The organism is Alteromonas sp. ABM1_013 (genome assembly GCF_056160505.1).
The window spans coordinates 57,672-173,014 of the sequence record NZ_JBSWXH010000007.1 but is presented as its reverse complement, the minus strand read 5'-3'; the positions used below and the strand labels follow the sequence as shown (position 1 = coordinate 173,014).

Annotated in this window: 100 protein-coding genes and 2 pseudogenes (1 of these 102 only partly in view); 40 read left to right on the top strand and 62 right to left on the bottom strand. The window is 44.0% G+C overall.

Annotated features, from left to right (window positions below; all coding sequences use genetic code 11):
* The 9 genes from cysI to dusA all read right to left on the bottom strand — a co-directional run.
* Nucleotides 1-1,352 carry the 5' portion of an assimilatory sulfite reductase (NADPH) hemoprotein subunit gene (gene cysI, locus ACXAGK_RS19385; protein ID WP_474857474.1) on the bottom strand. Its footprint begins 370 nt before the window's first position, so only the first 1,352 of its 1,722 coding nucleotides appear in the window; its start codon is at nucleotides 1,350-1,352; the stop codon falls past the left edge of the window.
* Entirely contained in the window at nucleotides 1,352-3,175 is a 1,824-nt protein-coding gene (locus ACXAGK_RS19380; RefSeq protein WP_474857473.1) for an assimilatory sulfite reductase (NADPH) flavoprotein subunit, read from the bottom strand. Before ACXAGK_RS19380 ends, cysI begins: the two co-directional genes overlap by 1 nt.
* Before the next feature lie 199 nt (nucleotides 3,176-3,374).
* Nucleotides 3,375-4,130, bottom strand: a complete 756-nt coding sequence (locus tag ACXAGK_RS19375) for a TIGR04219 family outer membrane beta-barrel protein (protein ID WP_474804847.1) — start codon at nucleotides 4,128-4,130, stop codon at nucleotides 3,375-3,377.
* A 3-nt stretch (nucleotides 4,131-4,133) separates the two neighbouring features.
* On the bottom strand, nucleotides 4,134-5,126 hold the full coding sequence (locus tag ACXAGK_RS19370) for a DUF2333 family protein (protein ID WP_269918385.1): 993 nt from the start codon (nucleotides 5,124-5,126) through the stop codon (nucleotides 4,134-4,136).
* Between the two features lie 156 nt (nucleotides 5,127-5,282).
* Entirely contained in the window at nucleotides 5,283-5,645 is a 363-nt protein-coding gene (locus ACXAGK_RS19365; RefSeq protein WP_474857472.1) for a hypothetical protein, read from the bottom strand.
* A complete protein-coding gene (locus ACXAGK_RS19360) occupies nucleotides 5,645-5,845 on the bottom strand; it encodes a PspC domain-containing protein (RefSeq protein ID WP_025254029.1) in 201 nt (66 codons plus the stop codon). The genes ACXAGK_RS19365 and ACXAGK_RS19360 overlap by 1 nt, the downstream gene beginning before the upstream one ends.
* A gap of 62 nt (nucleotides 5,846-5,907) precedes the next feature.
* On the bottom strand, nucleotides 5,908-6,576 hold the full coding sequence (pspA, locus tag ACXAGK_RS19355) for a phage shock protein PspA (protein WP_474829973.1): 669 nt from the start codon (nucleotides 6,574-6,576) through the stop codon (nucleotides 5,908-5,910).
* 344 nt (nucleotides 6,577-6,920) lie between these two features.
* Entirely contained in the window at nucleotides 6,921-7,205 is a 285-nt protein-coding gene (locus ACXAGK_RS19350) for a hypothetical protein (RefSeq protein ID WP_474829971.1), read from the bottom strand.
* A gap of 192 nt (nucleotides 7,206-7,397) precedes the next feature.
* On the bottom strand, nucleotides 7,398-8,420 hold the full coding sequence (gene dusA / locus ACXAGK_RS19345; protein ID WP_474857471.1) for a tRNA dihydrouridine(20/20a) synthase DusA: 1,023 nt from the start codon (nucleotides 8,418-8,420) through the stop codon (nucleotides 7,398-7,400).
* Nucleotides 8,421-8,694: 274 nt separating this feature from the next.
* On the opposite strand from dusA, the gene ACXAGK_RS19340 reads away from it, so the two are divergent.
* The 6 genes and pseudogenes from ACXAGK_RS19340 to ACXAGK_RS19315 all read left to right on the top strand — a co-directional run bounded on the left by ACXAGK_RS19340 (nucleotide 8,695) and on the right by ACXAGK_RS19315 (nucleotide 11,866).
* Entirely contained in the window at nucleotides 8,695-9,033 is a 339-nt protein-coding gene (locus ACXAGK_RS19340; RefSeq protein WP_474857470.1) for a hypothetical protein, read from the top strand.
* Nucleotides 9,021-9,239 (top strand): hypothetical protein, encoded by a 219-nt coding sequence (locus ACXAGK_RS19335; protein WP_474857469.1) that lies wholly within the window; start codon nucleotides 9,021-9,023, stop codon nucleotides 9,237-9,239. Before ACXAGK_RS19340 ends, ACXAGK_RS19335 begins: the two co-directional genes overlap by 13 nt.
* The gene (locus tag ACXAGK_RS19330) at nucleotides 9,179-9,319 is read left to right on the top strand and encodes a tyrosine-type recombinase/integrase (protein WP_474857489.1); all 141 of its coding nucleotides are present in this window, start codon (nucleotides 9,179-9,181) and stop codon (nucleotides 9,317-9,319) included. Before ACXAGK_RS19335 ends, ACXAGK_RS19330 begins: the two co-directional genes overlap by 61 nt.
* The gene (locus ACXAGK_RS19325) at nucleotides 9,303-9,641 is read left to right on the top strand and encodes a tyrosine-type recombinase/integrase (protein WP_474857488.1); all 339 of its coding nucleotides are present in this window, start codon (nucleotides 9,303-9,305) and stop codon (nucleotides 9,639-9,641) included. The genes ACXAGK_RS19330 and ACXAGK_RS19325 overlap by 17 nt, the downstream gene beginning before the upstream one ends.
* A 365-nt stretch (nucleotides 9,642-10,006) precedes the next feature.
* A complete protein-coding gene (locus tag ACXAGK_RS19320) occupies nucleotides 10,007-10,720 on the top strand; it encodes a hypothetical protein (protein WP_474857468.1) in 714 nt (237 codons plus the stop codon).
* Between the two features lie 37 nt (nucleotides 10,721-10,757).
* Nucleotides 10,758-11,866: pseudogene (locus ACXAGK_RS19315) on the top strand (IS3 family transposase).
* A 108-nt stretch (nucleotides 11,867-11,974) separates the two neighbouring features.
* On the opposite strand, the gene ACXAGK_RS19310 reads toward ACXAGK_RS19315, so the two are convergent.
* The 3 genes and pseudogenes from ACXAGK_RS19310 to ACXAGK_RS19300 form a co-directional block, all read right to left on the bottom strand.
* Nucleotides 11,975-12,574, bottom strand: coding sequence for a hypothetical protein (locus tag ACXAGK_RS19310; protein WP_474857467.1), 600 nt, complete (start codon nucleotides 12,572-12,574; stop codon nucleotides 11,975-11,977).
* 51 nt (nucleotides 12,575-12,625) lie between these two features.
* Nucleotides 12,626-12,922, bottom strand: a complete 297-nt coding sequence (locus tag ACXAGK_RS19305) for a hypothetical protein (RefSeq protein WP_474857466.1) — start codon at nucleotides 12,920-12,922, stop codon at nucleotides 12,626-12,628.
* A 51-nt stretch (nucleotides 12,923-12,973) separates the two neighbouring features.
* A pseudogene (locus ACXAGK_RS19300) lies at nucleotides 12,974-13,929 on the bottom strand (IS30 family transposase).
* A 1,286-nt stretch (nucleotides 13,930-15,215) separates the two neighbouring features.
* Between ACXAGK_RS19300 and ACXAGK_RS19295 the strand changes: the two are divergent.
* The 4 genes from ACXAGK_RS19295 to ACXAGK_RS19280 are packed head-to-tail and all read left to right on the top strand — an operon-like array spanning nucleotide 15,216 to nucleotide 20,165.
* Nucleotides 15,216-15,767 (top strand): hypothetical protein, encoded by a 552-nt coding sequence (locus ACXAGK_RS19295; RefSeq protein WP_474804833.1) that lies wholly within the window; start codon nucleotides 15,216-15,218, stop codon nucleotides 15,765-15,767.
* 3 nt (nucleotides 15,768-15,770) lie between these two features.
* The gene (locus ACXAGK_RS19290) at nucleotides 15,771-17,531 is read left to right on the top strand and encodes an OmpA family protein (RefSeq protein ID WP_474857465.1); all 1,761 of its coding nucleotides are present in this window, start codon (nucleotides 15,771-15,773) and stop codon (nucleotides 17,529-17,531) included.
* Between the two features lie 18 nt (nucleotides 17,532-17,549).
* A complete protein-coding gene (locus ACXAGK_RS19285) occupies nucleotides 17,550-18,035 on the top strand; it encodes a Rab family GTPase (protein WP_474804829.1) in 486 nt (161 codons plus the stop codon).
* A gap of 9 nt (nucleotides 18,036-18,044) precedes the next feature.
* Complete coding sequence (locus ACXAGK_RS19280) at nucleotides 18,045-20,165, top strand: putative bifunctional diguanylate cyclase/phosphodiesterase (protein ID WP_474857464.1); 2,121 nt, start codon at nucleotides 18,045-18,047, stop codon at nucleotides 20,163-20,165.
* An 84-nt stretch (nucleotides 20,166-20,249) separates the two neighbouring features.
* Here the strand turns inward: ACXAGK_RS19280 and fghA are convergent, their stop codons facing one another.
* Nucleotides 20,250-21,092 (bottom strand): S-formylglutathione hydrolase, encoded by an 843-nt coding sequence (fghA, locus tag ACXAGK_RS19275; protein ID WP_474857463.1) that lies wholly within the window; start codon nucleotides 21,090-21,092, stop codon nucleotides 20,250-20,252.
* Nucleotides 21,093-21,205: 113 nt separating this feature from the next.
* Here fghA and ACXAGK_RS19270 point away from each other — a divergent pair, with 113 nt between their 5' ends.
* From ACXAGK_RS19270 to ACXAGK_RS19260, 3 genes are read left to right on the top strand one after another with little or no spacing between them, the layout of a single operon-like run.
* Nucleotides 21,206-22,120 carry an acyltransferase gene (locus ACXAGK_RS19270; RefSeq protein ID WP_474804820.1) on the top strand — a complete coding sequence of 305 codons (915 nt, stop codon included), beginning with the start codon at nucleotides 21,206-21,208 and terminating at the stop codon, nucleotides 22,118-22,120.
* On the top strand, nucleotides 22,117-23,010 hold the full coding sequence (locus ACXAGK_RS19265; RefSeq protein ID WP_179984595.1) for an acyltransferase: 894 nt from the start codon (nucleotides 22,117-22,119) through the stop codon (nucleotides 23,008-23,010). The genes ACXAGK_RS19270 and ACXAGK_RS19265 overlap by 4 nt, the downstream gene beginning before the upstream one ends.
* 3 nt (nucleotides 23,011-23,013) lie before the next feature.
* Nucleotides 23,014-24,411, top strand: coding sequence for a mechanosensitive ion channel family protein (locus ACXAGK_RS19260; RefSeq protein ID WP_474857462.1), 1,398 nt, complete (start codon nucleotides 23,014-23,016; stop codon nucleotides 24,409-24,411).
* Between the two features lie 76 nt (nucleotides 24,412-24,487).
* On the opposite strand, the gene ACXAGK_RS19255 is transcribed toward ACXAGK_RS19260, so the two are convergent.
* Nucleotides 24,488-24,679, bottom strand: a complete 192-nt coding sequence (locus ACXAGK_RS19255; RefSeq protein WP_014950735.1) for a hypothetical protein — start codon at nucleotides 24,677-24,679, stop codon at nucleotides 24,488-24,490.
* 341 nt (nucleotides 24,680-25,020) lie between these two features.
* Between ACXAGK_RS19255 and ACXAGK_RS19250 the strand changes: the two genes are divergently transcribed.
* Together ACXAGK_RS19250 and ACXAGK_RS19245 are read left to right on the top strand one after the other, a co-directional pair.
* Nucleotides 25,021-25,860: a DUF2884 family protein gene (locus ACXAGK_RS19250; RefSeq protein ID WP_474804810.1), complete on the top strand. Its 840-nt coding sequence runs from the start codon at nucleotides 25,021-25,023 to the stop codon at nucleotides 25,858-25,860.
* A 237-nt stretch (nucleotides 25,861-26,097) separates the two neighbouring features.
* Nucleotides 26,098-26,910, top strand: a complete 813-nt coding sequence (locus tag ACXAGK_RS19245; RefSeq protein ID WP_474857461.1) for an NAD-dependent epimerase/dehydratase family protein — start codon at nucleotides 26,098-26,100, stop codon at nucleotides 26,908-26,910.
* A 203-nt stretch (nucleotides 26,911-27,113) separates the two neighbouring features.
* Here ACXAGK_RS19245 and ACXAGK_RS19240 read toward each other — a convergent pair whose 3' ends face one another.
* The 3 genes from ACXAGK_RS19240 to ACXAGK_RS19230 form a co-directional block, all read right to left on the bottom strand.
* Nucleotides 27,114-28,535, bottom strand: coding sequence for a sodium-dependent transporter (locus ACXAGK_RS19240; RefSeq protein WP_474857460.1), 1,422 nt, complete (start codon nucleotides 28,533-28,535; stop codon nucleotides 27,114-27,116).
* A 329-nt stretch (nucleotides 28,536-28,864) separates the two neighbouring features.
* Nucleotides 28,865-29,590 carry an SDR family NAD(P)-dependent oxidoreductase gene (locus tag ACXAGK_RS19235; RefSeq protein WP_474857459.1) on the bottom strand — a complete coding sequence of 242 codons (726 nt, stop codon included), beginning with the start codon at nucleotides 29,588-29,590 and terminating at the stop codon, nucleotides 28,865-28,867.
* On the bottom strand, nucleotides 29,580-29,975 hold the full coding sequence (locus ACXAGK_RS19230; protein ID WP_474857458.1) for a thiol-disulfide oxidoreductase DCC family protein: 396 nt from the start codon (nucleotides 29,973-29,975) through the stop codon (nucleotides 29,580-29,582). The genes ACXAGK_RS19235 and ACXAGK_RS19230 overlap by 11 nt, the downstream gene beginning before the upstream one ends.
* A 258-nt stretch (nucleotides 29,976-30,233) precedes the next feature.
* On the opposite strand from ACXAGK_RS19230, the gene msrA reads away from it, so the two are divergent.
* Entirely contained in the window at nucleotides 30,234-30,779 is a 546-nt protein-coding gene (gene msrA / locus ACXAGK_RS19225; protein WP_474857457.1) for a peptide-methionine (S)-S-oxide reductase MsrA, read from the top strand.
* Between the two features lie 104 nt (nucleotides 30,780-30,883).
* On the opposite strand, the gene ACXAGK_RS19220 is transcribed toward msrA, so the two are convergent.
* Nucleotides 30,884-32,005 carry a hypothetical protein gene (locus ACXAGK_RS19220; RefSeq protein ID WP_474857456.1) on the bottom strand — a complete coding sequence of 374 codons (1,122 nt, stop codon included), beginning with the start codon at nucleotides 32,003-32,005 and terminating at the stop codon, nucleotides 30,884-30,886.
* 248 nt (nucleotides 32,006-32,253) lie between these two features.
* Between ACXAGK_RS19220 and ACXAGK_RS19215 the strand changes: the two genes are divergently transcribed.
* From ACXAGK_RS19215 to ACXAGK_RS19195, 5 genes are all read left to right on the top strand, one after another.
* Nucleotides 32,254-34,134: a metallophosphoesterase family protein gene (locus tag ACXAGK_RS19215; RefSeq protein ID WP_474857487.1), complete on the top strand. Its 1,881-nt coding sequence runs from the start codon at nucleotides 32,254-32,256 to the stop codon at nucleotides 34,132-34,134.
* 17 nt (nucleotides 34,135-34,151) lie between these two features.
* On the top strand, nucleotides 34,152-34,688 hold the full coding sequence (fldB, locus tag ACXAGK_RS19210; RefSeq protein WP_474804791.1) for a flavodoxin FldB: 537 nt from the start codon (nucleotides 34,152-34,154) through the stop codon (nucleotides 34,686-34,688).
* A gap of 26 nt (nucleotides 34,689-34,714) precedes the next feature.
* Nucleotides 34,715-35,503, top strand: coding sequence for a CLCA_X family protein (locus ACXAGK_RS19205; protein WP_474857455.1), 789 nt, complete (start codon nucleotides 34,715-34,717; stop codon nucleotides 35,501-35,503).
* Between the two features lie 142 nt (nucleotides 35,504-35,645).
* Entirely contained in the window at nucleotides 35,646-36,056 is a 411-nt protein-coding gene (locus tag ACXAGK_RS19200) for an ExbD/TolR family protein (RefSeq protein WP_014950746.1), read from the top strand.
* A 183-nt stretch (nucleotides 36,057-36,239) separates the two neighbouring features.
* Nucleotides 36,240-37,550, top strand: a complete 1,311-nt coding sequence (locus ACXAGK_RS19195) for a choice-of-anchor A family protein (RefSeq protein ID WP_474857454.1) — start codon at nucleotides 36,240-36,242, stop codon at nucleotides 37,548-37,550.
* A 39-nt stretch (nucleotides 37,551-37,589) separates the two neighbouring features.
* Here ACXAGK_RS19195 and ACXAGK_RS19190 read toward each other — a convergent pair whose 3' ends face one another.
* From ACXAGK_RS19190 to ACXAGK_RS19155, 8 genes are all read right to left on the bottom strand, one after another.
* Complete coding sequence (locus tag ACXAGK_RS19190) at nucleotides 37,590-40,055, bottom strand: cellulose synthase subunit BcsC-related outer membrane protein (RefSeq protein WP_474857453.1); 2,466 nt, start codon at nucleotides 40,053-40,055, stop codon at nucleotides 37,590-37,592.
* Complete coding sequence (locus tag ACXAGK_RS19185; RefSeq protein ID WP_474857452.1) at nucleotides 40,052-41,158, bottom strand: family 8 glycosyl hydrolase; 1,107 nt, start codon at nucleotides 41,156-41,158, stop codon at nucleotides 40,052-40,054. The genes ACXAGK_RS19190 and ACXAGK_RS19185 overlap by 4 nt, the downstream gene beginning before the upstream one ends.
* Nucleotides 41,152-43,428, bottom strand: a complete 2,277-nt coding sequence (locus ACXAGK_RS19180; protein ID WP_474857451.1) for a cellulose biosynthesis cyclic di-GMP-binding regulatory protein BcsB — start codon at nucleotides 43,426-43,428, stop codon at nucleotides 41,152-41,154. The genes ACXAGK_RS19185 and ACXAGK_RS19180 overlap by 7 nt, the downstream gene beginning before the upstream one ends.
* The gene (bcsA, locus tag ACXAGK_RS19175; RefSeq protein ID WP_474857450.1) at nucleotides 43,425-45,650 is read right to left on the bottom strand and encodes a UDP-forming cellulose synthase catalytic subunit; all 2,226 of its coding nucleotides are present in this window, start codon (nucleotides 45,648-45,650) and stop codon (nucleotides 43,425-43,427) included. Before bcsA ends, ACXAGK_RS19180 begins: the two co-directional genes overlap by 4 nt.
* Entirely contained in the window at nucleotides 45,628-46,200 is a 573-nt protein-coding gene (locus ACXAGK_RS19170; protein WP_474857449.1) for a hypothetical protein, read from the bottom strand. The genes bcsA and ACXAGK_RS19170 overlap by 23 nt, the downstream gene beginning before the upstream one ends.
* Before the next feature lie 303 nt (nucleotides 46,201-46,503).
* Nucleotides 46,504-46,992 (bottom strand): YgjV family protein, encoded by a 489-nt coding sequence (locus ACXAGK_RS19165; protein ID WP_474857448.1) that lies wholly within the window; start codon nucleotides 46,990-46,992, stop codon nucleotides 46,504-46,506.
* A 13-nt stretch (nucleotides 46,993-47,005) separates the two neighbouring features.
* Entirely contained in the window at nucleotides 47,006-47,794 is a 789-nt protein-coding gene (locus ACXAGK_RS19160) for a tRNA1(Val) (adenine(37)-N6)-methyltransferase (RefSeq protein ID WP_474857486.1), read from the bottom strand.
* Nucleotides 47,795-47,947: 153 nt separating this feature from the next.
* On the bottom strand, nucleotides 47,948-48,571 hold the full coding sequence (locus ACXAGK_RS19155) for an NAD(P)H-binding protein (protein WP_474857447.1): 624 nt from the start codon (nucleotides 48,569-48,571) through the stop codon (nucleotides 47,948-47,950).
* A gap of 70 nt (nucleotides 48,572-48,641) precedes the next feature.
* Here ACXAGK_RS19155 and ACXAGK_RS19150 point away from each other — a divergent pair, with 70 nt between their 5' ends.
* Nucleotides 48,642-50,855 (top strand): S9 family peptidase, encoded by a 2,214-nt coding sequence (locus tag ACXAGK_RS19150; RefSeq protein WP_474857446.1) that lies wholly within the window; start codon nucleotides 48,642-48,644, stop codon nucleotides 50,853-50,855.
* Nucleotides 50,856-50,941: 86 nt separating this feature from the next.
* Here the strand turns inward: ACXAGK_RS19150 and ACXAGK_RS19145 are convergent, their stop codons facing one another.
* Both ACXAGK_RS19145 and ACXAGK_RS19140 read right to left on the bottom strand, forming a co-directional pair.
* Nucleotides 50,942-51,316 (bottom strand): PH domain-containing protein, encoded by a 375-nt coding sequence (locus ACXAGK_RS19145; RefSeq protein ID WP_118492099.1) that lies wholly within the window; start codon nucleotides 51,314-51,316, stop codon nucleotides 50,942-50,944.
* Between the two features lie 11 nt (nucleotides 51,317-51,327).
* Entirely contained in the window at nucleotides 51,328-54,306 is a 2,979-nt protein-coding gene (locus tag ACXAGK_RS19140; protein ID WP_474857445.1) for a putative bifunctional diguanylate cyclase/phosphodiesterase, read from the bottom strand.
* A 205-nt stretch (nucleotides 54,307-54,511) separates the two neighbouring features.
* On the opposite strand from ACXAGK_RS19140, the gene ACXAGK_RS19135 reads away from it, so the two are divergent.
* The 4 genes from ACXAGK_RS19135 to ACXAGK_RS19120 all read left to right on the top strand — a co-directional run bounded on the left by ACXAGK_RS19135 (nucleotide 54,512) and on the right by ACXAGK_RS19120 (nucleotide 59,427).
* Nucleotides 54,512-55,552: a serine/threonine dehydratase gene (locus ACXAGK_RS19135; protein ID WP_474857444.1), complete on the top strand. Its 1,041-nt coding sequence runs from the start codon at nucleotides 54,512-54,514 to the stop codon at nucleotides 55,550-55,552.
* Nucleotides 55,553-55,672: 120 nt separating this feature from the next.
* Nucleotides 55,673-57,373 (top strand): amidohydrolase, encoded by a 1,701-nt coding sequence (locus ACXAGK_RS19130; RefSeq protein WP_474857443.1) that lies wholly within the window; start codon nucleotides 55,673-55,675, stop codon nucleotides 57,371-57,373.
* Nucleotides 57,370-58,782 (top strand): APC family permease, encoded by a 1,413-nt coding sequence (locus ACXAGK_RS19125; protein WP_474857442.1) that lies wholly within the window; start codon nucleotides 57,370-57,372, stop codon nucleotides 58,780-58,782. The genes ACXAGK_RS19130 and ACXAGK_RS19125 overlap by 4 nt, the downstream gene beginning before the upstream one ends.
* 3 nt (nucleotides 58,783-58,785) lie before the next feature.
* Entirely contained in the window at nucleotides 58,786-59,427 is a 642-nt protein-coding gene (locus ACXAGK_RS19120; RefSeq protein ID WP_474857441.1) for an MBL fold metallo-hydrolase, read from the top strand.
* A gap of 146 nt (nucleotides 59,428-59,573) precedes the next feature.
* Here ACXAGK_RS19120 and ACXAGK_RS19115 read toward each other — a convergent pair whose 3' ends face one another.
* Entirely contained in the window at nucleotides 59,574-60,089 is a 516-nt protein-coding gene (locus ACXAGK_RS19115) for a lactoylglutathione lyase family protein (RefSeq protein ID WP_474804738.1), read from the bottom strand.
* A gap of 227 nt (nucleotides 60,090-60,316) precedes the next feature.
* Between ACXAGK_RS19115 and ACXAGK_RS19110 the strand changes: the two genes are divergently transcribed.
* On the top strand, nucleotides 60,317-61,321 hold the full coding sequence (locus ACXAGK_RS19110) for a LysR family transcriptional regulator (protein WP_474857440.1): 1,005 nt from the start codon (nucleotides 60,317-60,319) through the stop codon (nucleotides 61,319-61,321).
* A 116-nt stretch (nucleotides 61,322-61,437) separates the two neighbouring features.
* Here ACXAGK_RS19110 and ACXAGK_RS19105 read toward each other — a convergent pair whose 3' ends face one another.
* Nucleotides 61,438-62,271: a class II glutamine amidotransferase gene (locus ACXAGK_RS19105; RefSeq protein WP_474804733.1), complete on the bottom strand. Its 834-nt coding sequence runs from the start codon at nucleotides 62,269-62,271 to the stop codon at nucleotides 61,438-61,440.
* 242 nt (nucleotides 62,272-62,513) lie between these two features.
* On the opposite strand from ACXAGK_RS19105, the gene ACXAGK_RS19100 reads away from it, so the two are divergent.
* The 3 genes from ACXAGK_RS19100 (at nucleotide 62,514) to ACXAGK_RS19090 (ending at nucleotide 66,828) form a co-directional block, all read left to right on the top strand.
* The gene (locus ACXAGK_RS19100) at nucleotides 62,514-63,095 is read left to right on the top strand and encodes a hypothetical protein (RefSeq protein WP_474857439.1); all 582 of its coding nucleotides are present in this window, start codon (nucleotides 62,514-62,516) and stop codon (nucleotides 63,093-63,095) included.
* A gap of 3 nt (nucleotides 63,096-63,098) precedes the next feature.
* A complete protein-coding gene (locus tag ACXAGK_RS19095) occupies nucleotides 63,099-64,658 on the top strand; it encodes a PepSY-associated TM helix domain-containing protein (protein WP_474857438.1) in 1,560 nt (519 codons plus the stop codon).
* Between the two features lie 124 nt (nucleotides 64,659-64,782).
* The gene (locus tag ACXAGK_RS19090) at nucleotides 64,783-66,828 is read left to right on the top strand and encodes a TonB-dependent receptor (RefSeq protein ID WP_474857437.1); all 2,046 of its coding nucleotides are present in this window, start codon (nucleotides 64,783-64,785) and stop codon (nucleotides 66,826-66,828) included.
* 94 nt (nucleotides 66,829-66,922) lie between these two features.
* Here ACXAGK_RS19090 and ACXAGK_RS19085 read toward each other — a convergent pair whose 3' ends face one another.
* The 4 genes from ACXAGK_RS19085 to ACXAGK_RS19070 all read right to left on the bottom strand — a co-directional run bounded on the left by ACXAGK_RS19085 (nucleotide 66,923) and on the right by ACXAGK_RS19070 (nucleotide 69,896).
* The gene (locus ACXAGK_RS19085; protein ID WP_474857436.1) at nucleotides 66,923-67,975 is read right to left on the bottom strand and encodes a hypothetical protein; all 1,053 of its coding nucleotides are present in this window, start codon (nucleotides 67,973-67,975) and stop codon (nucleotides 66,923-66,925) included.
* A gap of 218 nt (nucleotides 67,976-68,193) precedes the next feature.
* Nucleotides 68,194-68,664, bottom strand: a complete 471-nt coding sequence (gene yiaA, locus ACXAGK_RS19080) for an inner membrane protein YiaA (RefSeq protein WP_474857435.1) — start codon at nucleotides 68,662-68,664, stop codon at nucleotides 68,194-68,196.
* Between the two features lie 10 nt (nucleotides 68,665-68,674).
* The gene (locus tag ACXAGK_RS19075) at nucleotides 68,675-69,484 is read right to left on the bottom strand and encodes a DUF2145 domain-containing protein (RefSeq protein ID WP_474857434.1); all 810 of its coding nucleotides are present in this window, start codon (nucleotides 69,482-69,484) and stop codon (nucleotides 68,675-68,677) included.
* A gap of 7 nt (nucleotides 69,485-69,491) precedes the next feature.
* The gene (locus ACXAGK_RS19070; protein WP_474857433.1) at nucleotides 69,492-69,896 is read right to left on the bottom strand and encodes a hypothetical protein; all 405 of its coding nucleotides are present in this window, start codon (nucleotides 69,894-69,896) and stop codon (nucleotides 69,492-69,494) included.
* 131 nt (nucleotides 69,897-70,027) lie between these two features.
* Here ACXAGK_RS19070 and ACXAGK_RS19065 point away from each other — a divergent pair, with 131 nt between their 5' ends.
* Nucleotides 70,028-70,762, top strand: a complete 735-nt coding sequence (locus ACXAGK_RS19065; protein WP_474857432.1) for a helix-turn-helix domain-containing protein — start codon at nucleotides 70,028-70,030, stop codon at nucleotides 70,760-70,762.
* 93 nt (nucleotides 70,763-70,855) lie between these two features.
* On the opposite strand, the gene ACXAGK_RS19060 is transcribed toward ACXAGK_RS19065, so the two are convergent.
* From ACXAGK_RS19060 to rutA, 9 genes are all read right to left on the bottom strand, one after another.
* The gene (locus tag ACXAGK_RS19060; RefSeq protein ID WP_474857431.1) at nucleotides 70,856-72,358 is read right to left on the bottom strand and encodes an NCS1 family nucleobase:cation symporter-1; all 1,503 of its coding nucleotides are present in this window, start codon (nucleotides 72,356-72,358) and stop codon (nucleotides 70,856-70,858) included.
* A gap of 374 nt (nucleotides 72,359-72,732) precedes the next feature.
* Entirely contained in the window at nucleotides 72,733-75,051 is a 2,319-nt protein-coding gene (locus tag ACXAGK_RS19055) for a TonB-dependent receptor (RefSeq protein WP_474804710.1), read from the bottom strand.
* 271 nt (nucleotides 75,052-75,322) lie between these two features.
* Nucleotides 75,323-76,813 carry a CoA-acylating methylmalonate-semialdehyde dehydrogenase gene (locus ACXAGK_RS19050; protein WP_474804707.1) on the bottom strand — a complete coding sequence of 497 codons (1,491 nt, stop codon included), beginning with the start codon at nucleotides 76,811-76,813 and terminating at the stop codon, nucleotides 75,323-75,325.
* A gap of 19 nt (nucleotides 76,814-76,832) precedes the next feature.
* Nucleotides 76,833-77,363: a flavin reductase gene (locus tag ACXAGK_RS19045; protein WP_474804704.1), complete on the bottom strand. Its 531-nt coding sequence runs from the start codon at nucleotides 77,361-77,363 to the stop codon at nucleotides 76,833-76,835.
* Nucleotides 77,364-77,385: 22 nt separating this feature from the next.
* Nucleotides 77,386-78,006: a malonic semialdehyde reductase gene (locus ACXAGK_RS19040; RefSeq protein WP_474804701.1), complete on the bottom strand. Its 621-nt coding sequence runs from the start codon at nucleotides 78,004-78,006 to the stop codon at nucleotides 77,386-77,388.
* Nucleotides 78,007-78,075: 69 nt separating this feature from the next.
* Nucleotides 78,076-78,936: a pyrimidine utilization protein D gene (rutD, locus tag ACXAGK_RS19035; protein WP_474804699.1), complete on the bottom strand. Its 861-nt coding sequence runs from the start codon at nucleotides 78,934-78,936 to the stop codon at nucleotides 78,076-78,078.
* 58 nt (nucleotides 78,937-78,994) lie between these two features.
* Nucleotides 78,995-79,378, bottom strand: a complete 384-nt coding sequence (gene rutC / locus ACXAGK_RS19030) for a pyrimidine utilization protein C (protein WP_159120466.1) — start codon at nucleotides 79,376-79,378, stop codon at nucleotides 78,995-78,997.
* Nucleotides 79,379-79,509: 131 nt separating this feature from the next.
* The gene (gene rutB / locus ACXAGK_RS19025) at nucleotides 79,510-80,244 is read right to left on the bottom strand and encodes a pyrimidine utilization protein B (protein ID WP_474857430.1); all 735 of its coding nucleotides are present in this window, start codon (nucleotides 80,242-80,244) and stop codon (nucleotides 79,510-79,512) included.
* A complete protein-coding gene (rutA, locus tag ACXAGK_RS19020) occupies nucleotides 80,244-81,332 on the bottom strand; it encodes a pyrimidine utilization protein A (protein WP_474804692.1) in 1,089 nt (362 codons plus the stop codon). The genes rutB and rutA overlap by 1 nt, the downstream gene beginning before the upstream one ends.
* Nucleotides 81,333-81,641: 309 nt before the next feature.
* Between rutA and rutR the strand changes: the two genes are divergently transcribed.
* Entirely contained in the window at nucleotides 81,642-82,313 is a 672-nt protein-coding gene (gene rutR / locus ACXAGK_RS19015) for an HTH-type transcriptional regulator RutR (protein WP_474804690.1), read from the top strand.
* A 96-nt stretch (nucleotides 82,314-82,409) separates the two neighbouring features.
* On the opposite strand, the gene ACXAGK_RS19010 is transcribed toward rutR, so the two are convergent.
* Nucleotides 82,410-83,081, bottom strand: coding sequence for a Crp/Fnr family transcriptional regulator (locus ACXAGK_RS19010; protein WP_474804688.1), 672 nt, complete (start codon nucleotides 83,079-83,081; stop codon nucleotides 82,410-82,412).
* 86 nt (nucleotides 83,082-83,167) lie between these two features.
* On the opposite strand from ACXAGK_RS19010, the gene ACXAGK_RS19005 reads away from it, so the two are divergent.
* Nucleotides 83,168-84,061, top strand: a complete 894-nt coding sequence (locus ACXAGK_RS19005; protein ID WP_474804686.1) for a sterol desaturase family protein — start codon at nucleotides 83,168-83,170, stop codon at nucleotides 84,059-84,061.
* Nucleotides 84,062-84,166: 105 nt separating this feature from the next.
* Entirely contained in the window at nucleotides 84,167-84,385 is a 219-nt protein-coding gene (locus tag ACXAGK_RS19000; RefSeq protein WP_071815992.1) for a VF530 family protein, read from the top strand.
* Nucleotides 84,386-84,466: 81 nt separating this feature from the next.
* On the opposite strand, the gene ACXAGK_RS18995 is transcribed toward ACXAGK_RS19000, so the two are convergent.
* From ACXAGK_RS18995 to ACXAGK_RS18930, 14 genes are all read right to left on the bottom strand, one after another.
* A complete protein-coding gene (locus ACXAGK_RS18995; RefSeq protein ID WP_474857429.1) occupies nucleotides 84,467-85,357 on the bottom strand; it encodes an MBL fold metallo-hydrolase in 891 nt (296 codons plus the stop codon).
* A gap of 63 nt (nucleotides 85,358-85,420) precedes the next feature.
* On the bottom strand, nucleotides 85,421-85,669 hold the full coding sequence (locus ACXAGK_RS18990; RefSeq protein WP_474857428.1) for a DUF1653 domain-containing protein: 249 nt from the start codon (nucleotides 85,667-85,669) through the stop codon (nucleotides 85,421-85,423).
* A gap of 50 nt (nucleotides 85,670-85,719) precedes the next feature.
* Nucleotides 85,720-86,793 carry a DNA polymerase IV gene (dinB, locus tag ACXAGK_RS18985; protein ID WP_474857427.1) on the bottom strand — a complete coding sequence of 358 codons (1,074 nt, stop codon included), beginning with the start codon at nucleotides 86,791-86,793 and terminating at the stop codon, nucleotides 85,720-85,722.
* Nucleotides 86,794-87,070: 277 nt separating this feature from the next.
* The gene (locus ACXAGK_RS18980; protein WP_474857426.1) at nucleotides 87,071-90,652 is read right to left on the bottom strand and encodes an FG-GAP repeat domain-containing protein; all 3,582 of its coding nucleotides are present in this window, start codon (nucleotides 90,650-90,652) and stop codon (nucleotides 87,071-87,073) included.
* 308 nt (nucleotides 90,653-90,960) lie between these two features.
* Nucleotides 90,961-91,194 (bottom strand): (Na+)-NQR maturation NqrM, encoded by a 234-nt coding sequence (gene nqrM, locus ACXAGK_RS18975; RefSeq protein WP_014950791.1) that lies wholly within the window; start codon nucleotides 91,192-91,194, stop codon nucleotides 90,961-90,963.
* Between the two features lie 9 nt (nucleotides 91,195-91,203).
* On the bottom strand, nucleotides 91,204-92,229 hold the full coding sequence (locus ACXAGK_RS18970; RefSeq protein ID WP_474857425.1) for an FAD:protein FMN transferase: 1,026 nt from the start codon (nucleotides 92,227-92,229) through the stop codon (nucleotides 91,204-91,206).
* Nucleotides 92,230-92,347: 118 nt separating this feature from the next.
* The gene (gene nqrF, locus ACXAGK_RS18965; RefSeq protein ID WP_071815998.1) at nucleotides 92,348-93,580 is read right to left on the bottom strand and encodes an NADH:ubiquinone reductase (Na(+)-transporting) subunit F; all 1,233 of its coding nucleotides are present in this window, start codon (nucleotides 93,578-93,580) and stop codon (nucleotides 92,348-92,350) included.
* A gap of 20 nt (nucleotides 93,581-93,600) precedes the next feature.
* Entirely contained in the window at nucleotides 93,601-94,209 is a 609-nt protein-coding gene (gene nqrE, locus ACXAGK_RS18960) for an NADH:ubiquinone reductase (Na(+)-transporting) subunit E (protein ID WP_015068138.1), read from the bottom strand.
* Between the two features lie 3 nt (nucleotides 94,210-94,212).
* Entirely contained in the window at nucleotides 94,213-94,845 is a 633-nt protein-coding gene (locus ACXAGK_RS18955; RefSeq protein WP_118492037.1) for an NADH:ubiquinone reductase (Na(+)-transporting) subunit D, read from the bottom strand.
* A 10-nt stretch (nucleotides 94,846-94,855) separates the two neighbouring features.
* Nucleotides 94,856-95,620 carry a Na(+)-translocating NADH-quinone reductase subunit C gene (locus ACXAGK_RS18950; RefSeq protein ID WP_014950796.1) on the bottom strand — a complete coding sequence of 255 codons (765 nt, stop codon included), beginning with the start codon at nucleotides 95,618-95,620 and terminating at the stop codon, nucleotides 94,856-94,858.
* Nucleotides 95,610-96,812: an NADH:ubiquinone reductase (Na(+)-transporting) subunit B gene (locus tag ACXAGK_RS18945; protein ID WP_474804667.1), complete on the bottom strand. Its 1,203-nt coding sequence runs from the start codon at nucleotides 96,810-96,812 to the stop codon at nucleotides 95,610-95,612. The genes ACXAGK_RS18950 and ACXAGK_RS18945 overlap by 11 nt, the downstream gene beginning before the upstream one ends.
* A 3-nt stretch (nucleotides 96,813-96,815) precedes the next feature.
* Nucleotides 96,816-98,156, bottom strand: a complete 1,341-nt coding sequence (locus tag ACXAGK_RS18940) for a Na(+)-translocating NADH-quinone reductase subunit A (protein ID WP_474804665.1) — start codon at nucleotides 98,154-98,156, stop codon at nucleotides 96,816-96,818.
* Nucleotides 98,157-98,665: 509 nt separating this feature from the next.
* Nucleotides 98,666-99,844 carry an enoyl-ACP reductase FabV gene (fabV, locus tag ACXAGK_RS18935; RefSeq protein WP_474857424.1) on the bottom strand — a complete coding sequence of 393 codons (1,179 nt, stop codon included), beginning with the start codon at nucleotides 99,842-99,844 and terminating at the stop codon, nucleotides 98,666-98,668.
* A 330-nt stretch (nucleotides 99,845-100,174) separates the two neighbouring features.
* On the bottom strand, nucleotides 100,175-100,795 hold the full coding sequence (locus ACXAGK_RS18930; RefSeq protein ID WP_015068144.1) for an FKBP-type peptidyl-prolyl cis-trans isomerase: 621 nt from the start codon (nucleotides 100,793-100,795) through the stop codon (nucleotides 100,175-100,177).
* Between the two features lie 233 nt (nucleotides 100,796-101,028).
* Between ACXAGK_RS18930 and ppc the strand changes: the two genes are divergently transcribed.
* Nucleotides 101,029-103,650, top strand: coding sequence for a phosphoenolpyruvate carboxylase (gene ppc / locus ACXAGK_RS18925; RefSeq protein WP_474857423.1), 2,622 nt, complete (start codon nucleotides 101,029-101,031; stop codon nucleotides 103,648-103,650).
* A gap of 155 nt (nucleotides 103,651-103,805) precedes the next feature.
* Here the strand turns inward: ppc and katG are convergent, their stop codons facing one another.
* Nucleotides 103,806-105,995 (bottom strand): catalase/peroxidase HPI, encoded by a 2,190-nt coding sequence (gene katG, locus ACXAGK_RS18920; RefSeq protein ID WP_474857422.1) that lies wholly within the window; start codon nucleotides 105,993-105,995, stop codon nucleotides 103,806-103,808.
* Between the two features lie 511 nt (nucleotides 105,996-106,506).
* On the opposite strand from katG, the gene ACXAGK_RS18915 reads away from it, so the two are divergent.
* Together ACXAGK_RS18915 and ACXAGK_RS18910 are read left to right on the top strand one after the other, a co-directional pair.
* Nucleotides 106,507-106,677: a hypothetical protein gene (locus tag ACXAGK_RS18915; RefSeq protein ID WP_474857421.1), complete on the top strand. Its 171-nt coding sequence runs from the start codon at nucleotides 106,507-106,509 to the stop codon at nucleotides 106,675-106,677.
* A 62-nt stretch (nucleotides 106,678-106,739) separates the two neighbouring features.
* The gene (locus ACXAGK_RS18910) at nucleotides 106,740-106,910 is read left to right on the top strand and encodes a hypothetical protein (RefSeq protein WP_474857420.1); all 171 of its coding nucleotides are present in this window, start codon (nucleotides 106,740-106,742) and stop codon (nucleotides 106,908-106,910) included.
* Nucleotides 106,911-107,332: 422 nt separating this feature from the next.
* Here the strand turns inward: ACXAGK_RS18910 and mdh are convergent, their stop codons facing one another.
* On the bottom strand, nucleotides 107,333-108,271 hold the full coding sequence (gene mdh, locus ACXAGK_RS18905; protein WP_474804648.1) for a malate dehydrogenase: 939 nt from the start codon (nucleotides 108,269-108,271) through the stop codon (nucleotides 107,333-107,335).
* A gap of 236 nt (nucleotides 108,272-108,507) precedes the next feature.
* Here mdh and argR point away from each other — a divergent pair, with 236 nt between their 5' ends.
* Complete coding sequence (gene argR / locus ACXAGK_RS18900) at nucleotides 108,508-108,972, top strand: transcriptional regulator ArgR (RefSeq protein ID WP_179984645.1); 465 nt, start codon at nucleotides 108,508-108,510, stop codon at nucleotides 108,970-108,972.
* A gap of 85 nt (nucleotides 108,973-109,057) precedes the next feature.
* Here argR and ACXAGK_RS18895 read toward each other — a convergent pair whose 3' ends face one another.
* Together ACXAGK_RS18895 and ACXAGK_RS18890 are read right to left on the bottom strand one after the other, a co-directional pair.
* Complete coding sequence (locus ACXAGK_RS18895) at nucleotides 109,058-109,741, bottom strand: type 1 glutamine amidotransferase domain-containing protein (protein WP_474857419.1); 684 nt, start codon at nucleotides 109,739-109,741, stop codon at nucleotides 109,058-109,060.
* A gap of 193 nt (nucleotides 109,742-109,934) precedes the next feature.
* On the bottom strand, nucleotides 109,935-112,964 hold the full coding sequence (locus ACXAGK_RS18890; protein WP_474804642.1) for a TonB-dependent receptor: 3,030 nt from the start codon (nucleotides 112,962-112,964) through the stop codon (nucleotides 109,935-109,937).
* 376 nt (nucleotides 112,965-113,340) lie between these two features.
* Here ACXAGK_RS18890 and ACXAGK_RS18885 point away from each other — a divergent pair, with 376 nt between their 5' ends.
* Both ACXAGK_RS18885 and ACXAGK_RS18880 read left to right on the top strand, forming a co-directional pair.
* Nucleotides 113,341-114,237 (top strand): PhnD/SsuA/transferrin family substrate-binding protein, encoded by an 897-nt coding sequence (locus ACXAGK_RS18885; protein WP_474857418.1) that lies wholly within the window; start codon nucleotides 113,341-113,343, stop codon nucleotides 114,235-114,237.
* Nucleotides 114,234-115,187, top strand: coding sequence for a hypothetical protein (locus ACXAGK_RS18880; RefSeq protein ID WP_474857417.1), 954 nt, complete (start codon nucleotides 114,234-114,236; stop codon nucleotides 115,185-115,187). Before ACXAGK_RS18885 ends, ACXAGK_RS18880 begins: the two co-directional genes overlap by 4 nt.
* Nucleotides 115,188-115,343 lie beyond the last annotated feature (156 nt).

Sequence of the window (115,343 nt, the reverse complement as noted above, 5' to 3'; positions counted from 1 at the left end):
CGCTCAGCTTCTGCCATCGCTAGCGGACAAGTTGGCAATGCAACACAGGCCATTGAATCAAGGCGCTGATTAGAAATACTCGGCGCAATGAGGCCATGCTCACGAGCTAAGGCTTCTACTTTGTCTTTGTCTTGGGGTGGAACACCAGCAATAATCAAGTTCTGGTTTGCGGTTAAACGGAAATCGCCTTTATGTATTTTGGCAATTTCTGCACAGCCCGTTTTTAGCGTTTTACCTGGGTAATCCAAAATACGACCATTTTCGATAAACACAGTCAGGTGGTATTTGCCGTCAATGCCTTCAACCCAGCCAAAACGGTCACCACGGTCGGTAAATTCGTAAGGTCGGCTATCTTGGAAAGTCACGCCTGCGCGCTTCTCAACTTCAGCTTTGAAGTTGTCTACGCCAACACGCTCTAAGGTGTATTTGGTTTTCGCGTTCTTACGATTAACACGATTACCCCAATCACGCTGCGTGGTAACAACCGCAGCGGCAACGTCTAGCGTGTTTTCCAGCGGTATAAAACCAAAGTCAGAGGCTTTACGCGGGTACGTACTCTTATCACCGTGAGTCATTGCAAGACCACCACCAACAAGTACGTTAAAGCCAATTAGCTGACCATTTTCTGCAATCGCAACAAAGTTAAGGTCGTTTGCGTGAACATCAACATCGTTTTGCGGAGGAATAACCACGGTAGTTTTAAACTTACGCGGCAGATAGTTATCACCCAAAATAGGCTCAACAGGCTTTTCAGTGGTCTCAACTTTTTCACCATCTAACCAAATTTCAGCATACGCGCGAGTTTTGGGAAGTAAGTGTTCACTTATCTTTTTAGCCCATTCAAATGCCTGAAGGTGAAGCTCAGATTCAACTGGATTAGACGTACATAGTACGTTTCGGTTTACATCACCCGCCGTTGCAATAGAGTCGATGCCAGCTTTATTTAGCATTTGATGCATAGACTTAATCTTAGGCTTTAACACACCGTGAAACTGGAATGTTTGACGAGTGGTTAAGCGAATACTGCCATACATAGTGTGGTCAGCTGCAAACTTATCAATCGCTAACCATTGGTCAGGCGTGATCACGCCACCCGGTAAACGCGCGCGAAGCATCACATTATGAAGCGGCTCAAGTTTTTGCTTTGCACGTTCTGCTCGAATGTCACGGTCGTCTTGCTGGTACATACCGTGGAAGCGAATAAGCTGGAAGTTATCAGCTGTGAAACCACCGGTAAGATCATCTTTAAGATCGGTAGTGATGGTACCGCGCAAATTATTACTCTCGCGCTTTAGACGCTCGTTGTCAGCCAGTTTGCCCTCAACGATAAATGGTGATTTTTCGTTACTCATTAATAGACATCCTTCTGATAACGTTTCGCTTTTCGTAACTCTACAATATAGGCTTTAGCATCGGCTTCAGATTTTCCGCCGTGCTCCTGCACAATATTGATTAAGGCGTTTTCTACATCTTTCGCCATGTGCATTGCATCACCACACACATAAAAGTGTGCGCCCTGCTCTAGCCATTCGTACACTTCTTTACCGTTTTCTAATAAGCGGTGCTGAACATATACTTTTTCTTCTTGGTCACGAGAGAATGCAAGCGTAATTTTATCTAGCAGACCTTCTTTAACGTAACCTTGCCACTCTACCTGGTATAGGAAATCTTGCGTAAAATTAGGGTTGCCGAAGAACAACCAATTTTTGCCCTCAGCGCCTTGCACATCACGCTCTTGCATGAAAGATCTAAATGGCGCAATACCTGTACCCGGTCCTACCATGATCACTGGCGTATTAGGATCTTCCGGCAAACGGAAGTTATCGTTGTTTTCAACGAAAACTTCTACCTCACCATTTTCTTCTAAATATTCGCACAAGAAGCCAGACGCACCACCTTGATGACGGTGGCCAAACGCTTCGTAGTCAACGTGAGCTACCGTTAAGTGCACTTCGTCTTCCACGTCAGCTTGGGCTGATGCAATAGAGTACAAACGTGGTGTTAATGGGCGCAATGCATCAACAAGCTGCTGTTCAGACAGATTACCTGGGTGGTCACGCACGATATCAATGATTTGACGCTCAGCCATATAAGTACGCAGCTGCGCTTTATCTTCCATCAAGGTCGCTAACGATTCAGAGCCGGTCGCTTCTTGATAAGACTTAATGAAATTAGGGTAGCTTAAGGTTAATTCAAGCTTAGACGTTAAGGCATCAGTTAACGACATTGTCGCGTCACCTACAGACACTTCAGTATTACCATCTAACGACAAAATACTAATAAGTTCTGATACCAAAGAAGCGGCGTTCTTAAACCAAACACCTAGCGCATCACCTGGCTTGTAGGTAATTCCACTATCTTCAAGACTTATTTCAATGTGACGGATATCTTTAACTGAATCGCGACCCGTAATCTTCTGGGCATCAATCAACGTTGCCTTAAACGGTGCCTTTTTGGTGTAAGTCTGTGCTGCTACACCCTGCACTGCTGCGCCAGTTTGCGCCGCTACCGCTGCTTGTGGTGCCGCACTAAAATCATCTTTTAATGATTCAATAAGCTTGTTTAACCATGCTTCGGCTTCCGCTTCATAGTCAACATCACAATCAAGGCGCTCAACAATAGGCTTACCACCTAACTTACCTAAGCGCTCATCGAAGTCTTTACCTGTTTGGCAGAAAAACTCGTAACTGCTATCACCTAACCCCACAACGGCGTATTTAGTGTTCGCAAGCTTCGGGGCTTTTTTACCCGCTAAGAATTCGTGCAGTTCGATGGCATCATCAGGTGCATCGCCTTCACCGTGCGTACTTACAAATACCGCTACGTGGGTTTCTGCTTTTAAGTTGCGAGGCTTGTAATCAGCCATGCTAACAAGCTTGCTGTTAAAGCCTGCTTCCTCTGCTTTGGCTTGACACTGCGCAGCCACACCTTTCGCATTACCTGTTTGTGAGCCATACAGTATAGTTAGCGTTGGCGCATCACCCGCTACGGCAGGCGCGCTTTGTATAGCAGGGGCAACCGAGCCGCCTTGCGCAGCCGCCATGCCTGCTGCATAGCCACTTACCCAAGTAAGTTGATCACGATTTAAGCCTGCAATGGCTTGCGTAATGGCATTCCACTGCTGTTCGTTTAATACCGCGCCTGGCGCTGAGTTCGAATTAGAATCTTGTGACATAGTCTTTTAGCCTTTTATCAATGGCGCTAAGGCTAACGGCTTTCTTCAAGAAGAGAAAAGAATAAATGAAACTTTTTTATTACTGAAAGTGCTAATGACTAAGTGAATAAGTAATAACGCCCCTAAACGTTATCCTCGAAAAATAAAAAAGGCGTGAACTGCACAAGCAGGCACGCCTTTAAAAACAGATAGTTAGTGCTTAAAAATGAAGTTCTAAGCCTGCGAATACACCGTCAAATTCCATGTCAGCGTAAACATCATCAAGGTCTTCAATATCAACTGTTACGTTTCTGTAACCAACTTGAAGCGTCATATCGACTGCTAAACTTTCAATAAATGAATATTGAACTGCCGCTTGATAATCACTTAGCTCATGGTCATCGAATGACAAATAGCTACCTTCAAAATATGCAGATAGCCCAGTGAACGGAAGCCCTAGCTGAACTTTCGAATATGCCATAGGCACTATGCCCGAAAATTCAGCCGAGCCACTGGTATCACTTGCTGTATCGACAACAAACAATGCACCATCGATGTACTTAGCATTTACACCAAGATCAAAGCTTACCAAGTCGTTATCGAATAACTCGTAGTACAAGATGAAATCCGTTGCATCAAGCTCGATATCAGTATTGACCACAGTACTTTCTGTAAACAACTGATCATCAAAAGTAAAGTTGGCATCAAGCGCAGTAGTGCCTGAATTATCTAGCGTAGTGTGATTTACCTTCACATTCGGTAAAAAAGGCACTGGGTGTTCAAAGGCAATATATAACGCCGTATTGGTTTCATCGTCAAAGTTGAAATCAGCAGTGTTGTTGCTATCTGCAAAACCGCCTTGCGTGTCGGTTTGCCAAACTTGAGCTCCAACATAAACGCCTGCGATAGTGTCTGCTTGAGATGAAACTGAAAATAATGCGCATCCCAATGCGGCAGCTATAAGACCTTTTTTCATTAATTATCCTTGATTAAGAAGTTCTGATATTTCAATTAAAGCAGCGTTTGCGCGAGAAATATAGTTAGCCATAACTAAAGAGTGATTAGCTAACATACCAAAGCCACTGCCATTTAAAATCATCGGACTGTAAACAGACTGTTGTGTTGCTTCCAGTTCGCGAATGATTTGCTGAAGACTAACTAATGCATTCTTATCTTCAAGCACATCGTTAAACTCAATTTCTACAGCTTTAAGAAAGTGTAGAAGAGCCCATGTTGCGCCACGCGCTTCATAAAAATTATCGTCTAACTTCCACCAGCTTGTCTGTACAACGCGTTGACTGGTGCTAGGTGTAGATTGCTTTGCGTTAGCGTCACCAGCTAAATCTGTATTAACTCTAGCAGATCCTACGCTGGCGCTTAATCTTTGTGAATAGCTACCCAACCGTTTTTCAACCTGCTTCAACCATTCTCGCAGGTTATCTGCTCGGGTATAGAACTGACTGTCTGAATTACGTGTGTTTGCCAACTCGTCTCGGTATTTTTTAAGAAGTTCGATACCCTCAGCATAGCTAGATTCAGACGAAGGTAATGCCCAGCTTTTATGGTCCATATTGAATTTAGGGTGAGCTTTTGTCAGGTATGGGTTTTCAATTGATTGAGATTGAGAACGGCTAAAATCCTTACGCATTGATAGCGCGAGGTCTCGTACCATTTCTAATGCTCCAAATTCCCAAGCCGGCATATTATCTAAAAAAACACCGGGTGGAATGACATCATTTGAAAGATACCCACCAGGCTTATCTAGCAAGGTTTCCGACACATCAATCATGGTGGTAGTTAGTGTGTAACCCGCTATATTTGTGGGATTTTCAACGGGTGAGTTCTGCTCCAAACGCTTTCTGACATCAAATGTATCTGGAGATAAACTCCAATACCAACCAATTAACCAGAAAAGTAAAAAAATCACCACAGCGACAATCGCTATTCGTTTTGAGTTAATAGATTGTCTCATATAAACACCAACCTTCCTTTTAAATAACAAATAGCCGACGATGGTCAGCTATTTGAAACAACTAATATTATGTGAAAAATGCGAAACCTTTATGACGGTTATCGACATAACACCATCTTTTACTACGTTAACACAATATAAATTTATTTATGCTAATTATAAAGTATGATGCATGTTTGTATCATTTTGCTGCTTATAAGCAGCAGAGTTGCGATTTTTCAGCGCATATAGTGCAATACCGATAAGAATAATTGGCCAGAAAGCGCTAACGCCCATAACAAGTAGCGCTAGGAAGCCGGCGCCAAGCGCTAACAGAATCGTTCCAACAACACTTATTGCGACAACAAAGCCAACAACAGCAAGGGCAACCCCAATTAGCGAGAGCACGGCCACGTTTTCCCAAGGGTTAAGCAGTTCGTCAGACATAACAAGATGCATACCTAGCCAGCTATCTACAAGGCTACCCAAACAGTTAACCAGTACAATGGCAATAACCAGTGCAATTAAAAAGTTTTTCATTACACTAATCTCGGTAGTAGGATAACGGCAGCCACGTAAGCCACTAGCGTGATGGGGGTTGCGATAAATAAACCCGCTACCGCCGCCGCTCTTACCCATACTGCATCGATATCAAAATAACGTGCAACACCTGCACACACACCTGAAATAATGCCAGAATCAAGGTCTCTATAAATTCGCTTCTGTGATGGTACTTTCATCATCTTCTCCAAAAATGTTTCTTTCGATATCTACAATATAAGTTGGCGGCGCCTAAGGTCGATTAGGCGACCTTTTTCTTCTTAAGCTCTGCCAGCTCCTTTTCAATCGCTTCGTCTGCTTCCATTGCATCGAACTCAGCTTGTAATGATGTTGCTTCGCTCGACTTCGTTAAGTCATATGCATCCACTTGCGCTTCAAGATGGTCAATGCGCTGTTCGTAGCTTTCAAAACGCATCATAGCATCGTCAATTTTTCCTTCGTGGTCAGCTTGCTTCACCTTCAAGCGTGTTTGCGCTGAATTTTTGCGTTGAATTAAGGTTTTTTGCTTAGCTTTGGCTTCTGCCAATTTACTGTTCAGTCTTGCAGTATCGCCTTGAATCTTTTCGATGCTTTCTGCTAGTTGCGCTTCTTGCTCTTTAAGAGAGTCAAGTTTCGAAACATACTTCTGCTTTTCTATAAGCGCCGCTTTTGCCAAAGACTCTTTGTCATTGTTCATCGCGATCTGCGCTTTATGCTGCCAACTATCAACTTGTCTGTTCGCTGCTTCCATATGACGCGCTAGCGTTTTTTGCTGAGCAATAAAGCGCGCCGCATCGGTGCGAACTTCAACCAGGGTTTCTTCCATTTCTTGAATAATCAAACGAATGATTTTTTCAGGATCTTCAGCTTTATCTAACATCGCGTTGATGTTTGCTTGAACAATATCGTTAATGCGTGAAAACATACCCATGATTCTTTCTCCGTTAAAAGTAGTGTTGTGGCTTCCAGCATTTATTCTCTTGTACACACTGCTAGTTGCCGCTGACTGAGTTCTCCTCAACACTTTTAGTATTACAATGACTATGCCATTTATTTAACTCATTGATATGCATGTGTTTTATTAAATTTTGAGCTTGAAACTGCTTTTTAACTTTACGTTTAGATACGATAAATTAGTGTATTTAACCAACCCTATTGTTAAATTGACCACTTCCGGTTTGACGGCATTTACACTGTGTCCTTATAAACTTATTTCATTACTAAACATGCATAAAAAAAGCGCCCGTAGGCGCTTTTATCGATGCTGATTGACGGTTAATCAGCGTCTTTATCTGTATCTTGGTTACCAGCTTCCGTTACAGCTAAGTCGGTAACACTTACTTTCCCGTTTCCACGTACCTCTTGAGGGCTCAACTCAAAATGATAGGTAGCGTTAGCCACTGCTTGGTACACATCAGACTTTATTTCTTGTGTAGTTGTAGTTACTGCATTTGAAACTACATGCGTCAAAAATGTTTGAAGCACTGACTCTTCTGCATTTGCTACACCGCTTGCCATGCTTGCTGTCAGTAAAGTTGCTGCGATTAGTGAAGTTTTCATGTTATCCCTCTAAATTTAGTCAGTGCAACAACACGTTGTCGTCGCGATACTTAGAGGATTGCGAGAGGTGTGCCAACTCCTTAAAAAGAACTTAAGCAGCTGATTTATATGAACTTAAAGAAAAGCCCGCAAAAATGCGAGCTTCGGATACAATTGAACAAATATTAAACTTTGGTCAAAAATACTAAGTTGTTAGCCTTTTTGACTATTGTACTCAGCAACTTCTTTTTGCGCGCTCTCTACGGCATCTAAGGCATTTAGAAGTAAATTGGGATCTGGATTTTTGCCTGTACCATTTTGGCTTAAGTATCTTCGCCAAATTCGTCCACCCGCTTGCCCTTGATAAAGGCCCAGAATGTGGCGAGCTGCATGCCATGGCTTAAAATAGGGATCCTCTTGGCGCTCAATGTACTCCTGCATTTGAAGTACTATTTCACGACGTGACAGACTTTGTGCTTTAGCGTCACCAAATATGTCTTTATCAACGGTAGACATGATATAGGGGTTTGCGTAAACCTCGCGGCCAACCATAACACCGTCAACGGTCTCTAGCTGTTGCTGGGTTTCGGCGAGTGTTTTAATACCACCGTTAATGCTAATTGATAATTCAGGGCGCGCCTGTTTTAGTCTGTGAACCCTAGGGTAATTTAAAGGCGGAATTTCTCGATTTTCTTTTGGGCTTAAACCTTGTAGCCATGCTTTTCTTGCATGAACAATAAAGGTGTCACAGCCTGCGTCTGCCACTATATCGATAAAACGAGCAAAGTCTTCATCTTCGTCCATGTCGTCAATACCAATACGGCATTTCACAGTTACGGGAATATCTACTGCAGCCTGCATAGCCTTAACGCAGCTAGCTACCACTTCAGGTTGCGCCATCAAACAGGCACCGAAGCTACCGTTTTTTACTCTATCGCTTGGGCAGCCTACGTTTATGTTGACTTCATCGTAGCCGCGCTCTTGTGATAATTCAGCACACTTAGACATGTCAGCGGGATCGCTGCCACCTAGCTGAACAGCGATTGGATGTTCTTCTTGGTTGTAGCCAAGGTAATCGCCTTTACCGTAAATAATCGCGCCTGTAGTGACCATTTCAGTGTAAAGCAGCGTGTGCTTAGACATTAATCGTAAAAAGTAGCGACAATGCCTGTCTGTCCAATCCAGCATTGGAGCGACAGAGAATCTTCGGTCAAGAGTTTGAACAGTAGTATTCAATTTAAGCCCATGTTTTGTATAGATAATATTTAACTTTTTTGAGTAAATGCCAAATGCGGTATTTATTCCTTTAATTCCTTATTTTCACTGCATCGGGGTCCAAAAAGAGCCTTTTGGGGGCCCAAGTTTTTAGGCGGAAAATAAGATGGCGTATTATAGCATTACTAAGACGACGAGAAAAAATATCAATGTCTATCGCGTGAGAGTAAGAAACAAAGAGTCGGGGGGTATTACTTTTTCAAAATCGAAAACATTCCAAAATAAGGCAGCCGCAGTGAAGTGGGCCAAGGGCATGGTTCACAAAATTGAACGACACTTAGTTGATGTCGACATGGAGCTAGTTAATTGCACCGTAGCAGAGTTAATAGCTAAGTATCTTGATGCGAAGCAAAGTAGTAATAGACCTATTGGCAGAACTGCTCTTTATACACTGAAAAATATAGCTAAAAGCGACTTTGCGAAAATGCTCGTGTATAAAATTAACGCTAGTGATGTGGTGAGCTATTGCCTTAAACGCAAAACGTCTGACTCTTTCTCTTCACCTGCTACACTCTCTGTTGACGTTAGCTGCATCAGAAAAGTATTTCGTGTCGGTAAAAGTTGTTTGGTATAAACGTAGACGACCGCCCTATCGTTGATGCTTACCCTGCGCTCTACGACTTAAGGCTAATTTCACGTAGTAACGAAAGAGAGCGCAGATTAGAAGGAAACGAGTTTGAAATACTATTAGCTGCGTTAAAAGAAAAGCAGCAACATCACTGCTGCCTAATTCCATATTACGACCTATTCTCATATCGATACTCACTTGTTGCCGAGTAAGCGAAATCTGCAAACTCAGATGGCAAGATTTAAATATAAAGCAAAAAACGATTGTTGTAAGGGATAGAAAAAAACCCTAACGGAAGTATTGGAAATCATGCCGTTTTACCACTTTTAGGCGATGCGCTAGATATCATTTTCAGACAGCCTCAGACTGACGAGCGTATATTCCCATTTAATTCTCGTTCGATTACAGCGGGCTTTCGGCGAACCCTAAGTAAGCTAAATATTTCCGATCTTCGCTATCACGATCTACGACGCGAAGGCGCTAGTCGACTGATTGAGATGGGTTACTCAGTAGAAGAAACAGCGCGAGTGACGGGGCACCGCGACTTGAATGTTTTGTGGCGAGTTTATGTAAATATCAGACCTCAGCATTTTTTAGAGCGTAAAATGATGTAAGGAATCTAACTAATTGAATAATATTAAAAGTAGCTTTCTTAACCCTAACATATAACTAAAAGAAATTTACTAATAAAAAATAATTCTACATCGGCAAATAGCCGCATTAGCACGCAAAATGACAGTTATTGCAACAATAACTGCCATCACGCTTTGTTTTAGGCGCTTCATAAAATAATGTAAAACATCGGTTTTTTAATTTCGCTGCCAGGAATAGCTCAGAAAAATGCATGAATTACAATCGCTCCCGTGGAATACAACCAGCGTTTCACGACACAACAAAAAACCAACCTATTGATTCAAATAAATAAAAGTAGGAACATCGTGTAATTAAAAAACAACGGCAGCCCCCTGTTATACCAACAATGCTTTTAGAACAGTTAGTTAAAAACAATATTCGACCTGTAATTCAATTTAAGAATAACAGGTATGTTTGTCGTTATAGAAACAACGAACATAAAATAGATAGAGAAGCAAAATTCGATAATGAAAAAGATGCAGTCGCATGGCGCTCGGAGATGATAAAGACATACGGTGCCATAAAGAACAAAGGGCCTGCCGGAAAAAACACTCTTGTAAAACGAACTGAGAAAGCAATTTCGACTTCATCACAGCTCAAGACGTACATTATGTTTTGGCTTGACGCCATTCGCGATGTACCCGACAAACCAGCTGCAAGTACCATTGCGAGTCTAAAACATATGCTCAAGTACGATATCGTTAGGACTCCAGTGAACAAATTAGATTATACAACTCTATCTTGTTATATGGCGCAACGCGCTCAAGCACTTACCAAACCTAGTGCCAGTACGCTTAATGTCGACATGTCTGCTATCAATCGCGTCATTAATGATGTTAATGCGCATCTAGATATCGCGTTCGATAATAGTGCTTTAATAAATGCTGGCCGACTACTCCGAAAAAGCGGGCAGATTAAAGGGTCTGGTGAAAAAGAGCGGCGCTTGAGGCATGGTGAATGGAAGCTATTACTTAAGGGAATTTACGCAACCAAAAAAAATAGAGCTCTAAGACAAAATTATACGCTAATGTCCACTTCCCCTAAACTGAGACAGACTTAATTGGAGTTTTCTGTAATTATTAATACAGGAGACGACTGTGAAAAAATCACGCTACACAGAATCTCAGATCATCGGGGTGTTAAAAGAAGTTGATGCTGGTATGAAGGTTGAGGAGGTCTGCCGTCAACATGGTATCAGCAGTGCAACTTACTACAATTGGAAGTCTAAATACGGCGGCATGGAAGCGTCTGACGTCAAACGATTGAAAGAGCTTGAAGAAAAAAATGCCAAGCTCAAAAAGATGTTTGCCGATGTAAGCTTAGAAAATAATGCCATTAAGGAGCTTGTCGCAAAAAAGGGTTGGTGACAGCAGAGAAGCGAGAATGCGTCAGTATCCTAGTTGATGCGGGACTAAGTATCGTAAAGGCCTGTCTGTTTGTTGGCATTGGCCGTGCGACCTTTTATCGTCCAGAGAGAGACTAGCGCAAGGTAGATGCTGCTGTCATTGATGCTTTTAATGCGGTCTTAGAGAAGTCGCCACGAGCAGGCTTCTGGAAGTGTTTTGGCCGAATGCGATTCAAAGGCTTCCCCTTTAATCACAAGCGCGTGTATCGCGTTTACTGCCAAATGGGATTGAACCTGAGGCGCAGAACTAAACGGGTACTGCCCAAACGAATAGCCCAGCCATTGGAAGTGCTGGATCAGGCAAACTATCAATGGGCGTTGGACTTTATGCATGACACGTTATATTGCGGTAAACGGTTCAGAACACTGAACGTAGTGGATGAAGGGACGCGAGAGTGCCTCGCTATTGAAGTCGATACTTCCTTGCCCGCTGGGCATGTCGTACGCGTGTTAGAACAGCTTAAGTCTGAGCCAGGATTGCCAACTCAGCTGCGTATGGATAATGGTCCAGAGCTAATTTCGGCGACCCTGACTGATTGGTGTGAAACCAATAATATTGAACTGGTATATATCCAGCCAGGTAAACCGCAGCAAAATGGCTTCGTAGAGCGCTTTAACGGTTCATTCCGCAGAGAGTTCCTTGATACTTACTTGTTTGAAAATCTCAATCAGGTAAGAGAAATGGCTTGGTTCTGGCGACTGGATTATAACGAAGAACGAACACATGAAAGTCTGGGTAACCTGCCTCCGGCAGCTTACCGAGAAAAACTAGAATACTCTAATTCAGGACTGTCTCATTAATGGGGAAAAGGACAATCACGACTAAATTAGATCGTCAAACCGAGCGTTTAGCTTTCTCTCAACTGGTCAAAAAACGTTCACGACCTCACCCTGCGTTATTACCCACATTTAAAGGCCAAAAAAAGATTTCACCCTGTTAATTGGATTGCTATGATATTTCTTATGTTCTTTAATATATCTATTATATTTTTTGTTACATTTTACTAATTCATAATTAAAGTTTTTTTTGTTTAAAGGTATATGAATTGCCGGAATAAGTCGCGTTTCATAATATGAATCGGCTTTAGTATAGTCAGGCGAGAACAATGCATCATTAAAAACTACTCTTGCATGATTGGATTCGTATAGCTTTTTCATATCTTCTTCGTTTAAAAGAATCTCAATAGTTTTTTTATTTGCTATTAGTTCAGGGCTATTTTCAATATTTCCGGAATAACTATTTAGACTGTAAGATATATCGTCAGGCTCTGTTGGAGAGTGAAGTTCTATGGTATGTAGGTCTGTTTCTATACTCACCATATTATTATACTGATTAAGTAAAATATAGTTTTCGAATGCACTATATTTACTGTTAAATGTAAATTTATAATACCTGTAAAACGCCTCTGATCCTTCTATTTTTGCATTAAAACAAATATTTTCCATTTGATAGGTATTATTTTCAAGAGGGATTGCTATCTGGTTTGCCATTGCTGTATGAGATGTCATGAGCACGCACGTAGTGTATAAAAATATTTTTTTCATTTATTCCTCTACTTATTAAGATACTATTCCTAGTGCTACTAATAAAATCAATAGGATAAAACCTATCACTCCAAACTTCACTAGAGCAGAAAATACACTTTTGGCGGAGCTTCCTGCCTTTTTAACATACTCTGAACTTCTAACTTGATTTATAGCGTTATCAATGACGTTACTAGAATCATCTTTATAGTTTAAAGTGGTCTTTTCCGTAACTAAACCCTCATCTGTTTCATATACAACTTTTTTTTCTAAAGAAGCGCTATCTAAACGGTGGCCATCATTCTTTAACTTTGGTTTTACAATATGATTCATATTTATTCCTTAAAGCCGCGAATTCAAGTCCGAAGTGCGCCACTCACTAAATTAGGCCGCTCCACGTAATTCGTTAAAGACGACTTCAGGCTGTTTGTAACCAAGGCATTTCCTTGGTCTTAAGTTCAGCGCACGTTGCGCTTGCGCGATCTGCTCATCTGTTATTGTGCCCAGGTCTGTGCCTTTGCTGATGTACTGCCGCAGTAACACGTTAAAGTTCTCATTTAAACCTCGCTCCCAAGACGAGTAGGGATTGGCGAAGTAGACGTCTGTTTTCAGCTTTTCAGCAACCAGTACGTGCCCGCAAAACTCTGTGCCGTTGTCTGCGGTAATCGTGTGCACATGGCTGCGATACCTCCATAACATACCAACCAATGATCGACTGACGCCTTCTGCGCTCTTAGCAGGCACCTTACGTATTAGGTAGAACTTACTTTTCCGCTCGACCAAACTCACAATCGCACCTGTACCGTTTTTGCCTAATCTAATACGGTGTCCGCTTCCCAATCACCAAAGCGTTTCTTTTTATCAACGATAGCAGGACTAAGCTCAATACCAATGAGGCTCAGGATAATCACGCGTTTCGCGCGACTGCCTTTTCGGTACTTACGTCGGCCATGATGCAGCTGTTTATAGAGCATACCTCCCGCTAATTTATCGCGTTGCACATAGCCGTAAATCCACTCGTGGTTTACTGGGCGACCGATAAGTTTAACCACACCTGATATTTGCTCGGGACTCCACTTATCATTCAGCCCAAACTCGACAAAGACAATATTGAGTGCTGATACACGATATTTTGCTACACTTCGTCGTCGCTTTACCGTTTTTGATTGCGCAACCTCAGGAAGGTAATGCGTACCGCGAATTCTTTTACGCCGAACCTCTCGACTTATCGTGCTGTGGCTCACTTTCAAACGATTTCCGATTTCTCGGTAATTGAACCCCTCGCGTAAGTAGGCTTCTATCTGGTATTTTTGCCCCTCGAACAACTGCTTGTAACTCATGGAAACTACTCTTGTTTTTTGGCGGTTACAGAGTACCACCAACAGGCAATTGATCTCTTCTCACCATTTAACCAAGAGTGGTGCACTTATTATCTGAATTCGGGGGCTGTTCTAAAATATATTCAATATTACAAGACCCACGCACACGAAAACTAGTTAAATTGTATTTTTCCTTCGGTGTCTCAGCTATTGTGACTTCGACTGCTTTTGCTGGCGACGGGCAGCTTAACATCAAAAAAAGTGATAACAAACTCAGTAGCTTTCTCATTTATAAATCCTTTTTATTTTTGAGAGCGAACTATGCTATCTTTTTTTAATACAAATAAAAATTTGCAAATTCAGTGTTTAACGTCAATTTATTCAAACTTCTATGACTTGAAAAATCCATAGGAAATTTCGATTTCTTTGAGTAACGCCTGTCGAGACCTAGAGCTTGACGAAAAATTGTAAAGACGAAGGTACGAACCATATCATTCAAAAAAACTTCGGGCTTTTAATATGCTGAACGGTCATTTTTATAATTTCCCGCCTTTAGTAATTATTTAAGCCCTGGGGCAGCTATACGCACCAAGCAGTTGTTCGAGTAGTGACACATCAACTTCCGCAATTAACTGACTAGAGATCTTTACCCCAACATTGCTAAGATATTGAAATATGCTCCGATGCAAACTAGCAATTGCGGTATTTATCCCTTTTATTCCTTATTTTCACTCTTTCGGGGGAACTGAAAAGCTTCTTCGGGGGAACTGCTTTTTTATTAAGGAATAATTTGATGGCGCATTATAGCATTTCAAAGAGAGTTAGGAAAAATCAAACTGTTTACTGTGCGAGGGTTAGAAACAAAGAGTCGGGGGTTAATACTTTTTCAATTACATTGAAGCTGCCTTCATGTTCATTAAAAGCCGATGCTCACAAAAAGTGAACACATAAAAAAATGAACGAATATTGCAGTCTTGCGGTTGCCGCACCCCTTAGATATCGAGTTAGCGCTGTCTACAAAATCCTACTAGTTAACGCCTTAACTTTTTCTTAGATTCGAAGCGCTGCCTCAGCCTCACTGAATAGTGCTTTTAGTATCCTTGCACTATTAAATTATTAACAACCCTCTGAAAAATTTGCTTTTTTTAGATAGATATTTACCACTATTATGCTTTTAGCGTATTTCAAAATGAGCAATTAGTGGCTATTGTATAAGGTAATAACCGTAATTATCAGCACAATTAAAAATGTGATCGCAGAATACTCGCTATTAAAAGCAAAAGTACTGCACCTTCCGGAGACATTTTATGGCGGACAAGAAGCCGAAGGATCAGCAAGCGCAAAGCGTTAATGAAGCACAAAACGCTCCTCAACCAGCTGACGAACTTGCTCAACTTAGAGAAATATTATTTGGTCAAACAAATCGTGCTTTCCGTGCAGATCTCTCTGCCCTTGAGTCGCGAGTAAATGATAGCTTCGCTAAATTAAACACACACCTTGATAACCAGTTCAATGATATACGTAAACTTATCGATAATCAGATCACTGAACTCTCTAATCAGCTAGCCAGCGCTAATGACAACAACAGTAACGTGCAAGAACAGCTTCAGCACACTACCGATAAGCTGCAAAGTGAACTGGAAATTGCTGAAACATCAGCAAAGAACGACAACGACGCTTTAGAAGCTCATGTAGTGAAAGAATTGGAGTCACTGGACAACTTGTTTAGCAAGCGTCATCAAGAATTGTTAGAAAAGCTTCAGCAAGTTACTAGCGAGCTTTCAGAGAGTAAGACAGACAGAAAAACACTGGCAAACTTACTTTCAACCATGGCTACCAACCTCGCTACCGATCATTAATTAATGAGTGACAAAGTGCCGCCGTCTGAATTGCCGGACAACTCTCTTGAAAAAGTCAGAGAGCTACTTATTGGACGAGATGACAAGTTCGTTCAACAGAAGCTTGATCGCGACGCAAAGGGCTTTGTGAGCAATGTTGTTTCTGAAGCGTTACTTGAACGAGAGACTAAAGATGGCTCGGTTAACAAAGTTCTTGTTCCCCTTGTCGAAAAATCCCTGCACCGCTCTATCGAAGCTAATAGTGAAAAGATTGTAGGCACACTTTACCCATTAGTAGGTACATTAGTAAGAAAAGCCGTTTCATCATTTCTTGTAGAGTTTGTTGAGCGAACCAATGCATTAATCGAAAATAGCTTTAGCCCCAAAAGTATCTCGTGGCGCTTTAAAGCCTGGCAGTCTGGCGTTAAGTACTCTGAATATGTAGCGTCGCAAATATATCAGTATCAAGTGCAACAGCTGCTGGTCATTCACCGTGAAACCGGCACATTACTACACAGTATCTCGTCAGATCCGGATAAAGAAAAAGATGCGGATCTCATTTCCTCAATGCTTGTCGCTATCAATGATTTTGTTGCAGATGCGTTTGGCGTCACCGCTACCGAGTCTGAAAACGAACTAGGCGAAATTAAAACAGAAGATTTTACGCTACTGATTAAAATTGGCCCTCAAGCATTACTTGTCGCAGCGGTAACGGGAAGTATACCTCCTGAGGTTCGCGGTAAGCTTCAGCAGGCTTTGGAAGATTTTCATCAATTTTACCAACAACCTTTAGTCAATTATGAGGGTGACAATGCCCCTTTTGACGGATGCGAAACTATCCTTGCGGATTGCTTGGTAAGTGAAAGAAAAGAAGGTGAGGGCAAAAAGTCAAAACGCTTGATAGGCGCAGCCGTGCTCTTGTTAGTCTTCACTGCTTTAGCGGTACTGTCCTTTATGCGACTTTCCCTAAGTATTTTAAAAAGCGAGCTACACGAACTTACGCCTCCCCCTGGTATCATTGTCACCGATACCTATATATCGAATGGCATTGTGCATACAAAAGTACTGCGCGACCCTGTTTCCACCAGCATTGAACAATGGTTCAGCGACAATGGAATCGATGCAGAAAAGGTCACAGTAATTGAAGAGCCCTTTGTCTCTTTAAAGCCCAGCGTGGTAGAGCGAAAACTTGAAACGCTCGTTAACGAATATCCACTGAACGAGCTTGAAAACATAACCATAGAAAAAGAAGAAAACCACAAATTTGCGATATCGGGAGCCGTGTTTAATACGACTGCGATAGACCTTACTCAGCAAATAAGTGCAATCCCAGGTATATCGGGAGTCTCTGTAGACACCACTGCCCTTAACGTAAAACCGGTTTATAACGTTAATGATGCTGTGCTTCAAAAAGCGGCGTTAAACCGACTCGTTAATAAGGTTTCTTCACAAAGTGTACTTTTTGCTACTAACCAAGAGGCGCTTTCTGAAGTACAGTTAGCAAAATTAGAAGCCCTAGCAAATGACATAAAACAATTATTAATGCTCGCAGATAGAACAAATACTATTGTGAGTATCGTTGTGATGGGGGCCAGTGACAATTCGGGCTCAAGCGCACGCAATCGCGCCTTAAGCCAAAAACGAGCAGAGAATGTTGTGAATTCATTAATTTCACTTGGTGTAGAAAGTGATATTCTTATACCCGTAAGCTTAGGAGAGCTACCATTGCAGAAAGCATCGATGGGGCGTTCAGTTATGTTAAATGTTTTAATATCCAGTGAGTAATAGTAAGGAAGCTTTGCGGTGATACAGAAAAAAGTTTGTATTCTAGGGCCCACTGGTGTTGGTAAAACAAGCCTAGTAAAGCAGTTTGTCGAAGGTATTTTTTCTGAAAAGTACAAGACTACTATTGGCGTAAAAATAGACAAAAAACAAGTCAATAAAGAAGGGCGCGGTGTCCAGCTTCTCCTCTGGGATTTAGAGGGTATCGATAGATACTGTGGCTTTAATCCTCGCTACCTTCGCGGCGCCAGTGCTTATATTATCGTGGTTGACCAAACTCGCTCTCAGTCTTTACTTGAGGGTATAGAAATTCTCGAGCTCGCCCAAGAGCACTACCCTGACATTCCCGCATTTTTCGTAGTGAATAAAACTGACCTCCCAACTAGCTGGCATTGGAGTGAGGAAGAATTGAATAATTACGCACGAAGATTTTCTTCACTTACGAAAACAAGTGCGAAGACCGGTGAAAATGTAGAAAACTTATTCAGTACAATTGCGTTTTGGTAGGAGATTGCCATGGATATCCATTTATTAAATGCGCTAGGCATAACTAACTGCGCGCTGTTTAAGTGCAATTCTGAGAACGATATCACGTGTTTAACACCGGAACTTCCATGGTTAAATAATGTTGTTGCGCTTGACGATAACAACAAACTGCAAAAAAAACACATCTCATCTATTTTTTTAGACGATTTCTTTTTCGACGCCGATGAGGTATGGAAAGGAGAAACGTCATTCACCCTATCTTCCGGTTTTTGGACCGAACAAAACGAAAATCAGCTTTTGCGTCTTGAAGCCTTGGCGATCAATGGCGGAGCCGGCTCCCGCTATCTAGTGGTTAAAAACGTTGAAGAGCAGTTTGATGAAAAACAGCAGACGCTCCAAGCAGCTCGTGAATTACTGTTACGCCACCATGAAATTGTAGGGCAGCATGAATACATTAGGCATAAATTAAATAATGTACTGCGCAAAAACACCCGTCTTCAAAAGCTAGTACCGCCTATACAACAAGCTATTCATAATTTAGAAACAGGCGTAGTTATTTTAGATAATGAAGGTGCCTTGATACTTGATAACAAAGCTTCACATAGGCTTTTACTTTGCAATAGCACAACGCCAAGCTCTATTCGCATCGGTGAGTTGATTAAAGACATTGACGCGCCGTCTACTTTTTTACCGACTTTGGTACAGAGGAAAGCCCCCTGGCAAGGCGAAATATACTGGCAGCCAATAGACGATTACAAAGTTTGGCTTCAGGTAACTATCCATCCTGTAATGCATGCAGATGAACTTACTCACTGGGTTTACTTATTTACTGACATTACGCATATACACAATAAAGAAGAAGGTGTGCTTACCGCCAGTGGTATGGATTCACTAACGAAAGTTGCCAACCGCAATTCGTTTACCAGCACGGTAAGGCGGCTGATACAGGAAGATACCCCTTTTAAGTTGTTTATCATTGATATTTGCGGTTTCAAAAAAATTAATGAGATGCTGAGCTACCAATCTGGGGATGAGATTTTAAAGTCATTTGCTTTACGGCTACAAACCTTCGTTGGTAACAGCGGATTCATTGCAAGAATCGGCAGTAACGAGTTTGCCCTCGTAAAACGAATAGATACTTTTAAAGATGTAAGCACTACCGAGTATGCTAGACAGCTTGTAACTAAGCTAACTCAGCCCTACACCGTACTTAACGGCAACGAGCCCAACTTAGGTGTTAATATTGGTGAGGCGAGTTTTCCACAGGACAGCTTTTCATCAGAAACGCTGTTGCAATGTTCAGATATTGCACTTCAAGCCGCTAAATATCAGGGAAGGAACATCGCCCTCGCTTACAGCGAGGAACTTCACGAGCAGCATCGTGCCATTAATGAGCTTGAAACGAAGCTTCGCGGTGCCATAAAAAATAGCGAGCTAAAACTCTTCTTACAGCCCATCGTCGCTCTCTCTTCTGGTAAAGTCGTAAAGTGTGAAGCGCTCGCTAGGTGGATAACGCCTGAAGGTAAGTTTATCTCGCCAGAAGTATTTATTCCGTTGGCAGAAAAAAGTGAACTCATTTTCCCCTTTGGCGAATGGCTAATTAATGAAGCCTGTAATGCTATTGAAGCGTTACAGGCAGCTAATCTAAACATTAGATTGGCAATTAATATATCAGGTCGCCAAGTATCAGATTTAACTCTGCTAAATCAAATTAAAAGCGCACTGGAAGAACACCAACTACAAGGTTCGAACTTGTCTATCGAATTAACTGAGAGCGTATTCGTTGATAGCCTAGACACAGTATCTGTTTTGCTTAATGAGCTTAGAGCTATGGGAATTACTGTATCGATTGACGATTTCGGCACGGGTTTTAGCTCACTCGTATATCTGAAAAAACTGCCCATTGATGAGCTTAAGATTGACCGTTCTTTTGTGAGTGAACTAGAGAAAAACACCGACGATCAAGCTATCGTTCAGGCTATCCTTGGGCTTGCAAATAATCTGAATATCAAAATCATTGCAGAAGGCATTGAAACGCCACAGCAACAGCTGTTTCTAAAAAATCATCAATGCGCTTACGGTCAAGGGTATTTATATCAACGACCCGTTGCGATTGATGAATTCATCTCGCTTGCGCAAAAGTTAAAGTAATTACAGTCTTTTAGGCAATAATGATACAGAAAGCCGGAACATGTTCCGGCTTTTTAATGTACTTTTGAGTTTAAATGAGCACGCTTAGATTAAGCCCATATGTCCCGCATGGAACTCTAAATGCTCTTCAATAAACGATGCGATGAAGAAATAACTGTGATCGTAACCTTCGTGCATATTAAGCGTAAGTTGCGTATCGGATTGTTGTGCAGCATGAACCAAAGACTGAGGCTTTAGCTGTTCGTGCAAGAACTCATCTTTTGTACCCTGCTCAACCAACAAAGGCACACTATGGGTTTTGCTTGCTAACAGCAAAGATGCATCGTAGTCCTTCCACGCTGCCTTGTCATCACCTAGGTATCCGCCTAGTGCTTTTTCACCCCATGGACAATCTGACGGATTCGAAATAGGACTAAACGCTGATACCGAAACGAATTTGTTTGGGTTACGCATGCCGATGACTAACGCACCGTGTCCGCCCATAGAATGTCCGCTAATTGCCCGCTCTTTAGTTACAGGAAATTCGCTTTCGATAAGCGCTGGCAGTTCATCAACAATATAGCTATACATGTTGTAGTGTTTGTCCCACGGAGCTTGCGTTGCATCTACATAGAAGCCCGCTCCTAAACCGAAATCGTAAGACCCTTCTTCATCATCCGGCACTCCTTCTCCACGAGGCGAAGTATCAGGTGCAACAATGGCCATACCCAATTCTGCTGCAAGCTTCATTGCCCCCGCTTTTTGCATAAAGTTTTGATCGGTGCAGGTTAATCCAGATAGCCAATATAATACCGGCACCGGCTTTTCTTTAGAGGCAAATGGGGGTAAAAAAATTGCGAAAGTCATATCGCACTGTGTGGTTTCAGCTTTGTGGGTGTAGCGCAAATGCTGGCCCCCAAATGCTTTATTTTCGCCAATAAGCTCCATTTCAGCTCCTTAAATTCGTAAAATTGCACCTTTATTGTGGAATCAGTAAAGGCTCTATCGGATTTTAGATCAAGTTCGTTTACACTAAGCGCCTAATTTTTGAGGTAAGTACAATGGTAAAAGCCCTGTTGCATCATATTGTTGGCACTATTTCGGTTATCTGCTATTTCCTGAATACAGTTTTGTGGTCAACGCCTATATTCATCTTAGCGATATTTAAGTTAATTCCTATAGCCCCGTGGCGACGCTTCATCTCTTATTTGCTCGATGCCTGCGCTACCGCATGGATTGGTGTAAACAACCTTAATCAGCGCATCAGCGGCCGAACCAAATGGCAGGTAAACGGACTAGAAAAACTCACCCGAGATGATTGGTATCTCGTCGTTGCTAACCATCAATCTTGGGTCGATATCCTTGTTCTTCAACGTGTATTCAACCGAAAAATCCCTTTTTTGAAGTTTTTCCTTAAAAAAGAACTAATTTATGTGCCAATTCTTGGGTTGGCATGGTGGGCGCTCGACTTCCCATTTATGCAGCGGTATTCAAAGTCTTTCTTGGCTAAAAACCCGCATCTCAAGGGAAAGGACATGGAAACTACACGTAAAGCGTGCGAGAAGTTTCGCAACAAGCCCGTTAGTATTATGAACTTTGTAGAAGGCACCCGCTTTACGCAGGGAAAACACGATAGGCAGAACTCGCCTTTTCAGCACCTTCTTAAGCCCAAAGCAGGCGGAATTGCCTTTGTATTATCGGCCATGGGTGACCAGCTACATAAATTGATAGATGTCACAATAGACTACCCTAACGGTGTTCCTTCTTTTTGGGACTTCGTGAGTGGAAAAGTGCGCGACATCCGCGTAAATATAAAGGTTATGCCTATTAAAGACATTATGGAAAATGGCGTATTTAACGATAGTTACTTTGATGATCCGCAAGTTCGCGCCCGTTTTCAAACATGGCTGAATGAACAATGGCACGCCAAAGATCAGCTTTTAGATTCACTTAACGCAACTCAGAAACCATTATGATCCGTGTAGTACTCGCGCCTTTTATTTTTGTTTTGCACACCACGCTGCAAATTCTCAATCTCGCTCTATGGGGCGGACTAATTATTCTACTTGGCTTGGTAAAGCTGCTTTTGCCAAATGGAAGAATTAGAACTGCCTGGAACAAGGTTATGCATGCCCTAATGTTTAGCTTTGGGCGTATTAGTGTGCTGTTAATCAGGCTATTTAATAAGGTTGATATTGAGTGTTCGGTTCATGGTGAGCTTTCAAAAAACAGTTGGTATCTAATTATCGCTAATCATCTGAGTTATTTAGATATTATTCTGCTTATTGAATTTGCCACACACCGCATTCCCGCGCCTAAGTTCTTTCTTAAGAAAGAGCTCATCTGGTTACCCTTTGTTGGATTAGGCGCTTGGGCGCTTGATATGCCCTTTATGCATAGATACACCCGCGCATATTTGGAAAAAAATCCGGACAAGAAAGGCAAGGACTTAGAAACCACTAAAGCGTATTGTGAAAAGTTTAGAACGGTTCCTACTACCGTCATCAACTTTGTGGAAGGAACGCGTTTTACAACCCAAAAGCACTTGTCTAAGCAAAGCCCTTACGAAAACCTACTGCCACCAAAAGCGGGCGGGGTTTCTTTCACGCTTTCAGCTATGGGTGAGCTATTCACTAACGTGCTAGATATCTCGTTACTTTACCCAGAAAATAAACGTCATCCCATGATGGCAATGCTAAGCGGTCAGATGACAAAAATCGTTATTGACGTAAACGTTACCCCAGTGCCAGAGCTACAACAAGAATCAGAACGCACTGAGTCTGAGTTTCGTCTTTATTTCCAAAACTGGTTAAATGGTCTGTGGGAAAATAAAGACAACCGTATAAAGAAACTGTTGGAGTCGTAAATAATGGAAGTCAGTGCTTCAGTACGCGATCATTTCATTCATTTGGTTAAAGACGTTTTTCCTAATTTAACCACTGAAGATCCGCTTTATAATTTGCTTGCTCTAGGCTCTATACTATTCGTAGCAATCCTAATCTACGTGATTGCGCGCCTGCTAGTGCGCCCTCAAATTGCTAACTGGGTATATAAGTCGAATAATAAGTGGGATAACGCGCTACAAGAACACGGCTTCTTTAGGCGTTTGATGCACCTTTTTCCGGCGCTCTTTATTTACGTTACCACCCCCGTTCTCATTGACGCTGAAGCTGTCATACACGGAATGATGATTAAGAGTGCCCAGCTGTACATGCTGTATAGTGGGCTATTGGCTTTGTATGCCATGCTAAGCACGGTAGAAGATGTCTACAATGCTTCAGCCCTATCTCGGCGCGCTCCTATTACAGGCTTCATTCAAGTAACGAAACTTGCCTTCGCTATTATTACCATACTGCTTAGTATTTCTTTAATTGTAGACAGAAGCCCGCTGCTTATTGTGTCTGGCTTAACAGCCATTGCTGCTGTGCTGCTATTAATATTCAGAGACACCATTTTAGGCTTTGTTGCCGGTATTCAAATTGCCGCCAACCGCATGTTTAATACGGGCGATTGGATTGCCATGCCTAAGTATGAAGTAGATGGTGAAATACTCGAAATAGGCCTTACTAACGTTAAGGTACAAAACTGGGACAAGACCATCTCTACACTGCCGACCTATAGCCTAACCACAGAAGCAGTAAAGAACTGGCGCGGTATGCAGGAGTCTGGTGGACGCAGAATTAAGCGTGCCATTTATATTGATGTGCACTCGATCAAACTCTGTGACAACGATATGCTAGAGCGATTTTCCAAAATTCGTTATATCAACGAATATATCGACAAGAAGAAAAATGAGCTCCGGGCTTATCACAGAGATTATTCGATTGATGAATCGGACCTGTTAAACAATCGTCGCCTTACTAACATTGGCACTTTTAGGGCCTATTTAGAAGCTTACCTACGTAAGCACCCAGACATTAACCAAGAACTAACCCTCATGGTTAGGCAGTTACCGCCTAATGAGCTTGGTTTGCCTTTAGAAATTTACTGCTTTAGTGTTCAAAAAGAGTGGGTCAAATACGAAAAAGTTCAGGCAGATATTTTTGACCATGTCATGGCTATGCTAGACCTGTTCGACTTACGCGCTTATCAACGTGATGGGCATTTATCCTTGCTTGCCCATCGTGAACATAGCGTGTTTAACAGCACTGGTGGAAACGAAGCCCTACAGGAGTCTGCTGCTCATCACCGTATTGATGACAAAAGTGCTAAGGCGCCAAGAGAAGCTCAGGACAAAAACGAACACGACCGCAAAGACAACGACTAGTAGAACTGATATCACTATTGTTTAAAGGCGAAAAAAAACCGGCTGTAATAGCCGGTTTTTTCATAATGCTTATCGCTTAAGCCAATGCGTAGGCCATCAGTAAGCAAAGTACTAAACCAGTAACGCCAAAAAAACCGTACTCGATTTTTTCCTGCATACCTTCAGCACCTGCTTTAGCAGTCATAAAGCCCATAACGATGCTGCTTAGCCCTAGCGTAAAGGCAATTAGCGCAACACCAAACATAATTGCATTAATCCAATCAGCCATTGTGATAACCCCTTAAAAATATTGGCGGTATTATGCACCAATAAATAAGATTTAACCATGCTTGGATTGGCTTAAATCTATCGCTATTGGTATTAATTGATCTTAGTCAAATCTACTAATTAGTTAGCAATTTCACTAAATAGTGAATTGGAAATTGCTCTAAAAAAACGCACACATAACCTAACCAACTGAAAAATATAAATTTTAAATCTTGGCAAGGCCATTGCTCTACTAAAGATATACCAGCAAATAACGCTAGTGTTTATTTGATAGTGACTCTACAACCCGTCGTAGCTCTTAGAACAAGGTTGATGTGTTACACCTAAATTAAGGAATGAACAATGTCTAACAAACTATTACTTTCAGTTGCTGTTACCAGTGCTTTGATAAGCGGCCACGCATTCGCGCATGACACAAGTTTTCAGAACAACAGCTGCGACATGGAGCTTGATGGCCATATTCAGTATTACCAAGGCGACCTCACGGTTCAGATGGACAATGGTTCGGTAATGACAATTGATGCTCAACACAATATGACCATCAACGGTGAGTCAATTTCGCTAAATAGCGAACAACAGCATTGGGTAAGTGAATACTACAACAACATTGATATTGCTATTCCTATGACCCTTACTATTGCCAGTGAAGGCCTACAAATTGCCAATGTAGCAGTAACTGAAGTGTTTACTGAACTGTTGGGCGGCGATCAAATGGGTGATGATTTCAATGAATTGTTCAACTCACTAGAGACCAAACTAAACACCTCATTTTATGATGACGCGGGTAATATCCGCGTAGATTCTACGAAATTTGACGAGCCAGGTTGGTTTGACGAAAGCTGGGAGCAAGAGTTTGAAACACAAATTGAATCTTTGATCAGTGAATCTATGGGCAGAATTCTTATCGCGGTTGGCACACAGATGCTGTGGGAAGGGGGTGATATGTCTGAGTTTGAACAAAAGATGGAGCGCTGGGGTGAAGATTTAGAATATCGCTTAGAAAGCCAAGCCGCTTCGCTGGAAGAAAAAGGCGATGCTTTGTGTAAAGTGCTGAAGAAAGCCGACTATGCCGAAGGTCAAATGCAGGCATCTATATCAGGGCTTGATGACTTGAACCTGCTGGATATTGACCCCAACGACCATCATGGTCACAACGAGCACAATGACGAAATGAAAATGTAGTCGAATAATTTAGCGAACTATCCCCGCTACAACAAACTACTTACCTTTCTGTTTCACTTATTTTGAAAACCGACTGAAAAACCAGTCGGTTTTTAGTTTTTATAGCGGTCGCTATCTAACTTTTGAATATTTCACCTCTTTCAGATTTCTGCTTTTTCAGTTAATGATAGGCGTATTAACGACATCCGCCCCCCGATTGATGTACTCTTAAACCCTAAACAAAGGGGAATTTAATCGATGACTCAGAATGTAGTAATTAGTGGCTATGGCTGGTTAGCCGGCTATGTAGGCAACGCACTGTCAGGTAAGGTCAATATTATTGGTACCACGCGAAGCCAACAGAAACGCCAGGCGTTAAAAGAACAAGGTATCACCGCAATTAAATATGCACTAGGCGATGATACATCTGTATTATGTAGCTACTTGCAAGACGCGACTTTATTGTTGAATATTCCCCCTGGTAGAAGAAACACCAACCTCGAATCATTTACTGAAAATATGCTGCGACTTATTGATGCTGCACTAAGCGCAGGCGTCGCGCACATTGTTTTTATCAGTACCACGTCAGTTTATGGCGATGCCACGAACGAAGTAGTTACCGAAGTTAGCACTACACAGCCGCAAACAGCTTCGGCCAAGGCACACGTTACTATTGAAGACTATTTGTTGTCTAAACGAGGTCAGGTTGATATCAGTATTATTCGTCTAGCCGGTTTAGTAGGTCCAGACCGTCATCCCGCTCGTTCGTTAAGTGGAAGACACTTGGATGCAGGAAATAAACGAATTAACCTTGTCCATGTGCACGACATTGTGTCTGTGTTAACCTCAATTATTTGCGACAAGCCACTAAACGACGTTATACACCTTTGCAGCTTATCTCACCCTAAACGCGGTATTTATTATGTAGATGCAGCTAACACTCTGGGTATAGACGCACCACACTTTTCTGATACAGAAGCTCAGCCTGGCGGCAAGGTCATCGACGCTACGCAAAGCTGGGAAAGGCTTAACATTACGCCAGAGTATGGCGACCCTTATCGCATGTTTTAAGGCTTATGCTTGTATGTTTACTTAGCTCGCTAAGACGGTTGTAGATTCATTGAGGTGTATTCGCCAATAAGTTATCAAAAAGCCATGAATTAAGAGCTAATCGCTAAAAGAAACAAAAACGGCAAGCCTCTGGCTTGCCGCTTTTTTATCCGAATTTACTGCTAGCACACAGCAAATACACTAGTTTTGTATGGGGAACATACTTAACCGAACAGGCTTACACCAAAGTATTTTACCGCCACCGTGTTTACAAAAATCACAAGTAGAATTAGCGGAATAAACGTCTTCAATGAAACATCCACATACTTTTCAAACCAGCTGCCTTTATAGCCACTACTGCCTTCTTCCAAAGAAGCATTAAAATTAGCACTCTTCCAGCGATAAATAACGAACAAGCAGATTAGCAGGCCGTTTAACGGCAAAATAGTGTCGTAAAATACATCGTAAATTACGTCAAACAGCGATTTATCGGCACCGGCGTAGTGCATAAATGACGTCAGCATATCAACTTTACCAAACGACAATGCACTTAGAATTGCCAGCACAATCATAATGCTACCTAAAGAGCCTAGCGCCCATTTACGGCTTACGCCTTTTTCATCCATAAGCGCCGCAACAGGTACTTCAAAGATAGACACTAGAGACGTTATTGCTGCAAAGAACACGAGTAGGAAAAACAGGCTCGCGACAATCGAAGCCCCCATATAGCCAATGGAGTCTTGTAGTGCCAGGAAGATACTAGGCAGATAAGTAAAAATCATACCTACAGACGATTCACTTAACTCATCAGGATTAATGTCTGGGTTGAAAGAGAATATGGCAGGAAGAATCATTAAACCTGCGGTAAAAGCCACAGCAGTATCGGTTAATGCAACAAGCTTTGCAGCGCTTGGTACATCCGCACGTTTATCGATGTAACTACCGTAGGTAATAAGAATACCCATACCCAGCGACAGTGAGAAAAAGGCTTGTGATAGTGCGCCGTTCACTACTTCTGCTGTAATTTTTGAAAATTCAGGAACAATATAAAACTCTACGCCTGCCATTGCGTTTTCGCGAGTTAGTACAAAGATAACAAGGCCGATAAGCATCACGAAAAGTGCTGGCATAAGCAGCTTCGCCGCTTTTTCTATCCCCTCTTTTACACCACCTTGAAGGATAAGGTAAACCACACCAACAACAGCAGCCATGTAGACGAAAATAGACTCTGAATTAATAAACACCCCAAAGGTATCGGGGTTTGCTAGTTTGTCTAAGTTCCCGCTAACTGCTTCAAATAAATAGCCAAAAAGCCATACAGTAATAACCATGTAGAAAACGGCAATCATAAACGGCGTGGCAATCGCGAGCCAGCCTGCAAGTTTCCACTTCTTTTCGTTACCACTGATAGCGCTGTATGCGCCTAACGGGTCTTTTTTAGCATGGCGACCTACCGACATCTCTGCCAACATAACCGGTAAACAAATGGCAAAAACGAAAATAGCGTACATTAAAAGGAATGCACCACCGCCGTTTTTAGCTGCACCGACTGGGAACCCCACCAAATTACCAATGCCCACTGCAGAGCCTGCAGCAGCCAATATAAAACCTATGCGCGATCCGAACTGTTCTCTGGCCCCGCTCATATCCCTTCCTCTTGTTGAGTTATTGTTATAGCAGTTCGCTTATTACGCCTTGCGACATTCAAATTAGCCTTGTATACAACAATCACTTTTTGAAATCACAATTTGTACTTGTTGTTCGTTCTTGATTCTCGTCGGAATCAAGCCGAGCGAACTGGTATTATTTATTATTAGGATGGCGTTTGTTGTAATGACTCACATGTGGCGTCAACGCGTTGTATTGCTACCTCTATGGGCGTATCAATACGCTGCACCATTCCCAAAATAACATGGTAACAGCAGTGAAATAAAAAGTCTTGATGTTGGACTTGCAGAAATGAGGTTAGACCGTATCACCAAGTTACCACTTCACCATTCCAGTCGATAAAATGGCAAGTCTGGTCCCGATTGAGCGCTGAAAGGTGGTGAATAAGTTGCTTTGCAGTGAACTCTGGCGTAAAGAGTTTTTTAGCCGCTACATTTTTTTGAAATGGCTTCGACAGCCCGGTATCAATGGTACCTGGGTGGTAACATACCAGCATGACATCCTTTAATCTGCGCTTGTATTCTACCGATGCTGTTTTGACAAACATATTGAGCGCGGCTTTCGAGGCACGGTAGCCATACCATCCGCCAAGCCCGTTGTCTGATATGCTCCCTACTCTCGCGCTTAGGCAAACAAGGGTTGAGCCTTCTTTACTCATAACCTTGACTAAATGCTTAAGCCATATAGCGGGAATAATGCTGTTTGTCGCAAAATACGCAGTCAAGGCTTCCTCGCTGACATCTTCTAAGCGCTTTTCGGGTTGAATACCTTCGCTTTCGTTATGCAAAAAACCGGTGGTTATAACTACTGTACCCAACACAACGCCTTGCTCAGCGAGTTGCTTTACAAAGCCGCTGATGTGCTTATCATCCTGTTCAGCAATTTGATGATAGGAGACGTTCTCAGAATTGTTACTTTCAGCTGCAGCTGCACGACTTACAGCAAACACTTTTGCGCCCGCACTGCGATATTGCTCTATAAGTGCAGACGCTATGCCACCAGATGCGCCCACTATAAGTACGTTATTTTCCATTCGGCTCTCCTGGTACGCAGCGGTCGCACTGACGTTTTTTTCCCGTTAAAAGGTAAGAAATGGTATATCTATGTTTTGCGAATACATTGTAGAAAGCATCAGCGGCATAACGGATAACAGGCCAGCGAAGCGGAGCATAAATCCAGCCCATACCTACTGCTTTCCATGCTTCATGGGTAACATCAAGCCCAGTAATTAGGGTGCCATCATCGCGAAGCCCGTGAATCCTTGCATTAAGCGAATGCCAATCCATGTCCGGATAACGACTTGCAAAATCAGTGGCCTGAATATCGACCAAGGTGAGTTTGTTATGCTTGTCTCTTTTGCGTAAATGACGCATTTCGGCTATACACAATGGGCAATAACCATCATAAAAAATAATCACTTCTACCTACCTCTGCCACATAAGACGCTTATCGCTTAAAAGGCGATTTTGCCCATGCAAACATGAAAAAATAAACATTAGGTCGCGTTTGCCACGCGCTGACCGCGCTCTTGTTGTAACCAGTTTAAAACCGTTTTGAGCCGTCGCACGTTATTCTTATTTAATATTCGTTTATACGATAAAAAAACACGCTTGGATGACTTGTGTTGTGCCCTACCCGCACCCACACTACAAGCAAAGATTATGAGAGGTTTTATTATGGCAAATTTACAAGTAGCCACTTTAGCAGGCGGATGCTTTTGGTGTATCGAGTCTGCGTTTAACACTGTCGAAGGTGTAGAAAAAGCAATTTCTGGCTATGCTGGAGGTGAAAAAGCCGATCCAACCTATGAAGAGGTATGTACGGGAAACACTGGTCATGCAGAAGTGGTCCAGGTAACGTTTGATGCCGACAACATCAGCTACCGTGAAATTCTAGAGATATTCTTCGCGCTACATGATCCTACTCAGCTAAACAGACAGGGTAATGATGTGGGTACACAGTATCGCAGCGCAATCTTCTATCATGACGACGCACAAAAAGCGGAAGCTGAAAAAATTATTGCACAAATCACAGAAGAAGAAATCTGGCCTGACCCGGTAGTCACTGAAGTAGTAGCCTTGAATAACTACTATGACGCCGAAGACTATCATCAGGATTATTTCAAAAATAATCCGCAGAACCAGTATTGCTCTATGGTGGTTGCACCTAAGCTTGCAAAATTCAAAAAGACTTTTGCTTCTCGCCTTCGCAGCGATGCATAGGTAAAGTCAGCTTTTTTAGCGACGTTTACAGGTTGGCTAGAAACGAAAGGGTTGCTTGGTAGTAACCCTTTTTCGGTTTTAATAACATCGTAAGTAGATAGACGCTAATCAAACCAAGCGTCATTGATTTCTATAGGAAATAGCAAGGGCGCTAAATCTTCATAACGCGTCTTATGCGCCTCACATTTCGCGTTTTTCATGTAATTCTTTTCCCACGGATCGTTAATGATCCATAGCGTACTATCAATTGTGACTAACCCTTCCATCGACGAGTTATCCATTGTGTACTGTTCGCAACTCTGATCACTGGCAACATCAAAAATAATGGGAATGCGCTTTGTCGGTTTGCTACCAGTGGTATCAATTACCCATAATTCATTGTCGTTTCTTGCCGCGCCAAATAAATATGATGCGCCCGTTGAGTGCGTATATAGAGCCAAGCCATTTATAGGGTGATTACCCGAGGTAAACGAAGGAAGCTGAAGGTCTGGTTCACTTACAGTTGCAAAATCGCTCGATGAGAAAAAATTTTCATCAACAGATAATGTAAAGATCCTTGGCTGCCCCGCTTTGTCTTTTTCTAATGCCAAATACAAAGTCCCGTCTTCCGCCATAGTCAGGCCTTCAATACCATCGTTAGGAAAGTTACCTACTTCGAACTCTTTCGGAAACTGGAGCGGACGCACATCTGACATTTCAACGTCACCATTTTCCTTGCGGGTTAATTTAACCAATAGGCTTGGGTAGTCTGTAGAGCCTGTATCTTCGTACTTGGTTTCACAACGAGGGCTCAAGGCTCCAGTACGGGTTGCATCCTCTGTGACGGTGTAAATGACATTAGCATCTCTAGGGTCTACCGCTAACGCTTCTAAATCTGGTTGTTCGCTCAAGTAGCTATAGAAGCAGCTTCGACGCACGTTCCTCGAGAATGAAAAGCGCTTACTGGAAGCGTTTAGTGTTGCCGTTTCTGGTGAAATGCTATGTAACTTCAACTGCTGCGTAACATCCGCACTTGCATCAGCAATGGTAACTAGCTGTCCGTCTAGCACGACTAGCCCGGATGTTTGGGGGTCAAACATAACTTTTCCAGATTCATCAAGGATCCACTTCCCTACTGTTGTTTCTGTCAAATCGGTAGGTTCTGGACTGATAATGACATCTTTGGGCTCGCTGCATGCGGTGACCAGCATGGCGGTTAAAACGGTGGCGGATAAATACTTAAGCATAATATGAAGTCCTCTCTCGACTCGGCGTATCGAGAGCAAAAGCTAAAACTGAAAAAATTGTAAGGGAGTATATCGAGCATACCGTTTACGCACAAAAAAGAGTAAGGTTATAACGGTTATTTACATTGCGACTGCGTTTGTGGCTTGTAAAAGACACGATAAATATTATAAAGCTTCTTAGTATTGAGGCAGAAAAGTTTTAGATAGTAAATCGAGTATTGAAGGAGAAAGTCATTCCTACGCAGCACTTGCCCCAAGTCATAGCAGGGCCAATAGTTAGAAAAGTGACGCCTACTGAATGCCATATATGGGTAGTCACCAGTAACGTCGAGGCACCATCACTGAAACTGTCGGTCTGTGACCAGACCATAGCGGGTGAGTGTCAGAGTGAAACGGTACGCGTAGGCACTTATGCTTTCATCCATCTTATCTCTTTTTTCGCGGCTGATACTTTTAAAGACAGAGCGCGAATTAGCTATAAACTGTTATTCGACGATTCGTCTGCCCAAACCACATGGGAAAATGAACAGCGCGCAATACTCTACGATGGCCAAACTTCGCCAAGCTTTCACTACACAGAAACGCCTGAAACTATTTTGCACGGCTCATGCCGCAAACCCCACTTTCATGACGATGATGCGCTGGCGCAGGTTGACGTTCTTCACAAGAATGCGTTTGAAAAGGATGACGGCTTTCCCGATCTTTTGTTGATGACGGGGGATCAAATTTACGCAGATGATGTCGCTGGCCCTATGCTTAAAGCCATTCACAGAGTGATAGAGCGCTTAGGCCTTTACCACGAAGCGCTTGAGGGCGCAGTGGTGAGCAATACGAGTGAACTTGCAACCCATGAATTTGGGTTTTATGAACGTGAACAGCTTCTGCCGCAAATAGCGACCAATACGGTATTGTCTTCCATTTTCTTTGGCGCCAAGAAAAAGCCTGTGTTTACGTCGGTAAATGCACAAAACCATTTAATTGGCAGTGCAGAGATCATCGCTATGTATCTGCTGGTGTGGTCCGACACGCTTTGGGCTGATACGTTGCGCTCTGATGGCTCTATAGATAAAGAGGGTATACCAGAAAAGTACTCAAACATTTTCAATAAAGAAAATGACGCGCTTACCGGGTTCGTTAAGCAATTACCCCAGGTACGTCGAGCCCTGGCACACATTCCCACCTATATGATCTTTGACGATCACGATGTTACCGACGACTGGAATTTAACTCGGGGCTGGGAACAAGAAGTCTATGGAAACCCTTTATCAAAACGCATGATCGGCAATGCGCTTATCGGCTATTTGCTTTGCCAAGGCTGGGGGAATGCACCAAAAAAAGTAGCGCCACTAATCGCTAAAGTACAAGAGTCAATGGGAGAAAGCGGTTTAAACTCGCACGATGAAATCATTGACGATCTGTTGGATTTTGATCAGTGGCATTACCGTTTAGATACCACACCTCCTATTGAGGTTTTAGACACCCGCACGCAGCGTTGGCGCAGTGAATCAGATATGAACAAGCCCTCGGGGCTAATGGACTGGGAAGCGCTGTGTGATTTCCAGCATTCTATTATTGGCAAGGAATCTGTCATCGTCGTCTCTGCCGCTCCCATCTATGGGGTTAAAGTTATAGAGGCCATTCAAAAAATATTTACGTTTTTTGGCAAGGCGCTCACGGTAGATGCAGAAAACTGGATGGCACATAAAGGTACTGCCAACGTTATGTTAAACATTTTTAGGCACTATAAAACTCCACCTGAATTCATTATTTTGTCGGGGGATGTGCACTATTCCTTTGTGTACGATGTGCGTTTACGCTTTAGGCGAAACAGCCCTCATATCACTCAGTTCACCTGTAGCGGATTGAAAAACGCGTTCCCGGATGGGCTAATTAAATGGCTAGATAGATTAAACCGCGTGCTGTATCGCTCCAAGTCTCCCTTGAACCTTTTCACAAGACGTCGAAACATGTCGGTAAAAGCACGAGAGCCTAGCAAGGGTTATGGCGAATTATTCAACGGTTGCGCAATCGGTGTATTAAAAATTTCACAAAAAAACGCCGATGTTCAGTGCAAAGCTTTGTTGAGCAACGGTAAAGAGGTAGAATTCCCAGCTTCAAAAGACGATTAGTTCAAAAGAGGTATCTAATGAGTGATAGCGCACTGTCCATCGGATTATTTTACGGCTCAACAACCTGCTATACCGAAATGGCAGCAGAAAAAATCCAAGCGCAGCTCAATAGCCTTTTTGACGAAGACATTGTTGACCTTCACAATATTAAAGATGTAAACCTGACGCGCACAGCCGAATACGACATCATTATATTTGGTATCTCCACTTGGGATTTCGGCGAGCTGCAAGAAGATTGGGAATCTCACTGGGAAGAGGTTCACGGCTTAGATTTAGCAGGTAAAACCATTGCACTATTCGGCCTTGGCGATCAACTTGGTTACGGTGAATGGTTTCAAGATGCGTTAGGCATGCTTCACGATGCAATTATGCCCTCGGGTTGTAATATTGTGGGGTACTGGCCTAATGAAGGCTACGAGTTTACCGCCTCTAAAGCCTTGACCGAAGATAAAACCAAGTTCGTAGGTTTATCTCTTGATGATGAAAACCAATACGACAAAACCGATGCTCGCATTGAAGCCTGGTGTGAACAGCTACTGGTCTCAATGGCATAAAACTTTAATCCACTTGGATATCAGCGTTGGAAAATAAAGGTCGTCTTCATCAGCAGTTCTATCGCAACGGCCCAAGCCATCGGGACGGTGCCGACGTGTCGTTTCAAGATATTCGTAAACTGTTTAACTTCGCAACGATCACGGTTGGCAGGTGGGTGACCGCGGAAGAGCAGCAGATCGCTGCCAATTTATTTTTTGATGCGCTGTACGATCTGGTTGCGATCCTTAATATCAATGAGCAAGTGCTGTCTTTAAACGGCTCTCTATCCCTTGCTTTTGGCAGTGGGGGGCAAAAACACAGTAGCGCCCACTACAACAGCGCAAAAAGGCAGCTAGCGCTAGCAAAAAACGCGGGAGCTGGGGCCCTTGCCCATGAGTGGTTTCACGCATTTGATCACTACATTGCGCCTCGTATGTTCGAAGGCATTGCTGCCGGCAGCTTCGCCACGCAGGCATGGCTAGATAACGCACCTATGAACGCCCATCCGTTGAATCAAAAATTAAGCGATTGCTTCTCGCTATTGTTCTTAAATGATCAAAAAAGGCCTAATGAGTACTTTGTGCGATCGGTAGAAGCTGATCGCGCGCTAAAAATGTATTATTATGCTATGCCTCAGGAGATGGCTGCCCGAGCGTTTGAAGCCTGTATACAAGATCACGAGATCAAAAATGCGTTTTTGGTACAAGGCACAAAAAAATCAACGGAAGCTAGACTTGGCATTTACCCTCATGGTAACTTGCGTATATCACTCAATCAGGCATTGATGTTGTATTTTTACCAATTAGGTGTCGCTATTTCACGCAAACAACCCTGAATTGTTGTTTTACCACCGTGAAACTGAGTATTTTTTCAACAACAAGTGTTAATGAGCACACTGTTTTTATACAAAAGTCTGTATATTTTTGTAACAAGCAGTATACTAAATGGCTCGAACGTAACAGAAGAAAGAAGACGAGATGAAAAGAAAGAAGCATACCTCGGCTGAAGACGAGGCTCAGATTGATATGACCCCCATGTTGGACATCGTGTTCATCATGTTGATTTTCTTCATCGTAACGACCTCGTTCGTGAAAGAGAAAGGTTTAGACGTAAACCGTCCAGAAGATAATCAAGCGAAAAACGACAAGCCTTCTAAAGCGCTTTCTATCCGTATTGATGCTGATGGCACTATCATGATGGGTGGCCGTGAGGTTGATATTCGTCGTGTGGTTGCGAACACGCAAACATACCTAGCAGAAAACAACACTGATTCTGCTGCTATCCAGGCTCACGAAGACAGCGAGCACGGCACAGTGGTTGAAGTGATGAACCAAGTTAAAATTGCTGGTATCGACAAAGTATCTGTTTTGGTTAAAAAGAGCAGTTAAAACGCTTTATTAATCAAATACAAATTAAGTAAAAGCCACCTTCGGGTGGCTTTTTCGTATCCTCTCTTATACCAAAGTATCTCTTGTGCTATCGCACGAATTTTGTTCAGATCGTACCATTCGGTGTGTCTGGATAAACCATGTTGAAACTCGGTTCCAGACTCGGATGTCACTGGAGCCATTATGCACAAAAAACTTATTTACACTGCTGTACTTGCAGCAGTAATGTCAGCACCCCAGGTGTCTGCAGCAAAAATCGAATTAAGCGAAGCCTTTAACTACAACGCTTTCATCTTTGAAGATTACGAAGGTGAGCGTTCTGACGTTGAAGGTACGTTAGCCGTAGGTGGAAACCTAACGGTTGAAGACTTTGATGTAGGTCTTCTACTCCCTACCGATCTTTCTTCTAGTGCACTTTATGTAGGTGGCGATCTTTCTTATACCCGAGGCCATGTTCACGCAGGACAAACCACAGTTTCAGGTATGGTTACTGCTAATAGCGTAATGTTCGATGGAGCACTAAACAGTACCAGTGCTACCACAGTAACCTACGGTAGTGTGGAAAACGGCGGTATATTCAGTAAAGGTGACGTGACATTAGAGAAGGCTGGCGTTAATAACGGGGACATCCAGTCTGAGCAAGCCGTCACCATCCGTGAAGCGGGTGTGAATGGCTCCATAACCTACGGTACAACGCTTACCGTGGATAATGCTGGCTATACTGGGAGCGCCGTGCAGTCTTCCAGTAATACAGTAAACGTCGACAATCTCGATTTTAATTCCATCGCTACTGAAGTAACGGCGCAGTCTCAAGACTTTGCCTCGATGAGCGTGAATGGAACAACGACACTGACCTGCACCGACGCTTCAGATCCAAATGCGTTAGTCAGTTGTAATGACAGTAATATTGATACTCTCGACACCATCGTATTTTCCGGCTCCGATGATGTGAATATCTATTCGATTAGCTCTGACTGGTTCAGCGCAGCTGACAAAGACATTGTTTACGATTTCTCTACCACTAGCTATAACATTATCAATGTGTATGGGGATACAGTAGAGCTGTTTAATACAGGCTTCTTCAATACTGCATTTACGCAGGAAAACGAATACTTTACAGAAAATGGCCAGTATAGAGACAATGATAACAATGAAGGTCAACGTCACGACGGGCTTTACACTAACAATATTTTGTTTAACTTTGTTGATGCTGAAGATTTAACCCTGCACAGTGTTGGCGTAAAAGGTAGCGTATTAGCGCCATATGCAGAGCTAAGTTTTTATAATGGTCACGTAGATGGCAATGTGATTGCCAATAGTTTGGTCACGCCGCTTGTGGAATTAGTTAACGACCAAGGTGAAACTTACAACGCGCCAACAGGCCAAATTAATAACTATCAGTTTGGCGCTATTAACGTTAGCGAGCCCGCTTCAATCGCCCTTTTATTTGGTGCGGGTTGTTTTATGCTGGCTAGACGTAGAAAAGCGAATTAACGCTTAAAAAGAGAAATTACTCTTCAAATTAAAGCGGCTTTACAAAGCAAAGCCGCTTAATCTTGGCGAAGACAGCAAAAGCTCATCGCTTGTTACACCATTACCCTGCCCTTGTCGCCACCTTATCTGAATACCCGCTTCAAACGCTTGATATTCAACCGCAAACGCTTTTCCAATATAGCCAGCCACAATCCAGTTGTGGTTAATACGATATTGCCCTTCAGCCATAAAATTGCCGCTTAAACCTGTGTCTGAGTTTTCTCCAAGGGTCTCATCTAAGTCTTCAAGACGAAACGCTTCTCCTGTTGGAAAACGTAAATCATCGTCTTGTTTAACACGAGAGAGTGCAAGTGAACTACGCAGTTTAACCTGCCAATTATGTGCCTCTAGGGTTAGCAGCTCAGAATAGCCGCCAATACTGACAAACTGACTCGGGCTAAAGTAGCCCCCGTTGCCTACAGTAAAACCGCTTAAATTTTTATCGTAGCTCGTATAGCTTAAGAATGGCCCTACACGCCAATAATCAAGGCGAGAAGATACCATATCAGCTATGTCGTAACTCACGTCACCACGAAGCGATAACGCGCTGTTATCAGCAACGAGTTCGCCTTCTAATCGGCTTATTTGTGCAGTTCCTGCAACCGACATATTGTCAGCTATGGAATGGGCAACTAATCCACGAATACCGCTTTCTATCACATAGCCCCAAGACCTACCCCGGTTGGCATAAAACGTTCCGGTCTGACTCAATAGACTGTCTTCTTTCGCTTTTCTAAATAGCGTGGCCGCAACGGTAGTACTTGCTAAGAACTTTGTCGCCGAGATTTGCCCGGTGATTTTGGCGCCAACAGGTTGCTCGAACATGCCATATTCCAAATTCGCGTAAAAGTTGAAGTCTGGCGCTTGATAATAGGCTTCAGCTCGAACACCTGTATCTTCGAAACCACTTATGCCCACAGATGATCTTTCTAATTGCCTGTCACCGAACCAGTCACCAGCTTGAGGAGAACCACTGTAGAACTGCTTATAGTCTAATGAAACTTGCCAAAGCCAGTTTTTATAACCGCTGCCAATACCGATGTATTGTGACAATACATCAAAGTTACCAAGCCCCTCGCCACCACTTCGACTGCGAGTATTTATACCGTAAACTGCACTTAGGCCTTCTTTAGTTTGTGCGGTAACCGCTTGTGGGTCGTCGTTTTGATAAGCTAACCAAAACTGTTTTCTAGGCCACGCGTTGCGTATCGTGCGCGCTTGCAAAATGCTTTTCACTGCACTGTATTTTAAGGCCAAGCGATTTAATGTAGCGTCATTACTTTGATTCAATGAAACCAATTCATTCGCAATAACCGTATTGCTTGGCGTTTTCGATAGCACTTGCTCGAACGCCGCCGTTGCGGTGGAAATGTCTTGTATTTCTTTTGCAGCCCAGCCAATTAACGCACGTTCCTCTATGCTTAAAGGCCGCAAACGTTCGAGGGCTTCGCCAGCTTGTATACTTTCTTTGTAGCGCCTTGTATCGAAAAACTGGGCCTGTCGACTAGCCAAGCCATCTGCGCAGCGCCTGATGAATACTTCTGTATCAATACTGCACGCCAAGTCGAAAGCGTTTTGCTCAGCAACATCGCTGTTTTGCGCGCTGAGTGCCAGAAACTGGCCTTCATTATCTTCTACTATACTAAACAGCGCTTCGGCAAAGTCATAATTTTTTAAATCATATTGCTGCCACGCCGCGCCTTGTAGTACCTCTTTTACGTAGCCATTGTCGTCAGACTTAAGAAACTGTGCCAGCCTTGCTGTATCACGCAGCGACAACGCCTGCTGGAGCTTGATACCTGTAACGCTGTTAAGACCTTGCTGTGCTGATTGTTTATCGATATCGCGAACAGACGATTGCAAAGCTGCAGTAAACTGTTGGCTAGCGACCTCTAACATGCCTTTGTCGATAGCAGTCCACCCCATGAGCAAGTAAAAGTCAGTACGCTTTAACTGATTGCTTAGTGCTACAAGTGTTTCTATTTTTTGCTTTGACGTTTTCGCTCTAGCTTTAGGCGTTAATTGCGCAAACCTCTCTAGTGGAAGCGCTTTTGAGGCAGGTTTGGCAACCTGTTTTTGGGGTGTTTCGAGCGAATCATTGGGCATAGAGTCAGCCTCAGGTTTGCCTGACTTATCTACTCTCGGTACTGAAACTACAGGCTTAATAGTACCTTTAACTCGGCCATTAATTCTATTTAGCTCAGCTTCGACTTCTTCCGGCACCTTCCACTGGGGGTAACGGGCTTTTAAACGCGTAAATTCTTCGTTCGCTCGATTAATCTGTCGCTCGTTAATGTGATACCAAAGCCCGGTTAAATCGGGCTGTTCCTGTTGTGCCGGAAGTATGCCTAGATCTTTTTCTTTGTAGGTTGTTTTAGTTTGCCCGTACGCCTGCATCGACCCAAAGGACGTGAGCAATGCGCCGATGGCTAGACAGAGTGACGTGCGTGTAAACCTTTCTTTCACGATGCATTATCCAAAACAGCCAACATAGAGAGCAGCGTTAGGCTTGCAGAGTAATAATCCATGTTACGGTCGATAGAAGGCCACTTAGGTTTTTGTGGCGATTCTGCTTTCATTAGGCTGTTTACCGCAATCTGAACCGACTTCATGCCCTTCGACATCTCGTACTCAGCTGTTTCCTCACTTAATAGGTTGATAGTAGCTGGCGTAGGCGTAACAGCCCACCATGCATAATATGGCGCTAGTAGCTTTTCGATTAGCTGATTATTTTCACGAAATTGCATTGACCATGAAAGCTGCAGTGGAATGCGGATGGCATTAAAGCCGAATTCGGGCGATATCACCTTGTCTAGGCTTACTGCGCCAATATTCTTACTGTCTGAGTCAGTACTGTTGGGCGTAAAACGCACCCAGTCACTTGGTAACTTATAAGAAGAAAATTGCATTTTAGACAGCAAAGCTAAGCCCGAATTATAGAGTTTCTCCCAGCGTGCGGGCGTAGCCGATATTTTTGCCAAATCAGTGATAGCGGGAAAAACCCAGTAAGACAAATTCAGCTGCAAACTGTTATTGCCTGCTTGTTCGGACGTAAATCCGTATTCACCAGGTAACAATACAACGCTGTTGCTTTGGGTTATCAACAACTTCTGTTCGACAGCACCCACAATTGCTTTAGCGTCTTCCAGATAGCTGCTTACGCCCCACCGTTCATGCGCGCGTAATAACGCCCACGCGATAAGAATTTCGCCATCAGAGGCGTTATTAGGGTCATCAATACAAGCAGATGAATTATCAACACAAGGGCGATAACGCCAGCTAAACAAGCCGTCGTCACGCATTAGTGTGCTTTTAGTCCAATGCCACAGTGCGTTGAAGGTGTCTTTATCGTTTGCGGCAACGGCAAAGAGCATGCCGTACCCCTGCCCCTCGCTATGTGATACCTCATCATTTCCGGTATCAACTACCCGCCCACCATCAATAAACAGCGCCTTATACGCAATGTACTGAGACTTAAATTCGCTATCTTCTTCAGTAGAACATGACATTAACAAAAGCGTGATACCGAATAAAAATGTTGCTCTTAAAACGCTATGTATATTTACCATGAGTCTTGTACTTGTTTGTTTCTGCGTTTTAATAATAGATATATAAACAAACTCACCACAAACACTATAGCTACGAAACCTATTAGCCAATACCACGGGTTATTAGATAGCCATAACCTTAAGTGCAACCAAGTATCATCAGCTTCGCCAACCTCATATTTATCGCTTACTTGCATAACCAAAGATGGCGATAAAGCATTTTTCCAAGCAAAGAAGTCGCCAGCCATTTGCCCCCACATTGACAAGCTAACCAGGTCGGTAACTCTCGCCTGAAGCAATTCAGGACTTTGCGCGGCAATAATGAACATAGTATCCGTCTGGGATGAAGTTGGATGCTCTTGGGCGGTCAACACTGCCTGTTCACCTAAATCACTCTCTTGTACTGTGTGCCCATCTACACGCATTACCTTGAAAGACATGTCGTCAGTAAGCGTACGTACGCGGTTGTACAAATTATTTTGCAATCGATAAGACCAGCGTTTTGTTGCCTCTATCGCAGTGCTAAATTCGGTTTGCTCAATTTGCGAGAGGGTTTCTGGCGTGCCTAAAACAATAGCTGAGCCATCGGTAGAAACGTTATTTTCTTCTCTTATATGCAGGTTTAATAAAGGAACTTGTGCAACTTGTGCAAGTTTAGCCGTTAGCGTGAGCGCGGTACCTAGATAGTTATCTGATGGAATGACAATTGTGGATACAGGTGCCGATTTAAATCGTGCAAACGGGTAGGCAGTTTCAGACAATAATGCCAAATTCGGCTGCACAGCAACATTTCCTGCATCCGGAAATTCGATAGCAGAAGAATCGGCCAGTTGAAAAACCAAATGCTTACCTGAAACATCGTCACAGGGCACTCCTGCAAGTGGCGCGCGTAAGCTTAAATCAAAGTCTACATTGTTGATGCCTCCTTTAAAAAAGCGTGCCGGCACTCTGAGTTGATAATCCCTAAACGACTGGCCGTTGTCATTATTAAGCGCTAGGCCGTGGACTAATTCATCATTCACGCTCACATTCATTACAGAGCCAGGTCCGAAACCCGCGCCATACCCAAAATCTAAGAACAAGTTAACGCTGGCATTCTCTGGTACGTAAAAGTCAGCGGGCAATCTAAACGATACTCGTTTGTTGAAGGTGCCTTCGTCTCTAAATTGCGATGTGGACACGCCTAAATCTTGAAGTGTGTAATGATTATCAGGAGCCAATACAAAATTGCGCTGAAGCGTGTCTGCTTTCATTTGGGTTTGGGAAAGTATGGTGACCTGAGAGACTGGATTGATAGCGTCATCCATTACCGCCAACGCTTTTGCAGCTTCAAGCACTTCAATTGGTGTAGTACCACTAACAATAAGCCGATAGCTCGCCGGTACAATTACTTCACCATCTTTAACAAATGCTGGAGTTCGCTGGGTTTTCAAAAATGCACCGTCAATATCATTTATTACTTCGTCAGATAACACAGGAGATAACGCATCTACGGTGCCAATTAATACGTGAACGGGCTGCTTTTCTTTTCGTTCCAAATACCAAGCAGTGCGTTCATAACGCGCTACGTTTTCCTCACCCCAATAGCTATCCTCAGTCTCTTTTAATTGAGGCAAAACATAACCATCATCGAAGGTTTCATGCTCTACAATTAACGGTTGGTATTGGTTTCTAAGCGCTAGAGCTTGTGCCACTAAAGGCAAAGTTTGTTGCTTTAGCTCACTTTCGATCTCGCGGGCAGTGTAAAGCTGTACGTCTCTCTGTCCGCCAATGCCTGGATTTAAGAAACCGCTTAAATCTTCTAATTTAAAAGGTTTGTTATCGATTGATGTATCTAACTGTAACGTTGACGTATAGGCATTAATTTCACTCCATAGCTCTGGCGCACTGCCATCTACGCACTGCTCGGCATAGTGCTGGCTTACTGCTAACGTCAGTGAATTAAAGCCTGCTCGCCAAAGAGACTGGGGTATTTCTATCTCAGAGACTAAAGACGGCCTTTGAGGATCAAAAGCCACCTGACCGATAGTCGCGTTGTTGAACCTAACATAAAGTTGAGAGCGTTTTTTGATCAACGCTTGGGAGCTCATTACCTCTAACCGCAGTCGAGCGCTGTTTACTTTCGCAAGCGAACTAAGAGGTATAGGTATGTCTAGCGTTGCCGCTTTACCTTGTAGGCGCAGGGTTTCGTCACCGCCGAAAAACTCTGTTAGCCTGTAAGTATCGGTTTGGGCCGCGAGGCTGCATGATACGCACAAACACAACATGAAGATAAAGTATTTTTTAATCATTGTTTGTCCTTTACCGATTTAGGCAATAGACCTAATTTATCGGCGAATTTGCCTATTAATACAAGCATATGCAATAAAGCTGGCTTTAATCCAACTTTTAATACGTGTTTAGCTCCAAACCAGTAAGAAATGGGTCTGGTTCTACGACGTTGAAACGATAACCACCGCAAGCTATCACAAAGTGTAAAAGCGATGACTTCGTTTTCTTGTTCGTCCGTTTCTGGCACAAAACGAACTCTTAGTATTTTAGATTTGCTATCATAGTTCATTACAACAATAGCGATATGTACATTCTTATTTAAAGCATGACTCCATGACGAAAGTGTTGCCTTTTCCGGAACGAATGCCCCTTTACCTTTCAATCGCAACCTTGCTCCACCTAATGAAAGGTCGACTAAGTCCCCCACCCAAGCTTCATCACTTTTAGTTTTAATCACTACACTATTGGTAGCTGGCAACCGAGCTTGGCTGCGTACCTGTTTTCGCTCTAGTAGAACACTCAACACTGACAGCAACAAAATTAAATTAAAGACATTCCAAAGCAGTACGACTACCGTAAGCTCTCGGGTTAGTGGTTCAGTTATTAATTTATAAACTCCGCTCCCTAGCGCGAAGGTAATAAGAAGTATTCCCCAGTAAAAAACATTAGAAAGCGGCGATACGAAGGTTTTCTCTAAGCTTTCTCCTTTTGGCGTTACTACAAAAGAGGGGGCTCGAGGCTTTAAGAAAACTTTTACTAGTGCGTTTAATGTGAATGCGCATTGCAATATTTCGTAAAGCTCGGACACCAAGGGCCATCGCGTTCGCCCAAAGAGCATTGTGGAGATCATATAAGTTGCGAACACATGGGGTAGTGTAAATGCGAATATCTCTAGTATAGAGGCATGGTAAACCTGAAGCCCGAACACAAGATATGCTAAAGGCATGAGTAAAAAGATAATGCGGGCGAAAGGAAACAACCAAAACATGATTGAACTCATGTAGCCCACCCGCTGGTACCACTTTAAACCTTCCGCTTTAAATGGTTTTTTGAGTAGTAAAATTTGTGTCATTCCCTGCGCCCAACGCATACGCTGTTGAATAAACGCATCGAAGGTTTCAGGAGCAAGTCCGCTTACCATAGGTCTGTCAACATACACAGACTCATAGCCCATTTTATGCAGGTCTAGCGCGGTTTCTGCATCTTCGGTAATAGAGTCACCAGAAATGCCGCCAACCAAGTCCAAGTGCTTTCGACGCATTAATGCGGCTGAGCCACAAAAAAATGAGCTTCCCCAATAATCTAACCCCTTTTGAATAGTGCCATAGAACATATCGTTCTCTGAAGGCATGCGCGTAAACGCTGAAAAGTAATTGCGCTCTACTGGATCTGGGTTAGCCATAAAGTGAGGGGTTTGAACTAAGAACACCTTTTCGTTTTTAAGCATCCAAGGGACAGTTCTGTCGAGAAAGTCAGAAGTAGGCACGTGATCGGCATCGAGAATTACAATCAAATCTCCCGTCGTATTTTGTATTGCACTATTAACGTTGCCCGCCTTAGCAAACTCATTTTTCGCCCGAGTGTGATAGGTAATGCCTAAGCGCGAACAAAGTGATTGTAAGTCTTGTCGACGCTGTCTGGCTGACGCTGCCGAGGTAGGGTTATCCGCATTGATTTTTTGATCTGTACCACCGTCGTCAAGCAGATGAATATGAAGCTTATCTTTTGGGTAGTCCAACATTTGTGCGGCACGAATCGTGACCTCTAATATCTCTTCATCTTCGTTATAGCTTGGGATCATAACGTCTACGCTTGGCAGCGCAGATTTATCCATACCTTCTAATGAGAGCAATGGTCGACTTAACGGGAAAGCATTAACAATAGCCCCCAATACCGAAGTGATACCCGCATATATTTCAGCTGCGAACAGCAGCCATACTGCAATCATCGAAAAAATATCTGAATAGGTGAGTGTATAGATACCTCGCCACAGCAAATACCTTACGCTAAGTGCTATGGCCAAAACGAGCGCAAAGATACGGAATAAATGCTGGTATTTCTGAGTATGACGCGCTTCTTTACTACAAAGAGAGATGAAAACTAGGATAGTAATAGAGGCCAATAGTTGGCCTAGTGCGTCCATTGGCGCTAAAAGTAAGCCTCCTAACAAACAAGAGGCTACCAGAAGCAACAAAATTAGCTTGGAGGTATAGTGATGTCTATGGGTTTGTGAATAATCCAAGTTTGCGATCCAATATGTGTATTTGAGTTACACTTGCATAGTTCGCCCTGTTTATTAACTTCATGGTTCCGTCAACAATCTCAACTTCGTGGTTGCTTTTGTAGAACAAGCTAGAGATATGGTCTCTGCGTTTTCTATTACTTTTCGAAACTAAGAACCATGCTGGGTAAGTCGCCAAACCGAAAGCTGCAACAGTAATCAAACTGTAGAAAACTGCTGGAGACATGGAAGGAGCCACGTACAGGGAAAATAAAAACATAGCGATACTCAGGACCGTAAATATAGCAGTAATTTTACGTAAACGTATAACTTTTATAAGATTATTCTCCGCATCCAGTAGCATTTTAAGACGCTTTTTCCAAAGGTTCTCTGTTTCAAGACTGGTGCTTACTTCTACCAAACGCGGCTTGTTGCCAGCTGGCGCTGTATTTTTGAAATGTTGTGCTCGTTCAAACACATTTACCGCAGAACCGCTATTGATAGCGCTTTGAAAAGACTGCTCAAGCAGATCAGTTTGATTAATTTGTTGGTTGTTATCGACTAATTTCACTGCGCACGCTCTCCTGACTACTACACGACAAGTCTACTTCTGCACATCCGGAGGAAAAATTGCTGAAACCATACTTACTGATTGATAATGATACGCTTACATACGCAAAAGAAAATTGGACTTTAGCTCATTAAACTTTGGTATAAGCCTTTAAAAACAAGGCTTAGAGCAGATTGATATACCAAAACCTGACCGTTTGGAGGAGTGCTATCAGGCGTTTTTAAAACCCAGAACAGCCCATTTTTTGAGCTAAAAGTGAGCTAAATTAGACTAATTGATTAGATAAGTGCGGTAAGAATAGTATTAAGGCTTTCTAAGCTTACTTAAAATACTGATCAAGTTACTGATATTGAAAACAGTACCGAAAATACTGCCTACGGATAAAGCGTATAACAGCCCTAATGTTTCAGCCGCTAGAAACACTTTTCTGATGGTATGTGTGTTTCTGATAACCAATGAACCTACGGTAAAAATAAGTGACGACGCATAGGCAATAAAAATTATCCAACTGTGCTCTAACACAAACCATTCATAGGCGAGAAAGCCAAGATTCACTGCTACGAAGAAAAACAAAATAGCATTGCTTCTGTGTTTAATAGCAATAAAGTTACGCACGCTTGCGAGCAATGTACCAATGCCAGCGGCCATAGCGTCCAACATAAAAAAATGAGCGCTTAATGCACTCAAAGCAAACGCTGAAATAAGCAAATATTTGTCGACATTGGTTTGGCGATACCCAATAAAATTTAAAACAACGGCTATCGCGCCAAAACCTTCTGCAACTATATTCATTTATATAAGCTCATTAAAATTTTAGGTAAAAAGGCTGACAAAGGGCTTTATATTCATTTGTGTAATTCCCCTCATGGTCTCTAATAACCAGCGCATTTTCATTCGTAACTGTTGTGTTAAAAAGCTGATGGTCTGCATACGCAGTGCAATCTGCATGTCCGCCGTCAGCATTCTTCATTACTTTGTTAAAGCGAAATGCACAAAGGTAAGGGTCTTTATCCGATGTATGCTTTACATAAAGCATCGCTTCCAGCAATAAGCCATGACCAGCGGCGGTTTTGATAATGTCAGTTTCCATCGACGCAGGGTAAACGCAGTACATTTGTCCACTTTCTATCAAAAATGCACTGCTAGCGCTAAAAAGCTCGTCGGGGCTTAATGTAGATGTTTGCCTTGCTACTGAACGATTGTAGCTTTGCTTACTGTATGCATTAGAAAGTTTCGCTGGCGATTCGAAATACGGCGGGTTGGAAATGATGGTGTCATACAAATAGGCTGGTTCAAACCCCGCCAAATCGCAGTTGTGGATATGTAGCTGCCCTGCCCACTTTGAATTTTCAAAGTTAATTGCTGCCTGCGCCGCTGCATCCTTATCAATTTCGATGGCATCGATTTTGATAGCCTCGACTTGAGGTGCATCATTGTTATGATTTAACGGAAAAAAGCTTTCGGCTTTTTGCGCCATCATTAGGGCTAAAATGCCACTGCCGGTACCAATATCTAAAATACGCGGGGCGCGGCTAATGTCAGCACGATGCTTAGCCCAACTTCCTAGAATTAGGCTGTCGGTGTTCACTTTCATGGCGCATTTATCTTGCGCTACGGTGAATTGTTTACAGCGGAACATGGGGAAGTCATATTACCTGGTGCATTAAAAAGCGCGCATTCTATACCAAGTTCGGTTGCGCTTCACGTTAAGCTGGTGACATATATTGTACACGCTCATCCCCCGGGTCTATTTCCAGCGCTGAAGCGACATCATATTTCTGGCCACATCCACGGCATGAACAGGTCGGTACTTTTTTAACGGGCCTTTCATTATGCTTTGCCATATAGGCGCCGTTTTCTGCGCTATGTCTTCTAGCGTTCGCGATTCATTGCGCTCACCCAGTAGCAATGAAGGTCGAACTGCCGAGGCATGGGGTAATTGCGGCATACGCATAATGGCGTTCTCCAGTTCTCCTTTCACCCGCAAGTAAAAGTTACTGCTTTTAGCATCAGCGCCAACTGAAGATATCCATACAAAACTGTCTGCGCGTTGAGCGCGGGTAAGCTGCGCCGCTACGTGAACGTACTCGAAGTCGACACGGCGAAAGGCTTGCTTAGACCCCGCCTTTTTAAGCGTAGTACCCAGGCAGCAATAAACATGGTTTACACTGAAGTAACCTTGGTAGTCTTGCAGGTTGTCAAAGTCGATAACCACAGGCTTTAGTCTGTTGTAGGGGTCATTAAACATGCTAGAAGAAAGCGGTTTTCTGACTAAGCAGGTTACTTCATTGTATCGTCTGTCCTGTAACAGCATATTTACAAGCGTTCGTCCTACTAAACCTGTCGCTCCTAGCACCATTGCGGATTTCATACGTCGCACCTTGTATCATAAATTGATATAACTACAATCAAACCTTCGACAGTCAAATATGCAGATAAAAATGAAAAAAGCCCTTTTAATTGGAGCCGCTATGCTCTCTACTGCTTTAAACGCTGAAACGCTCACTATTGAGCGCATTTTCTCTTCTCCTTCACTTGATGGCAATGCACCCCGTTCATTGAAAGTATCCCCGGACGGTCAACGCGTTACATTTCTTAAAGGCAAACAAACTGACTACGAACGCCTAGATCTATGGGAATACCATATTGAAAGCGGTCAAACTCGCATGCTGTTCGACTCAAACGACCTTCAAAGCGGCGAAGAAGTCCTGTCTGATGAAGAAAAAGCGCGACGTGAGCGTATGCGCTTATCTGGTAGCGGCATCGTTAGCTACCAATGGTCCGACGATGGTAAAGCATTGTTGTTCCCGCTGGGCGGAGACGTTTTCTATCACAAGCTAGGTGAAAAAGGCGCAAAACAGCTTCTAGATACCGAAGCATTTGAAACCGATATTAAATTATCGCCAAAAGGTAACTACATTTCGTTTATTCGCGACCAGAACCTTTATGTTAAACACATAGAGTCAGGAAAAGAGACAGCAATTACAAGAGAAGGCGGTGGCAACCTGAAATTTGGTATGGCTGAGTTTGTAGCCCAAGAAGAAATGGGCCGCATGACCGGATACTGGTGGTCGCCAGATGAAAGTAAAATTGCCTTCACCAAAGTTGATGAAAGCCCGGTAGATGTAATTACTCGCTCTGAAATCTATGCTGACGACATCAAGCTTATCGAACAGAAATACCCGAAAGCGGGCACACCAAACGTGTTAGTGGAACTTGCTATTCAAGACATCAACTCAGGGGAACGCACTTGGGTTGATTTAGGTAAAGATAAAGACATTTATTTTGCTCGCGGTAAGTGGATGCCAAAGAGCACTACCTTTACTTACCAATGGCAAACGCGAGATCAGCAAACCTTAGAGCTTCGCGCGTTCGACCTTAACAGTAAAAAAGAAAACGTACTGCTTACAGAAACAAGCGATACCTGGGTAAATCTGCACGACGACCTTTACTTTCTAAAAGAAAAAGGTCAATTTATTTGGGCGTCTGAGCGCGACGGTTTTAAACACCTTTACCTTTTCGACAACAACGGCAAGTTAGTTAAGCAATTAACCAAAGGTGATTGGGTTGTTGACAGTGTTGAAGCTATTGATACCGCGAACAACCGTTTGTATTTCTCTGGTCGCAAAGATACGCCGCTAGAAAGTCATGTTTACAGCGTACCTTTAGATGGCGGCGAGATTTCACGCGTAACTGAGTTAGGCGCGTATCATAGTGCTGCGTTTAGCAAAGATGCTTCAATTTTTATTGACCGTTTTTCAACTATCAATTCCCCTGCACAGGTAAGCTTAAACAGTGCAAACGGCGAGCGAATTACTTGGCTTGAAGAAAATAAGGTTGAAGAAGGCCACCCGCTACACGCTTATATGGACAGCTGGACGGCACCTGAGTTTGGTGACATTACCACTAAGGATGGCGCAACGCTTAAGTATCGCATCTACACGCCAGACAGCGCTAAGCAAAACCCTAAACAGAAGCACCCTGTTATTGTTTACCTTTACGGCGGTCCACACGCACAAGTGGTAACAAACAGCTGGGCGGGTAACCGTGGTTTGCTGTTCCAACACTGGGTTGACCAAGGTTACGTAGTATTCACGTTAGATAACCGTGGCTCTAACTATCGCGGTAAAAGCTTTGAAGATCCTATTTACAAAAAAATGGGCTTTATTGAAGTAGACGATCAGGTTGCGGGCGTAGAGTTCTTGCGCACACTTCCTTATGTTGATGCTAAACGTATTGGTGTTCATGGCCACAGCTATGGCGGCTACATGACGCTTATGACTATGTTCAAAGCGGGCGACTACTTCGCAGCGGGTGTCTCAGGTGCGCCGGTAACCGACTGGCGCTTGTACGATACTCATTACACCGAGCGCTATATGGGTAACCCTAATACAGATGATGATGCCTACACAGCATCTTCAGTATTCCCTTACGCAAAAGACTTGAAAGGCGACCTTTTGATTTACCACGGCATGGCAGATGACAACGTATTGTTTACGCACTCGACCATGCTATACAAGCACCTTCAAGATTTGGCGATTCCATTTGAAACCATGGATTACCCAGGTAAGAAGCACAGTATCCGTGGTAAGCAAACGGGCATTCACTTATACAAAACGATTACTAACTTCTTTAACCGTAACTTGAAAGACTAATCGGGTTAGGGCCTAGGCAAGTTGTAATAAACAAAAAGCGATGCTTGTGAAAGCATCGCTTTTTTATTTGGTCTTTTTGATTCTTACTAGCTAAACATCTGGGTTGCTAGATTTTGCTGTACCGCCTGAGCAGACGATGCACTTAACTCAATTTCAACAGGGTCAGCTTTACCCGACAACCAAATTTTAAGCTCGGCGTCAGTATCAAAGTGCCCTGCCGTCTCAACGATAAACTGCGTGATAGATTTATAAGGTATTGAATGATAGTTCACTTTGCGCCCGGTAAGGCCTTGCTTATCGATAAGGATCAAGCGTTTGTTTGTAAATACGCTTAAATCGCGCACTAGCTTAAACGCAGAGGTAACGGTTTCGTTAGCAGCAAGTATAGGCGTAAGCTCTTCTTGTACGTCCGAAGCGCTTGTCTCGCTTGCATTACCCATGATGGTATCAAATAAACCCATAATCATTTCCTTTAGGCAGAGGCAAGTTTAACTCGCCATTGAACTCTATGCGCCAGCGGTTTAGGTTTATCTAAAGCAAAGCCTTGACCATAGTCCACTTTAAGCTCTTGTAAGACCTCTGCGGTCGCGTTATCGACCACAAACTCAGCTACCGTTTGTTTACCCATACTGTGCGCAATATTATTAATCGCAGTAACTGTAGCATGATCAATTGGATCGTGAACAATGTTTCGCACAAAAGAACCATCAATCTTAACGTAATCAACATCAAGGTTTTTAAGGTAGGTGAACGAGGACATACCTGCACCAAAGTCATCTAAAGCGAAGCTGCAGCCGAGGGCCCGTAAGGTAGAAATGAAATGCTTAGCTGCACTTAAGTTAGTTACCGCCGTTGTTTCTGTTATTTCAAAGCAAATCTTCTCAGCTGGCACAGAGGTACTTTGCATACGCTTCGTAATGTTGTGAAGCGCCATTTCATCGCCCAGTGTAATCCCAGATAAATTAATCGCAACTTTACCAACGTTATCAATATGAGCTGGGTTACTCTCAAGAGTTTTAAGGGTGTTATCTACCACCCACATATCCACTTTGTTCATTAATCCGTGGCGCTCTGCTAGCGGGATGAAAAGCCCCGGGCTAATAAGGCCGCTGTCTTTTGCATGTAGACGCAGCAGAATTTCGTAATGCTGTAATTGGGCGGCCTTATCTTGGCTAGGCACGTTAAGTGGCATAATAGCTTGGCTATACAACTCAAAACCATCGTTTTGTAACGCGTGGTGTAAAGCATGTAGAACCTGATTTTCGCTGTCGTCAATGGCCATTTGCGAGTCGTTATCATGAAATACAAAGTAACGGTTTCGACCTAGGTGTTTGGCTTTGTAACACGCATTGTCTGCAGCTTTAATCAATGCTTCTGCACTTTGTGTACTTTCATTGATTTCGATAACGCCGATACTTGCGCCTACAAAGAATAACTTGTCGTCATAAACAAAACGATAATTTGAAATCGCCACCAATAACTTGTCTAGGCGGTTTGTTACCTCATCCAAACTTTGATTGCGAAATATAATGCAGAATTCATCCCCGCCTATTCGGGCAAGCAAGTCTTGGCCGTTTACGTATTGTCTGAATATTGTAGATATCTCTTTTAAAAGCTTGTCGCCCGCGGGGTGACCACAGCTATCATTAACCAATTTGAAACGGTCCATATCGATAAAGCACATCACGCTTTGCTTGTGGTAAGCGCGAGGCGAGCTAATGTTTGCCACTTTTTTAAAACCAACTTGGTGTAACGCCTCTTGGCTACTGTGCTGAACAGCTTCTTTATGCGTTTCATCAAGGATCTCTCGCAGTTTTTCATCAAACGCGTAGCGATTAAACAACCCGGTTAACTGGTCATGGTTTGCTTGAAAATACACTTCTTCCTGCAGCGCTAGCTCTTTCGTCACATCGCGGGCAATGCCTTCAACGGCAACCAGTAGTCCTTGCTCGTCGAGGATAGGGGTGTCTGAGAACTCAATGGCTAATGGCTCGCCTACTTTGCCTTGATAATGCACAACATAAGGCTCGGGCTTTTCGCCACGGGCAATGGTTTGGCGTATTTCAAAGGTCTCGTCAGGTACTTGTCGTACGTATCTCGACTCGTTCGCACAGAAGTCTTCGGCGCTAAACCCTAAAATTTTTTCAATACCCGCGCTCACATACATAAAGTTATGCTCGACGGTTTTGGTGTAAACAAAGTGACGGTGCATACCATCAACTAAGCGACGGTATTTTTCCTCGCTGCGTTTAAGATCATTTTGGGCCCGAAAACGCTCGGTAACATCCCTAATTGTTAAGGCGATATTTTCCCCCGCCTTTACCACCTGAACTTTTATCCATTCTGGGCTAACTTGATCATTTTCAATAGCGATATGCGACTCATAAGGTACGCCATCTTTATATACGTTTTGCGCATTTATGAATTCGTTACCCAATCCTAGATACCGCATTTGCTCCGCCAACGTCATGTTTCGCAGTACGTCACACGCCCCACGAAATAGATAACGGGTATATGAATTGGCTTCAACGAGTGAAAAATCGCCTTCAGTAGGTTGGTAAATAAGCAAAGCATCTAAAGAAGCTTCGCTGGCTGTTAAGTAACGCTGATGGCTAAGCGATAAACTGACGGCACCCTTTAATTGTTTGTGTAGTACATAGCTAACCAGCGCTGACATTAATAAGCCCGTTAGCATAATCAAAAGCCCTGCGTTGTAAGGGCTAAGCTGGGACTGCATGGTAAGAAGGAAGTCCCGCTCTAGAAATGTAAAGGGTGCAAGCGGCACAATAGTGCCATCTTGTACTAATTCTCCGCTTTGAAATAAGGTTTGATTGTCGGCTTTGAGCTGAAAATTAAACTGCGGCCCCACTAACTCGCCTAACATCACGCCTAGAATAGTTTGGACATCAAAACTCGCCACTAGAAAGCCATGTTCAGGCTCCTGAGGGCTTATCGATCTACCCATAATGATAAAGTGGTGTTTTACGGTATCTGAATACAAAAGCGTGCTTTCCAAGTCCTCAGAAAAGCGCGATATGTTCAGGCCCAACGCTTCTATAGGCTTACCAACTAAGCTGTTGTCTATGCGGGTTTTAATACCGGAAGATGGCGTGGCCACCCACGCTATCTTCCCATTAGCATCAACAAACACCAGCGATGAAAAACCACGCTGCATACCCATCAATGACAGGGCCTGCGCGTTAAACCAGTCTACTTGGTTTGGCTCAAAGGTGGGCCAGTTTTGCATCAGGTTATGCAGCGCTTGAATGCGTTCACTCGAGAATACCTCTAGGCTTATCTTTACCTGCTCTGCTACTGACTGGGCTTTAGAAATACGTGCTTCGCGTTCGTCGTTTTGAATAAAAACGCCCGCAGAAACGAATAGTAAAGTGAGAAAGAGAAACAAAACCGTTGGTAAGGCGTAAATACGATGATTGAGTTTGCTTAACATGTGCCTACCTCCGGAAACTGGCGCAGTTAGACTAAAGTAGAATTATGAAATAAATATGAATTGCCTTATACACGATAAAGTTTCAGCACACTGGCGTAATTGAAAAGTATCTGGCAGTGTATAGATTTAATTTTTTTCTTTAGCGCGAAAAAGGGCATGCTTACTTTAACGCGTAAAAAACACACAATTAAAAGAGCGTTTCTTAATGAGTAACTCCCCAAATTTTGAAGATATAAAACAAGCCTATGAACGGATAAAGAACGACGTAAAGAAAACACCAATATTAGAATCTTCGTTACTGAATAAATGGATGGGCAACCGCATTTTGTTTAAAGCAGAATGCTTACAAACCATTGGGGCATTCAAAATTCGCGGCGCAATGAATTTTCTGGCACGTTTGAAAGAGGAAGGCCGCCTACCAAAACATGTGGTTGCCAATAGCTCTGGAAATCACGCTCAAGCTGTTGCTTATGCAGCCGCACATTTCGGTTGTAGCGCTACGATTTTCGCGAGCGAGACCATTTCGCCAATTAAAGCTGCGGCAACGCAAAGCTATGGCGCAGAATTAAAGTTGTATCCTACTCGCCCAGAGGCCGACGCAGCGGTTGAGCAAGCATCAAAAGCACCAGACACTGTATGGATACCGCCGTTCAATCATGAGGATATCGTGGCGGGGCAAGGCACAGTGGCATTAGAAGCGTTGAATGAAATAGGTGATGTGGACGCCGTTTTTGCGCCCTGCGGCGGTGGCGGTCTGCTATCTGGTACCTTGCTGGCTAGCCGTGAATTGCAGCCCGATGCTTTGGTTATCGGCGCAGAACCCGCTGAGGCAAACGACGCATCCATGTCGCTACAGGCGGGCGAGATAGTATCGTTGCAGCATACGCCAAATACCCTAGCTGATGGCGCAGCCACCCCTTCAGTGGGCGATGTAACCTTTCCTATACTGCAAGAGCTTGATGACTTTTATGAAGTAGACGAGCTACAAATTGCTTACTGGACGCAATGGTTGCACCACCTACTAAAGCTTCATATAGAGCCAACATGTGCAATGACGATGGCCGCTGTAGCAGCTTGGGCAGCGAACACTCCTCCTGGGCAAACCGCTCTTGTAATATTAAGTGGTGGCAACATTAGCCAATCGAATATGGCAAAAATTTGGGAAAGAGACTTTTTATTGCAGCCTCCTATCCTGGGCTTTGAAGACGCTGACGAATTAGAAGAACTTAAAGACGCTGAGGCATAGTCGCAGGTCAAAGCTCAGACTCAGCAAAGCGGTATTTCGCTTTTTTCGTTTTAAAGAGAACTTAAGCGAATAGTACGATTTAATACTAAGAATAGAAAAACAAACAGGCAGAAACTCAATATGAACTCTACATTGTCTACGCTGACATTTAAAAAGCATTCGCTTTCAAAACTACTCGCAGCAACATTTGCCACAGCGGCAACACTGGCCGCCACGACCACTGCGCTTAGTGTTGAGGCAGCCACCCTGGTTGAGAACGTAAAAGGCTACACCTTAAATGAAAAGGGTGAACTCACTACTTTTAAAAACCTTCTCTTGGACGAAGGTAAGGTCGTTGCACTAGATGTAGATAAAGGTAAAACCTCTGTTGATGACACCATAGACGGCGAAGGTAAAGTCATGCTGCCTGGTCTTATCGACGCTCATGGTCACCTTCTCGGCCTAGGGGAAAACTTACTAGAAGTAAACTTGCGAGAAAGTACAAGTGCCCAAGACGCAGCTAAAATGGTTGCCGAATACGCTTTTGCAAACGGACAACAAGCTTGGATTACCGGGCGCGGCTGGAACCAAGAATTATGGTCTGACAGAGCGTTTCCAACAGCTGCTGATTTGGACAAAGTTGTTTCAGATAAACCTGTAATGCTTACTCGAGTGGACGGTCATGCGGCGTGGGTTAACACAAAAGCTATGGAGCTAGCTGGCATCACAAAAGACACCCAGTCACCTGTTGGCGGTGAAATTATTAAGGATGCTAACGGCCAACCTACTGGTGTATTCATCGATAACGCATCACTGTTAATTGAAGAATACTTACCGAAAGCCAGTAACGCGATATACGAGCAGCAATTGAATGCCGCTGGTGAGCACTTACTAGCAAATGGCATTACGTCAATGCACGATGCTGGTGTGGGCAGAGACGTTTACGACTTCTATTTAAAAGAAGCGGTAGAAGGCGACTTACCTGTACGTATTTATGCAATGGTGAGTGCGACTGACCCTGAACTTTCAACCATGTTGAGCAACGGTGCAATTCGTGATGAAGACGACTTTTTGTATATTCGCTCAGTGAAAGCCTATGGCGATGGTGCGCTAGGTAGTCGGGGTGCAGCATTACTCGAACCGTACTCAGATGCGCCCCATCAACATGGATTGCTGTTAACTCAACCAGAAGATATGACCCAACTTTTCACCACGGTTATTGGTGCGGGCTTCCAGCTTAACTATCACGCTATTGGCGATAAGGCGAATCATGTTGCGCTAAACGAGTTTGAAACCACGTTCAAAAATATTGGCGGCAGCGAGTTGCGCAACCGCATAGAACACGCGCAAGTTATAGCGCCTGACGACCTAGCCCGCTTTGCGTCGCTAAAGGTATTACCTTCTATGCAGCCTACTCACGCCACCAGCGATAAAAACATGGCGGAAGATCGTTTAGGCAAAGACCGTATGAAAGGCGCTTATGCATGGAAAACGCTACTTGATTCAGGCATTGCCCTACCCTTAGGTTCAGATTTTCCTGTAGAGCTTGCTAACCCGTTTTATGGTCTTCACGCTGCGGTTACACGTCAAGACAGAAACAACCAACCGGTAAAAGGCTGGTATGCCCACGAAGCCTTAACCATTGAGCAGGCCTTCAAGGGGTTTACTTTAGATGCAGCCTACGCAGGGCATATGGAAGATACTTTAGGTACGTTAACCCCAGGAAAGTGGGCTGATTTCATTTTGGTAGACCAAGATATTTTCAGCATAGACGCTAAAGACATTTGGAAAACCGAAGTTCACGCCACCTATGTGGCTGGAGAAGAAGTTTTCTCTAAATGAGTAGCGAAAACAAAAGTCTTTTAACCAAAGGAATTGGCGGCATTGGCGCTGCCCTTTTGGTATTAAATGGGCTCATTGGGGCAGGCATTTTTGCACTGCCCGCTAAAATGGCAGCAGAGCTTGGTGCTTTCAGCCCCTACATCTTTTTGATCTTTGGCGCACTTATGCTGGCCATCGTCTGGTGTTTTGGACAGTTAGCGGTACGCTATCAAGAAACTGGCGGGCCAGTCATTTATGCCCAAAAAGGCTTTGGTAATGCAGCCGCGTTTCAGACGGGGTTTGTTTATTACTTGGCTAGAGCTACGGCAATTGCCGCTAATATGCACGTTCTGTTACTTTACGCAGGCTATATGTGGCCCGAGCTTAATACAGGCGCAGGAAAATCATATGCAATCATAGGGCTGACAGCAGCATTAATTGTAGTAAATATTGTTGGTCTTAAGGCCGCTATGCGTTCGCTAGATACTATATCAGTGCTAAAACTCGTGCCTTTTGTAGCGCTTATTGTTGTGGGTTATTGGCAGCTCGACTTCTCTACTGAGCTGACGAGATCTTCGGCTACTGTTGTCCCTGCATTCGACACTATATCAGCGGGTGCTTTACTTACGCTTTACGCCTTTATTGGCTTTGAGACGGTAGTGGTGACCAGCGGCGAGACTAATTCACCGAAAAAGACCATTCCTCGGGCGTTGATGCTTACGGTTTCAGGCATTGCCATCTTTTACTTTTGCGTGCAGTGGCTTTATTGGCACACCGTAGGGCCTGCCAAGCCGGATAGCGCACCACTTATTGCCCTTGCTAATGTGATATTTGGAGAAACCGGAGCGCTGATAATGACGCTTACCGCCGTGGTGTCGGTTGCCGGTAACCTATTGGCGAACATGATATCTACCTCTCGGCTTACGTTCTCTATGGCGCAGCAGTCTCTTATTCCCGGTAGACTAGGTAATAAGCTAGGTGAAGTTCACTCGACCTTTGCTACCCCAGCCTTTTCCATAACAATATTGGGGATTTTCGCCAGTACCATGGCGCTTACCGGCAGTTTTGTATGGCTAGCAATTTCAAGCGTGCTGGCGCGGCTTGTGGTATATGCAATGTGTGTTGTCGTGTTAATAAAAGCGCAGAGAGCTTTTTTACGAGGGGGTTCTTCACAGGAGAGAGCTTCGCAAAGCGCGTCGCTCCATGATGAACATGGGCGAAACTCTGACCGTACTGCAGGCTCGTCCGCTAACGCTATAAACCCATTAAAACGTTTGATACCCTTTGCTGCATTAGCGGTTTGTGCATGGTCTATTGCACAATCGTCAACTAACGCATGGTTATTTTTATTAGGTGAATTAGCGATTGGCGCACTGCTCTATTTTGCGCTTTTTCATCTCGCTCCAAGCAACAAAAAATCAAAAGGTTAAACAGTGGAAATTCAAGTTATACCGGTTACGCCCTTTGCCCAAAACTGCTCGTTAATTTGGGATCCAACGACTAACAAAGGCGCGTTTGTGGACCCTGGCGGTGATATTGAAAAACTTATTGAAGCTGCTACAAATAAAGGCGTGAGTATAGAAAAAATCATACTGACTCACGGTCATCTCGACCACGTTGGCGGTACAGTCGCCGTTGCCGAGCACTACGGTGTGCCCATTGTTGGCCCTCACATAGGCGACAAGTTCTGGCTAGATGCCCTCATGCAGCAAAGCCAGATGTTTGGCTTTCCGCCCGCGCAGCCTTTTGCTCCCAATGAGTGGTTAAATGATAACGACACCATTTCAGTAGGCAGCTTAACGTTGGAAGTATTGCATTGCCCCGGTCATACGCCTGGACATGTGGTGTTGGTAGAGCGTTCAAGCAACCGGGTTATTGTGGGGGATGTAATTTTCGCGGGCTCTATTGGCAGAACTGATTTTCCGCAAGGAAATCATCAGCAGCTTATCGACTCTATTAAGCAAAAAATTATGGTGTTACCTGATGATATGACGATTTACCCTGGACATGGCCCTACTACAACGGTAGGCACAGAAAAGGCGTCCAACCCTTATGTATCAGGTCAATTCGGATAAAATCTCACGTTTCAAGAGTAGTTAAAGAACAAAAAGGCGAGGTGCGTTGAATAAGCTTTTGCTTATTTCGCCCTCGCCTTTCGCTTATTTAAAGCTAGCTATGCATTTGCTTAACGCAATGCCTATAAAGCATTATTAACTAACGTTTACTCGTAAGCGCCGCTTGCATAGTGCAACTCATAGCTGTGGCTATAAATTTCAAGGATGTTGCCAAACGGGTCTTCCATGTAAATCATGCGGTAAGGCTTTTCACCAGGATAGTAATAACGCGGCGCCTTCATACGTTTTTTACCGCCAGCGGCAACAATCTTCTCAGCTAAACCTTCTACGTCTGGGTCTTGAACACAGAAGTGGAAGATACCGGTTTTCCAGTACTCGAAGTTGTTCTCAGGATTTTCTTGGTTGCTGAATTCAAAGATTTCAACGCCTACGCGATCACCCGTTGAGAGGTGCGCAATGCGGAATTTACCCCAACCTGCACCGAATACGTCGGTACACATTTCACCAATGGCCGAATCGTCTTCAATAATTTCGGTTGGCTTCATGATGAGGTACCAGCCAAGTACTTCGGTGTAAAACTTCACGGCGGCTTCTAAATCGGGTACCGAAATACCGATATGGGAAAACGTACGCGGATACGGTGTTTTTACTGCTTCAGTCATCACTTACTCCTTTGTAGTGCAAGTTGTCAAAACGGCTTAAGCGGCTAATTAGTTGTTTATCTCTGTGTTTGGATAGATGGCGTTCTCTTGTACCAGTTATCCAAAACATCAATCATACAGCTAATCGAAAATAGCGCTTAAGTGAATATGGATACATAGTAGCTAGACAATGAAAAAACTTGAAATTATGATATTTTCTTAATTTGATAAATTTAGGTTATACCAAAATGATTAACCCTATTTGGCTAGACACCTTTATTACTCTAGTAGAAACAGGCAACTTCACTCGCACCGCTGAGCAACGTTTTATGACGCAGCCAGGAGTAAGTCAGCATCTGAAAAAGCTAGAGGAAGTATGTCAGTGCGAATTGGTGGTTCGTTTAGGCAAAGGGATTCAGCTTACAGAGCAGGGTCAGCGGGTTTATCAATACGCCAAAGAGCAACAGACAAAAGAACAAGACTTTATTGCCAGCTTAAAGCTCGACGCTCCTTTTGAAGGAAAATGTGTCGTGGCCTGTTCAGGCGCTATCGCACAGCGTATTTATCCTGCCCTGTTGGCACTTCAAAAGCAGCATAACGCGCTAAATATTCATGTTGAAGTCGCGCCTCGACGCACAATTTTATCAGGCATAGCAAACAATACCCTTGAGCTTGGCATTGTGACTAACCAGCCAGAGAGTGAAGATATACACAGCGAGTATTTAGGCGAAGAAGCATTGGGGCTTATCCTACCGCGTAGCCTGCCTGATACACTTGCGACACAGCTTTCTGGTTTTCCTGAAAATACACAGAATTTTATGCCTGATTCGGGTACGGAGACAAAAATAACAAGCGTATCTGAAAGAGCAAAGAGTAAAACTGATGACGCTATTACGCTAAAAGCCGTAATCAACCACTTAGGGCTTATTAATCACCCAGACGCCATGCACTACTTACAGCGCTACTTTAACGATTGCGGAGAGCCTGAATTAGCCAAGGTTAATCCAAATAAGCTGCCACACGCCGGCTATATCAATCAACTTTCGCAAATTTTACTGCCGGTAAGCGAAGGGTTAGGTTACACCGTGCTGCCAACCAGCACGCTAGAATTTGTACCATTTGCCGACAAACTTACTGTTTACGAAGCAAAAAACGAGGTAACCGAGCCCTTATACAGTGTTCAAACACCCCACAGCGCACTCCCCGCCCGCTATCAAGCAGTAAAACAAGCCATCAGCCAAGTATTGGGATAAATATTGGGGTAACCCGAGTTTTGGGGTCAGAGTACATTATTACGCTGAATTACCAACTAAGCGCCGGCTTTTAAAGTGCGAAGCCGGTAAAGTTACTCTGACCCCACAATTCGTGATTAGTCGTGAAGCGAAGGATCGGGCGCTACCATCTCGGCTTCTTTTTTGTGTTCAGGTACATCCACCTTACCCGAGGCAATGACTTCCCCCTCTTGCCAAAGCTTCCATTCGCCTCGCTCGTATATATCCCACTGTTCATCATTAGTTAGCGGTTCGGTAGCTATAATACTTACCACATCCTTTGGCGTGGTTTCAGCTGCAAAATCAATTTCTACTTCAACATCACTTAAGCAAGCCGGGCCAAAAGGTGCTCTACGGGTAATGCTAGCTAACTTTGTACTACAGAACGTAAACAGCCAGTCGCCGTTACTCAGTAAGCAGTTGAATACACCTTGCTGTGCATACTCTTGTGCCAATTCGACAAGCGTTTCAGCTAGCTGTTTAGGCATGGCGTCACGAGGTAAATTCTGTCTAACATTATTCATGATGTCACAGAAAAGTTCTTCGCTGTCTGTATCCCCTACCGCTTCATAAATACCTGCTCGGCGTGAAAAGTTAGGCAATTGCCCGTTGTGTGCAAACACCCAATAGCGCCCCCAAAGCTCACGTGTAAAGGGATGCGTGTTCGCCAAGTTAATGTTACCAACGTTAGCTTGCCGAATATGACAAATGGCGTTTTTACTTTTTATAGGAAGCTTAGAAACAAAGTCGGCGATAGGTGACGTGGCGCAAGGCTCAGGGTCGTGAAACATACGCACGCCTTTCCCCTCATAAAATGCCACGCCCCAGCCATCTTTATGCGGGCCTGTTTCACCACCACGGCGCGTTAATCCCGTAAAGCTAAAACACAAATCCGTTGGGGTATTGGCACTCATGCCTAGTAGTTCACACACGTTAATTTACGACCTCTAACAATATTAGTGTTCAGCATAATAAAGGGCTGGCGCTAGTTCAATTCTCAATTAGGAGCAATCCGCATTTTATAATTAAAGACTTTTTAAACACTCCTTTTAATAAAATACTAATGTAAATGACAATTATTCCTATTTACATATATACTTTAGTTGAATATCCTATTGGCGATTTTTTAAGGCTGCTTGCCGCAAATTAAATAAAAGCTAAAGGAGAGCTTACGTTGACGACTGTATTTGCATTTGGTTTAGTCCTCTGCATGTTAGCGTGTACAGTCTTGTATGCTGGAACCCCAAATCAACAGTGGTTTAAAACACGCCCTTATTCATTTAAAACAGCCATCATCGGTTGTATTAGTCTCTGTACTGTCGCCACTTTTTGTTTCAGCCAGTCGTTTTCAGTAGCCGCAGCAATTTATACGACTTTCACGCTTAGCATGCTTGGTTTAAGCCTTGTACCTCTTATAACACGGTGGGAGAAGCCTTTAACCGCACCACGGGGTAATAAATCTACGTTATCTCGCGACCAAAGTAGTCAAGCTAATCCGCCACAATGGTGGCTAAAAAGTATTGGAGCACTTGTACTGGGGCTTCCTCTAGGTTTATTTACTAGCGCACTTATCACTTTTGCAGTTTTTGATAACACGCCTTTAGACGTTAAAACACAACACCTTATGTGGTGGATAGTACCTGTCTGGCTCACGCTTATAGCACTTATTTACTTTTCTCACCGTCCACTTCGCATCTTTACCGCTATCGCTCTTTTAACCGTTGCAGAGTACCTAGCAATACAGGTCTTGATTTAAACCATGAAATTAGAAAACTTTAAAAACTACCAAAACATTCATATTTGGACAGGCATTTTAACTGGGCTTTTATTGTTCATCTGCTTTGCAACGAGTGCTTTTACCATGTTTAAAGGGCCGCTGAACACCTGGGCTCTACACAGCGAAAATACCATGCCTGCCATCGCTGAAAGCCAGTATGACGACCTAATACAACAAGTACTTACTGAGCACCCAGAAGCAGGTAAAGAAATGACGGTGTATTTGCCTACCGCAATGACAGAACATGCGCCGGTTCAATGGGTAGTGAGAGATGAAGATACTCATGATGCGGTCTATTGGCATGCTTCATTGGATGAGAACGGACAACTTATCAGTCAGCAAGCATTTCTTTCAGATATCGGTGATTTTCTTGATCATTTACACAGAACCGCAGGGATCCCAGGAGGTGACGATCACGATGCGGTAGGTATCTGGATAATGGGTATCGTTTGTATACTCTACTTTGTCGCCATTGTATCTGGTCTGGTTATATTTCTCCCCACATGGGCAAAAGACTTATTTGCCCTGCGAAAGGCAAAAAAAGCAAAACGTTTTTGGGTAGATTTTCACAATATATTAGGTATTTCAGCCCTTCCTTTTCACATCATCATCGCGGTAACAACTGTGGTATTCGCTTATCACGATATCCTTTATGGCTCTATGCAAAGCCTTGTTTATCAAGATAAGCCTATGTTTAATCGACCCGCTGCAATTGACGTGGTTCGAAACAACGAAAACCTTCTCTCTATAGAAACATTACGCCAGAAAATTACAGAAACTGAGCCTGACTTTAATATGGCTGAACTTCGCTTTTCAGGTCTGGGTACGCCGCGTTCTAGATTGATCATTGGTGGCGAACTTGAAGGTGAGATCATCCGCGGTCCTTATTACGCGTTCTGGGTGACAGACCCATACACTGCCTCAGCTGGGTATACGGCAATGCTGCCTTCAGTTTCAGGCGTAGCGGGTAAAATTGTGAATAGCTTTTTCACGCTGCACTTTGGGGGTTTTGGCGGCAGTGCAATTCACTGGATTTATTTTGCATTGGGATTAAGCGGCTCACTGCTATTCCTAACGGGCAATATCATTTGGATAGAAGGGAGAAGGAAACGTTCGACAGCTAATGCTCCTGCCACACAGAAACGCTCGGTGAGAATTTTATCGCGCCTAACTGTCGGCGTTTGCACAGGTACCTTAGTTGGGATTGGTTTATCTCTTTTGGCGGCGAAGCTTGTATCGGCAGCACAAGGTAACATTCAACTCTATCAGCACCTTGGCTATTACGGCGGGTTCCTAGCAGCGATAGCATACAGCTTTTGGGTTCCCCCTCTTAAAGCAGCCATTCACAGCCTTTGTGCACTTACCGTCATAGCACTTAGCCTTATTGTAGTGACCTGTGTTTATTGGAATGCCAGCGTATCTAGCACCATAAATATCGCGTTTATCGGAGTCGCTATTTCGCTTATTGCGCTGTTTATTTTGATTGCGAAACGTCTGGCTGCAAAGCGCACGCTTGTGCCCCAAGACGGTGTCTGGCAATAACCTAAATCCAACCTCTGGCGGGTGTTGACCGTTGGCAACCGCCAGAACTTTACCACTTAAGCAATAAAAAGAGCCTCGTTCAAAGCGGCCGTACTACTTTGAGAAATAATAAGGAACTACTTTTATGAGAAACACATTTCCGGCATCGTTATCTGTGATAGCAATGGCAATATCAACGGTCGGCTTTACTGCCAATGCTCAAAATGTACCAGCCCCTGACGGGCGTGTTGAGGAAATTGAGAAAATCGTCGTACTAGGTGAAAAAGCCAATCGTACGCTAAAAAATTCAACATCATCCATATCTGTACTTACCGCAGATGAGATAAACAATACGCAATACAAGTCTGTATCTGATGCCCTGTCAGAAATCGCCAACGTAGTAACGCTTTCGGGAGCATTGCCCGACATTCGCGGTGTTTCGGGTAACGGTGGCGCTGGAGGCTTTAATTCAATTGCCGGTGGTGCGAAGGGGCGTGTATCGACCTTAATTGATGGTGTAGCACAACCTTTTGTTGCCGATTTAAGCGGCGATAGCGGTATGTGGGACTTACAGCAAATAGAGGTTTTCAGAGGTCCTCAATCTACAAGTAATGGGCGAAATAGTATTGCAGGCTCTGTCTTTATTAAGACTAATGATCCTTCATTCGATTGGGAAGGCGCAGCCCGAGTAGGCTATAGAAATAAAGACCAATATATTGATACTGCTGGTGTTATATCAGGCCCTATTATTGAAGAAGAACTAGCGTTTCGTTTAAGTGTGCAAACGCTTAACGCAGATACCATTACCAATGGTGAAGGTTTTGAAACTAACCCTCCAGACTACGACATAGATGAAATTGAAACCCGTCGCGTGCGCGCGAAGCTTAAGTGGGAGCCTAGCGACGACCTTTCATTTATGCTTACACACACCTACAACAACGAAGAAGGTGACACGGGGCGTATTTATTATGAGCTTGAAAATTTAGACGAACGAAATCGCGTATTTTTTAGAAATATTGAAACTGAAATATCTACCACCTCGCTCCTTACAGAATATGCAGTAAATGATAACTTCTCGTTCGACCTTATATTGGCTTATATGGATTATCAGTGGGGCTTTGACAGTTACGAAGCATCTGATGAAGACGAACAAACTCTAGTATTCGATGAAACCAATACCACGGTAGATGCAAAGCTAAACTTCGCGCTTAGTGGTGGTGAAACCACAGGTTTTATTGGTTTCTATTACTTCGAGCGTGAGCAAGATATTTTAAGTACGGGCGCATTTCCCTACTACGGTGACGACGATAGTGAATCAATCGCACTATATACCGAAGCCAACTTTACTTTATCGGATAAGCTCACGCTTACCGCGGGTGGGCGCCTAGAAAGAGAAAGCCAAGACAGGCACTTCGTTTATGACCCCATCGACGATGTGTACATAGAAGATACTAACATTTTCCTTCCTAAACTCGCGCTAACCTACGATGTAGATGAAAGCACTACATTGGGTATCAGTGCTCGTAAAGGGTATAACGCAGCGGGTGGTGCTCTAAACTTCACAGCTCAAGAGTACTATTACTACGATGAAGAAGAAGTCTACACCTACGAGTTGAGCTCGCGTACATCGTTAAGTAATAATACATTCATTAGTGCTAACCTTTTCTATAACGACTATTCAGGTTTTCAAGCATTAAGCTCGACCCGCTTCATAACGAATATGCCAGAGGTAACAACTTATGGCTTGGAAGCGGAGCTGCATACAAATCTCACTGACGACCTACAGCTTAATGCGGGTATTGGGTTACTTAACAGTGAAATTACCGATGCAGGTGAGGAATACCCTGATGTGGATGGTAATGAACTGAATTCAGCACCCTCTTTTAACGCAAATGTAGGGGCTAAATACTGGCTAAACGAGACATTCAATGTCGGCGGCTCGGTCCGTTACATTGGTGAATACTTTGGCGACTTTTCAAATACTGAGGAGCGCGTGGCAGGAGACTATACTTTGGTGCGCCTAACTGCTGGCTATGAAACTGACAACTGGTCTGTTACTGCATTTGTAGACAACCTTTTCGACGAAACCGCCATTGTGACGCAAGAGCCAGTCAGTGCTCGTAACCCAGGGGGCTACGCTGCCATTGCGGACCCGAGAAACGTTGGAGTTTCTGCTACTTATAAATTTTGATTTACTTTAAAGAGTAAACTCCTGCAAGCCACCACCGCCCGCGACGTATTGCGCGCGGTGGTTTAGGCTTTACCGCCTACTGCGCAGTGAAAAGCTAATCGATGACTTCAAGCTCCCTGTGTAGCATCGAAGGGTTATCTACGCTTAAATATAGGGTCGAAATACTTTCATTTAGTAAAGCCATACCAGAATAATATGTTTGGGGTTTATTGAAGGTAAGTTTGACGTTAGCAGCCCCCCTTCCAAAGTGAAAATCCTCTTTGGTTAAACTTCTACTCCACTCGCCAACTTCAATACCTTCTATATTTGCTTTTGGAATTACTACCATCCCCCACCACGAGTTATTCACTACAACCTTTTCCTGCCAAACAAAGCAGCTGTAATTTTTGCTTACCCGGTAGTTGGCGACGAACATGATCACTAGATAGAACACTAATGTGGCCACCACCATGGCAATCGTTTCACTAAATTGCGATAGCAATACATATGAGGCATAGGTTGTGACACTCAAAGCAATGAGTACGCCTAGCAGATGCCACCACTTGCCAGAGAGTAACTTAAGGTTCACTGCACTTTTCACATGTTTTTTACTGAAGCTAGGTATAGCGTAATACCAACTTGCCGGTTCATGGGCCAACATTAACGCAAGCTCTAGTTGCTTAGCCTCTTTGCTGCCTTTTTCCGGCACTTCTTCTTTTTCATATTTTTCGAGCATGTGTATACGTGGGTCGCCGCTAAGTTTACGTGCGCCCCAAAGCGCTTTCACGATAGTTACCAAAAGCACTACTTCAATAATCATTAGTACGGCAATGATGGGGGATTTAAGGTAGCTGATAAACGCAAAATAGTGCGCTAGCTGTTCCGGGTAGTTGTAGCGGGCTATTAAACTACTTAAAGAAAATATTAGCAGTAACTTCCAAAGAGCTTGTTCGCCAATACGAATAACCCAGAAGTAATACAACACTGGCAGCCCAAGGAAATAAACCAACGAAACAAGCGCCGTATTACGCCAGCTTGGCTCTGAAATGATGTTACTAAAGCTAAGCGAAATGTCTGGCAAGTTACTCGGTAAAAACCATGTGCCTACATAAAAACACGCCGCAGCAACGATTAAAAAAGCAATTCTGTATTTGACGGGTTTACGCATATTTCATCCCTGATGCGTTGAAGATAAGAAGCAGCTAAGAAGCTAAACAATTGATATACAATACGAAAAAGTGGGGCCAGAGTAAATTAATTTGATGGCGGGGTGGTCTGACTTTGGCGAAATGTACTCTGACCCCAAAACTTATGGGGGTCAGAGTACATTAATTTGGTGGCAGGGTTCGTACAGCTTTGGCGAGATGTACTCTGACCCCTTTACTTTTATACAGCTTTTACTTCGGTGGTTGTTTCAGGCTGTGAAACGTTAGTTTCTAATTGGGGTTCAACGCTACTAAGTTCATTTTGATTTTGGCTATCACGAACGTTCTTTTGAACCGTAATGGCAGCAAATAAGCTTAAGGTAAACGCCATGCCAAAAAAGCCTTTTTCGCTTAACAAGAGTTCGGCGTTCAGCAATCCAATAACTAACAGTACAATGGCTGAACCGGTGGCTACCGCTGAAGCTAAAAAGTATGCTTTGGTTGTAGGTACACCTTCCATTTTATCTCGTACCGTCTTTTGCAAGCTTACCACTGAAAATAGGCCAAAGAGCATAATAGTGAAGTAATAACCTTTTTCGTTAAGGGCCATAGGTGCATTGTACAAGCCTATGAAATAAGCACCTACGCCTACAATAAGTGCAGCTAGTGACGCGATTCGAAACGCTTTAGTGGGTTTAGTCATGTTTTGCATAGTAAAACTCCTAAATATTCTCTATTTGACCCGTATGGGTAAACGTAACGGCCTTGTTTGTTAAATCGTACTTTTGCATATAGCGAGCAAGGCTTCCGAAGGTGGTGGTTTCTACTTTGCGACCGTGGTCTGACAAAGTTACGCCATCGCTGAACATACTTGCTAAGCCAAGTTTCGCGCGGCTCATATTTACTTTTTGTGGCACAAAATGGGCCTTAGCATTTACCTTTAGCTGCGCAATATCAGTGGTTGAATAAATTGCAGCGTTTAAAACATCAAGGGTGTATTCCGTGCAGTTTTGACGTTCACTATTAAACGGGTTTGCCACTACCGAATATCGAGCATTGTGAAGCAGCTTAGCTTTGTCATCACGATATAGATTCACTAACGCTTGTTGCACCTCTACTGAAGGAATTATTATTCCTGCCTCTAGCGCATACGCGCCCCAGAAGAAATCTACTGGATAGTCGGTAATCAAATGACTTTTGCCCTGCTCTTCTGCGTCTTGATATAAGTTGTGTATTGCATAGCCTTTCGCCGTACTACCGTCACTTAGTTGAATACTTGAGTAAATAGCAACGGCGGTATGAGTAAAGCGAATACCTTTTGGCATATCCTCAATAGGTCTGCCACGTCTGGCAATAATAAATGCCCGAGCTCCTTGGCCTGCCGCATACTTTTCCACATTCTTTGAAAAAGTAGCGATCGCTTCTGGCGTAAAAGTAGGCTTACCGTGTTGCTGACTACCCGCGTATACATCATGAATACTAGACATCAACAATACAAAGGCGAACCCGATTGAAGTTAAGTAGACTTTCATGTTCAACCTACCGCTGAGTATTAGTTGTGGTTGTGATCACTTTAGTTTTGGTAGTAACCACTTGGTTTGGAGCGGGGTCGGCGGTGATAATAGTTTCGGTTATCACCAAAGGCTGGTTGTGCGCCACTGAAGATTGATGGCTAGCCTGATGAAGGTTGCGAGCACTCTCATTCACGGCGCTTTCTGCCACCGCGCTTCCGGCAACAACCACACTCCCGGTCAATACCACAGGCACTGCCACCACCGCACTTGCTACCGAAGCGGTTGTCGCTAAGCCTTCAGAGGCAGCTAACGCACTGTGCTTACTGGCTTTGCCGCTATGGTCAAAAGAATCATCTGCCATTACAGAATGGGTAAGAAGCGCACCACTTAATAGTGCAGTTAACATCAATGTTGAACGTGTATTTTTCATATCACTTGCTCCTATTGTGTTAAGACAAGATGTGTCTGAACACTTTCTACACTAGAACCAAGAATAAATTTCGTAAACCAAAATGATTAATGTAGTATTAAATTACACCACAAGTATAAAAAAGTAATACCATGAGCCAAATTAGCCTTGTGTACGACACCTTGAAACAATGCTTACGGGAACAGCGACTCACCTATAAGCAGCTTGCAGAAGCACTTGATGTTAGCGAAGCGAGTGTAAAGCGTAACTTTTCGTTGCAGGCGTTCAGCCTTGATAAGTTAGAGCAGATTTGTGAGCGCTTAAATCTGTCGTTAAGCGATTTATTTAGCCTTTCACAAAAACAGCAGGAGAAAATTTCGCAGCTGTCTGAACAACAAGAAATGGAACTGCTCGCTAACCCCAAGTTATTGCTTGCTGCGGTATGTGTTCGAGACGGCTGGTGCTTTTCAGAACTAATCAAACATTACGATATTGATGAAGTGGAAGGCATTAAGCTAATGACAACCCTTGATAGGCTTAAGCTTATCGAGCTGTTGCCGAACAACCATTATAAGCTGCTTATTGCCCAAGACTTTCGCTGGATCCCAGGCGGGCCGCTAGAAAAGTTTATGGAACAAGAAGTCATGGTGAAGTTCATGGATCCAAAAAAGAACGAACCTTGGATGTTCCGCTTTTATTTGCGCGGTCGCTATTCTCAAACCTCGGTTTCGATTATTCAGCGGCGCTTAGAGCAGCTTAGACAAGAAGCAGCAAAACTCAGCAGTGAAGACAACGCCCTGCCAATTGAAGAGCGCCAACATATAGGGCTTTTAATGGCAATGCGACCGTGGGAGCCTTCACTTTTTGAAAACATGAAGCGAAAATAACCCTGACAAAGCATATTTGGGGGTCAGAGTAAATTAAATAGAAAAGTACTCTGACCCCATTAGTTTACTGCGTAGAAATGTACTCTGACCCCATTATTGGGAGGCGCTTCTTGCCTGCATGGTAGCTGGAACTCTGTTGGAGAGCATCAGGTATACGATACTGGCGATAACTAGCCCCACGAACCATGCGTAGGCGTAAAGCGTATCAAAAATTGCTGGTACGCTGTCTACAAACCCAGCTGCGTGCGCAAAGCCAGGGATATTAGGCAAAATACCAATAACAAGTGCAGCTACGCCCGCCATGTTCCAACCATTGTTCGCGCCATATTCGCCACTGTGCTGAAACAGCGCATCAATGTTTAGCGTCGATTTTCTTAAAATGAAATAGTCGGCAATGAGGATACCTGCGATTGGGCCGAGCAGTGCAGAATAACCCGTAAGCCAGGTAAATAAATAACCACCCGCGGTTTCAAGCAACTTCCAAGGGAATATAGCAACGCCGATACCCGCGGTGATGTATCCGCCCATTCTAAAGCTAATTTTTGAAGGCGCCATGTTCGAAAACCCATACGCCGGAGCAACCATGTTAGCGGCTAAATTCGTAGTTAAAGTAGCAAGCGCTAATGCCGCGAGCGCAAAGACCACGCCCATGCCGCCCATTCTGCCCGCGAGTGCCACTGGATCCCAAATAGCTTCACCGTAAATGCTTACCGTTGCCGAGGTAACCGCTACCCCAATAAAGGCAAACAACGCCATGGGTAAGGGTAAGCCGATAGCCTGCCCTAGCATCTGATCTTTCTGTGATTTAGCAAAGCGAGTGAAATCAGGGATATTTAATGCCATGGTTGCCCAAAAGCCCACCATAGATGTAAGACCTGCGAAAAACGCAGACCAAAACTGTCCTTCTTTAGCGCCCCCTTCGACAAATTGAGATGGCGTAGATAACATAGCGCCAAATCCACCGGCATTGATGTATGCCCAAGCAAGAAGCGCTAAGCCCATTAAGATCAAAAATGGTGCAGCAAAAGTTTCAAGCCAGCGAATAGATTCAGTACCGTGCTTAATGAAAACCAAATGCATTGCCCAAAAAGCAAAGAAGCACAGGGTTTGGGTAATATCTATACCTAAAAATGGCAGCGCCTGCCCTACAAAAGCGTCGCCGCTTACGCTATTTAAAATAACGTAAATCGCACTGCCTCCCACCCATGTATTAATGCCAAACCACCCGCAGGCTACAAGGCCGCGAGCCAGAGCAGGGATCTTCGCGCCTTTGGTACCAAAAGCACTACGTAGCAATACAGGAAAAGGTAAACCGTATTTAGCCCCCGCGTGACCAATTAGCATCATTGGCACCAGCACAATAATGTTGCCCAACAGCACGGTTATCACTGCCTGATACCAGTTCATGCCTTCAGACACTAGCCCAGCAGATAGCAAATAAGTGGGCACACATACCACCATAGCCACCCATAACGCCGCATAGTCCTTCCACCTCCAGGTTCTTGTTGCCTCACTGGTGGGCGCCAAATCTGGGTTCCATAAATCGCCATCGTAATGGGAAGGTTTTGTCATGGGTTGATTGTTGGTGTTATCCACGATCTATTTCCTTGTTGTTTTAGTGCTGCACGCGCATGTCTTTTTATAAATAAAAAAACAGGGCCTTACGAAGCGTTACTGTTTACAAAATATCGAATATTTTGCTGATTCCTTGGGTGACATTTTTTGAAAAAATGCCGCATTCTTTTTAACTAGCGAAAACGCGCTATTTACGATAAGCCACCGATAAGTCGCTGATGAGAACAGAAGCAAAAATGCTGCCGTTTTGCGCTTACCGATAACGAAACACCTAGATACCGTTTTTTAGAATGTCGGTATCTAGGTTAGCTAAATATCTGGCGTTTTCGAGTAAGGGCGTTTTCGAGTAAGATTTAAGTTTTAAGCCAAGTGTCTAAAACGCCTTGCTTACCAAACTAGAAACTTCGTCTAATAGTCACGCCATATGTCCTAGGTTTTGCGTAGGAAATTTGGCTTGTGCCGTAAAATCCTGAAACGTCAAAGCCAATGAGCTCGTGATCAGAATCAAACAGATTATCTACGTAAGCGGCTAGGCTCCATTTGTCTTGACCATCAACCCAAGTTAAACGTGCATCGGCCATAGCATAGCTATCAATTTCATGAGCGGTAAAATTACGCGCATTGTGAAAAGTTTCAGATTGATAGTTTGCTGATAGCTGTGCCGCCATGTTTCCTTCGAACGCATCCCAATTATACCTGAGCATAGCAGACGCCTGGTATTCAGGGGTAAACGGCGGCGTTGTATCAGCAAAGTAACCTGACGCCACTTCTAAATCTTCAACCACTGCATCGGTATAAGAGAAGTTAACCATTACATCTAAGCTGTCTGTTGGCGTTAAAAATACTTCAAGCTCTACCCCACTAAACGACGCTTCTTCATTCGTTACCACTCCGGCATTATTTACCCATGAAAAAGACTGGTAATCGTTGTAGTCGTAGTAAAAGACATTAGCATTAAACACGCCGCTTCCCTGCATAAAACTGTGCTTTAAGCCAGCTTCGTAGGAGGTTAGCTCTTCAGGCTCATAAAAACTGAACCCTCCGAATAAGGGCGCATTAAAACTCCCTGCTTTAACGCCACGATTAATTCCCGCGTAGTACAAACTATTGCCAATACTATATTCCAACTGAAGCTTTGCAGACCATAAATTTTGGTCGTTGCTTTGCGAAAGCATTTCTAAAGAAGACGTGCTGGTGTCAATCTCAATAACTCGGTCGTCGGTGTTCTCGTTCTGATAAACATTACCCACAAAGTCTTTGTCTTCACGGGTATAGCGTAAGCCACCAACCAGAACAAGGTCGTCAGTCAAGCTATAGTCGACTTGCCCAAATACAGAGTATGACTCGGTTTCAAGGGCCACTAAGGTATTATTTTCTTCACCGCCTAAGAAAAAGGTGGTGGGTGAGCCCGCTAAGCCTTGACTGTAATCAGTGTCGATAGAAAGGTAATAAAGCCCTCCAACCCACTTTAAGTCGGCAGTTTCACCTGAAAAGCGAAACTCTTGGCTAAACTGTTCAATGGTGCTATTTGACTGGAAGATAAGTTCAGGAGACGCCGTTTGGTCAGAATCTAGACCAACGGTACGCTTGAATTCTTTATAGTCTGACATTGCAAAAAAATCGAAGCTTTCGAAGGCATAGTCTAGTGTTGCCGCTAAGCCTTTTGACTTGATTTTGTTTTGATCGTCAAAGGCGAAGTCTTTATTTACCTTATTGCCCGAACCGTCAGGGTCAAAGTTGCCGTTGAAGTCACCACCTTGCACTGGACGGAATGGGTCGCCATTGAAATTACCATCTACACAAACACCCGCTTGGATAGTGTCACAGCCTAGAGGATCGTCAGCAGCGAAAATGACATCTATCACATTGCCCGCGGCATCTTTCACTTCTGTGGTATTCACCACCTGATACGGGCCTTCACTTTTGGTGGTATCAGACCAGTTACCGCTTACAAGTAAGGTGCCCTCCTCGCCAATATCAAACATTAGCTGAGCACGAAACGCTTTAGTATCGTCGTTATAGCCGTCCTCTCCGCCGCCTACTGAACCCAAGCGCGTATCGGGTGCTGCACCGTCTTCGTAAATATTTTCAAGTATTTCACCTTGCTGATTGGTAAACCCAGAAAAGCGACCATAAATGCCGTCTGCTATTTCCCCGGATATTGCTCCTTCAAAACGATATTGTTCGAAACGGGCTGCGGTAAATTCCGCATAACCTTCGGTGTCGGCGGTAGGTTTTGCGGTAACGGTATTTACCAGCCCACCCGTAGCGTTTCGGCCAAATAATGTTCCCTGCGGACCTTTTAAAATTTCTATACGAGCTACGTCGAATAAGCCAAAGGTTTGGGCTTGGGTACTTGCTAAATATCCGCCGTCCACGTAGACCGCCACCGGCGCTTCCGCCAAGTCAGCGTAGTCGTTCTGTACCACACCTCGAATATTAAAAATAGCGCGCTGCCCACCAATATCCCCGGCTAACGACACGCCTGGGGTAAACGCAATAAGCTCGGTACTGCTTTCAAGACCAAGCGCCTCTAGCTGCTCCCCCGAAAAAGCGGTAATAGCGATACCCACATCGCTTATATTCTCGTTGCGCTTTTGCGCGGTAACTTCAATACTTTCCCAAACATTCTCTGCAGCAAAGGCCGCTGGCGTACTTAACGCCATCCCAACGGTTAACGCCAGCAGACGCTTGTGTGTGTTTAACGTATGCATGTTTTACTCTCGTTTATAGTTCTTTTTAACAAGCCTTGCGGCGGTGTTGTCCCGATATTTTTATAAGAGTAACTGTCGACGTGAACTGCTTATCGATTGCCACTGGGGTGCAAACCTAAAGCAGGACTGGAGAGTAACTGCCAAAGGTTTGCGGGTTTAAATTGTTATAATTAATGGCATAGCTTTTACTACCCACCGCCAGTGAACATTTGCCGTTTTTAGCTAAAGGCATTAATGCACCGGCAGCATGTAGTTTTTATTAACTTGTTAGTTAACTAGGAAATGAAAAGCTGACTCCTTCTCTAACACCACTTGAGGGCCAACGTTGGGTAATAGTTTTGCGTTTAGTATAAAAACGCACGCCGTCAGGTCCGTATGCATGAAGGTCGCCAAAGAGTGAGCGCTTCCAACCACCAAAGCTGTGATAAGAAACAGGTACAGGCAGCGGTACGTTTATGCCTACCATGCCCACCTGAATATTGTCGGAGAAATAACGGGCAGCTTCACCATCGCGGGTGAAAATGCAGGTGCCGTTGCCGTATTCATGCTCGTCAATAAGCTGCATGGCTTGCTCCATACTTTCAACGCGCATTACCTGTAATACCGGGCCAAAAATTTCAGCCTTATAACTTGTCATTTCAGCCGTGACTTTATCGATGAGCGTAGCACCTAAGAAAAAGCCAGTTTCATACCCCTCGACTGTTGGGCTTCGCCCGTCAACGACTACTTTAGCGCCTTGCTCAGCTGCACTTGTTATGAAGCCTTCTACTTTCTCTTTATGCTGCTGTGTAATAAGCGGGCCAAAATCATTAGATGCATCGTCAAATGCCCCCACTTTTAAGTCTTTCATCGCCAACTGCATTTTATCTACAATCTCATCGGCTATCTTGTCGCCCACGGCAACCACCACAGAGAGCGCCATACAGCGCTCGCCCGATGAACCAAAGGCTGCGCCTAACAGTTGATTAACCGCGTTATCAACGTCAGCGTCAGGCATAACAATGGCGTGATTTTTAGCCCCGCCTAGTGCTTGGCAACGCTTGCCGCTAGCATTGGCTTTTGAATAGATGTATTCGGCGATAGGCGTTGAGCCTACAAAACTTACTGCTTTGATGCGCTCGTCATCGAGTATTTGATCAACCGCTTCTTTATCACCATTGATTACATTGAAAACACCGTCGGGTAACCCAGCTTCTTTAAGTAGCTTTGCTAGGAAAATAGCGCAGCTTGGGTCTCGTTCTGATGGTTTTAAAACAAAGGTGTTACCGCATACAATGGCGAGCGGAAACATCCAAAGCGGCACCATAGCCGGAAAGTTAAATGGGGTAATCCCTGCCACCACACCAAGGGGCTGAAACTCGCTCCATGAATCTATACTTGGGCCCACATTTTTACTGTGTTCACCTTTAAGCAACTGCGGCGCGCCACAGGCAAATTCTACGTTCTCGATACCTCGCTGTAGTTCGCCTGCCGCGTCATGGCTTATTTTTCCGTGCTCGGTGCCAATTAGCGCGATAATTTCATCAGCATGCTCTTCAAGTAAGCTTTTGAACCTAAACATAACGCGAGCCCGCTTGCTTACCGGCGTGTTTCGCCATTGTGGAAAAGCTTGGTGCGCGTTAACAATGGCTTCGTTTACGGTAGCCTTCGATGCCAGTAAAACCAGCTTCTCTGCTTCGCCCGTTGCTGGGTTATACACATCTTGCATACGCCCTTTTGGGGTACAGGTTTCACCATTAATAAAGTGGCCTACTACTTTCATTGGGTATCTAATCCTTCAGTTATGCGTCTTTGCACGCGCTGTGATATCCGCGCTGGTAATATAAAAGTGCGTCGGCGTCTTGGTCTTGTTTAATGTCTACTACTTGGCAAAAAAGCACATCGTGTGTAGCAACACTTTTTACATCTATGATCACGCAATCAAAACTGACTGCGGCATCGAGTAGTTGAGGGCAGCCAGTTGCTGACTCGCCCCATTCGCCAATTTCGAAGCGTTCACTCATAGGCGCTTTACCACCGAAGGTGTTTGAAATTGACTGATGCTGCGAGGTTAGCGTGTTAATAACCAGATGCGTGCTGTTCTTAAATACCTTATGCACAGAAGCGCTGCGGTTTAAACACACCAGCAAAGTTGCTGGGCTGTCGCTTACGCTGCACACTGCCGTTGCTGTAAAGCCAGCGCGCCCTTCTGGGCCAGTCGTTGTAACGACGTTTACCGCTGCCGCTAAGCTAGACATGCCTTCACGGTATTGCTCAGGCGTAACCGGGGGAAGCACTTCTGTTACTGCGTTTTTTATTGCTGTAATAGTCATACAAATATCCTTTGTGTTGGCGTTACAATATTTGACAAGCTTGCTCGAAACTTAAGCGAGGCAAACGTTTGTGCACTTTCTTTCCATCGCCATAACCAATGTTAAGTAAGAAGTTCACCTTCCACGTGCTATCGGAAAAGAATGTGTCGTTAAGTAATTTGGGGTTAAAGCCAGACATGGCACCGGCATCAAGACCGAGTGCGCGCGCGGCGCTAATTAAATAAGCGCCCTGCATGGAACTGTTTCGCATCGCGGTTTCATAAGCGGCTTCAGGGCTTGAAGTAAACCAGCTTTTCGCATCCGCATAAGGAAATAACGTAGGTAGTTCTTCATAGAATTCTTCGTCGAAAGCTACGATAACCGTGCAAGGTGCGGTCATGGTTTGCTCTACGTTACCGCTTGAAAGACAAGGCTTGAGTTTTTCTCGCCCTTCATCTGAGGTTATAAAAACAAATCTCGCAGGACTGCAATTTGCTGATGTCGAGCCTACTTTCACCAAGTCATAAAGCTGCTTTAGTACCGCTTCATCTATCTTTTTATCGAGCCATGTAGTGTGCGTATGAGCACCGCTAAATAACTGAGCTAGACCACTTTCGCTAATGGGGGCCTTTATTTCATATTCAGCTTTTTCTGATACCGTCATTTCAAATTCTTTCCAGTTTTTAAAGATTCTTAAGTACTGTTTTAGCCGTCTAGGTATTGGGTTAGCCGATTAAGCTATGCGCGCTAAGTAATCCCATACCAATTTATTAAATTCCTCAGGCTCGGTAATGCTTGATGCATGACCGCCATATTCCATTACCGATAGCTCTGCGTTAGGCATGGCATCAGCTAGTATTTTCGAGCGCTGCCATGGAACCAAAGTGTCGTCTTTATTTGCCAGCGCTAATGTTGGTGTAGTGATATTTGCTAGCTTGTCATCGATATCGAACGCACTTAGCGCGCCGATACGAGCTAGCAAGTTATCTACATCCGGAAAATTGTTGAGTAAATGTGCCTCTTCATCGTCTAAATGCTGGGCATTAGCAGCTATCCAATCAGGTGGAAATAGCAGCAGTGCTTGCAGTTGTAGGTACATATCTTTTCTATCCGCAGCGAGTAAGGCTTTGCGTATGTCAAAGCAGCGCAGAGTGTGCGGATTGGGGCTACTCCATGCGTTCACTAGCACTAGGCTTTGCAGAAGGCTGGGCTGAGTTAAACCGAGTTCTAAGCCCACCAGCCCTCCAAGTGCATGCCCAACAAAATGGCATTGCTGTACTTCTAGTTTTTTCAGCAAAGCGGCCAGTTCATTGGCCATATCAGAAATACTGTAGTTCGCTGGTAAATCACCCACACTTTTGTTGGTTCCAAGCTGGTCGTAAGTTATCACTCGGTAGCCTGGGGTAAAGTCAGCCAGTTGAGGCTGCCAAAACTTAGCAGCCCCGCCTAGCCCTGAGCTGAAAACAACCGTTGGCGCGTCGGTCGACGTCAGACCATGTATTTCGTAATGTGTCTTGCCGTACATTTCGCTGCGTATTTCGCCCTGCATTTTGCCGCTCATGTGGGCGTAGCTTGCCTGCGTATCAGAAGGCATAAAGCTCACCTATATAAAACCAATGAGCACAATTAATGGGAAGTCCAAACATAACCGCTTACCCAATGTGTGCTGTAGAGGCAATTTCAATTAAGGCTTCAGGCTTTACCAGCCCAACTTTAATGCAGTAGCGAGCAGGCTTTTCGCCTGGGAAGTATTCGGCGTAAACCTTGTTTACCGCGGCATAGTCGTCCCAATCGGTAATAAAAATTGAGTTGAAGGTGACGTCATCCATAGTGCCACCCGCCTCTTCAATTACACTTTTTATGGTTTCTAACACATGGCGAGTCTGCGCTTCAGCATCACCTACATGCACCACATCATTGTTTTCATCAAACGGCAAAGTGCCTGACACATAGAGAATATTGTCAGCCATGGAGCCCGGAACAAAAGGGGCTATTGGCGTTGACGTACCCGCTGGAATAATGGCTTTCTTCGGCATGTTCTTATCCTTTTCATTGCGCTTTCTATGCATTGCTGCCTGGCGCCTATAAATGGTTTATTTCAAATCGTGTAAACTGATTTATCGCGTTGTTTTTGTCTGTGTAGCTATTTGAAGCTAAGAAGAAACGCCTAACTCGCCTCTTCAAACACTTCACAGAACTGCGCGGTGGTAGACACCCACCCGAAAAACGTCTGAATGTTGAAAAGTGAGGCCTCGTGAATATCTGGCGGGCCAGCTTGATATGCCGCATCAGCCAGCACAACACCAAAATATTCCAGGTGAAAGCCATCGCGCAGCGTAGATTCAACACACACATTAGTTGCAATGCCTGTAAACACTAAGTTGCGAATACCATGTGCGCGCAGCATGCTGTCTAAATTAGTATTGTAAAAACCGCTGTAACGGGTTTTCGGAATAACGATGTCGCCATCCTGAGGCTTTAGGGCATCGACAAGCGCGTAATCCCATGTCCCCTTGGCAAGCAAACAGCCCTTTAGCTCTGGTTGTTTACGCATGGTTTTAAGGGCATTAGATTTGTACCAATTCGGCGAACCTGGGCCGCCCGCCTCTTTATAGTCGGCATCCCATCCATTTTGTAAAAACACCACCGGCATACCAGCTGCCCGTGCGGTTTCCAGTACCTTAACGGTATTCTCAATGACTGGTGCCGTGGTGGAAACGTCAAAACCCGCTTTGTCTAAGTAACCATTTTTACTGGCATAAGCATTTTGCAAATCCACCACAATTACGGCAGTTTCCGCAGGGTTTAACGTTAACGGTTCAGGCTTAGCTGGTAGTACGGGCTGCCCTGTTTGGCGCGCTTGAAAGCACCCTGACACTTCAAATATTTCACCGGCTGACATTAGGCGGCTCCCGATGTACTAAGCAAGTGCTGGCGTGATTTCATTAGCGGCTGAATTTTAGTGCCAAAATCGTCCATGCCTTTAAGGAAGTCATCAAAGGTCAGCAACACACCTTCACAGCCTGGCACTGTGGCTATTTCATCAAGCATAGAAGCGACTGATTCATAAGAGCCAACAAGGGTACCCATATTCAGGTTTACCGCTGAGGTTGGATTGGTCATGTCGCGAATGTTGGTGTCTTTGCCTGACTTTTTGTCTGCCGCGCCTTGCGTTGCCATCCAATCTAACGCTGACTGATCTTTACCGTCTTTATAGCTTTCCCATTTAGCCATCGCTGCTTCGTCGGTTTCATCAGCAATGATCATGATAAGTACCGCGGAGCCAACGCTGCGACCTTGCTTTTCAGCGGCTTCGGTCAAGCGCGCAGCGGTAGGCGCAAATGCGGTAGGTGTATTCACACCTTTACCAAAACAGAAGTTATAGTCGGCGTGACGGGCCGAGAAATCCATGCCCGCGGCACTTTGCCCAGCACAAATAAGCGGTATTTTACGCTGTGGTTTAGGTAGCATGCGGCAGTCATCCATTTGGAAATGCTCGCCTTTAAAATCACTTTTCCCTGTTTCCCAAAGCTCTTTCACAACTTTGATGTATTCATCTAAATATTCGTAGCGGTTACCGAAAAATTCATCGCCCGGCCACATGCCCATTTGCGAATATTCAGGGCGTTGCCAGCCAGTAACCAGGTTGACCCCAAAACGTCCGTTAGAAATAGAATCGATAGTACTTGCCATGCGAGCCATGATCGCTGGTGGCAAGACCAACGTTGCAGCTGTGGCATACAGTTGTATTTTTGAAGTAACAGCGGCAAGACCAGCCATCAAGGTAAACGACTCTAAGTTGTAGTCCCAAAACTCTGTTTCACCGCCAAAACCGCGCAACTTGATCATAGAGAGCGCGAAGTCCATATCGTACTTTTCTGCCTTCATTACAATCTCTTTGTTGAGATCGAACGATGGTTTGAACTGAGGCGAATTTTTAGAAATTAACCAGCCGTTGTTACCAATCGGAATAAATACACCTATATCCATGTTGTTCCCTCTGCTTGTCTGCGTTTTAAGCGGTTTACCCCGCTTTTTTTAAGGTTGCCGAATTCAAAACATTGAAGTGGCGGTATACATAGTGAACAGCACAAAGCAGGCCAATTTATTAAACACTTAAATTTCAATAACTTAAATATCTTTAACTTTGAAATTAGACCTATTGGTTCAATTTGGAACATCCAGTCCAGTGCAACTGAACTTAATTGGTGCATATTTGTGCAAATGGGTTTATAGGTTAGAAAACTGCGCGTAAACTATGCGCCAGATTGCAGAAATCCGGTTAAGAAGAATTGAGTAGTGAGTAAATCTGAAGACCAATTAAATACAAAAACAGCAAGAGCATTTAGCCCTACTACCCAGAAACGAAGAGAAAAGGCGCTTCAAGAAAAGCGTAACCGCATTATGGATGCTGCCCTTTCTCTGTTTTCAAAAAACGGTGTAAGCGGCACAACCGTAGAACAAGTATCGGAATTAGCGAATGTATCAAAGAGTAATTTACTGTATTACTTTAAAAGCAAAGATGGCCTTTACTTATCGGTAATCACTCACCTATTAGATGTATGGCTAACGCCGCTACAAAGCTTTTCTGCAGAACAGGAACCCATAGCCACCTTGAGTGAATACATAAAAGTAAAACTTGAAATGTCCCGGGACAATCCGGCCGAATCTAAACTTTTTTGTATGGAAGTGGTACAGGGTGCTCCTCTTCTAATACAGGAATTAGAAACGCCGCTAAAGGCCTTACTCGATGCAAAAAGCGCTGTCATTAACGAGTGGATAAAAGCGGGTAAGTTAAAACCTGTTGACCCCATACACCTAATTTTTAGCATTTGGGCTATTACGCAGCACTACGCAGATTTCAGCGTGCAAATTAAAGCGGTCACCGGCAAAGATTTAAGCGAGCCCAACTTCTTTGATAGCACGCTTAGTAACATTCAGCACATTATTTTAGACGGGCTAAAGCCTTGATAAAAACCTAATCAACCGGGGGAACACTTAATGTGTTTTGTTCAGATAACACCTGCAGTAGGTCGTTATAATTTTTGAGTGAGTACTAAAAGCCCCCTACAAAGGTAATATAGACGAACTGTCTTTTAGAAAATTCTTAAGGCGCTCAACATTGGTGATAGCTATTCCTCCATATCGTTTCTCTATAAGTTGCAAGTCATACAACTTAGTTAGCGACTTATGTGCGGTAAGTACTGTTACTCCCAACCTCTCTGCATAATCGCTTTGCCGCAGGGGTATAACGTCACTTTGTGTCGTCAAATATGACTGGTAAATCAACTTAGCCAACTGAACATAAGTGGGTAAACGTCGAATATCATCTAGCCTTTCTAGCGCCGCGTGAAGCTTTATTGCGAGTGATCGAGAAATAAAGTCAGAGATTACAGGATGCTGGTTTATAAGAGAACGAAAAGCAGGTTCAGGGACCTGTAGTATCTTACATTGCGTTAGCGCTTGTGCGTGGTGGGTTCTGGCAAGTGAAGCATATAGCGTAAATTCTCCAAACGTATCTCCGCGTTGCAGTATGGTGGTAATTTGATAACTGCCGTCTAGTCCATAATTACCTATTTTAACTTCTCCAGACATAACAATAGACAACCCTTTGTTTTTGCTTCCTCTATCGTGAATAGTCGAGGTCGCTGCATAGGTTTTTACCTTTCCAAAGGGTATACAAATATCGAGATAATCATCAGGCATAACCGTCTGCTGTATACCGTGAATGTAAGACATGCTCATTAAATCTATATAAGTATATATTCTGCAATGTTAACGCAATGTAAATTCACACTCAACAATCGTGTGTGGGAGTAATTACTATGAGCTATCAATGGGCAATTTTGGCCGTTTTTGTTACGTTTGCTTTGCTGGAAGCCAAGAGCGGTAAGCTATTTAAAAAAGCTACGGAAGTCAGCGATGATGGAAAAGTAGAGCTTATCGGTACGTTACTATTATTTACCGTAACACAACCTCTGGTTCTCTTTTGCTCTGCCGCAATAATGGGGTTAGCATTCCCCCAATTTCAGGGAGTACTTGCAGATTCCTCTATTCTCTTGCACTTAGCGCTGCTTTTAATATTTGATGACATGATGCAATACTGGTGGCACAGGCTTTCACACTCAACCCGGTTTCTCTACAACTTACATAGAGCCCACCATAACGCTAAATACATGAGTGTTCGTATTATCTACAGAAACAACTTCTTCTATTACTTATTTATGCCGTCATTATGGTTTTCTGGCGCGCTAATCTATATGGGATTGGGCTGGACCTACGCCTTTTATTTAGTGGTTAAGCTTACTGTGATAACTGGCGCTCATGCAGAGTGGAAGTGGGACAAAGTACTGTACAGTATACCTTGGTTACACCCTATTGCTTGGGTGGTTGAGCGCACCATATCAACGCCTTCTACACATAGTGCGCATCATGGATTAAAAGCAGATGACGGCGTGACCAATTACAAAGGTAATTACGGCAACCTATTGTTCTTTTGGGATGTATTATTTGGTACCGCTAAGATAACAAGGCAATATCCTGCGCAATACGGTATTGAGGGTATGTTTTACGCCGACTGGAAAGAACAACTAATTTGGCCGCTGTACAAAACCCCGAGAAAGCCAAAGCAGTTAAAGACTGAGTCTTCCAATAAGGGATTACCTGTGCTTAATTCAGAGCAACTAACAAAGCAACAGGCAGCGAAGACTAGCGCTTAGTATGGCATCAAAAAGTTATGGGGTCAGAGTGATGACTCTGACCCCATAACCTTGTAAGTTCGTGATAAACTTATAACTCAAACTAAGACAGAGCAGCTCCAACATATGAACCAACAACCCAATAACCCGCTTCACGGCTTAACGCTAGAGAAAATCGTAACGCAGCTTCATGAGCGCTACGGCTGGGACGGATTGTACTACCGCATAAAGGTGAACTGCTTTAATAACGACCCTTCAATTAAGTCGTCGCTTAAATTTCTTAGAAAGACCCAGTGGGCGCGAGATAAAGTAGAGCAGCTCTATATTCAAACGTTTAGTGATTAGTCACTGATAAAGTGCGTTTTACAATGCACCATATTTTATTGGGGGTCAGAGTCCTGACTCTGACCCCACTGTTATTTTTTGCTAGGCGTCTTTGTAGAGTGTAGCTATCCACTTCTCTTCATTGATGAAATTCCAGCTCCAGTCGGCCCACTTTTCATCTAGGCCCATCGCTTTTACTTCATCAAGGGTTTTGCCGTCTTGCTTGAGTTTCTTAACGTAGTCAAAGGTTTCGCTGATCATAGCTAAAAATGCGGTGTATTCTTGCTTGTTGCTGATTTCGCCGTGGCCCGGAATGATAATGGTCTCGTCATCTATTTTCGCTAGCAACTGCTCTACCGATTCCATGTAGCCTTCTACATTGCCACCTGCACCTTGGTCAATGTAGGGAAAACGACCATTGAAGAATAAGTCGCCCGTATGCATGACGTTGGGTTGCTCAAACCACACTACGCTATCGCCATCAGTGTGACCTACCGCTAAATGCATTACATGTAAGGTCTCACCATTAAAGTAAATTTTAATGCCATCTTCATAGGTAATGGTTGGCAGGGCTTCCGGTTTTATCTTTTCGTCGTTAGCTAGCCGAACGCGCACATTTTCATGAGCGAGAATGGTGGCACCTTTGTGACTGTGAAAAAATGCATTAGAGCCTGTGTGGTCGCCGTGATAATGAGTGTTTATCACATATTTAGGCTTGTCACTGCCTAACTCACCAAGCTGTGCTGCTATTTTTTCAGCTAGAGGCGCAAATTGATCGTCAATGATCAGTACCCCGTCTTCCCCAGCTGATACGCCAATATTTCCACCTGCGCCTGTAAGCATGTGCACAGAGCCTTTTATCGCGGTTGCCTTTACTTCGACATCGGCGAACCTGTCTTGTGCATTTGCGGGATTAACCGATGAATAAATTAAAGGACTAGCAGCTAAGAACGCAGCTACAATGTGGGTGCTAAAACGAGGGGCAGTTTTCATTATTATTTCCTTGTAAGAAGCCTGTTTAAATAAGACCTCTTACACTATGACCTAATTTCACAATTAGATCATTTTTTCGTCATTAGGGATATCACCCACATAAGCAAAACGAGGAAGTGTCTCTCCGTCTTTTTCCACTGACTCTAAAAACATATCGAGAGGGCGAACCCATAACGCCTTTTCGCCATAACACGGCCGATATACCACTAATTTACTTTCGTCTTCTGAGTGGGTGGCTACTTCGTAAACATCGTATAAATTGCCTTTATAATGCTTGTAACGGCCGGGGGTTTTAAGTTGTATTGAATCCATTGTGACCTTCAAGGTAAGTGTTGCGTCAAAGAATAAGGCGCTAGTGTTAATTAAATTGGCTCAAAAGGCAAAACCAGCTGTTGTGTTGATTGGTCGGCGGCGAGGCCTATATGCACGCCTACAAGACGGATGCCACGCCCTGTTGCGCGTTCAAAAGCTTCCTGCATTAATGTACGAAAATAAGCTTCATCAAGCGTAGCGCAACGATGTTCAACCGTGGTCAGCTGAAAGTCGTTAAACTTAAGCTTTACGCCTTGTGTGCGAATACGCACAGGCTTGCCCGTCCGCTTCTTATGGTTTTCCATTCGCTCCTGAAGCTTTTCAAACAAATGGGGCAAGAAGTCGATGCATTGCTCGATAGTGTGTATATCTTCGCTTAGCGTGCGCTCTACGCCTATAGACTTGCGCTCTCGAGATACTGACAACTCGCGCTCATCGATGCCATGAGCCCGTTCCCATAGCACACTACCGAATTTGCCCAGCTCTTTTTGAATGCGTTCGAAAGGATACTGGCGAACATCGTTACACGTATTCAGCCCCATGCGCTGAAGCTTTTGCATGGTAACTTTGCCTACGCCTGGAATTTTCTTTAGCGGCATTTCGCGTACAAACTCATCAAGTTTATCGGGCGTGATCACGCAAATACCGTCAGGCTTGTTTTCATCGCTGGCTACTTTTGCCACGAATTTGCAGGGCGCGACACCTGCTGAAGCGGTAAGACCTAACTCGCTTTCAATACGAGCACGTATTTCTTCAGCTATTAATGTAGCGCTGCCACCACAAAACTCACTGTTAGTAACATCCAGATAGGCTTCATCTAACGATAGGGGTTCAATAAGGTCGGTATAGTCTGCAAAAATTTTACGTATTTTTTGCGACTCAGCGGCATACACCTCCATGCGCCCTTTTACTAGCGTGAGATTGGGACATAATTTTAGGGCATACGCTGTTGCCATAGCCGAGCGCACACCAAATTTGCGGGCGGGATAATTACAGGTAGAGATAACACCGCGACGGTCGGCACTGCCGCCAATAGCAATGGGAATATCGCGCAAGGCTGGGTTATCGCGCATTTCTACTGCGGCGTAAAAACAATCCATGTCAACGTGGATAATTTTTCGCATTACCTGCCTTTGTTCTTAACGTGCTCACACGAAACTGTATAAAAAGACAGTATATTATCAATAGCGTTTAATTACACTACCTCGTTTTGATAATTAACGAGATTGATTGGTCCTCACTCTTTTGCATGAATGGCTTAAGTTAAAACGCGTGTTTTTTTACAGAACGTTTCCAGAATAAAAGTACTAAACAAAAAGCGGCGACACACCAACATTGATGTGTCGCCGCTCAATTATGTAAACGCCAAAACAAGTATCAAAATTGCCCCAGCAGTTTTACTTAATTCACTCTGCCTAACCAATACATTACCCGAGATGTTGCCATCATCACTTCTAGGCTTCCCTCAGCAGACTTTCTCGCGTGTAGAGAGTGGCTGCGGGCCGGACCAATCAACGCAGGGCTTTTCCAAATACTGATGCCTTCAACCGTCATTTCGCTGAGTTCAGAAGCACCGTAGTAACTCCAATCATTGTCATGCGCCGTTGTCACAAGAAGTGTCTGTTCAGTAGCGGTTGCTGGATTGGCTACCATGTCTACAATAACCTTATTTATCGAAACTTCCGATGTCTTGGTCAAACTGGTGTCAGCTACATCATACATAACTAGAGATTGGTTCTGATTATAACAGGCCAGTTCAGCGGCAGCGTCACTATCAGCATTAATAAAGGTAAGGCGCGCGCAAGAAATATCGGCGCTTGCTTGAATAGAGAAACCTGATGTTGTTGGTTTGAGTAATTGCGTTATGTCGTCGCCTTGAGAAAGCGCCACGTACACATTGCCATTGATCGCGGCAATATCAAAATCACGGAAATATTGAGGCATGGTGTAAGTGGCCAACATAACTTGATTATTCACGTCGACCGCTTTTAATGTGCGACCATCAACATACACTGCATCATCGAAACCATCGTTATTGAAGTCGAATGCCTTGATAACTGAAACATCATTTGAATAATCGCCTGTAATCTCATATTGAATAGAGAAATCATTTAATCGCATTGCAGCGAATGCGCCATCATAGGTTTCTGCACTAGGTAGGAATAAATCACCAGCACCGTCATTGTTGTAATCGGTAGTTACAGCAACACTAGAGTTATCCCAGTTAGAAGAAATCTCTTCACTAGTAATGTAATTCCCTGTGTTCTCCATTAGTAAGACCTTAGAGCCGTCATAACCACTACCCGTGCTTGGCACGAAGAAAACAGCACGTTCGTCACCAGGGTACAAATCTGCCCACCCAGCCGCACTAAAGCTATCTAGTTGATGTGTGGTTGCCGACGTTTTTATTGTTGCAGAAGTGGCTGTGACATCTGCCGTTACGAGTAAATTTTCACCAGAATGTGTAGTACCGGTGCCCCATAACAGTTCGTTAAGGCCATCATTGTCGGCATCGCCAAGGGTCAGCGAGGTCGAACCATGATCAACCATATCAACGCTAAATACTGAAGTGAGCGTGTTACTAGACAGCTTCATGGCGTGGACATTGCCCCATTGGCAGTCCCCTACAAGCAATACAGGATCACTATCGTCAGTCAGTTTTCCTGCGCTAATGTCGCAAGTATTAAAATTCTCAACACTCGTAATTTGAGACTTGTCTTGTGCTGAGTACACATAGATGTAAGACCAACTGTCAGCGCCTACAATTTCATCAATACCGTCGCCATTTATATCGGCAACGGCAATGTGATGACTACCAAATCCTGAGTTCAGAAACCACTGGTTTTCACCAGAATCAAGGTCATAGACCAAACCAGAATTAGTAACCAGCTCTAACTGAGTGTCGGAATCTACATTACCCAGAGCAATTTCATAGGTATCTTCGGCGGTAAACGTAAATAAAGGTGTTTCGGGCGAACTAAGGTCTACCACCACAATATCACTGGCTTCGCCGTAATCACGTGGTGAGTATAGGTAGGCCAATTCATCGTCACCATCATTATCTATGTCACCGAGAACGGCACTATGTATGTAGTTGTCGGTAGTTAAAAGCGTTGTTGCCGTTTCGTCAATGTCGGTAACAACGGATACGCCGTGTTCAGATATCACTAGAATATCGGGGTAATCGTCGTTATCAAAATCGGTACTGAGGACTTGTTTTACTGTTCCACCTTGCTCGATTTTATAGGGGTACATCCAAGTTTGGTTGTAGATGCCGTTTTGATAAGACAGTAAAAATACGCGATTTGCAGAATCGGTGGAGAGAACTTCATTGTCACCGTCGTGGTCGAAATCACCCACTACCATTGAATTGTTCAGTTTAGGCACTTCAATACCCGAGCGAGCTAACTCTTGAACGTCATTATTAGTCACTGAGACATCAGTTTTGACTACTTCGGCACCTTCTTCACCCGTTGAAAAACCAAATTCGTAAAGTTGGGTTTTAAACAACTGATTACTCGGCGCTTGCCAAGAAATCAATCCATCTTCGTTAATGGTAGCGCCTGAAGGCGCTGACACTAAGGTCGGAACCCCTTGATTGTCGCCAAGATCAGGGTCAGACACAATTGCACTAAATTCGATATATTCGCCAGGAGACACCGATTCAGGTAAGTTTTCGAACGCTACTTGTGCCGGTGCATCCGCCAGAGTGATTGAAGTGCGATCTGACTCTACAGTGTTAGCGCTATCAGAGACGACCATAGACACTTCTACTACATCGTTAAATACAGCGCGGTAGGCTGGAAAGGTATCTCCAGTAACGTCTTCTACTAAAACACCGTTGAGATACCAGCGGAAACTGACAGATAAATCTTCGTAATCTGTATCGCTATCATTATAATAACCAGGGCTAACAGTAATGGGTGTCGTCGTGTCCACGTTGTCCCAGGTATAAAAATCAGGTGCATAGACTGTGGGTGGCATGGACATGTCAGCAATAGCGACAAGTGATCTGTCTGCAAGGTTACCACTAATTAAATCATGGCCATCAATTATAAATGTACCTAGGTCGTAGGTACCGTCGTTATCTGTATCTTCTAAATAACGAATAGTGCTTTGTTCGAAAAGTAAGGTTGCAGTTTTATCACCCGCTACTACTACTTCGCCATCGTACATGTATGGCCATAAATACTCAGGGGCCTCTGCTTCGACAGCTAGTTTACCTTTAGAGCCAACATAGAAGTCTAATTCAGCATGGTTAAGGCTTTCATTGGGTGAATAGGATATGTCGTAATTCCCCGTTAATTTATATTGCTCTGCGCCTATAGTGAACGCGACATGTTGACTGGTATCTACGTAATAGCTACTGTTAGTTTCGTTGAAGCCCTCATCGATTGAGACGACGCCAGACAAAGTATAGGGTACACCTTCGATAGTCCATGTCAGACTGTCGAAATACATACTGTATTTCGCAGCGCTATCTGACACGCTTTCAATGGCAATAGCCGTCGACCCAGAAATAGCAACGCCATTGCTATACAACCAACAATTTTGGTAATTCATGGCGATGGTACCTGTCAAGGTATCGGATACTTTGCCGTCATAAGCAACACTACCACCTTGATCACAGGCATACGTGTTTTTAATCGTTCCGCCGTTCACATCATCAGAAAAGTCCTGTTCTGCCAGTTCTGGGACTGTCATAACTGAATCATTAAACAATAAATTGAACGCTTCTTGGACCAGCTCTATGTCCACTTCCGCATTGACTGTTTCGCCTTGGTATTGGGCGTTTGCAATTGCCTTTGCTGCAGTGTTGAGGCGCGATGGAGTGTAGTCTTTAGCGTTTTTGATGATTGATGATGAAGAAACCGGAGTGGAGCCTCCGTTATCCGACACATCAGAGTCCGAACCTCCGCCTCCACATGCGGCTAGGGATAACGCGATTATACTGAAGGTCCCGAGGCGTACACTGCGTGTCATAACTCTTCCTTGATGTTTTATTGTTTATATTAGAATTTTATGAGATGTAAATTTAACCTAAATACAAATGTGGAGCAACGAAATATGGGTAGAGCTAACAAAGTGCTAAAATATTAACGCCTGTTCATGGCTTGTTCGTAAAGATAACGCTCCCTTTAAGTGGTGTCGCCCATGAAGCATCCCCGACAAGTTACATTAGGTTAGCTGTGCAGATTCGACGTAAAATCTCCATCTATCAGATACAAAAAAGCGCTGTCGATGAGTATCAAACAGCGCTTTTATAACTTAAGCCAACGAGAGATTAAGCATTACAAAATTTGGTTTTGCTTCCACTCGTTTAATTTTTTCTGGCGGGCTTCTTCTTTTTCCATACGTGACTTTTTACGATCGCACGGTTCTGGACAGTCACAGGCTTTTTCGATACCTAGTGCTCCTAAGCCGCCACAGCTTCCAGAGATTGATTTTTTCTGAAATAGGTAGCCAACGGCCATAGCCAGTACCATTGTTAGAAAGAAACCAAAAGCAAGAATGAATGTAGACATTGCTACCCCCTAATTATGAACTGTTACCAGTTTATCAAATTCTGGCGATGCATACTCTTCAAATCCGTCATCTGTGCGACGAATGAGGAATACAGCAAGTTGTTCTTGCTCAGCAACCGCTATTGCTTGTTCCCATCCCATCACATTAAATGCAGTAGCTAAACCATCTGACGTCATAGATGAGGGGTGAACAACGGTTACAGAAACCAAGTTGTGTGAGATAGGTTTGCCCGTTGTAGGGTCGATTAGGTGCGAATAACGAACGCCGTCTTCTTCGTAATAATTGCGATAGTCACCCGATGTAGCAACCGCGTTTTCACCTATTGAGACAACTTTTTGAACAGCGCGTTCCGTAGTAACTGGCTTCTCAATGGCAATCAGCCACTCACTGCCGTCGCCGCGTTCGCCTTTCACACGCATTTCACCACCTATTTCTACAAGGTAGTTTTCAATGTTGTGCTTTTCAAGGATCTCCGCCACTTCATCAACGCCAAAACCTTTTGCAATAGTCGATAGGTCGACGTACAACATTGGATGGCTTTTCTTTAAGCCTGTTGGTGTAGTTGATAGTTTCTTATAGCCCACATATTCACGGATATCGTCGATGTCTGCCTGACTTGGCACTTTCTCAGGGCGCTTAGTGGGGCCAAACCCCCATAGGTTAACCAGTGGACCAACGGTCACATCAAGTACACCGCCACTTAGGTTAGCAAGGCGCAAAGCCTCGTTTATCACAGTTAACGTGTCTGGCGACACTGCAAAATTATCGGTGTAACGATATTGATTAAACCTTGATAGTTCTGACGTTGGGTCGTAGGTAGACATCATCTTATTAACGTCAACAAGGCGAGCATCTATTTCAGCTTGTAAGCCTTCTACTGGCGTTTCAGCTACAAGGTATTTCACATTGTAGGTTGTTCCCATAGTCTGCCCTTGAAGGTGCACTACAGGCGTTTTTTCGTCGCTGCAGCTTGCTAGTGCAAGAATACCAATAGCAACAAAAGCGAGAAAAATTCGAATACCAAAACGAATCACATTGTTGTCCTTACTTACATGTAAAAAGCTGTAAAGCTTCTATGTACGTTATTGCGTTAAGCTTAAACAAAAAAGGGGCTTTCGCCCCTTTTTTTAAATTGCTTGTTAGCTTGGTAGCTTAGCCACCGAAGTCATCTAGCATGATGTTCTCGTCCTCAACACCTAAATCTTTAAGCATGTTGATTACGGCCGCGTTCATCATAGGTGGTCCACACATGTAGAACTCACAGTCTTCTGGTGCAGGGTGATCTTTCAAGTAGTTCTCTAGAAGTACTTGGTGAATGAACCCTGTGTAACCTTCCCAGTTGTCCTCTGGTTGAGGATCAGAAAGTGCTACGTGCCACTCGAAGTTATCGTTTTCTGCTGCTAGCTCGTCGAAGTCTTCTGTATAGAACATTTCACGAAGTGAACGTGCACCGTACCAGAAGCTCATCTTACGCTTAGACTTAAGGCGACGAAGCTGATCGAAGATGTGTGAACGCATTGGGGCCATACCAGCACCACCACCTACGAATACCATTTCGTTTTCAGTTTCTTTCGCAAAGAATTCACCGAACGGCCCAGAGATAGTCGCTTTGTCACCTTCTTTCAGGCTCCAAATGTACGATGACATTTTACCCGCAGGCAGGCTTAGGTTATTAGGTGGCGGCGTAGCGATACGCACGTTCAACATAATAATGCCTTCTTCTTCTGGGTAGTTCGCCATTGAGTACGCACGAATCGTTTCTTCGTCTACTTTAGACTCGATGTCGAAGAAGCCAAAACGCTCCCAGTCACCGCGATATTCTTCAGGAATATCGAACTCTTTGTACTTAACGTGGTGCGCTGGCGCTTCAATCTGAATATAACCACCTGCACGGAAAGGTACGCTTTCACCGTTAGGAATTTTAAGCTTAAGTTCTTTGATGAAAGTTGCTTTGTTATCGTTAGAGATAACTTCACAATCCCATTTCTTAACACCAAATACCGACTCTTCCAGCTCAATTTCCATGTCTTGCTTAATAGCAACCTGACATGAAAGACGGCAGCCTTCGCGTGCTTCACCTTTAGTGATGTGGTCTAGTTCAGTTGGAAGAATTTCACCACCACCTGAGTGTACGTCTACACGACACTGACCACATGAGCCACCGCCACCACACGCAGAAGATACGAAGTAACCTGCGTCAGCTAGTGCACCAAGAAGCTTGCCACCCGGTGCAGTTTTGATTGCTTTGTCTGGGTCACCGTTGATAGTGATAGTAACATCACCGCTTGGTACCAATTTAGACTTGGCAAACATGATAATAAATACCAGCGCTAGAACGATGGCAATGAACATGCCTACGCCTAGATATATTTCTACATTATTCATTTATATGCTCCCGAGCTTTCTTACAGCTGAATACCAGTGAATGACTGGAAGCCTAGTGCCATTAGACCCGCGATCATAAATACAGAACCTAGACCACGAACACCATCTGGCATATCAGCATACTTAAGCTTTTCACGTACTGCCGCAAGCAACACAATTGCAATTGCCCAACCAATACCACTTCCTACGCCGTAAACAACACTTTCGGTCAGGTTATATTCACGCTGTACTGCGAACGCTACACCACCGAAGATTGCACAGTTAACGGTAATAAGCGGAAGGAAGATACCTAGTGCGTTATAAAGCGCAGGGAAGAACTTATCTAAGCTCATCTCTAGAATCTGTACCAACGCTGCGATAACACCGATAAACGTTAGGAAGTTAAGGAAGCTTAAGTCAGCTTCAGGGAAACCTGCCCATGCTAATGCGCCTGGAGCAAGAATGTTTACATAAATAATTTGGTTAACCGGAACCGAGATACCTAGTACCACGATAACAGCAACACCAAGACCCATAGCAGTTTTTACTTTCTTAGATACCGCAAGGAAGGTACACATACCTAAGAAAAGTGATAACGCCATGTTCTCAACGAAAATTGAGCGAACAAATAACGACAAATAATGTTCCATGACTTACTCCTTAGGCTCTACTTGCTCAGGACGGATGGTACGGATAACCCAAATCATACCGCCGATTAAGAAGAATGAGCTGAATGGTAGGATTAACAAACCGTTACCCTGATACCAGCCACCGTTTTGAACCAGTGGAAGGATTTCGAAACCTAAAATAGTACCGAAACCAAATAGCTCTTTAATTGTACCAATTACAACTAGAATGAAAGAGTAACCCAAGCCGTTACCAATACCATCAAGGAAGCTCATCAGAGGTGGGCTCTTCATGGCGTAAGCTTCAGCACGACCCATTACGATACAGTTAGTAATAATAAGACCAACGAATACCGACAGCTGCTTCGATATTTCATACGAATACGCTTTCAGAATTTGGTCAACAACGATTACCAACGACGCAATAATGGTCATCTGGATAATAATTCGAACGCTAGATGGGATCTGGTTACGAATTAGTGAAATAAACAAGTTTGAGAACGCTACAACGCTTGTAAGCGCTAGCGACATTACCAATGCTGTTTCCAGCTTAGTGGTAATTGCCAGTGCTGAACAGATACCCAATACCTGTAGGGCGATCGGGTTATTGTCCAGGATTGGCCCAAAGAGGGCCTTTTTCATTTCTTTAGTATCTGCCATGAGACTTCCCTTATGAACGCCATGCTTGGTTCTTCAGGAACTGGCCGAAGCCTTGCTCGCCTACCCAGTAACGAATAGTGTTTTCAACACCGTTGCTGGTTAGGGTTGCACCTGAAAGCGCATCGATAGTGTGAGGATTGCTAGGGTTAGCATTTTTCACTACGCGAATAGCAACTTCGCCATTCTCGTAAAGCTCTTTGCCGTCCCATTTGTCCTGCCAAGCAGGGTTTTGCACTTCACCACCTAGTCCTGGCGTTTCTTTTTGCTGATAGTAAATAAGCTCGCGAACCGTTTGGCCGTCTGCGTCTACCGCTAAGAAACCGTACATAAGATCCCAAAGGCCGCTGCCGTGAACAGGAAGGATGATACGAGAAACATCACCTGCGTCGTCGCGAACTAAGTAAACACTTGCCACGTTAGGGCGGCGCTGGAAACCAACATTGCTGTTAGTTACCTTTGTGCTGTACTCAGTTTCTTTGGCTGCTTTATACATGTCGTAATCTGGCTTAGGCGCTTCTACGAAAGTACCTTCGTCAAGATTAACAAAACGCTGTTCTACTCGCTCGCTGTACGTGCTTTCAATTGCGCTATTGCTCATGCCCATTTCATAAAGGCCTGCAGCATTAAGAATGTTGCTCTTTTTATCTAGAGCTGCGTTTGTTTGTTGTAAAGAGCGAAGGCCAACAGCCGCGCCAGAAACAACAATTGAACAAACTAAACATACGGCAACAACAATACCTACCGTTTTGCCTAAAGATTCTTTCTTAGCCGACACGTGCTACCCTCCGCTTGATATTGCTTTGTGCGACGAAATAGTCGAACAGTGGCGCCCACAAGTTAGCAAATAGAATTGCTAGCATTACACCTTCAGGGAAGGCTGGGTTTAGGACGCGGATTAGTACCGTCATGAAACCAATGAAGATACCGTAAGCCCACTTACCTTGGTTAGTGAACGACGCAGAAACTGGGTCTGTCGCCATAAAGAACATACCAAAAGCAAGACCACCAACAACAAAGTGCCAATGTGCAGGCATTGCAAACATAGGGTTCGTATCGCTGCCGATTAGGTTTAGCAAGGTTGCGAAGAACGCCACACCAATTGCTACACCAGCAACAATGCGCCAGCTTGCTATACGCATGTACATGATGAACAAGCCACCAAGAATAATAGCAAGGGTAGACACCTCACCCGCTGAACCTGAAATAGTACCGATGAAGCTGTTCATCCACTGATCCATGTTCGCGTAATCAAGGTTGCCAGAAGCCGCTTGGCTTAGAGACGTTGCACCAGAATAACCATCTGCCGCTACCCATACTTGGTCACCTGAAATTTGCGCAGGATACGCAAAGTAAAGGAATGCACGACCAGACAATGCTGGGTTAAGGAAGTTACGACCTGTACCACCGAATACTTCTTTAGCAATTACAACACCAAAGGTAATACCTAGTGCTACTTGCCATAGAGGGATAGTGGCTGGAAGTGTAAGTGCAAACAGTACTGATGTTACGAAGAAGCCTTCGTTAACTTCGTGCTTGCGCACAGACGCGAACAATACTTCCCAGAAACCACCTACCGCGAACGTTACCGCGTAGATTGGCAGCCAGAAACATGCGCCATAGAAGAATAGACCTAGTGTTCCCGCATTTGCCAAGTCACCGCCAAGGGCAGCGAATAGACCTGCTTGCCATGTGTCAGGCAGCGTTCCTGCGCCAGCAGCAATAGCTTCTTGCGCTTGGAAACCAATGTTATACATACCAAAGAACATAGCTGGGAATGTTGCCATCCATACCATGATCATGATGCGCTTAAGGTCAATGCTGTCACGCACGTGCGTGTTAGCTTTGTTTACTTTACCTGGCGTATAAAAGATGGTCGCTGCAGCTTCGTAAAGCGCGTACCATTTTTCATGCTTACCACCCGGCTCGAAATCCGGCTCAATTTTTTCTAAATACGCTTTTAAACCCATGACTTAACCCTCTTTCTCTATCGTGGTCAAACAGTCGCGTAAGATAGGAGCGTAGTTGTATTTGCCTGGGCATACATAAGTACACAATGCCAAATCTTCTTCGTCCAACTCTAAGCAACCCAACGTCTGAGCACCGTCAGTATCACCAGAAATCAGGTCCCTAAGCAGAAGCGTAGGAATGATATCTAGGGGCATAACGCGTTCGTAATTACCAATTGGAACCATAGAACGTTCTGAACCATTGGTAGTTGTTGTCATATCAAATTTCTTGCTACCACTTAGGTGACCTAAGTAAGCGCGTGTCACTGAGTGTTGGTTTGAACCAGGTAGGATCCAACCGAACAATTTCTTCTCGTGACCTTCTTTTAATAGTGAAACTTGGGTGTGGAAACGACCTAAGAAACCGTGTACGCCCATTGCAGTGGTACCGTTAAGTACAGAACCTGAAACAACACGTACTTCACCGTCTACTTGCTCGTTCGCAGTTAGCTCGGTCACGTCTGCGCCAATTACAGTGCGCACTAGACGTGGGTTTGTTGCAGCAGGACCTGCAAGTGAGATAACACGGCGGTTATCTAATTCACCTGTAGTTAGCAATGCACCAATCGCCATAACGTCTTGGTAATTGATGTGCCAAACCGTTTTGTTCATGCCGGCTGAATCAAGGAAGTGGATATGAGTACCCGGTAGGCCCGCAGGGTGAGGACCGCCAAACTCTTCAACATCAACTGCCGCATCGCCAGTAGCAACAGAAGCACCTGCCGCTTTACAAACGTAAGTTTTGCCACCGCTCAATTGCGTTAGCGCTTTAAGACCATTTACGAAATCGTCTTGGCGCTCAGCAATAATTACAGCAGGATCTGCTGCAAGTGGATTAGTATCCATTGCTGTAACGAAAATTGAGTTTGGTACAGAGTCTAGCTGAGGCGATTTGCTAAATGGACGTGTGCGTAACGCTGTCCACATGCCTGACTCTACAAGGATTGACTGAAGCTGCTCACGTGTTGCGCTCGCGATCTGGTCAGCTGCAATTTTATCAAATGTTACGGCATCGCTGCCGTTCATTTTGATAACTACAGACTGAAGAACACGTTTTGCACCACGGTTAACCTCTACCACTTCACCCGCAGCTGGAGCAGTGAATTTAACGCCAGGGTTCTTTTTGTCTTCAAAAAGAACCTGACCTTTCTTCACTACATCGCCAACTTGGACGTGCATGGTAGGGCGCATACCCACATATTCTTCTCCCAGAATGGCAACGCGCGTTGCAGCAGATGCATCAGCAATCTCCTGCTTTGGCGCTCCCTCAATTGGGAGGTCGAGACCTTTCTTGATTTTTATCATATGTAATTGCACTACTCTAATAGAAATACCCTTTTGCATGACCGCAGAAAACCTGCCTGTCAGCATGCAAAAACGCACTATTAACAGGTGTTAGACACCTTTTTTGTTGATTGATGGAACTTGCTGCAACTGCTACGGTCAGCCTGTTATGAAGCCGTAACGCATAATTCCTTTAGCGGACGCTTTGTTCGCCCTTTCTATATAGACCACCAGCAGAAATTTACACTTATTGTTGTTGTTGTGTAGCTCCAATCGCCACTGCTGTTTTGGTAGAGGCAGAAAAGACCCCTACTTAATTTCGGGATTTTAGCATTAACCCATACGTTTGTGCCACGCTATTTCAAGATAAAGGCAAATTTTTCTACAATTTAATGTAAACCTTTGGTCTTATTCATTTACATTTTTTTCGCTGACGCCCTATATCGGCTCGTAATAAGGCACAAAAAAGCCGTCAAATCAGACGGCTTTTGCACAGATAGCATTAAGTTAATTAATGGTAAGTTTAGGTTTTACCACTTAACCAATGGGTCAACTTCACTGTCGTAATCAACGCTGTCAATGTCAAAACCAAACAGCTTTAGGAACTCATGGTGGTAACCTTTGTAGTCACTTAAGTCATGAAAGTTCTCTTGTGTCACTTGGTCCCATAGCGCTTTAATCTTCGCTTGGGTAGCGTCATTTGTTTCTTTGCCATCCATGCGATAGCGATTTGCTTCATCTAACGTAGGCGTATTTCCAAACAGGCACTGTGTGAACAAACCATGAATCTGTTCAATACAGCCTTCGTGTGTGCCCTCTTCTTTCATCACTTTGTAAATAAGTGAAATATAAAGGGGCATGACGGGAATGGCAGAACTTGCTTGCGTCACTAGTGCTTTTAGTGAGCTTACGTTTGCTTGTACAAGCAAGTCACTGTTTTTGCCAATAATAGCAGCAGCAGCGCGATCAAGGTCTTCTTTTGCTTTGCCGATAGTCGCTTGACCGTAGATAGGCCATGTAAGCTCTTTACCAATGTAGGTATAGGCAGTGGTTTTGCAGCCTTCTGCTAGCACATCAGCATCGCGTAAAAAGTCCATCCAACGTTCCCAATCTTCGCCACCCATCACTTTAATGGTGTTGAGGATTTCATCGTCGTTGGCAGGCTCAAGCGAAACTTCATGCACTTTATCTTTATCTGTGTCGTAAGTTTTTGTGGTGTATGCTTCGCCTACTGGCTTAAGCGTCGACTTGTAGGTCACACCGGTTTCCGGGTCGGTTCTGCGCGGAGACGCAAGGCTATAAATAACCAAGTCAACCTTACCCATTTCAGCTTTGATTTTTTCAATGGTTTCATTTTTGATTTCATCAGAAAAGGCGTCGCCATTAATAGTATCTGCATACAAGCCTTTTGCTTTGGCTTTTTCGTGGAATGCTGCAGTGTTGTACCAACCTGCTGTACCCGTTTTGCGTTCCGTTGGCGCTTTTTCAAAGCAAACACCTAGTGTTTTTGCGCCATAACCAAAGGCAGATGTGATGCGTGACGCTAAGCCGTAGCCTGTAGAGCTACCAATAACCAGTACATTTTTAGGGCCTTCGCCTAAGTCACCTTTTGCTTCCACATAAGCAATTTGTTCATCAACCGCTTTAGCACAGCCTACCGGGTGCGCGTTTGTACAAATGAAGCCTCTCACTTTAGGCTTGATAACCATAATAATTTTCCTTATTTGAGCGTGGGGCTATTGTAATGCCGAAGCCACTGATAACAACTCGGAGCAGATGGAAGCCTGCTAACCATAAAACGCTTTTGCCAGCATATCGCATACATGCATTCTCACCAACAAAACATAGTAACATCACATATTTAGATTTAAACAAGCGACACGTAAACGCGTTCAGATTATTAGTGTGCTGTTCATTTACTAATTAAGCGTTAGAAAAGTAAAAGGAATAGGTTAGAAGATAGAAAGGAATAAAAGATTAAACAAAGAAGAATACTTATATTCACAGGAGCACCACTGGGCACTCCTGTGAAGAAATCATTAACCTAGAACGTCAAGAAGTTCTACGTCAAAGATTAGGGTGCTGTAAGGTGCAATAGCTGCGCCAGCACCTTGCTCACCGTAAGCTAGGTCGTGTGGTACGTATAGACGATACTTTGAACCTGCTTTCATAAGTTGAAGTGCTTCAGTCCAACCTTTGATTACGCCGCCTACTGGGAATTCAGCTGGCTGACCACGCTCGTAAGAGCTATCAAAGGTAGTACCGTTTATAAGCGTACCGTGGTAGTGAACACGTACTGTGCTAGAAGCATCTGGTGTCTCGCCGTCACCTTCAGTAACAACTTCGTATTGAAGACCAGATTCAGTTACGGTTACTTCGTCACGCTTCGCGTTTTCTTCAAGGTACTTTGTGCCTTCTTCAATAACCGCTTTGCTTGCTTCTTCTTTAGCCGCTTGCATACGCTTGTGAATTTCGCCAAACGCATCACGTAGAGTGTCGTTATCAACCTGAGGTGCTTGACCTGCGAAGGCGTCTTTAAGGCCAGCTACAACAGCGTCAATCGCTAGTCCGTCAAACGGATTTGATTGTAGTTGTTGACCCATTTGAAAACCAATGCCGTAACTTGCTTGGGTTTCTACAGTATTGAATGTATCAGTCACAAAAACTCCTGAAATTAAATTACAAATGCAGTACAAATTTCAAACAAACCGCATATTGCGAGAATGTTTCTGCATTTTCCGGTGTAAGAGTGTATCACACCACAAAATATCTTGCTTTGAGCAATGTTAACTAGGGTGCAAAAGTATCAAAATGTTGTAAATTATAACCGAAAGTGGTTAGACAAGTCGCAAAGGACACAGTATGGTTAGGCCCATATATTTAGGAGGAAAGCATGCAAACACACTACGATGCTGAACTGAAAGATACCGTTCGATACCTTGGCAAAACCCTTGGTGAAACAATCAAAAATCAATTAGGTCAGGAGTGGCTAGACCGTATTGAAAAGATTCGTAAAGGCGGCCGAGCTTCTTATCAGGGAGACGCTACCTGTAGCGAAGAACTGAAAGAAACTTTCAAAACAATGTCTGACAGCGATTTGCTTACTGTTGGTCGTGCCTTCGCACAATTCTTGAACCTAGGCAATATTGCCGAGCAAGAATACAACGCGGCAATGAATGTCGATGCATCGATTGATGCTCTGTTTAAACACCTAGATAAAGCAGAACTGACTGCTGACAAAGTACAAGACGCCGTTGCAAAACTAAACATCGATCTTGTATTAACCGCACACCCTACTGAGGTTACGCGCCGTACACTTATTCATAAACATAAAGAGCTAGCGGACTGCCTGCAGGCTGTGCATCAAGAATCTTTAAGTGATGTTGAGCGTAAAAAGATAGAAACACGCATCGCTGACCTTATTGCTCAAGCGTGGCACACTGAAGAAATTCGTTCAGTTCGCCCGACGCCTGTTGATGAAGCGCGTTGGGGCTTCTCCGTTATTGAAAACTCATTGTGGGAAGCGGTACCTGACTTCATGCGCGAGCTTGATAGTCGCTTAAATGAAGACTACGACGTATCGCTACCGCTAGACTCGTCACCAGTACAATTTAGCTCTTGGATGGGTGGAGACAGAGACGGTAACCCATTTGTTACTTCAAAAGTAACCGAGCAAGTATTGCTGCTGGCAAGAAAACGCGCGGCTAAGCTTTTCGCAATCGACCTTGACCGTTTGCAGGTAGAACTTTCGATGTACGATTGCAACGAAGAACTACGTGCACAAGTAGGCGATGCAAACGAACCGTACCGCGCCCTACTTCGCCCGTTGGTTAATAAGTTTATTGCTACTCGTGACGGCATTGCCGACTATCTTGCAGGTAAAAACCCAGACACGTCTAACTGGATAGAAAGCGATGATGAGCTTATCGAGCCGTTGATGCTTTGCTATCAGTCACTATTAGACTGCGGTATGCAGGTTGTTGCTAATGGTCTACTACTAGACACCATTCGTCGTGCTCGCGTATTTGGTATTCACCTTCTACGCCTTGATGTACGCCAAGACTCTGAACGTCACGCAGACGTATTTAGCGAACTTACTCGCTATTTAGGTTTAGGCGATTACGCACAGTGGAGCGAAGCCGACAAGCAAGCATTCTTATTGCGCGAGCTTGGCTCAAAACGTCCGCTATTCCCAGCACAATGGGACGCATCTGACGATGTAAAAGAAGTGCTGGATACCTGTAAGGTCATTGCAAAGCACAGCAAGCATGGATTTGGTATCTACATTATCTCTATGGCGAGTGAGCCATCAGATGTTATGGCGGTTCAGCTGCTTCTTCAAGAAAGCGGTGTAGATTGGCCAATGCCGGTAGCACCACTATTTGAAACGCTAGACGATTTGAACAACTCGCCTGACGTAATGCGCAAACTTCTGTCTATCGACTGGTATCGCGGTTACGTGAAAGGTCGTCAGTTCGTTATGATTGGCTATTCTGACTCAGCAAAAGATGCAGGCGCATTAGCAGCTGGCTGGGCACAGTATCAGTCGCAAGAAGCACTGGTTGCCATTGCAGAAGAATTCGACGTAAGCCTAACCCTGTTCCACGGTCGTGGCGGTACGATTGGTCGTGGTGGATTGCCAGCACACGCTGCTATTTACTCACAACCTCCTGGCTCACTAGAAGGCGGATTCCGCGTAACTGAACAGGGCGAAACTATTCGCTATAAGTTCGGTATGCCAAAACTGGCTAAACGCAGCCTAGGTATTTACGCCAGCGCCATTATTGAAGCTATGTTGTTCCCACCTCCGGCACCAAAAGAAGAGTGGCGCGAGCTTATTACCGCAATGGCAGCGCAAGGTCGCGATAACTACCGTGCAACTGTACGTCATGATGAAGAGTTTGTCCCTTACTTCCGCGTGGCTACTCCAGAGCAAGAGTTGGGTAAACTACCGCTAGGTAGCCGCCCAGCTAAGCGTAAGCCACAAGGCGGAATTGAGAGCCTACGAGCTATACCGTGGATCTTCGCTTGGGCACAAACACGTTTAGTACTGCCAAGCTGGCTAGGCGTTATGCGCGCTATTGATAGCGTGAAGACCCCTGAAAACGAGAAAGTAGTTAACGAAATGTTCAGCGAATGGCCATTCTATCGTTCGCGTCTTTCTATGCTAGACATGGTGTTCCACAAAGCTGATCCACGCATCAGTGAAGCTTATGATGAGCGCCTTGTACCTAAAGAGCTTAAGCACTTTGGTGAAGCGCTACGTAGCGAGCTTAAAGAGAGCATCTCGTCACTATTGGCTATCACAGGCGATGACGACATTATGAAGAACGATCCGCAAGGTAAAGAGTCTATGGAAATTCGCGCTGCGTATCTCCAACCGCTTCATTACCTGCAAATTGAACTTCTAGATCGTATCCGTAAAGCCGGTGACGATGCGCAGAACACAAGCCTAGAACGCGCCATGATGGTTACCATCGCGGGTATCGCGATTGGTATGCGTAATACGGGTTAATCACTGTGCTAACGAAGCGCTTGAATTGACGCACACAGCTTTATTATGTTGGTCACCAATTGCTTCGCTACGAAATAATATAAAAAAAGCCCGCTTCATATGATGAAGCGGGCTTTTTATTGCTTACGTGTTTTTACTTACACTTTAGATAAGAACTAACAGGTAAGGTCGAAGCGGTCTGCGTTCATCACCTTTGTCCACGCTGCAACAAAGTCTTTAACAAACTTCTCTTTGCTATCATCTTGCGCGTATAGCTCAGCATACGCTCGCAACACTGAGTTTGAACCAAACACTAAGTCAAAGCGTGTAGCGGTAAACACTTCGTCACCTGACGCTCTATCGACAATGGCGTAGCTGTTTTTCCCAGTCGGCTTCCACGTGTATTTCATGTCAGTAAGGTTTACGAAGAAGTCCGTGCTCAGCGTACCTACATTGTCGGTGAATACACCATGCTTACTGCCGCCGTAGTTAGTGCCAAGCATGCGCATACCGCCTACTAGTACCGTCATTTCTTTTGCTGTTAAACCAAGTAACTGGGTTTTGTCTAACATTAGCTCTTCTGGCTTAACTGCAAAGTCTTTTTGAAGGTAGTTTCTGTAACCGTCTGCAATTGGCTCTAATGGATCAAACGATTCAGCATCGGTCATGTCGTCAGTAGCGTCGCCGCGTCCAGGAGAGAAAGGAACAGGTACGTTAAAGCCTGCCGCTTCAATCCCCTTTTCTATGCCCACGTTACCTGCTAAAACAATGGTATCCGCAAGGCTTGCACCCGCCGCGTCAGCAAGTGGAGCAAGAACCTCTAGCACCTTATTTAAACGCTCAGGCTCATTGCCCTCCCAATCTTTCTGAGGAGCTAAACGAATTCGCGCACCATTAGCGCCGCCACGTAAATCTGACCCTCTAAAGGTACGAGCACTATCCCACGCTGTTGCTACCATATCCCCAACAGATAGGCCTGATTCTGCAATTTTACTCTTCAACGCTTCAACGTCATATGACGTACTGCCTTCAGGAACTGGATCCTGCCAAATTAACGTTTCTTCTGGTACATCAGGCCCTATGTAACGAACTTTTGGTCCTAGGTCGCGGTGAGTAAGTTTAAACCATGCGCGGGCGAACACTTCGCTGAAGTATTCGTGATCGTTATAAAATTTTTCAGAAATTTTTCTGTATTCCGGATCCATCTTCATCGCCATATCGGCGTCGGTCATAATAGGGTTGTAGCGTGTTGATGGGTCTTCAACATCAACAGGCTTGTCTTCTTCCTTAATATTGATTGGTTCCCACTGCTCAGCGCCCGCTGGAGACTTTTTCAGTTCCCATTCGTAATTAAGCAGTAGGTGGAAATAGCCGTTATCCCATTGCGTAGGATTCGTCGTCCACGCGCCTTCAATACCACTAGATACGGTATCACGACCAATACTGCGGCTCTCATGATTCATCCAGCCAAGACCGGCTTCTTCAATACCTGCTGCTTCTGGGTCTGGCCCTAACGCTTCTGCACTTCCGTTACCGTGACATTTACCCACCGTGTGACCACCGGCTGCTAACGCAACGGTTTCTTCGTCGTTCATTGCCATACGCGCAAAGGTTTCACGTACGTGAGCTGCCGTTTTAAGTGGATCTGGCTTACCGTTAACGCCTTCAGGGTTTACGTAAATAAGGCCCATCTGCACAGCTGCCAAAGGGTTTTCCATGGTTTCAGCACTTTCTACGTCTTCATAGCGTTCATCACTAGGCGCTAACCACTCTTTCTCAGCGCCCCAGTAAACGTCTTTCTCAGGGTGCCAAATATCTTCACGACCGAAGGCAAAACCATAAGTCTTAAGGCCCATGCTGTCGTAAGCTATGGTCCCCGCAAGAACAAACAAATCAGCCCAGCTTAATTTGTTGCCATACTTCTTTTTAATGGGCCAAAGTAAACGGCGCGCTTTATCTAAGTTAACGTTATCAGGCCAAGAGTTAAGCGGTGCAAAACGTTGGTTGCCCGTTGAAGCGCCACCGCGACCATCCGCAATTCGGTACGAACCTGCCGCATGCCATGACATACGGATCATAAGGCCGCCATAGTGCCCCCAATCCGCTGGCCACCATGGCTGTGAATCTGTCATTAAGTCGGTGAGATCTTTTTTAAGGGCTTGAAAGTCTAGTTTTTTAACCTCTTCACGGTAATCGAAGTCTTCTCCCATTGGGTTTGTCTTCGTATCGTGCTGATGCAGAATGTCTAAGTTTAAGGCTTCAGGCCACCAGTCCATTACTGTTGTCCCTGTGGCTGTTAAACCACCATGCATGACCGGACATTTTTTTGCCGAATCATTCACATCACCTAACTTTGCATTGCTCATATTACATCCTCTTTGCCTGTTCGTTAGCGTTATACAACTTAGTTGGTTAGATAAGTTATAGGGTTGACCCATGCAGTTACGCTGTCACGTTAGCATTGATACTAAACCAGCGTTCTCCAAGCATAGTCAAAGTTTTACGCTTTTCCACAAAAGTTTAGACATTAGCCCTTATTGCGAGCATTTGCCAACCAAAGCCAATACAGGTAAGCCACTAATCTTTTTCTCATGGCTGAAAGCAGCATAATATTTAAGCCCTGTACTTCTGCTACAGCCAAAGGTATCAATACAGATTCACGTGAAGATAGGCTTTTTAATATTGCGAAATGCCCTACCCTTAAATAATACAAACGCACGTCCATTCGCAACTGCAAAAGTATACGGCCAAATTAATCATGGTTTGCCAAAAGAGGTTACAAACAAATCCTCCGTACAGTTAAAAAGTCACTTCGACCTTAATACACTTTAAAGGTCCCAATTCTTGGGGCTTTTATTAATAGATTAAAAATGACTTATGCAAGAGTTAAATGTAGAAGAAGTTACACAAGTGTCTGGAGCAATGAGTGATTGGGCCTCTGGAGGCATGGCAGTAATAGGCCTTGGGATTGCCGGAGGTCCAGCTACAGGTATATTCGGACTCGCTGTCGGCGGAGCAATGATGTTCATTGGCTATTTAGACAAGTAAAAAGTGATAAAAGCTCACCTTTGGGCGAGCTTTTAATATCCATCTAATGAGGGGAAAACACCATGAAGCATAAAAAATTGGCTGATTTCACTTACCTAGTTTTGATCTTTACAACGTTCATCGCCTCCTACTTTAAAGATAGCGATTCTTTTTTTTACACATTTACCGCACTAACGCTGGGTTACATAGTCATTCTTCAGCATGGAATTATTCAACGTTTGGATTTTAACTAAGCCCCCCCTTTCTGTGGCTAATAAATCTATAAAGATAGAAAAATGAGGTTTTGGGCTGAGAGAAGTTTTGATAAGTAAACTTGCACCAAAAACGCCGTCGCAATGTCTACAAAGATGCAACGAAAAAGGCTGAATACCTAAGGGCGTAACAGATCGCTTCTTTCTAAAAAACTTCAGTTATTAGGCTATTGAGGTGTTTAGAGTTGGCGGGGCTTTGATAAGCAGGCTCTCCTGTGCCAAGGATGCCATGACGAGGCCTACAAAGACGCAACAAAAAAGGCTGGATACGTAAGGTCGTAACAGACTGTCTGCAGCAGGGATGCTGCAGCCAAGCCTCCATGGATGGAAGCTCGGCGTGTCTGTGTAGGCCTTACGTATCCAGCCTTTTCTAGCGGATGCTAATGCATCCGCTTTAAGCACTATTAGCCGTTTACGAAGTCAACGCCTAGCTTGATGTCGCCACGTAGGCCTTCAAGCATGTCGTTTTTCGCTTTTTCTTCAAATGCGCTTAGCTCGCCGTATGGCAAGATTTCTACAACACCGTTTGCGCCAAGGCGTACTGGGTGTGCGAAGAATGCTGCGTCGTCGCTGTCGTCAGTCTGTACGTAAGTGTACTCAACAACGTTCTCACCTTGCATTGCTGCTACTAGAGACAGACAGAAACGCGCTGCTGCTTGACCCATTGAAAGGGTTGCAGAGCCGCCGCCAGCTTTCGCTTCAACAACTTCAGTACCCGCATTCTGGATACGAGTAGTTAGGCTAGATACTTCTTCGTCTGTAAACTCTACGCCTTCAACTTGTGAAAGAAGAGGAAGGATAGTTGTACCCGAGTGACCACCGATTACCGGTACGTGCACAGAAGATACGTCTACACCTTTAAGTTCAGCAACGAAAGTTTCAGCACGGATAACGTCAAGTGTCGTTACACCGAAAAGCTTGTTCTTGTCGTAAACGCCTTTAGCTTTAAGCGTTTCAGCTGCAATAGCTACAGTAGTGTTAACTGGGTTAGTGATGATACCAACACACGCGTTCGGGCAGTTATCAGCTACACCTTCAATTAGGTTTTTAACAATGCCGGCGTTGATGTTGAACAGATCAGAACGATCCATACCTGGCTTACGAGGCATACCCGCTGGAATAAGAACTACGTCTGCTCCAGTAAGTGCATCAGCTAGGTCATCTTTACCGTGACCGGTTACTTTTACCGCAGTGGGGATGTGGCTCAAATCAACGGCAACACCAGGAACAACTGGCGCAACGTCATATAGCGCTAAATCTGAACCTGCTGGCAATTGTGTTTTCAACAACAAAGACAGCGCCTGACCAATACCACCGGCAGCACCTAACACGGCTACTTTCATACCATTTCTCCTATGGGATTACTTCACGTATTTAAACGGAACGTCACACTAATGCAACGCGGGGGAAAACTCAATCACCGGATCGTCTTATTAACGTTATTTATGGCGATTTTCATTCGATATTCATTATCATGAATGATTATGCAAAGAAATTGCGCAAAGTCTACCTGTACGGCACAATATACGCATACTAAATACAATTCCTTACGATAACATTTAAAAAAGAAAGAGCGCTAATGGCAAACGCAAAACAAGAGCAACTCATCAAAGCTTTTAAAGAAATCCTAAAAGCAGAAAATTACGGTTCGCAGGGCGAGATAGTTGACGCTTTGAAAGCACAAGGTTTTGACAACATCAGCCAATCCAAAATCTCTAGAATGCTAAGTAAGTTTGGCGCGGTACGAACCCGAAATGCACGAGGAGACATGGTTTACTGTTTGCCTCCTGAATTAGGTATGCCTACCGCCAAAAGTCCGCTCAAACAGTTGGTATTAGATATTGTTCACAACAATGTCATGGTTATTATTAGAACCAGCCCAGGTGCAGCACAGCTTATTGCTCGTTTATTAGATTCGTTAAGCAAGAAAGATGGCGTACTAGGCACTATTGCAGGTGATGACACTATTTTCATTGCCCCTGCTGACGTGACAAGAATTGAAGAATTAAGACAACGCGTTGAAGATTTATTTGAAAATGTATAGTTAGGGCAACCAAAAGCCGACAATCAAAAATAAAGAAACCGCATACAAGATGCGGTTTCCAAATAGGGTATAATCGAAGGCTATCCTAAGATAGCAACTTAATAAGCGCATCTGCTGCGGGGCGAGATGACGGTGGGTTCTGACCCGTTACTAACAAACCGTCAGTAAAGACTTTTACCGCGAAATCGTCAGCACTTTCATACTTACCGCCCTTTTTAACCAGTTCATCTTCTACCAGATAAGGAACAACGTCAGTAAGTTCCATTGCAGCTTCTTCGCTGTTTGAGAACCCCGTTACTTGTTTGCCATCAACTAAGTATTTACCATCTGGATTTTTAACATCCTTTAGTACGATTGGAGCGTGGCACACTGCACCGACAGGTTTATTCGCTGCAATTGTGTCTTCAATTAACTTAATCGAGTGCGCGTTATCAGAAAGATCCCATAGCGGACCATGGCCACCGGGGTAAAATACCGCGTCAAATTCATCAGCACGCACATCTTCAAGCGGTATAGTCGAGGCGATAGCACTACGTGCCAATTCATCTTTAGTATAACGCATGGCGTCGTCTGTCATTGCGTCTTCTGCAAGACTATTAGGGTCAATAGGCACTTGCCCGCCCATTGGTGATGCCAGCGTAATCGTATAGCCTTGATCTTTAAATGCGTAATATGGCGCTGCGAACTCTTCTAACCACATGCCAGTTTTCTTACCCGTGTCACCCATAATTTCGTGAGACGTCATTACCATAAGCATACGTTTTGTCATAAGCCCTCCTTGCGAGCATTTAAAAGTTTTCTCGTCAGTTAATTCGTGTTGTGGAGGGACTTAGATCATAAGCAAACACTGTGATCGATTAGTGGCTTGTGTGTGAGATAAATCGCAGGCATAAAAAAGTGCCACTTCCTGTTAAGGAAAGTGGCACCTAACACTACAACTTGTAGTTAGTGTTTACTACTTCTTAGAAGCGGTAGTTAACACCCAAACGTAATTCCCAAAGTGACGCATCACCTTGACGACGTTCTGGATTAGCAGTACCTACAACAGCTGTATTGAATGAAGTCTCTTCTAGGATACCCCAATCATCGTTAAGCATATTTGTGAAGTTATCAATCACGAAGAATACTTGTGCTGTGTGGTCTTTGTGGAAGGCTGGAACATCTTGGCGAACCGCGATATCAACTTTTGTCCACCAAGGGCTTTCTTCATCGTTACGCTCAGCACCAATTGGAAGTACGTTGTTAGAGTCCAAGTAAGGCGTGAAGTTAAAGATACTATTTACTTCGTCCTCAGAAATAGTAAAGCTGTATGGCTTACCAGACTGAGCAACCGCGAACGCAGAGAACGTAGTGTTGTAGCCATCAATAAGTTCAGTAGTGTAACGGAAGTCCAACGTAAAGCGGTGAGCAATGTTCCAATCCGACAGTGAAGAAACTTCTTCATTCGGGTTAGTAAATGCCCTGAACTGGTAGTTAGAGAACGCTACTGAGCTAGTCATAGGCTGAACATCTTCAGCGTGGCTGTAGTTATAACCACCCACAAGTGAGATGCCGTTGTCCCAAGTCTTGTTCATTGTTGCTGTTAATGAATAAGAAGTAGAGCTTTCATCAGAGTTAGTAAGCTCCAAAGAACCCAGACCCGTTCTTTCGTACTCAATGTATCCCTCGTCGGTAAGACCTACAGGCTCTATACCTTTGTATTTAATCATCGCTTGGTCTTGCGTAATGCTTACCAAAAGATCTAGGTTAAATACATAGTCTTCATCTGTAATGTGCGTCATACCTGCAGAGATTTTCCACTCGCTAGGCATTTCGAAGTCTGGGTCAAGGTTATTTGGTTCAAAGTTACTACCAACACCTGCATCCATCTGAGCATCAAGGTCAGACGGTACTGAGTAACCAGGGCCAGCAGTAACGCCGTCTTCAGTGTTAACCCAAGTTACGCTGCCATCTAGGATGTTTGCGTAATCACCACGTACTTCACCACCAGTAACGTTAGTGTTCTGGTAGTTGTTAGTCATCCAAACGTTCGGGTTACCGCCTGAGAAAAGACCAAAGCCACCGCGTAGTTCTGTGCTATCACTTAGCGTGTAATTAAGACCAACACGTGGTTGAAGAAGGTCTACACCGTCTAGGTTTGCACTATTACTATAACCGTAAGATTCGGTGAATTCAGCGTTCTCTAGAGGGCGGTCTGACGTTGTAATCCAGTCATAACGAAGACCAGCAACTACTTTCAAGTCGTCAGTTAGGTAGAACTCGTCCTGCGCATATGTAGAGTGTGAAGTGTAACCCCACTCAGCAGCTCTATCTAGAAGGTTACCCGAGTAAGCATAACCATAATCAATTCGAGCATTCGCACCATTTTCGAAGTCATCAATGCTGTTAAATGTAGTTGTTGTTTCGGCGTGCTGTACGAAAAGGTTGAAGATATCAAGCGTGTCGTTTTCATAACCGAAAGTTAGCGTGTGACCGTTATCGAAGTAGTAGTTACCGCGGAACATGATGCTAGTTGCATCCCAGTCTAGGTCGTTGGCTTGACGGCTGTCATCAGAACCTAGATAAACAGAAAGGTTATCAGCGTCATCATTAGGATCATTAGCCATGCGAATGATAATTTCACCGAAATCATTGCCACCTGGTGTTCCGTCGCCATAGAAAGAGCGCTGAAGATTATCAAGCTCTGTACGAGCTACGCGGATTTCGGTTGAGAATTTGTCTGTCCAGTCAGAGTAAAGTACACCGATGAAAGACTGAAGTTCTGCACCACGCTCATATAGGTGGCTTTGGAATTCGAATTCATTTGAATCGCCATCAGACTCAGCAAAGTTATTACCGTCGTTGTAGTTATAGGTAAACGCTAAACGGTGCTGGTCATTGATATTCCAGTCTAATTTAACAAGTAGTTTTTCATCTTCGTTAGCAAGACTTGAAGGTACAGAGCCCGCGTCGAAGTTGTAAACATCTTGAGAAATCTGTTGGATACGCTCAACTTCTGCTTGAGTAATATTAACTTCGTTAATTGCACCAGAACCGATAGCGCCACGGTCGAAGGTGTTTGCACCTTCAAGCTTTTCGTATGCTGCGAAGATAAATAATTTATCTTTGATAAGTGGTGCACCAACAGTGAAGCCGTAACGTCTTTCAGTATAAGCACCTAGGTTGATGTCATCACCTTCGAGTGAGTCACCACGTAAGCTGTCGCTACCGAAGTCATAGAACGCAGAACCGTGAACTTCGTTAGTACCCGTTTTACTTACAGCACTAATATTACACGCAGAGAAACCACCGTAGATTACATCAAACGGTGCGATTTCAACTGAAACACCAGCGATAGCGTCGAAAGAGAAAGGCATTCTCTCAGTTGGGTAGCCGTTTGAATTAAGACCGAAAAGGTCGTTCATACGAACACCGTCAACAGTCAAACTGTTGAAACGCGGGCTTTTACCCACACACTGAATACCGTTGCTGCCACCTTCGTCCACGTAAATACGCGGGTCGATACGAACGATATCGGTAATATCACGGTTGATAGCAGGCGCTTCTTGAAGAGTAGAAAGGTCGAAGCTTGCAACAGGGCCGGTTTGGCCGAAAGATAAGCTGCTAACTTGAGAACCAGTAACAACAATGTTTTCGTACTGGGCTGCTGGCTCTAGCATACGCTCAATTGACGCTGACTCACCAAGCTCTAGGTAGACGTCATTGATTGTTTGATCAGCGAATTCGTCAGAATCAATGACAACTGTGTATGGGCCACCTACGCGAAGACCGCGAAGACTGAACGTACCACCGTTGTTCACAGTAACAGTTTTAACCGCGCCTGTAGGAACGTGAGTAACTGTTACAACAGTACCTGCCGCTGGGTTACCTTGCGGCCCCATGATTTTACCGTTCAATTCAGATGACGTAACCTGGGCCATAGCCGTTGACGACAAACCGATTGACAGCGCAACCGCAGCCGCAATGCGACTGAACTTTGCTGATGTTCTCATGTGTGTTTCCCTTATTGTTTAAATTTGTTTTTAGGGTCGCTAGTAGGGCATTTCCCTTAGACGACCTTCAATTAATATGAATCGACAAAATTGTTATAGAGATTCATGTCAATTTTATTACAACTTTACATTTTTATTTAGCAGCAACTCCCCTAGGCGGTTGACTTTGTAAAAAATATCTTGACCAAATGGTCAGGTTAATTTACTTATTGTTATTATTGTCAATTCACGGCGATTAGCTGATGCTATTCTTGCCATATCGAACACTAATAAACAGCGTTTAACAAAAATCAGGTTTACCTATAAAAGATTCATTAATAACAACAACTTACCATTTTAAAATAAATTTACCTATTGCAATAAGTAACCTTAACTGATGAAATCCACATATAAATCGTTAATTCATTTGGTCGTTTTTTTGACAGATTTAAGAATTGTTACCTCTGTAAAGTGGGTTATATTAGCTATAGTTGCACTATCGTGTGGCCTAGCAAGCTATTATAAAAATTCTACGTTTTATGATGACATTCTGCCGCAAACTGGTCAAATATTAACCTGCAACACAGGGTTATCGGGTAATAAAGATGTATTTTCTGCTTATATAACCGATGGTCGCATAGCTAAAATGGTTAGCGAACGATTATGCTCTGACAGCACGATAAAACGCCAATACAGCAGTATTAAAGTAGTAATTGGTCAAAGCGATTACGACACGTTTCGATATATAAACCACGGTGTAGTTGACCTAGCCTTGGTGAAAAGCAATATCGTGGATGCCTTTGGTGCAGATAAAATCTATGGTTTAACTAAGCTAGCAGCCCACCCTGACTACCCCGCATTTTTTATAGCGCTTAGAGAAAAACCATTGTTAAATAAAGAGTATCTACTTGGAAAACGAATTGGTCTTTTAGACTATCCGAGTAGCCGTTCTGGTCATATTGTGCCCAAGACAGTCTTACAACATATGGGGCTGACAGACACCACTGTCGACATTGTCTATTACAGCTCTCATAAGGAATTGAGGCGCGCACTCCTTGCAGGCGAAGTCGATATCATCTCAACGTATTGGGCAGAGGAAGATGCCGAGACGTTCTCTAAGAATTACACCGCCCCCCTTTTAGAGAGCGTGAGCGGGATGCAATGGTATTTAAAGATGCAGACCCAAAATACGGACCTATTCTGCGCTGTACAGTCAGTTGTCTACGAAATAGCGACAACTCACCCAAGGCCATATTACAAAAATATTACCTTGGAAGAAGGGTGTAACAAATGAGTAAAGTTAAGTTGCACCTTATACCTCCCCTAAAAATTGCGGCAGTATTTGTATTGCTGGTAATGGTTCTGCAAACAGCATCCATTATAGGTCAGTACTTTGCACATCAGCTTTCCATCCACCAAGCTATTGATGTCGTTGAAAGGCGTATAAGTTTGGATAGCGCTTTCCTTGATGTTGGAAACGAAACGCTAAATACGCCAGCGAATATGTATGCCATTGAACGCTATCTTGAACGCCTCAATAAAGTAATAGAAGAAAAAACGCTGCCTGTCATAGCGAGCGCTGTTCAGGGCGTTCAGACAAATGCAGACTTAACTGAATATCCAATTGTACATAGATCCACTTTTAAGAATGCAGAGCAAACCATACATATTTCAATTAATAGTAGAAATGCTTTAAGTGAAGTGGGGATTAGCTGGGTAGCCGTTCTAATTGCACTTCTTATTGCCCCATTATTTGTATTTACGAACAAAGAGAAGCGAAAACAATCTCCCCTTGAAGAACTCGTTGTTCCTCCTAAGCCCAAACTAATAATTAACCTGCAAGAAAAGACCATATCAAACGGTATTGAAGACAAAGTAGTAACCTTACAAAACAAGCCTCTTTGTTTTTACACTGCTTTGGTTAAATACTGCATAGCCAATCCCAATCAACCATTACCGCCACATAAAGATGTTCCAAGTGAGTTAATGGCGCTAGCTAATAAATGCTTCGGCCGATTGATTGAGTTAGGCCATACAAAGAGAAAACGCCCCGACTTCAACGCAAACCTAGACAAAACGTTAAGTGAAATAAGAGCCGCCCTTGATGAGTTATTCTTGTCTTACGTTGAAGAAAAAGAGAAGTATTACCCACCTCGTGCTCAGGGTGAAGGTTCACGTTCAAAGCAACACTCTTATGCATTGCCACCGATAAAAGAAGAGGATATCGAAATTATTGGTAACTAATTAAAAACTGACCACTTGGAGAACTTTTTTGTATTTTATGCGAGTTTAAAAAACAGTCCGCAATACCTTGAAAATACAATAAAGTTCTAGCAAAGACCGCGCCCAAAAGTGATAACTTGTGAATATAACATTGATTCGCGAGGCCTAAACGCGTAT

Coding starts and splice junctions, on each gene's coding strand:
- ACXAGK_RS19000 (WP_071815992.1), top strand. CDS start 84,167: ATGAACCAACAACCCAATAACCCGCTTCACGGCTTAACGCTAGAGAAA.
- ACXAGK_RS19095 (WP_474857438.1), top strand. CDS start 63,099: ATGAAATTAGAAAACTTTAAAAACTACCAAAACATTCATATTTGGACA.
- ACXAGK_RS18980 (WP_474857426.1), bottom strand. CDS start 90,652: ATGACACGCAGTGTACGCCTCGGGACCTTCAGTATAATCGCGTTATCC.
- ACXAGK_RS19135 (WP_474857444.1), top strand. CDS start 54,512: ATGAGTAACTCCCCAAATTTTGAAGATATAAAACAAGCCTATGAACGG.
- yiaA (WP_474857435.1), bottom strand. CDS start 68,664: ATGCAAAACATGACTAAACCCACTAAAGCGTTTCGAATCGCGTCACTA.
- ACXAGK_RS19370 (WP_269918385.1), bottom strand. CDS start 5,126: ATGAGACAATCTATTAACTCAAAACGAATAGCGATTGTCGCTGTGGTG.
- argR (WP_179984645.1), top strand. CDS start 108,508: ATGGCAAACGCAAAACAAGAGCAACTCATCAAAGCTTTTAAAGAAATC.
- ACXAGK_RS19140 (WP_474857445.1), bottom strand. CDS start 54,306: ATGTTAAGCAAACTCAATCATCGTATTTACGCCTTACCAACGGTTTTG.
- ACXAGK_RS19010 (WP_474804688.1), bottom strand. CDS start 83,081: ATGTCTTACATTCACGGTATACAGCAGACGGTTATGCCTGATGATTAT.
- msrA (WP_474857457.1), top strand. CDS start 30,234: ATGGCAAATTTACAAGTAGCCACTTTAGCAGGCGGATGCTTTTGGTGT.
- mdh (WP_474804648.1), bottom strand. CDS start 108,271: ATGAAAGTAGCCGTGTTAGGTGCTGCCGGTGGTATTGGTCAGGCGCTG.
- ACXAGK_RS19115 (WP_474804738.1), bottom strand. CDS start 60,089: ATGACTGAAGCAGTAAAAACACCGTATCCGCGTACGTTTTCCCATATC.
- fghA (WP_474857463.1), bottom strand. CDS start 21,092: ATGGAGCTTATTGGCGAAAATAAAGCATTTGGGGGCCAGCATTTGCGC.
- ACXAGK_RS19235 (WP_474857459.1), bottom strand. CDS start 29,590: ATGGAAAATAACGTACTTATAGTGGGCGCATCTGGTGGCATAGCGTCT.
- ACXAGK_RS19200 (WP_014950746.1), top strand. CDS start 35,646: ATGAAAAGAAAGAAGCATACCTCGGCTGAAGACGAGGCTCAGATTGAT.
- ACXAGK_RS19145 (WP_118492099.1), bottom strand. CDS start 51,316: ATGGGTTTATTTGATACCATCATGGGTAATGCAAGCGAGACAAGCGCT.
- ACXAGK_RS19260 (WP_474857462.1), top strand. CDS start 23,014: ATGGAAGTCAGTGCTTCAGTACGCGATCATTTCATTCATTTGGTTAAA.
- katG (WP_474857422.1), bottom strand. CDS start 105,995: ATGAGCAATGCAAAGTTAGGTGATGTGAATGATTCGGCAAAAAAATGT.
- ACXAGK_RS19150 (WP_474857446.1), top strand. CDS start 48,642: ATGAAAAAAGCCCTTTTAATTGGAGCCGCTATGCTCTCTACTGCTTTA.
- ACXAGK_RS19125 (WP_474857442.1), top strand. CDS start 57,370: ATGAGTAGCGAAAACAAAAGTCTTTTAACCAAAGGAATTGGCGGCATT.
- ACXAGK_RS19045 (WP_474804704.1), bottom strand. CDS start 77,363: ATGACTATTACAGCAATAAAAAACGCAGTAACAGAAGTGCTTCCCCCG.
- ACXAGK_RS19255 (WP_014950735.1), bottom strand. CDS start 24,679: ATGGCTGATTGGATTAATGCAATTATGTTTGGTGTTGCGCTAATTGCC.
- ACXAGK_RS18940 (WP_474804665.1), bottom strand. CDS start 98,156: ATGATAAAAATCAAGAAAGGTCTCGACCTCCCAATTGAGGGAGCGCCA.
- ACXAGK_RS19280 (WP_474857464.1), top strand. CDS start 18,045: ATGGATATCCATTTATTAAATGCGCTAGGCATAACTAACTGCGCGCTG.
- dinB (WP_474857427.1), bottom strand. CDS start 86,793: ATGCGAAAAATTATCCACGTTGACATGGATTGTTTTTACGCCGCAGTA.
- ACXAGK_RS18890 (WP_474804642.1), bottom strand. CDS start 112,964: ATGAGAACATCAGCAAAGTTCAGTCGCATTGCGGCTGCGGTTGCGCTG.
- ACXAGK_RS19005 (WP_474804686.1), top strand. CDS start 83,168: ATGAGCTATCAATGGGCAATTTTGGCCGTTTTTGTTACGTTTGCTTTG.
- ACXAGK_RS19075 (WP_474857434.1), bottom strand. CDS start 69,484: ATGAAAGTCTACTTAACTTCAATCGGGTTCGCCTTTGTATTGTTGATG.
- ACXAGK_RS19185 (WP_474857452.1), bottom strand. CDS start 41,158: ATGGTAAATATACATAGCGTTTTAAGAGCAACATTTTTATTCGGTATC.
- ACXAGK_RS19250 (WP_474804810.1), top strand. CDS start 25,021: ATGTCTAACAAACTATTACTTTCAGTTGCTGTTACCAGTGCTTTGATA.
- ACXAGK_RS19270 (WP_474804820.1), top strand. CDS start 21,206: ATGGTAAAAGCCCTGTTGCATCATATTGTTGGCACTATTTCGGTTATC.
- ACXAGK_RS19110 (WP_474857440.1), top strand. CDS start 60,317: ATGATTAACCCTATTTGGCTAGACACCTTTATTACTCTAGTAGAAACA.
- ACXAGK_RS18885 (WP_474857418.1), top strand. CDS start 113,341: ATGAAATCCACATATAAATCGTTAATTCATTTGGTCGTTTTTTTGACA.
- rutC (WP_159120466.1), bottom strand. CDS start 79,378: ATGCCGAAGAAAGCCATTATTCCAGCGGGTACGTCAACGCCAATAGCC.
- ACXAGK_RS19195 (WP_474857454.1), top strand. CDS start 36,240: ATGCACAAAAAACTTATTTACACTGCTGTACTTGCAGCAGTAATGTCA.
- ACXAGK_RS19180 (WP_474857451.1), bottom strand. CDS start 43,428: ATGATTAAAAAATACTTTATCTTCATGTTGTGTTTGTGCGTATCATGC.
- ACXAGK_RS19040 (WP_474804701.1), bottom strand. CDS start 78,006: ATGACGGTATCAGAAAAAGCTGAATATGAAATAAAGGCCCCCATTAGC.
- ACXAGK_RS19090 (WP_474857437.1), top strand. CDS start 64,783: ATGAGAAACACATTTCCGGCATCGTTATCTGTGATAGCAATGGCAATA.
- ACXAGK_RS18990 (WP_474857428.1), bottom strand. CDS start 85,669: ATGGATTCAATACAACTTAAAACCCCCGGCCGTTACAAGCATTATAAA.
- pspA (WP_474829973.1), bottom strand. CDS start 6,576: ATGGGTATGTTTTCACGCATTAACGATATTGTTCAAGCAAACATCAAC.
- ACXAGK_RS19320 (WP_474857468.1), top strand. CDS start 10,007: ATGCTTTTAGAACAGTTAGTTAAAAACAATATTCGACCTGTAATTCAA.
- ACXAGK_RS19365 (WP_474857472.1), bottom strand. CDS start 5,645: ATGAAAAACTTTTTAATTGCACTGGTTATTGCCATTGTACTGGTTAAC.
- ACXAGK_RS19050 (WP_474804707.1), bottom strand. CDS start 76,813: ATGAAAGTAGTAGGCCACTTTATTAATGGTGAAACCTGTACCCCAAAA.
- ACXAGK_RS19070 (WP_474857433.1), bottom strand. CDS start 69,896: ATGAAAAATACACGTTCAACATTGATGTTAACTGCACTATTAAGTGGT.
- ACXAGK_RS19265 (WP_179984595.1), top strand. CDS start 22,117: ATGATCCGTGTAGTACTCGCGCCTTTTATTTTTGTTTTGCACACCACG.
- ACXAGK_RS18915 (WP_474857421.1), top strand. CDS start 106,507: ATGCAAGAGTTAAATGTAGAAGAAGTTACACAAGTGTCTGGAGCAATG.
- ACXAGK_RS18955 (WP_118492037.1), bottom strand. CDS start 94,845: ATGGCAGATACTAAAGAAATGAAAAAGGCCCTCTTTGGGCCAATCCTG.
- ACXAGK_RS18910 (WP_474857420.1), top strand. CDS start 106,740: ATGAAGCATAAAAAATTGGCTGATTTCACTTACCTAGTTTTGATCTTT.
- ACXAGK_RS18995 (WP_474857429.1), bottom strand. CDS start 85,357: ATGAAAACTGCCCCTCGTTTTAGCACCCACATTGTAGCTGCGTTCTTA.
- ACXAGK_RS19350 (WP_474829971.1), bottom strand. CDS start 7,205: ATGAAAACTTCACTAATCGCAGCAACTTTACTGACAGCAAGCATGGCA.
- ACXAGK_RS19055 (WP_474804710.1), bottom strand. CDS start 75,051: ATGCATACGTTAAACACACACAAGCGTCTGCTGGCGTTAACCGTTGGG.
- fldB (WP_474804791.1), top strand. CDS start 34,152: ATGAGTGATAGCGCACTGTCCATCGGATTATTTTACGGCTCAACAACC.
- nqrF (WP_071815998.1), bottom strand. CDS start 93,580: ATGAATAATGTAGAAATATATCTAGGCGTAGGCATGTTCATTGCCATC.
- ACXAGK_RS19160 (WP_474857486.1), bottom strand. CDS start 47,794: ATGAAAGTGAACACCGACAGCCTAATTCTAGGAAGTTGGGCTAAGCAT.
- ACXAGK_RS18895 (WP_474857419.1), bottom strand. CDS start 109,741: ATGACAAAACGTATGCTTATGGTAATGACGTCTCACGAAATTATGGGT.
- ACXAGK_RS19375 (WP_474804847.1), bottom strand. CDS start 4,130: ATGAAAAAAGGTCTTATAGCTGCCGCATTGGGATGCGCATTATTTTCA.
- ACXAGK_RS19360 (WP_025254029.1), bottom strand. CDS start 5,845: ATGAAAGTACCATCACAGAAGCGAATTTATAGAGACCTTGATTCTGGC.
- nqrE (WP_015068138.1), bottom strand. CDS start 94,209: ATGGAACATTATTTGTCGTTATTTGTTCGCTCAATTTTCGTTGAGAAC.
- ACXAGK_RS19085 (WP_474857436.1), bottom strand. CDS start 67,975: ATGCGTAAACCCGTCAAATACAGAATTGCTTTTTTAATCGTTGCTGCG.
- ACXAGK_RS19155 (WP_474857447.1), bottom strand. CDS start 48,571: ATGAAATCCGCAATGGTGCTAGGAGCGACAGGTTTAGTAGGACGAACG.
- ACXAGK_RS19240 (WP_474857460.1), bottom strand. CDS start 28,535: ATGAGCGGGGCCAGAGAACAGTTCGGATCGCGCATAGGTTTTATATTG.
- ACXAGK_RS19380 (WP_474857473.1), bottom strand. CDS start 3,175: ATGTCACAAGATTCTAATTCGAACTCAGCGCCAGGCGCGGTATTAAAC.
- ACXAGK_RS19165 (WP_474857448.1), bottom strand. CDS start 46,992: ATGAATATAGTTGCAGAAGGTTTTGGCGCGATAGCCGTTGTTTTAAAT.
- ACXAGK_RS19065 (WP_474857432.1), top strand. CDS start 70,028: ATGAGCCAAATTAGCCTTGTGTACGACACCTTGAAACAATGCTTACGG.
- ACXAGK_RS19295 (WP_474804833.1), top strand. CDS start 15,216: ATGGCGGACAAGAAGCCGAAGGATCAGCAAGCGCAAAGCGTTAATGAA.
- ppc (WP_474857423.1), top strand. CDS start 101,029: ATGCAAACACACTACGATGCTGAACTGAAAGATACCGTTCGATACCTT.
- rutA (WP_474804692.1), bottom strand. CDS start 81,332: ATGGATATAGGTGTATTTATTCCGATTGGTAACAACGGCTGGTTAATT.
- ACXAGK_RS19130 (WP_474857443.1), top strand. CDS start 55,673: ATGAACTCTACATTGTCTACGCTGACATTTAAAAAGCATTCGCTTTCA.
- ACXAGK_RS19305 (WP_474857466.1), bottom strand. CDS start 12,922: ATGAATCATATTGTAAAACCAAAGTTAAAGAATGATGGCCACCGTTTA.
- rutB (WP_474857430.1), bottom strand. CDS start 80,244: ATGTCAGCCGGTGAAATATTTGAAGTGTCAGGGTGCTTTCAAGCGCGC.
- fabV (WP_474857424.1), bottom strand. CDS start 99,844: ATGGTTATCAAGCCTAAAGTGAGAGGCTTCATTTGTACAAACGCGCAC.
- ACXAGK_RS19290 (WP_474857465.1), top strand. CDS start 15,771: ATGAGTGACAAAGTGCCGCCGTCTGAATTGCCGGACAACTCTCTTGAA.
- ACXAGK_RS19245 (WP_474857461.1), top strand. CDS start 26,098: ATGACTCAGAATGTAGTAATTAGTGGCTATGGCTGGTTAGCCGGCTAT.
- ACXAGK_RS18880 (WP_474857417.1), top strand. CDS start 114,234: ATGAGTAAAGTTAAGTTGCACCTTATACCTCCCCTAAAAATTGCGGCA.
- ACXAGK_RS19310 (WP_474857467.1), bottom strand. CDS start 12,574: ATGACATCTCATACAGCAATGGCAAACCAGATAGCAATCCCTCTTGAA.
- rutD (WP_474804699.1), bottom strand. CDS start 78,936: ATGCCTTCTGATACGCAGGCAAGCTACGCCCACATGAGCGGCAAAATG.
- ACXAGK_RS18945 (WP_474804667.1), bottom strand. CDS start 96,812: ATGGGTTTAAAAGCGTATTTAGAAAAAATTGAGCCGGATTTCGAGCCG.
- ACXAGK_RS19220 (WP_474857456.1), bottom strand. CDS start 32,005: ATGCTTAAGTATTTATCCGCCACCGTTTTAACCGCCATGCTGGTCACC.
- nqrM (WP_014950791.1), bottom strand. CDS start 91,194: ATGTCTACATTCATTCTTGCTTTTGGTTTCTTTCTAACAATGGTACTG.